105 protein-coding genes, 4 tRNA genes, 2 pseudogenes and 1 other annotated feature are annotated in these 114378 nt (G+C 54.8%); of the genes and pseudogenes, 59 read left to right on the top strand and 52 right to left on the bottom strand.

What is annotated here, in order from left to right; translation table 11 throughout:
• The first annotated feature begins 98 nt into the window (after positions 1 to 98).
• Positions 99 to 323, top strand: coding sequence for a DUF2594 family protein (locus tag UTM25_RS00735; protein ID WP_008500345.1), 225 nt, complete (start codon positions 99 to 101; stop codon positions 321 to 323).
• A gap of 66 nt (positions 324 to 389) precedes the next feature.
• On the opposite strand, the gene sdiA is transcribed toward UTM25_RS00735, so the two are convergent.
• The 9 genes from sdiA to UTM25_RS00690 form a co-directional block, all read right to left on the bottom strand.
• Positions 390 to 1112, bottom strand: a complete 723-nt coding sequence (gene sdiA, locus UTM25_RS00730) for a transcriptional regulator SdiA (RefSeq protein ID WP_194399552.1) — start codon at positions 1110 to 1112, stop codon at positions 390 to 392.
• 221 nt (positions 1113 to 1333) lie between these two features.
• Positions 1334 to 2086 carry an L-cystine ABC transporter ATP-binding protein TcyN gene (gene tcyN, locus UTM25_RS00725; protein ID WP_008500343.1) on the bottom strand — a complete coding sequence of 251 codons (753 nt, stop codon included), beginning with the start codon at positions 2084 to 2086 and terminating at the stop codon, positions 1334 to 1336.
• Positions 2083 to 2751: a cystine ABC transporter permease gene (gene tcyL / locus UTM25_RS00720; RefSeq protein WP_014884380.1), complete on the bottom strand. Its 669-nt coding sequence runs from the start codon at positions 2749 to 2751 to the stop codon at positions 2083 to 2085. Before tcyL ends, tcyN begins: the two co-directional genes overlap by 4 nt.
• A gap of 21 nt (positions 2752 to 2772) precedes the next feature.
• Positions 2773 to 3759, bottom strand: coding sequence for a D-cysteine desulfhydrase (dcyD, locus tag UTM25_RS00715; RefSeq protein ID WP_048977123.1), 987 nt, complete (start codon positions 3757 to 3759; stop codon positions 2773 to 2775).
• A 106-nt stretch (positions 3760 to 3865) separates the two neighbouring features.
• The gene (tcyJ, locus tag UTM25_RS00710) at positions 3866 to 4666 is read right to left on the bottom strand and encodes a cystine ABC transporter substrate-binding protein (protein WP_023336163.1); all 801 of its coding nucleotides are present in this window, start codon (positions 4664 to 4666) and stop codon (positions 3866 to 3868) included.
• Between the two features lie 86 nt (positions 4667 to 4752).
• Positions 4753 to 5304, bottom strand: coding sequence for a flagella biosynthesis regulatory protein FliZ (gene fliZ, locus UTM25_RS00705; RefSeq protein WP_008500339.1), 552 nt, complete (start codon positions 5302 to 5304; stop codon positions 4753 to 4755).
• 54 nt (positions 5305 to 5358) lie between these two features.
• Positions 5359 to 6078 carry an RNA polymerase sigma factor FliA gene (locus tag UTM25_RS00700; protein WP_014170714.1) on the bottom strand — a complete coding sequence of 240 codons (720 nt, stop codon included), beginning with the start codon at positions 6076 to 6078 and terminating at the stop codon, positions 5359 to 5361.
• Positions 6079 to 6207: 129 nt separating this feature from the next.
• On the bottom strand, positions 6208 to 7413 hold the full coding sequence (gene fliB, locus UTM25_RS00695; protein ID WP_194399553.1) for a flagellin lysine-N-methylase: 1206 nt from the start codon (positions 7411 to 7413) through the stop codon (positions 6208 to 6210).
• Positions 7414 to 7475: 62 nt separating this feature from the next.
• Positions 7476 to 8300, bottom strand: a complete 825-nt coding sequence (locus UTM25_RS00690) for a flagellin (protein ID WP_032658647.1) — start codon at positions 8298 to 8300, stop codon at positions 7476 to 7478.
• A 401-nt stretch (positions 8301 to 8701) separates the two neighbouring features.
• Between UTM25_RS00690 and fliD the strand changes: the two genes are divergently transcribed.
• The 4 genes from fliD to amyA are packed head-to-tail and all read left to right on the top strand — an operon-like array spanning position 8702 to position 12471.
• Positions 8702 to 10126, top strand: a complete 1425-nt coding sequence (fliD, locus tag UTM25_RS00685; protein ID WP_233469363.1) for a flagellar filament capping protein FliD — start codon at positions 8702 to 8704, stop codon at positions 10124 to 10126.
• A gap of 21 nt (positions 10127 to 10147) precedes the next feature.
• On the top strand, positions 10148 to 10552 hold the full coding sequence (gene fliS / locus UTM25_RS00680; protein WP_023312296.1) for a flagellar export chaperone FliS: 405 nt from the start codon (positions 10148 to 10150) through the stop codon (positions 10550 to 10552).
• 5 nt (positions 10553 to 10557) lie between these two features.
• On the top strand, positions 10558 to 10932 hold the full coding sequence (fliT, locus tag UTM25_RS00675) for a flagella biosynthesis regulatory protein FliT (RefSeq protein ID WP_023312297.1): 375 nt from the start codon (positions 10558 to 10560) through the stop codon (positions 10930 to 10932).
• A 51-nt stretch (positions 10933 to 10983) separates the two neighbouring features.
• Entirely contained in the window at positions 10984 to 12471 is a 1488-nt protein-coding gene (gene amyA / locus UTM25_RS00670; protein ID WP_194399630.1) for an alpha-amylase, read from the top strand.
• A gap of 102 nt (positions 12472 to 12573) precedes the next feature.
• Here the strand turns inward: amyA and yedD are convergent, their stop codons facing one another.
• On the bottom strand, positions 12574 to 12987 hold the full coding sequence (gene yedD, locus UTM25_RS00665) for a lipoprotein YedD (protein WP_109845215.1): 414 nt from the start codon (positions 12985 to 12987) through the stop codon (positions 12574 to 12576).
• A 74-nt stretch (positions 12988 to 13061) separates the two neighbouring features.
• Positions 13062 to 13376, bottom strand: coding sequence for a flagellar hook-basal body complex protein FliE (gene fliE / locus UTM25_RS00660; protein WP_008500329.1), 315 nt, complete (start codon positions 13374 to 13376; stop codon positions 13062 to 13064).
• A gap of 228 nt (positions 13377 to 13604) precedes the next feature.
• On the opposite strand from fliE, the gene fliF reads away from it, so the two are divergent.
• The 14 genes and pseudogenes from fliF (at position 13605) to rcsA (ending at position 25142) form a co-directional block, all read left to right on the top strand.
• Positions 13605 to 15284: a flagellar basal-body MS-ring/collar protein FliF gene (gene fliF, locus UTM25_RS00655; RefSeq protein WP_194399554.1), complete on the top strand. Its 1680-nt coding sequence runs from the start codon at positions 13605 to 13607 to the stop codon at positions 15282 to 15284.
• Positions 15277 to 16275 (top strand): flagellar motor switch protein FliG, encoded by a 999-nt coding sequence (gene fliG, locus UTM25_RS00650; protein WP_023312301.1) that lies wholly within the window; start codon positions 15277 to 15279, stop codon positions 16273 to 16275. Before fliF ends, fliG begins: the two co-directional genes overlap by 8 nt.
• Positions 16268 to 16975 carry a flagellar assembly protein FliH gene (gene fliH, locus UTM25_RS00645; RefSeq protein WP_023312302.1) on the top strand — a complete coding sequence of 236 codons (708 nt, stop codon included), beginning with the start codon at positions 16268 to 16270 and terminating at the stop codon, positions 16973 to 16975. Before fliG ends, fliH begins: the two co-directional genes overlap by 8 nt.
• A complete protein-coding gene (fliI, locus tag UTM25_RS00640; RefSeq protein WP_023312303.1) occupies positions 16975 to 18345 on the top strand; it encodes a flagellar protein export ATPase FliI in 1371 nt (456 codons plus the stop codon). Before fliH ends, fliI begins: the two co-directional genes overlap by 1 nt.
• Before the next feature lie 21 nt (positions 18346 to 18366).
• The gene (fliJ, locus tag UTM25_RS00635) at positions 18367 to 18810 is read left to right on the top strand and encodes a flagellar export protein FliJ (protein WP_023312304.1); all 444 of its coding nucleotides are present in this window, start codon (positions 18367 to 18369) and stop codon (positions 18808 to 18810) included.
• Positions 18807 to 20042, top strand: coding sequence for a flagellar hook length control protein FliK (fliK, locus tag UTM25_RS00630; RefSeq protein ID WP_194399555.1), 1236 nt, complete (start codon positions 18807 to 18809; stop codon positions 20040 to 20042). The genes fliJ and fliK overlap by 4 nt, the downstream gene beginning before the upstream one ends.
• Before the next feature lie 106 nt (positions 20043 to 20148).
• Entirely contained in the window at positions 20149 to 20619 is a 471-nt protein-coding gene (fliL, locus tag UTM25_RS00625; RefSeq protein WP_023312306.1) for a flagellar basal body-associated protein FliL, read from the top strand.
• Positions 20620 to 20623: 4 nt separating this feature from the next.
• Positions 20624 to 21628, top strand: coding sequence for a flagellar motor switch protein FliM (gene fliM, locus UTM25_RS00620; RefSeq protein ID WP_023336184.1), 1005 nt, complete (start codon positions 20624 to 20626; stop codon positions 21626 to 21628).
• On the top strand, positions 21625 to 22038 hold the full coding sequence (gene fliN / locus UTM25_RS00615; RefSeq protein WP_023312308.1) for a flagellar motor switch protein FliN: 414 nt from the start codon (positions 21625 to 21627) through the stop codon (positions 22036 to 22038). Before fliM ends, fliN begins: the two co-directional genes overlap by 4 nt.
• A gap of 2 nt (positions 22039 to 22040) precedes the next feature.
• The gene (fliO, locus tag UTM25_RS00610) at positions 22041 to 22415 is read left to right on the top strand and encodes a flagellar biosynthetic protein FliO (RefSeq protein WP_121424285.1); all 375 of its coding nucleotides are present in this window, start codon (positions 22041 to 22043) and stop codon (positions 22413 to 22415) included.
• A complete protein-coding gene (gene fliP, locus UTM25_RS00605; protein WP_008500316.1) occupies positions 22415 to 23152 on the top strand; it encodes a flagellar type III secretion system pore protein FliP in 738 nt (245 codons plus the stop codon). The genes fliO and fliP overlap by 1 nt, the downstream gene beginning before the upstream one ends.
• 9 nt (positions 23153 to 23161) lie before the next feature.
• Positions 23162 to 23431: a flagellar biosynthesis protein FliQ gene (gene fliQ / locus UTM25_RS00600; RefSeq protein WP_008500315.1), complete on the top strand. Its 270-nt coding sequence runs from the start codon at positions 23162 to 23164 to the stop codon at positions 23429 to 23431.
• A gap of 7 nt (positions 23432 to 23438) precedes the next feature.
• Positions 23439 to 24231, top strand: a pseudogene (fliR, locus tag UTM25_RS00595) (flagellar biosynthetic protein FliR); the annotation flags it as partial.
• Positions 24232 to 24518: 287 nt separating this feature from the next.
• Positions 24519 to 25142 carry a transcriptional regulator RcsA gene (gene rcsA, locus UTM25_RS00590; RefSeq protein ID WP_008500313.1) on the top strand — a complete coding sequence of 208 codons (624 nt, stop codon included), beginning with the start codon at positions 24519 to 24521 and terminating at the stop codon, positions 25140 to 25142.
• Between the two features lie 101 nt (positions 25143 to 25243).
• On the opposite strand, the gene dsrB is transcribed toward rcsA, so the two are convergent.
• Complete coding sequence (dsrB, locus tag UTM25_RS00585) at positions 25244 to 25432, bottom strand: protein DsrB (RefSeq protein ID WP_013097741.1); 189 nt, start codon at positions 25430 to 25432, stop codon at positions 25244 to 25246.
• 129 nt (positions 25433 to 25561) lie between these two features.
• Here dsrB and yodD point away from each other — a divergent pair, with 129 nt between their 5' ends.
• Together yodD and UTM25_RS00575 are read left to right on the top strand one after the other, a co-directional pair.
• Positions 25562 to 25789, top strand: coding sequence for a YodD family peroxide/acid resistance protein (yodD, locus tag UTM25_RS00580; RefSeq protein ID WP_008500310.1), 228 nt, complete (start codon positions 25562 to 25564; stop codon positions 25787 to 25789).
• A 301-nt stretch (positions 25790 to 26090) separates the two neighbouring features.
• Positions 26091 to 26891, top strand: coding sequence for a mannosyl-3-phosphoglycerate phosphatase-related protein (locus UTM25_RS00575; RefSeq protein WP_194399556.1), 801 nt, complete (start codon positions 26091 to 26093; stop codon positions 26889 to 26891).
• On the opposite strand, the gene dgcQ is transcribed toward UTM25_RS00575, so the two are convergent.
• From dgcQ to UTM25_RS00560, 3 genes are all read right to left on the bottom strand, one after another.
• Complete coding sequence (gene dgcQ, locus UTM25_RS00570) at positions 26888 to 28576, bottom strand: cellulose biosynthesis regulator diguanylate cyclase DgcQ (protein WP_194399557.1); 1689 nt, start codon at positions 28574 to 28576, stop codon at positions 26888 to 26890. The two genes, UTM25_RS00575 and dgcQ, sit on opposite strands and share 4 nt — an antisense overlap.
• A gap of 73 nt (positions 28577 to 28649) precedes the next feature.
• On the bottom strand, positions 28650 to 28832 hold the full coding sequence (locus tag UTM25_RS00565; RefSeq protein WP_023312315.1) for a YodC family protein: 183 nt from the start codon (positions 28830 to 28832) through the stop codon (positions 28650 to 28652).
• A 78-nt stretch (positions 28833 to 28910) separates the two neighbouring features.
• Positions 28911 to 29822: a DUF808 domain-containing protein gene (locus tag UTM25_RS00560; RefSeq protein ID WP_032658668.1), complete on the bottom strand. Its 912-nt coding sequence runs from the start codon at positions 29820 to 29822 to the stop codon at positions 28911 to 28913.
• Positions 29823 to 30000: 178 nt separating this feature from the next.
• On the opposite strand from UTM25_RS00560, the gene yedA reads away from it, so the two are divergent.
• Positions 30001 to 30915, top strand: a complete 915-nt coding sequence (gene yedA / locus UTM25_RS00555) for a drug/metabolite exporter YedA (protein WP_194399558.1) — start codon at positions 30001 to 30003, stop codon at positions 30913 to 30915.
• Here the strand turns inward: yedA and UTM25_RS00550 are convergent.
• The 3 genes from UTM25_RS00550 to UTM25_RS00540 all read right to left on the bottom strand — a co-directional run bounded on the left by UTM25_RS00550 (position 30887) and on the right by UTM25_RS00540 (position 33537).
• The gene (locus UTM25_RS00550) at positions 30887 to 31378 is read right to left on the bottom strand and encodes a very short patch repair endonuclease (protein WP_194399559.1); all 492 of its coding nucleotides are present in this window, start codon (positions 31376 to 31378) and stop codon (positions 30887 to 30889) included. The genes yedA and UTM25_RS00550 overlap by 29 nt on opposite strands.
• Entirely contained in the window at positions 31359 to 32774 is a 1416-nt protein-coding gene (locus tag UTM25_RS00545) for a DNA cytosine methyltransferase (protein ID WP_045356674.1), read from the bottom strand. The genes UTM25_RS00550 and UTM25_RS00545 overlap by 20 nt, the downstream gene beginning before the upstream one ends.
• A 61-nt stretch (positions 32775 to 32835) precedes the next feature.
• Positions 32836 to 33537 (bottom strand): phosphohydrolase, encoded by a 702-nt coding sequence (locus tag UTM25_RS00540; RefSeq protein ID WP_194399561.1) that lies wholly within the window; start codon positions 33535 to 33537, stop codon positions 32836 to 32838.
• Between the two features lie 284 nt (positions 33538 to 33821).
• Between UTM25_RS00540 and ompC the strand changes: the two genes are divergently transcribed.
• On the top strand, positions 33822 to 34988 hold the full coding sequence (ompC, locus tag UTM25_RS00535) for a porin OmpC (RefSeq protein ID WP_194399562.1): 1167 nt from the start codon (positions 33822 to 33824) through the stop codon (positions 34986 to 34988).
• Between the two features lie 55 nt (positions 34989 to 35043).
• On the opposite strand, the gene UTM25_RS00530 is transcribed toward ompC, so the two are convergent.
• Entirely contained in the window at positions 35044 to 35907 is an 864-nt protein-coding gene (locus UTM25_RS00530) for an N-acetylmuramic acid 6-phosphate etherase (RefSeq protein ID WP_194399563.1), read from the bottom strand.
• 164 nt (positions 35908 to 36071) lie between these two features.
• Between UTM25_RS00530 and UTM25_RS00525 the strand changes: the two genes are divergently transcribed.
• A complete protein-coding gene (locus UTM25_RS00525) occupies positions 36072 to 37688 on the top strand; it encodes a sensor histidine kinase (RefSeq protein ID WP_047061132.1) in 1617 nt (538 codons plus the stop codon).
• The gene (gene dcuR / locus UTM25_RS00520; protein ID WP_023312324.1) at positions 37685 to 38404 is read left to right on the top strand and encodes a two-component system response regulator DcuR; all 720 of its coding nucleotides are present in this window, start codon (positions 37685 to 37687) and stop codon (positions 38402 to 38404) included. Before UTM25_RS00525 ends, dcuR begins: the two co-directional genes overlap by 4 nt.
• Here dcuR and UTM25_RS00515 read toward each other — a convergent pair.
• Together UTM25_RS00515 and UTM25_RS00510 are read right to left on the bottom strand one after the other, a co-directional pair.
• Complete coding sequence (locus UTM25_RS00515) at positions 38385 to 39347, bottom strand: FAD:protein FMN transferase (protein ID WP_194399564.1); 963 nt, start codon at positions 39345 to 39347, stop codon at positions 38385 to 38387. The two genes, dcuR and UTM25_RS00515, sit on opposite strands and share 20 nt — an antisense overlap.
• A gap of 94 nt (positions 39348 to 39441) precedes the next feature.
• Positions 39442 to 42222, bottom strand: a complete 2781-nt coding sequence (locus tag UTM25_RS00510; RefSeq protein ID WP_045356684.1) for a flavocytochrome c — start codon at positions 42220 to 42222, stop codon at positions 39442 to 39444.
• 604 nt (positions 42223 to 42826) lie between these two features.
• On the opposite strand from UTM25_RS00510, the gene UTM25_RS00505 reads away from it, so the two are divergent.
• The 4 genes from UTM25_RS00505 to UTM25_RS00490 all read left to right on the top strand — a co-directional run bounded on the left by UTM25_RS00505 (position 42827) and on the right by UTM25_RS00490 (position 48421).
• Positions 42827 to 44335 (top strand): anion permease, encoded by a 1509-nt coding sequence (locus tag UTM25_RS00505; RefSeq protein WP_072196639.1) that lies wholly within the window; start codon positions 42827 to 42829, stop codon positions 44333 to 44335.
• A gap of 55 nt (positions 44336 to 44390) precedes the next feature.
• Positions 44391 to 46040, top strand: a complete 1650-nt coding sequence (fumA, locus tag UTM25_RS00500) for a class I fumarate hydratase FumA (RefSeq protein ID WP_194399565.1) — start codon at positions 44391 to 44393, stop codon at positions 46038 to 46040.
• A gap of 282 nt (positions 46041 to 46322) precedes the next feature.
• Complete coding sequence (locus UTM25_RS00495) at positions 46323 to 47636, top strand: MFS transporter (RefSeq protein ID WP_194399566.1); 1314 nt, start codon at positions 46323 to 46325, stop codon at positions 47634 to 47636.
• A complete protein-coding gene (locus tag UTM25_RS00490) occupies positions 47633 to 48421 on the top strand; it encodes a substrate-binding domain-containing protein (RefSeq protein ID WP_194399567.1) in 789 nt (262 codons plus the stop codon). Before UTM25_RS00495 ends, UTM25_RS00490 begins: the two co-directional genes overlap by 4 nt.
• Here UTM25_RS00490 and UTM25_RS00485 read toward each other — a convergent pair.
• The 3 genes from UTM25_RS00485 to UTM25_RS00475 form a co-directional block, all read right to left on the bottom strand.
• A complete protein-coding gene (locus UTM25_RS00485; RefSeq protein WP_194399568.1) occupies positions 48396 to 49295 on the bottom strand; it encodes a LysR family transcriptional regulator in 900 nt (299 codons plus the stop codon). The genes UTM25_RS00490 and UTM25_RS00485 overlap by 26 nt on opposite strands.
• A 92-nt stretch (positions 49296 to 49387) precedes the next feature.
• Positions 49388 to 50917, bottom strand: coding sequence for a cryptochrome/photolyase family protein (locus UTM25_RS00480; protein WP_194399569.1), 1530 nt, complete (start codon positions 50915 to 50917; stop codon positions 49388 to 49390).
• Positions 50914 to 51060, bottom strand: coding sequence for a DUF2256 domain-containing protein (locus tag UTM25_RS00475; RefSeq protein WP_071789391.1), 147 nt, complete (start codon positions 51058 to 51060; stop codon positions 50914 to 50916). The genes UTM25_RS00480 and UTM25_RS00475 overlap by 4 nt, the downstream gene beginning before the upstream one ends.
• A 215-nt stretch (positions 51061 to 51275) precedes the next feature.
• Between UTM25_RS00475 and mtfA the strand changes: the two genes are divergently transcribed.
• Entirely contained in the window at positions 51276 to 52073 is a 798-nt protein-coding gene (gene mtfA, locus UTM25_RS00470; protein WP_194399570.1) for a DgsA anti-repressor MtfA, read from the top strand.
• On the opposite strand, the gene UTM25_RS00465 is transcribed toward mtfA, so the two are convergent.
• Positions 52070 to 53281 carry an MFS transporter gene (locus tag UTM25_RS00465; RefSeq protein ID WP_194399571.1) on the bottom strand — a complete coding sequence of 404 codons (1212 nt, stop codon included), beginning with the start codon at positions 53279 to 53281 and terminating at the stop codon, positions 52070 to 52072. The genes mtfA and UTM25_RS00465 overlap by 4 nt on opposite strands.
• Positions 53282 to 53419: 138 nt before the next feature.
• Here UTM25_RS00465 and UTM25_RS00460 point away from each other — a divergent pair, with 138 nt between their 5' ends.
• The 6 genes from UTM25_RS00460 to UTM25_RS00435 all read left to right on the top strand — a co-directional run bounded on the left by UTM25_RS00460 (position 53420) and on the right by UTM25_RS00435 (position 61626).
• Positions 53420 to 55162 carry an IucA/IucC family protein gene (locus UTM25_RS00460; protein WP_194399572.1) on the top strand — a complete coding sequence of 581 codons (1743 nt, stop codon included), beginning with the start codon at positions 53420 to 53422 and terminating at the stop codon, positions 55160 to 55162.
• A complete protein-coding gene (locus UTM25_RS00455; RefSeq protein ID WP_194399573.1) occupies positions 55162 to 56109 on the top strand; it encodes a GNAT family N-acetyltransferase in 948 nt (315 codons plus the stop codon). The genes UTM25_RS00460 and UTM25_RS00455 overlap by 1 nt, the downstream gene beginning before the upstream one ends.
• The gene (gene iucC, locus UTM25_RS00450; RefSeq protein ID WP_194399574.1) at positions 56106 to 57848 is read left to right on the top strand and encodes an aerobactin synthase IucC; all 1743 of its coding nucleotides are present in this window, start codon (positions 56106 to 56108) and stop codon (positions 57846 to 57848) included. Before UTM25_RS00455 ends, iucC begins: the two co-directional genes overlap by 4 nt.
• Positions 57845 to 59170 (top strand): lysine N(6)-hydroxylase/L-ornithine N(5)-oxygenase family protein, encoded by a 1326-nt coding sequence (locus UTM25_RS00445; protein WP_194399575.1) that lies wholly within the window; start codon positions 57845 to 57847, stop codon positions 59168 to 59170. The genes iucC and UTM25_RS00445 overlap by 4 nt, the downstream gene beginning before the upstream one ends.
• 26 nt (positions 59171 to 59196) lie before the next feature.
• Entirely contained in the window at positions 59197 to 61386 is a 2190-nt protein-coding gene (locus UTM25_RS00440; protein WP_194399576.1) for a TonB-dependent siderophore receptor, read from the top strand.
• Between the two features lie 164 nt (positions 61387 to 61550).
• Positions 61551 to 61626, top strand: a tRNA-Asn gene (locus UTM25_RS00435).
• A gap of 54 nt (positions 61627 to 61680) precedes the next feature.
• On the opposite strand, the gene UTM25_RS00430 is transcribed toward UTM25_RS00435, so the two are convergent.
• The gene (locus tag UTM25_RS00430; RefSeq protein WP_194399577.1) at positions 61681 to 62082 is read right to left on the bottom strand and encodes a RidA family protein; all 402 of its coding nucleotides are present in this window, start codon (positions 62080 to 62082) and stop codon (positions 61681 to 61683) included.
• A gap of 141 nt (positions 62083 to 62223) precedes the next feature.
• Here UTM25_RS00430 and UTM25_RS00425 point away from each other — a divergent pair, with 141 nt between their 5' ends.
• Positions 62224 to 63144 carry a LysR family transcriptional regulator gene (locus UTM25_RS00425; protein ID WP_194399578.1) on the top strand — a complete coding sequence of 307 codons (921 nt, stop codon included), beginning with the start codon at positions 62224 to 62226 and terminating at the stop codon, positions 63142 to 63144.
• Positions 63145 to 63295: 151 nt separating this feature from the next.
• On the opposite strand, the gene UTM25_RS00420 is transcribed toward UTM25_RS00425, so the two are convergent.
• Entirely contained in the window at positions 63296 to 64207 is a 912-nt protein-coding gene (locus UTM25_RS00420; protein WP_194399579.1) for a LysR substrate-binding domain-containing protein, read from the bottom strand.
• Between the two features lie 173 nt (positions 64208 to 64380).
• Here UTM25_RS00420 and UTM25_RS00415 point away from each other — a divergent pair, with 173 nt between their 5' ends.
• A complete protein-coding gene (locus UTM25_RS00415) occupies positions 64381 to 64986 on the top strand; it encodes a glutathione S-transferase family protein (protein ID WP_320714184.1) in 606 nt (201 codons plus the stop codon).
• Between the two features lie 43 nt (positions 64987 to 65029).
• Here the strand turns inward: UTM25_RS00415 and cbl are convergent, their stop codons facing one another.
• Positions 65030 to 65980 (bottom strand): HTH-type transcriptional regulator Cbl, encoded by a 951-nt coding sequence (cbl, locus tag UTM25_RS00410; RefSeq protein ID WP_023336219.1) that lies wholly within the window; start codon positions 65978 to 65980, stop codon positions 65030 to 65032.
• Between the two features lie 96 nt (positions 65981 to 66076).
• Entirely contained in the window at positions 66077 to 66994 is a 918-nt protein-coding gene (gene nac, locus UTM25_RS00405) for a nitrogen assimilation transcriptional regulator NAC (RefSeq protein ID WP_008499475.1), read from the bottom strand.
• A gap of 320 nt (positions 66995 to 67314) precedes the next feature.
• Here nac and UTM25_RS00400 point away from each other — a divergent pair.
• A tRNA-Asn gene (locus UTM25_RS00400) sits at positions 67315 to 67390 on the top strand.
• A gap of 157 nt (positions 67391 to 67547) precedes the next feature.
• Here UTM25_RS00400 and ldtA read toward each other — a convergent pair.
• The 3 genes from ldtA to UTM25_RS00385 all read right to left on the bottom strand — a co-directional run bounded on the left by ldtA (position 67548) and on the right by UTM25_RS00385 (position 71678).
• The gene (gene ldtA / locus UTM25_RS00395; RefSeq protein WP_194399581.1) at positions 67548 to 68444 is read right to left on the bottom strand and encodes a L,D-transpeptidase; all 897 of its coding nucleotides are present in this window, start codon (positions 68442 to 68444) and stop codon (positions 67548 to 67550) included.
• A gap of 61 nt (positions 68445 to 68505) precedes the next feature.
• Entirely contained in the window at positions 68506 to 71199 is a 2694-nt protein-coding gene (locus UTM25_RS00390; RefSeq protein ID WP_194399582.1) for a cation-transporting P-type ATPase, read from the bottom strand.
• A 47-nt stretch (positions 71200 to 71246) separates the two neighbouring features.
• Positions 71247 to 71678 (bottom strand): universal stress protein, encoded by a 432-nt coding sequence (locus tag UTM25_RS00385; protein WP_063441213.1) that lies wholly within the window; start codon positions 71676 to 71678, stop codon positions 71247 to 71249.
• Positions 71679 to 72075: 397 nt separating this feature from the next.
• On the opposite strand from UTM25_RS00385, the gene UTM25_RS00380 reads away from it, so the two are divergent.
• Genes UTM25_RS00380 through UTM25_RS00370 form a run of 3 tightly spaced genes read left to right on the top strand, consistent with a single transcriptional unit; the run spans position 72076 to position 77185 of the window.
• Complete coding sequence (locus tag UTM25_RS00380) at positions 72076 to 73161, top strand: efflux RND transporter periplasmic adaptor subunit (RefSeq protein WP_194399583.1); 1086 nt, start codon at positions 72076 to 72078, stop codon at positions 73159 to 73161.
• Positions 73161 to 76223 (top strand): efflux RND transporter permease subunit, encoded by a 3063-nt coding sequence (locus UTM25_RS00375; protein ID WP_194399584.1) that lies wholly within the window; start codon positions 73161 to 73163, stop codon positions 76221 to 76223. The genes UTM25_RS00380 and UTM25_RS00375 overlap by 1 nt, the downstream gene beginning before the upstream one ends.
• Positions 76220 to 77185 carry an acyltransferase gene (locus UTM25_RS00370; protein WP_194399585.1) on the top strand — a complete coding sequence of 322 codons (966 nt, stop codon included), beginning with the start codon at positions 76220 to 76222 and terminating at the stop codon, positions 77183 to 77185. The genes UTM25_RS00375 and UTM25_RS00370 overlap by 4 nt, the downstream gene beginning before the upstream one ends.
• Here UTM25_RS00370 and pagP read toward each other — a convergent pair.
• A complete protein-coding gene (gene pagP, locus UTM25_RS00365; RefSeq protein WP_032668488.1) occupies positions 77182 to 77757 on the bottom strand; it encodes a lipid IV(A) palmitoyltransferase PagP in 576 nt (191 codons plus the stop codon). The two genes, UTM25_RS00370 and pagP, sit on opposite strands and share 4 nt — an antisense overlap.
• 255 nt (positions 77758 to 78012) lie before the next feature.
• On the opposite strand from pagP, the gene shiA reads away from it, so the two are divergent.
• From shiA to UTM25_RS00350, 3 genes are all read left to right on the top strand, one after another.
• Positions 78013 to 79326, top strand: a complete 1314-nt coding sequence (shiA, locus tag UTM25_RS00360) for a shikimate transporter (RefSeq protein WP_182930888.1) — start codon at positions 78013 to 78015, stop codon at positions 79324 to 79326.
• A gap of 73 nt (positions 79327 to 79399) precedes the next feature.
• A complete protein-coding gene (locus UTM25_RS00355) occupies positions 79400 to 80854 on the top strand; it encodes an AMP nucleosidase (RefSeq protein WP_048976440.1) in 1455 nt (484 codons plus the stop codon).
• A gap of 18 nt (positions 80855 to 80872) precedes the next feature.
• The gene (locus UTM25_RS00350; protein ID WP_194399586.1) at positions 80873 to 82639 is read left to right on the top strand and encodes an aminopeptidase P family protein; all 1767 of its coding nucleotides are present in this window, start codon (positions 80873 to 80875) and stop codon (positions 82637 to 82639) included.
• Positions 82640 to 82781: 142 nt separating this feature from the next.
• Here UTM25_RS00350 and UTM25_RS00345 read toward each other — a convergent pair.
• Together UTM25_RS00345 and emmdR are read right to left on the bottom strand one after the other, a co-directional pair.
• A tRNA-Asn gene (locus UTM25_RS00345) sits at positions 82782 to 82857 on the bottom strand.
• Between the two features lie 103 nt (positions 82858 to 82960).
• Positions 82961 to 84415, bottom strand: a complete 1455-nt coding sequence (emmdR, locus tag UTM25_RS00340; protein WP_123244567.1) for a multidrug efflux MATE transporter EmmdR — start codon at positions 84413 to 84415, stop codon at positions 82961 to 82963.
• 161 nt (positions 84416 to 84576) lie between these two features.
• Here emmdR and UTM25_RS00335 point away from each other — a divergent pair.
• Together UTM25_RS00335 and UTM25_RS00330 are read left to right on the top strand one after the other, a co-directional pair.
• Positions 84577 to 84652, top strand: a tRNA-Asn gene (locus UTM25_RS00335).
• A 53-nt stretch (positions 84653 to 84705) separates the two neighbouring features.
• A complete protein-coding gene (locus UTM25_RS00330; protein WP_063441226.1) occupies positions 84706 to 85041 on the top strand; it encodes a gamma-glutamylcyclotransferase family protein in 336 nt (111 codons plus the stop codon).
• Between the two features lie 47 nt (positions 85042 to 85088).
• Here the strand turns inward: UTM25_RS00330 and UTM25_RS00325 are convergent, their stop codons facing one another.
• The 4 genes from UTM25_RS00325 to dacD all read right to left on the bottom strand — a co-directional run bounded on the left by UTM25_RS00325 (position 85089) and on the right by dacD (position 88493).
• Positions 85089 to 85424, bottom strand: a complete 336-nt coding sequence (locus UTM25_RS00325; RefSeq protein ID WP_008499467.1) for a DUF496 family protein — start codon at positions 85422 to 85424, stop codon at positions 85089 to 85091.
• A gap of 158 nt (positions 85425 to 85582) precedes the next feature.
• Complete coding sequence (locus tag UTM25_RS00320) at positions 85583 to 86641, bottom strand: FUSC family protein (RefSeq protein WP_194399587.1); 1059 nt, start codon at positions 86639 to 86641, stop codon at positions 85583 to 85585.
• Between the two features lie 92 nt (positions 86642 to 86733).
• Positions 86734 to 87207, bottom strand: coding sequence for a DNA gyrase inhibitor SbmC (gene sbmC, locus UTM25_RS00315; protein ID WP_194399588.1), 474 nt, complete (start codon positions 87205 to 87207; stop codon positions 86734 to 86736).
• A 119-nt stretch (positions 87208 to 87326) separates the two neighbouring features.
• Entirely contained in the window at positions 87327 to 88493 is a 1167-nt protein-coding gene (gene dacD / locus UTM25_RS00310) for a serine-type D-Ala-D-Ala carboxypeptidase DacD (RefSeq protein ID WP_194399589.1), read from the bottom strand.
• 198 nt (positions 88494 to 88691) lie between these two features.
• On the opposite strand from dacD, the gene sbcB reads away from it, so the two are divergent.
• Positions 88692 to 90128, top strand: a complete 1437-nt coding sequence (sbcB, locus tag UTM25_RS00305; RefSeq protein ID WP_414146743.1) for an exodeoxyribonuclease I — start codon at positions 88692 to 88694, stop codon at positions 90126 to 90128.
• Between the two features lie 162 nt (positions 90129 to 90290).
• Complete coding sequence (locus tag UTM25_RS00300) at positions 90291 to 92528, top strand: sulfatase-like hydrolase/transferase (RefSeq protein WP_194399590.1); 2238 nt, start codon at positions 90291 to 90293, stop codon at positions 92526 to 92528.
• Positions 92529 to 93310: 782 nt separating this feature from the next.
• Here the strand turns inward: UTM25_RS00300 and plaP are convergent.
• The 4 genes from plaP to UTM25_RS00280 form a co-directional block, all read right to left on the bottom strand.
• A complete protein-coding gene (gene plaP, locus UTM25_RS00295) occupies positions 93311 to 94669 on the bottom strand; it encodes a putrescine/proton symporter PlaP (protein ID WP_194399591.1) in 1359 nt (452 codons plus the stop codon).
• A complete protein-coding gene (yoeI, locus tag UTM25_RS00290) occupies positions 94659 to 94721 on the bottom strand; it encodes a membrane protein YoeI (protein ID WP_099458931.1) in 63 nt (20 codons plus the stop codon). Before yoeI ends, plaP begins: the two co-directional genes overlap by 11 nt.
• A 219-nt stretch (positions 94722 to 94940) precedes the next feature.
• Positions 94941 to 95870 carry a LysR substrate-binding domain-containing protein gene (locus UTM25_RS00285; RefSeq protein ID WP_194399592.1) on the bottom strand — a complete coding sequence of 310 codons (930 nt, stop codon included), beginning with the start codon at positions 95868 to 95870 and terminating at the stop codon, positions 94941 to 94943.
• A 42-nt stretch (positions 95871 to 95912) separates the two neighbouring features.
• Positions 95913 to 96737 (bottom strand): SDR family oxidoreductase, encoded by an 825-nt coding sequence (locus UTM25_RS00280; RefSeq protein ID WP_194399593.1) that lies wholly within the window; start codon positions 96735 to 96737, stop codon positions 95913 to 95915.
• A gap of 175 nt (positions 96738 to 96912) precedes the next feature.
• Here UTM25_RS00280 and hisL point away from each other — a divergent pair, with 175 nt between their 5' ends.
• The 9 genes from hisL (at position 96913) to hisIE (ending at position 104129) form a co-directional block, all read left to right on the top strand.
• Positions 96913 to 96963: a his operon leader peptide gene (hisL, locus tag UTM25_RS00275; RefSeq protein ID WP_001364200.1), complete on the top strand. Its 51-nt coding sequence runs from the start codon at positions 96913 to 96915 to the stop codon at positions 96961 to 96963.
• Positions 96939 to 97062: a sequence feature (His leader region), on the top strand. Its footprint overlaps the gene before it by 25 nt.
• Before the next feature lie 45 nt (positions 97063 to 97107).
• Positions 97108 to 98007 carry an ATP phosphoribosyltransferase gene (hisG, locus tag UTM25_RS00270; RefSeq protein ID WP_000886595.1) on the top strand — a complete coding sequence of 300 codons (900 nt, stop codon included), beginning with the start codon at positions 97108 to 97110 and terminating at the stop codon, positions 98005 to 98007.
• A gap of 5 nt (positions 98008 to 98012) precedes the next feature.
• Positions 98013 to 99317 (top strand): histidinol dehydrogenase, encoded by a 1305-nt coding sequence (hisD, locus tag UTM25_RS00265; RefSeq protein WP_194399594.1) that lies wholly within the window; start codon positions 98013 to 98015, stop codon positions 99315 to 99317.
• Entirely contained in the window at positions 99314 to 100375 is a 1062-nt protein-coding gene (gene hisC, locus UTM25_RS00260) for a histidinol-phosphate transaminase (protein WP_032658765.1), read from the top strand. Before hisD ends, hisC begins: the two co-directional genes overlap by 4 nt.
• Positions 100372 to 101439, top strand: a complete 1068-nt coding sequence (hisB, locus tag UTM25_RS00255) for a bifunctional histidinol-phosphatase/imidazoleglycerol-phosphate dehydratase HisB (protein ID WP_194399595.1) — start codon at positions 100372 to 100374, stop codon at positions 101437 to 101439. Before hisC ends, hisB begins: the two co-directional genes overlap by 4 nt.
• On the top strand, positions 101439 to 102029 hold the full coding sequence (gene hisH, locus UTM25_RS00250) for an imidazole glycerol phosphate synthase subunit HisH (protein WP_063441239.1): 591 nt from the start codon (positions 101439 to 101441) through the stop codon (positions 102027 to 102029). Before hisB ends, hisH begins: the two co-directional genes overlap by 1 nt.
• Entirely contained in the window at positions 102029 to 102766 is a 738-nt protein-coding gene (gene hisA / locus UTM25_RS00245; protein ID WP_047647359.1) for a 1-(5-phosphoribosyl)-5-[(5-phosphoribosylamino)methylideneamino]imidazole-4-carboxamide isomerase, read from the top strand. Before hisH ends, hisA begins: the two co-directional genes overlap by 1 nt.
• Positions 102748 to 103524, top strand: coding sequence for an imidazole glycerol phosphate synthase subunit HisF (gene hisF / locus UTM25_RS00240; RefSeq protein WP_194399596.1), 777 nt, complete (start codon positions 102748 to 102750; stop codon positions 103522 to 103524). The genes hisA and hisF overlap by 19 nt, the downstream gene beginning before the upstream one ends.
• Positions 103518 to 104129, top strand: a complete 612-nt coding sequence (gene hisIE, locus UTM25_RS00235; protein ID WP_194399597.1) for a bifunctional phosphoribosyl-AMP cyclohydrolase/phosphoribosyl-ATP diphosphatase HisIE — start codon at positions 103518 to 103520, stop codon at positions 104127 to 104129. Before hisF ends, hisIE begins: the two co-directional genes overlap by 7 nt.
• Before the next feature lie 39 nt (positions 104130 to 104168).
• Here the strand turns inward: hisIE and wzzB are convergent, their stop codons facing one another.
• Positions 104169 to 105149, bottom strand: coding sequence for an LPS O-antigen chain length determinant protein WzzB (gene wzzB, locus UTM25_RS00230; protein ID WP_194399598.1), 981 nt, complete (start codon positions 105147 to 105149; stop codon positions 104169 to 104171).
• A gap of 192 nt (positions 105150 to 105341) precedes the next feature.
• Here wzzB and UTM25_RS00225 point away from each other — a divergent pair, with 192 nt between their 5' ends.
• Positions 105342 to 106346 carry an NAD-dependent epimerase gene (locus tag UTM25_RS00225; RefSeq protein ID WP_194399599.1) on the top strand — a complete coding sequence of 335 codons (1005 nt, stop codon included), beginning with the start codon at positions 105342 to 105344 and terminating at the stop codon, positions 106344 to 106346.
• Positions 106347 to 106398: 52 nt separating this feature from the next.
• On the opposite strand, the gene ugd is transcribed toward UTM25_RS00225, so the two are convergent.
• From ugd to UTM25_RS00185, 8 genes and pseudogenes are all read right to left on the bottom strand, one after another.
• Positions 106399 to 107565 (bottom strand): UDP-glucose 6-dehydrogenase, encoded by a 1167-nt coding sequence (ugd, locus tag UTM25_RS00220; RefSeq protein ID WP_194399600.1) that lies wholly within the window; start codon positions 107563 to 107565, stop codon positions 106399 to 106401.
• A 226-nt stretch (positions 107566 to 107791) separates the two neighbouring features.
• Positions 107792 to 109198 carry an NADP-dependent phosphogluconate dehydrogenase gene (gene gndA, locus UTM25_RS00215; RefSeq protein ID WP_024908082.1) on the bottom strand — a complete coding sequence of 469 codons (1407 nt, stop codon included), beginning with the start codon at positions 109196 to 109198 and terminating at the stop codon, positions 107792 to 107794.
• Between the two features lie 111 nt (positions 109199 to 109309).
• Positions 109310 to 109711 carry a WbuC family cupin fold metalloprotein gene (locus UTM25_RS00210; protein WP_194399601.1) on the bottom strand — a complete coding sequence of 134 codons (402 nt, stop codon included), beginning with the start codon at positions 109709 to 109711 and terminating at the stop codon, positions 109310 to 109312.
• On the bottom strand, positions 109698 to 110909 hold the full coding sequence (locus tag UTM25_RS00205; RefSeq protein WP_194399602.1) for a glycosyltransferase family 4 protein: 1212 nt from the start codon (positions 110907 to 110909) through the stop codon (positions 109698 to 109700). Before UTM25_RS00205 ends, UTM25_RS00210 begins: the two co-directional genes overlap by 14 nt.
• Positions 110909 to 112039 (bottom strand): non-hydrolyzing UDP-N-acetylglucosamine 2-epimerase, encoded by a 1131-nt coding sequence (gene wecB / locus UTM25_RS00200; RefSeq protein WP_126787443.1) that lies wholly within the window; start codon positions 112037 to 112039, stop codon positions 110909 to 110911. Before wecB ends, UTM25_RS00205 begins: the two co-directional genes overlap by 1 nt.
• Positions 112039 to 113142, bottom strand: a complete 1104-nt coding sequence (gene wbjC / locus UTM25_RS00195; RefSeq protein WP_194399603.1) for a UDP-2-acetamido-2,6-beta-L-arabino-hexul-4-ose reductase — start codon at positions 113140 to 113142, stop codon at positions 112039 to 112041. The genes wecB and wbjC overlap by 1 nt, the downstream gene beginning before the upstream one ends.
• Before the next feature lies 1 nt (position 113143).
• Positions 113144 to 114178 (bottom strand): UDP-N-acetylglucosamine 4,6-dehydratase/5-epimerase, encoded by a 1035-nt coding sequence (gene fnlA, locus UTM25_RS00190; protein WP_109845268.1) that lies wholly within the window; start codon positions 114176 to 114178, stop codon positions 113144 to 113146.
• A gap of 9 nt (positions 114179 to 114187) precedes the next feature.
• Positions 114188 to 114378 (bottom strand): annotated as a pseudogene (locus UTM25_RS00185) (glycosyltransferase family 1 protein); the annotation flags it as partial.

Below are 114378 nucleotides of genomic sequence, written 5' to 3'. Positions count from 1 at the left end.
AAAACAACCGCTGCATTTTTTGCTTCAGCTTGTGGTATACTCCGCCGCCTTGACTTTCGTCGTCGCGCTTTAGCGCCGTTAAATAATGAGGAAAATAAATGAGCACACCTGAATTTGCCACTGCGGAGAATAACCAGGAACTGGCACAGGAAGTAAACTGCCTGAAAGCACTGCTGACGCTGATGCTGCAGGCGATGGGCCAGGCGGATGCCGGTCGTGTGATCATTAAAATGGAAAAACAAATCGCGGAGATGGAAGACCAGGCTGAATCTGCGGTATTTGCTAACACCGTTAAGCAAATCAAACAAGCCTACCGCCAGTAACAAAAAACGGCTGGATGCAGTGCATTCAGCCGTTTGTTCGTCTGTCACGCAGAACGTATTATCCTGTCAGATCAGTCCCGTTGCCGCCGCGTAGCACGCAATCTGGGTTTTGTTGGGCGCGTTGAATTTCTTCTGCATATTTTTCTGATGGAAGTTAACGGTATTCTCAGAGATAGAGAGAATGATCGCTATTTCCGCTGACGTCTTCCCTTCCGCAGTCCATTTCAGAATTTCGCGCTCGCGTTTGCTGAATTTCATTTCGGGTGGCATAACCATCCCATCTTCAAAACGCATCAGAGAAGTTAAGGCCATTTGCACCAGCATTTGCAGCCGCAGTTCTATTTCCTCACGGGCAAAAGGCCCTTCCAGTACACTAGTACGAGAAACAGACAGGAAGCCAAGCGCATGATTAGGCAGCATCAGGCATTGCGTTATTCCCGCGCGTAAACCGTGGTCCTGGGCGCTATGCCATAATTCCTGCGCCTCGGCAAATAATGCGTCTGTCCAGGGCAAATGACCCTGGATGAAATTTTCCGCTTTTAAAACCGGATCGATAGCGAAATAGTTCGCGGATTGATATTGCGCCATCCACGGCTTTGGATAAGTGGTCTGCAAAGAGATTTTAGGGCGCGTAAAGGGCACGGGATGTCGCACGCAGAGCGCGTAATAATCGAATTCCAGCGCCTGAGTTTGCCGCTCTAGCTCCCGATATACCTCATCGGTATTCGTCAATTCCTGAAACCGGAGGGAGCAATCCCGTCGCCAGGTGAAAAAGTCTGAATCCTTCATACTTACTAAATGAAGCCTCTGAAAAGATAATCATTATTATGGTGAATATAACCTAACACATAAAACTTTTTTCTAACTACAAAATATCGGCACTAGCACAATTAACTTTACTATTGATAAGGTTTATCCGGGCCGGATGGAATAAAAAAACAAACGACTGCCCCCGAAGGGAGAATAATTTGCTCCAGCCTAACTTTCTGGAGCAAATTAGTGCAAAAATTCTACTGCATAAGGAATTTTTCAAGGAACTGACGGGTTCGGGGCTGTTGAGGGTTAGCGAACAGGCTTTTCGCCGGCCCCTGCTCCACAATCCGCCCCTGATCCATGAAGATGGCTCTGTCAGCAACATCGCGTGCAAAGCTCATTTCATGCGTCACGATCACCATCGTCCGTTTTTCCTGCGCCAGCTGGCGAATGGTGTTCAGCACCTCACCCACCAGTTCCGGATCGAGCGCAGAGGTCGGTTCATCAAACAGGATCACGTCAGGACGCATCGCCAGCGCGCGCGCTATCGCCACGCGCTGCTGTTGGCCGCCCGACAGACGGCGAGGATAGCTGGTCTCTTTCCCCGCCAGCCCAACTTTAGCGAGCAGCTCGCGCGCGCGCGCCGTCGCTTCCTCTTTTGGCTCACCTTTAACGATAACCGGCCCTTCGATAATGTTCTCCAGCACCGTACGGTGCGGGAAGAGATTAAAGTTCTGGAAAACGAAGCCAACATGCTGGCGCAGGCGGCGAATTAACCCTTTCTGCTGGCTGATTGATTTCCCGGTATCAATCGTTATCTCCCCTACCCGAATGGTGCCGCCTTCCGGCTGTTCAAGCAGGTTAATACTGCGCAGCAGCGTCGTTTTTCCCGAACCGCTTGGTCCGATAATCGCCACCACTTCACCCTGCTCTACTTCAAGATCGATCCCGTGGAGCACCGTTTGACCGTGGAATTTTTTCACCAGGTTTTTGACGTCGATAGCACTCATTTTGGATCACGCTCCTGGCGGTTAAGCTGGTTTTCGAAGTAGTTTTGCAGAGCAGAAAGCACCGTCGCCATCACCCAGTAAATCAGCGAGGCGGCCAGATACATTGTAAAGACTTCAAGCGTGCGCGAAGTAATGAGCTGCGCCTGACGGAACAGTTCCGGTACCTGAATCGTTGCCGCCAGGGACGTATCTTTCACCAGGCTAATGAAGCTATTGCTCAGCGGTGGAAGCGCCACGCGTGCCGCCTGCGGCAGAATGGCCCGACGCAGCGTCTGCCATGGCGTCATCCCAATACTGGCTGCCGCCTCCCACTGCCCTTTGTCAATGGAGGAGATAGCCGCTCGCAGGGTTTCTGACGTGTACGCCGCGGTATTGAGCGACAGACCAATCATCGCTGCGGGGATCGGATCCAGCTCGATACCAAACTGCGGCAAGCCGTAGTAGATCATAAAGAGCTGAGCGATAAGCGGCGTGCCGCGAAATACGGAGATATAAAACCGCGCCAGCCAGCGTACCGGCAGGATGGGTGACATGCGCATTAATGCCAGCACAAATCCCAGCACCAGGCCGAAGAACATCCCGCCGATACTGAGCTGTAACGTAAATACCGCACCTTTCAGCAGATACGGCAGAGAATCAATAACCAGTTGAATACTTTCTTGCATTATTATTTTTCGACCTGATTTTTAGACATGAGGATGGTAGGCAAACAGCGCAGGCGCCCCGCCGGTATGGACAAATAAAATCGGCCCTTCATCCTTAAAGCGTTTCTGCGCAATGCCGTCAATCAGTCCGGCCATCGCTTTGCCGGTATAGACCGGATCGAGCAGTATGCCCTCGAGGCGCGCCAGCAGCTTCACCGCTTCCATGCCCTCTTCGTTAGGCGTACCGTAACCCGGCGCAAAATAGTCGTCCCAGAGCAGAATGTCGGCCCTGGCCTTCAGCTCCAGCTGCGCGGCTACCGCCTGCTGTAAGGTGACCACTTTCGGCTTCTGATCCGCGACGCTGCGGGACACCGTCACGCCAATCAGCTCGACGTCCGGCAGCAGTTGTTCCAGCCCCACCGCCAGCCCGGCATGCGTGCCCGCACTGCCGGACGCAACAACCACGGAGGAGAGGCTTACCGCGCCCTCGCACTGCTGCGCGATTTCCAGCGCACTCTCCACATACCCCAGCGCGCCCAGCGCGTTCGAACCGCCGACGGGGACAACGTAGGGGCGGAACCCCTGCGCTTCCAGACGCGTCGCCAGCTCGTCGAGCTGGGCGGTCGGGTCGGTCAACGCCTCCACCATTTCGACTTGCACGTTAAACAGGTCCAGCAGCAGACGGTTGCCGTTGGTAAGATAGTTTTCTGCCCGCGTGCCAATCGGGTTTTCCAGCAATGCCACGCAGTGGAGCCCGAGCTTTGCCGCCACTGCCGCCGTCTGACGAACGTGGTTGGACTGGATAGCCCCGGCGGTAATGAGCGTATCCGCGCCTTCGCGCAGTGCATCAGCCGCCAGAAACTCCAGCTTGCGCAGCTTATTGCCCCCCATCGCCATCGGCGTCACGTCGTCACGCTTGATAAAAATATCGCGCCCTAAATAATCAGAAAATCGCGGCAGATACTCCAGCGGCGTCGGCGCGCCGATGAACTCCAGGCGGGGAAAGCGCGTTAAATTCTGTAGTGACATGGGTTCTCCGGTAACTCTGACAAAATGTGATATTTTTCATTATGCACGCAGACGCGAAAGAAATAAAAAAGGCGCTTTTAAAAGCGCCTTTTTTTACGGCAGAAGCTTATTTCGTGACGTCTGCACCGAACCACTTCTCGGAGAGCGCCTTCAGGCTGCCGTCTTTTTGCATGTCGGCAATCGCAGAATCAATCGCTTTGACCAGGTCTTCGTTACCTTTACGAACGGCAACGCCTGATTCCTGACGAGAGAACGCATCACCCGCTACCGCCAGGGTATTGTTGGTTTTCTTCACCAGATCCAGCGCGGCCAGGCGGTCAACCAGAATGGCGTCGATACGGCCCACGCGGAGATCCTGGTATTTCGTCGGGTCATCATCATAGGTGCGGATATCCACGCCCTGCACGTTCTGGCGCAGCCACTCTTCGTAGTTGGTACCCAGACCGACACCGACTTTCTTCCCTTTCAGGTCCGCGGCAGTTTTAATTCCGCCTTCGTTGCCTTTCTTCACCAGCGCCTGAATACCGGACACGGTGTACGGCGTAGAGAAGTCATATTTCTTCTTACGCTCGTCAGAAATGGTCACCTGATTAATCACCACATCAATACGTTTGGAATCCAGCGACGCCAGCATACCGTCCCATTTGGTCGGTTTCAGCGACGCTTTAACGCCGAGGTGCTTCGCCAGCTCTTCAGCAAACTCCACTTCAAAACCGGTCAGCTTACCGTCATCGCCCTGGAAGCTGAACGGAGGATAGGTTCCTTCCAGCCCGACCAGCAGCGTACCGCGCTCTTTTACTTTATTCAGCAGGTTTTCAGCGGCGAACGTTTTCACGCTCATACCCGCAACCAGCGCAACGGCCATAACACCCATCAGCGCCTGACGACCCAGAAGTGCAAATTTCATAAATACCCCGATATAGTGGAATTTTTACGTAGTGTAGAGAAATCGCCTGCAACGTCAAAGGCGACTGCGCTACATCTTATTCTTTTTTAATATATATCAGAAGTTGTTCCGGCGTGGGCTTTCTGCTTTATGGCACCCGGCATTTGTACCTTGTATTGAGCATACTTGCGCAGCGCAATTCGGTAGTTGTTGGTGCTGGTCGCAGGTAGCCACGGCTCCAGATTTTCATCCAGATAACCGGTTTTCAGCAGATCGCGAGAAATATTGTTTACGGTCAGATGTTGTCCAAGGCGGCGCAGGCGAACGACATATTCGCGAACGGTGCCGTGGCTCATCTCCGTTTGTTCAAACAGGAACTGCTTGAAGCCGATAATATCGAAGAAGTCGCTTTGCTCTTTGCAGTGGAGATCCCCACAGAAACGGCAAAGCGCCACCCACTCTTTTTGCTCTTCGAGCCATGCTGCTTCGTCCATCAACGTGTCGAGACGCGAAATCGCAATCTTATTGACGATTTCGCCCCGGCGAACCAGCGTGATACGATCGAGTAACTTGTTACAGTGGGCGCAATGCGTCTGGCTGTGTTTAAAGTCTTTCAGGTAGCGGCTTAAAGGCCGTCTTTTAGATTGCTGCACCGTCATGATAACTCCTGGTTGTCAATACGTTGTGCGGCATTTTTAAGGTGAATCAATCACCTATAACTTACCCAGCTTGGTTCGTAAGCGTTTAATGGCCTGGCTGTGCAGCTGGCTCACCCGCGACTCTCCCACCTCCAGAACAGCGCCAATCTCTTTGAGGTTAAGCTCTTCCTGGTAATAAAGGGTCAATACCAGCTGTTCGCGTTCAGGCAGAGCTTCAATAGCCTCCATGACGCGCTGGCGTAAATTCCCTTCCATTAAATGGTGTAACGGGTTTTCCTGCTGGTGCTCGTCCGTCACCAGCTCGATGCTATCGCCATGCTCTTCGCGCCACTCGTCATAAGAGAAGAGTTGGCTATTATTGGTATCGAGCAACATCTGACGATACTCTTCAACAGCAATGCCAAGACGTTCCGCCACTTCGGTTTCCGTTGCGTTACGTCCCAGTTCCTGTTCCAGCTGCCCCATCGCATGCGCCACTTCGCGCGCGTTGCGGCGAACACTGCGCGGCACCCAGTCGCGGCTGCGCAGCTCGTCCAGCATCGCACCACGAATACGCTGAACTGCGTAAGTCGTAAATGCCGTTCCTTGCAGAGCGTCGTATCGGTCAACTGCATTCAATAACCCGATACCGCCCGCCTGTAGCAGATCGTCGAGTTCCACGCTCGCCGGCAAGCGCACCTGGAGGCGCAATGCTTCGTGACGCACCAGCGGGACATAACGCTGCCACAGCGAGTGTTTATCCATTACACCTTCAGCGGTATAGAGTGAATTCACGATAAACAGCCCTGCGTTAGTTGAGTTATCGGCATGATTATCCGATTCTGCAGGGCGTTCAATTGGATGAAAAAGGGGGATAAAGTGAGGTTATTCTGAGGTTGCCCACAACAGGGGCAACTTTTCTGGCTAAATTAACAGTTGTAACAATGAAAGATCGTCGCCCAGTTTGACGCTATCTATATGTTGATGAAAGAGCTTTCCCGCTTCCTGATTATGCTGGCTAAGGGAGTGGAAGCTGTAAATAACATCAATAATATTATCTTGTTCAATTTTCCCCGCCACGATCGCCTGACCGGCAAGTAACGTTTTAAGGAAATAGAACTCCGCGACGATTAAATAAAGATTATTCAACATGCTGCGGCCATTGCTCTGCGGGAAGCCCTGCTCCCAGAGTTTGTATTTAAAAAAGTTCTTAAATAAATGGTCATTGGTCGCCAGGTAACTTCCCGCCACATCGCGCCAGACGGACTCGATGTTCTCCATGACCTTCTCTGCCGGCACGGTGTCACCCGCAGACTCAAATTGTTGATAAAGCTGGGTAAAATAACGGTTTAATACCGCACCGCCGCGGGCTGTCGCTTTCTTCGTGAAGTAGCTCTGGATGAGCGAAATTAACGCGAATTTCAGGCTGTAGTTCTGATTAAATCCGCCTAATTCCGTTTTGATTTTACCGCTCACCAGCTCGTTAACCAGCGAGAAATAGACCGTTTCGAGCGTGCCGATATTCTCTTCGAGATTATCGAGCTTTTCAGCCACCATGAGGAATTTCACCACGGCGTAAACCTGTTCTTCAACGCTGACGCCCTCAACGCTGAAAATATTCTGGCAGAAGAGATTGATGACCTTTGCCTTCAAATCAATCATCGGCGCATTATTGACGTCCTGCTGGACGCTAATGGATTCCATCATCGACATAGACTCTCGATCGTTCAACAGAAGTCGGGTCACTTCCGGACACGAGAGGTTCAGCGATTTTTCGATTTCATTTTTATAGACCCGGTTTGTCCGCGGGAACGACGAACAGGTTGGGCTTAAGGCCTGGGCGCCCATGGCGCTATGAATAGAACAGAGTTTTTCCGTATCCATAAACGGGCAGTTTTTACTTTCCGTATGGAAAATCACTTCGCCCCAGTTGCCATACTGCTTTTTGGTGACTTTTATCGCCGTTTTCGCCGTCTGACGAATGGCGGCATTTTTACTGTTCAGGTAGCGGTTAACGGAGGATTTATCAAATGCGATGGTCCAGCCCTGACAACAATGTTCACGGCATTCCCCACCGACACATGAAAAATCTGCGACCAGCTTTGGTTGAGTGACACTGATTTGTTTCACAGGCGCATTCTCAAATAGCAGAGATAAAAAAACCCCGCCGAAGCGGGGTTTCACGCGTAATATTAACGCAGCAGAGACAGAACGGTCTGTGGAACCTGGTTTGCCTGAGACAGAACAGAAGTACCAGCCTGCTGCAGGATCTGCGCGCGGGACATGTTGGAAACTTCAGTTGCGTAGTCAGCGTCCTGGATACGGGACTGAGCAGCAGACAGGTTGTTGGAGGTGTTGTTCAGGTTGTTGATTGCAGAAGTGAAACGGTTCTGCACAGCACCCAGGCCTGAACGTGCTTTATCAACGATTGCAATTGCATCGTCAATTGTTTTCAACTCGGTACCAGTCTGAGCTGTCAGGTCTACCGCTGCAACACCCAGAGTAGCGGTGTCAGCTTTAGCGCCGCTCAGGTCCAGGTTGATAGTGTCGCCGTCGTTTACGCCAACCTGAATTTTAACCACACCTGCAGCACCCGCAGAGCCGTCCAGCAGTTTGATGCCGTTGAAGTCAGTTTTGCTTGCAACACGGTTGATCTCAGCCAGACGAGCTTTAACTTCATCCTGCAGAGATGACAGGTCAGAGGTACTGTTAGTACCAGTACTCGCCTGTACAGCCAGTTCACGTACGCGCTGCAGGTTGTTGTTGATTTCGTTCAGGGAGCCTTCAGCAGTCTGCGCCATGGAGATACCGTCGTTGGCGTTACGTGCAGCCTGGTTCATACCCTTGATCTGAGCGGTCATGCGGTTTGCAATTGCCTGGCCAGCAGCATCGTCTTTCGCGCTGTTAATACGCAGACCTGAAGACAGACGCTCGATAGCAGTGCCCAGAGAAGACTGAGATTTGTTCAGGTTGTTCTGAGTAGTCAGGGACATCAGGTTAGTATTGATAACTGCCATAATTTTGTTTCCTTCAAAAATTGGGTTTTAGGTCCGGTGCCTAACACTCACAGCGTCTCTCACCGTCATCAAGGTTATCGACGGGTCCCCAAAAGACTTTAGAATCAATTTTCAAAAAATTACAAGCAACTGATTATTAATGATTTTATTTTTAAAAAATCAATTAAGGTCCGTCAGGGGGTTATTATTTACGCTTTTTTAACGCTCAAAGAGATGACAAAAAAGGCACACACTTTTTCATGTTTTCAATGCGCTGATAATGACACTAAAGTGCAATCCCTTCATTTACCCCGCCAGGACGCGTCTATTCTTTGGATTATTTTTTTCTCACCATCGTAAACTTTTACTTTAAGAGGCCGATAAGAGTCCTGAACTACTTTCGTATTTTAAGGAAAATATGCATGGCTACTATCAGTAACCTCGGGATAGGTTCTGCAGGACTCGGGGATTTATATAATCAGTTGGAAGCGGCAGAGAAAACCAAGCTGACGACGATTACTTCCCAGCAATCAACGTATAACGCACAGTTAAGCGCTTACGGCAAACTGCAGAGCGCCATGACATCGCTGCAGACTGCCACCGCTGCACTGGGTAAAGCAACCACCTGGAACTCAACGTCCGTTAGCAGCACCAACACGGCCTTTACCGCCACGACAACGGCTGACGCGTCCGTGGGTTCCTTTGTTGTCAACGTTAACCAGGTTGCAAAGGCGCAGGCACTCACTACCGGCTCTTATGCAAACAACACGGATCTGCTGGGCGATACGACAGGTACAACGCGTAAAATCACCATCACCCAGCCGGGCACGAAAACGCCTTTAGAGGTCACCCTGGCGGATAGCGATACGTCGCTGGCCGGCATCGCGAGCGCCATTAATAAAGCGAACGGCAACGTCACCGCCAGCGTCATTAAGGCGAAAGACGGTGATTACCGCCTGATGCTGTCATCCAAAACCACCGGTACGGATGGTGCGATGACGGTAAGCGTTACCGGCGATGCCAAGCTGCAAAGCGCCATTGGCTACGACTCAAGCACCAAAACGGGCGCGCTGACGGTGAATACCGACGCGCAGAACGCGATTGTGGTGGTGAACAACATCTCCATCGAGCGCCAGTCGAATACCATTACCGATGCCCTGCCTGGGGTGACCTTCTCGGTGAAGGCCGAGAGCAAAGCCGATGAAACTCTTGAGGTTTCACGCGCAACGGATGCGAACCAGAAGGCGATCACGGACTGGGTCACGGCGTATAACTCGCTGCAGTCCACCATTAACAGCCTGACGAAGTATGTTCCGGTTGATGCAGGCGCCGGCAGCCAGTCTACCAGCAACGGTGCGCTGGTCGGTGATGCGAACGTGCGCGGAGTTCAGTCCCAGCTGCGCGGCCTGTTGACCGAAGCACAAGCCGGCTCGGTTCAGATCATGGCCCAGTTGGGGATCACCCAGGACCCGGTGAAAGGCGCGGACGGTACCGTCGGTAACCTGAAAGTCGACACCGATAAGCTGAAAAAAGCGCTGACCGACAACCCGAACGCCGTACAGCAGTATTTTGTCGGTGACGGAAAGAAAACCGGTATGGCGACCCAGATGAACAATACGCTGACCACTATGCTCAGCACCAGTACCGGCAGCGCCGGGGTGATCCAGAATGCGAAAGACGGGATCAACAAAACGCTGAAAACGCTGGGCGAACGTTACGATGCCATGGATGCTCAAATTGAAGCCACCATGGCGCGTTACAAAACCCAGTTCACCAGTCTGGACGTATTAGTCACCAAAATGACCAGTACAGCCAACTACCTGACCCAACAGTTCTCACAAAAGTAGTCGTAGCCTTCAGGAGTGGATATGTATAAGACCTCTGGTGTTCAATCCTATCAGCAGATAGGAGTAGAAAGCGCAGTCATGAATGCCAGTCCACACCAGCTGATTGTCATGTTGTTCGACGGGGCGCATAGCGCCCTTGTTCGCGCGCGTTTGTTCATGGAAGCCGGACAAATTCGCGAGAAAGGCGAAGCCTTATCCAAAGCCATCAACATCATCGACAACGGTTTGAAAGCAGGACTGAACATGGAGGTTGAGAGCGAATTGTCCGGTAATCTTGCCTCCTTGTACGAATATATGGTTCGACGTTTGTTGCTGGCGAATGTCAGTAACGACGTAGACGCAATTGTTGAAGTCGAGGGTTTATTAAACAACATTGCGGATGCGTGGAAGCAAATCGGCCCCAATGCGTCCTCTATTTCAGGATAATTTTGATGAATAATCCCAGCGCAGCGCTTAGCCACTGGCAGGCGCTACATGCTCAGAGCATTGCTATGCTAAATCTCGCACATTCTGGTCAATGGGATGCGCTTATCGAGCAGGAAATGCATTACGTTCAACTGGTGGAAAAGATTTCTCAAACGCCCATCATGTCATGCCCTCCGGCTCAGGTTGAGCAAGCGCGTGCGCTGCTGGAAATGATCCTTGAAAATGAGAATGCGCTAAAGGCACTGCTGAAAGTCCGCATGGACGAACTGCGCAATCTGATTGATCAAACCGGTAAACAGCAATCCATCACGTCTACCTATGGAAAGCTGTCAGGGAATATTCTTTATCCAGAAAGTTTTACCCGCGACACACAACTATGATTTCTTCATCCATACTCCAGAAGTCTGCCAATGGCTTCTGGAGCAAGGATGATGAAAAACCCCACCCTGTTACAATGTTTTCACTGGTACTACCCTGCTGGCGGTGAATTGTGGCGAGAGGTCACGGCGTTAGCTCCCAATCTTAACGAAATCGGCATCAACATGATCTGGCTGCCGCCCGCCTGTAAAGGGGCATCCGGCGGGTATTCTGTCGGCTACGACACCTATGACCTGTTCGATCTTGGCGAGTTTGACCAGAAAGGCAGTATCGCCACGAAATACGGCGACAAGGCGCAGCTGCTGGAGGCCATTGATGCCCTCAAAAGCAACGACATTGCCGTGCTGCTGGACGTGGTGGTTAACCACAAAATGGGCGCCGATGAAAAAGAGCCCGTGCGCGTTCAGCGCGTGAACGAACAGGACCGCACGCAAATCGATGACGAGGTCATTGAATGCGAAGCCTGGACTCGCTACACCTTCCCTGCCCGGGCCGGGCAGTACTCACAGTTTATATGGGACTACAAATGCTTCAGCGGCGTCGACCACATTGAAAACCCCGATGAAGACGGCATCTTTAAAATCGTCAACGACTACACCGGCGAAGGCTGGAACGATCAGGTTGATGATGAGATGGGCAACTTCGATTACCTGATGGGCGAAAATATCGACTTTCGCAATCACGCCGTGACCGAGGAGATCAAATACTGGGCCCGCTGGGTCATGGAACAGACGAGCTGCGACGGTTTTCGTCTGGACGCCGTCAAGCATATTCCCGCCTGGTTTTACAAAGAGTGGATTGAGCACGTCCAGGAAGTCGCCGACCAGCCGCTGTTTATCGTGGCGGAATACTGGTCCCATGAGGTGGATAAACTTCAGGCCTATATTGACCAGGTCGAAGGCAAAACCATGCTGTTTGATGCCCCTCTGCAGATGAAATTCCACGAGGCGTCACGTCAGGGCCGGGATTACGACATGAGCCAAATCTTCACCGGCACCCTGGTAGAAGCCGATCCGTTTCATGCGGTCACCCTCGTCGCGAACCATGACACCCAGCCTTTGCAGGCGCTTGAAGCACCGGTCGAAGCCTGGTTTAAACCGCTGGCCTACGCGCTGATCCTGCTGCGGGAAAATGGCGTGCCGAGCGTCTTTTATCCGGATCTCTTCGGCGCCAGCTATGACGACGCGGGAGGAGACGGTGAAACGTACCATATTGATATGCCGGTGATTGAGCAGCTTCACGAGCTGATCCTCGCGCGCCAGCGTTTTGCCCACGGCGTGCAAACGCTGTTTTTCGACCATCCAAACTGCATTGCCTTCAGCCGCAGCGGTACCGATGACGATCCCGGCTGCGTGGTGGTGATGTCAAACGGGGACGACGGTGAAAAAGTGATTTGCCTGGGGGAAAACTACGGCAACAAAACGTGGCGGGATTTTCTCGGCAATCGCGAAGAAACCATCACCACCGCGGCGGATGGCGAAGGGACGTTTACCTGTAATGGAGGAAGCGTCAGCGTTTGGGTAATAGAGGATGCGCTGTAGTACTGGCAAAGTGCGGCCTGATGCCCTCACCCCGGCCCTCTCCCACGGGGAGAGGGCGCAAACACCAAAAACGGCAACGAAGTTGCCGTTTTGCGTTTACCCTTAGGGCAGCTTACTCTCGAGCGGATTTTTACTCAGGTAATCGGCACACTCAACCGTTGGGCGATCGACTTTCTGCAGCTCCAGCCCGTCGTACTCCAGCGTTGAGCCATCACGCTCCAGCGGATAGATATCCAGCTTACGCGTCACGTTGTAATAACTGTCTGAACGCAGCATGATTTTACCCGGCACGGCAATCACGCGCTGCCACTGACGGCAGTCCAGCGTATCGCCCTCTTCCGTCACCACCAGCGTGGCAATCGCATTCGGGCTGACCATGTTGCTTTGCGGCCCTTTCGACTGCCAGTATCCCGCCAGATGCGCCGGGACAGGGTGCTTGATCACGTCGTTATAGTTATCGACCTGAACGCACCCGGTCAGTGCCAGCAGCGCGCCAGCAATTGCTATTTTTTTCATCATCTTTCCTGCATTCGAAGAAAAAAATATTGTGGCATTAAAGCGCTGCGGCTGCCAGCGAAGATCGACAGGTCTTAAACCTGCATCCCCATCACTTCCTGATACGCCGACACCAGCTTGTTACGCACCTGGATCCCCATCTGCAGGGAAACAGAGGCTTTTTGCAAATCGGTCATCACATCATTCAGCGCCACGCCCGGCTCACCGAGGGTGAACTTTTCTGCCTGAGTGCGCGCGGCGGTCTGGGTATCACTGATACGGTCAAGAGCGGCATGCAGTTGCCCCGCGAAGCTGATGCTCGGCTGCTGATCTGCCACATTCTGATTACGGGCCGTCATCGCCGTTGCCTGCAACTGACTGATTACCCCTTCAATGCCCTGTATAGCCATGACTCTCCCCTGGATGGTTTTTTACGCGGTCAAGACTAACAGCTTGTCAATAAGATAATGGCGGTAAATAGCATGAAAAAACCAGGTTATTTGACGCATAGAAAATCACGAATCATCAAATAATGGCAGGGCCATCAATATGGAACTTTTGTCGTGTTTGCCGACCCGGGAGTCAGTTTTGTTTCTCTACACGAATAACGTAAACCACCAGGATTTAAGAGGTGCGCAATGAGTGCAACAGCATCGACAGCGCCGCAGAATAAATCACTCGAGTGGATGAACCGCCTTCGCGCGAATCCTAAAATCCCGTTGATCGTGGCAGGCGCTGCCGCAATTGCGATCCTTGTAGCGATGGTCCTGTGGGCGAAAAGCCCTGATTACCGGACGCTCTACAGCAACCTTTCCGATCAGGATGGCGGCGCCATCGTCACCCAGCTGACCCAGATGAACATCCCTTACCGCTTTGCCGATAATGGCGTTGCACTGGAGGTACCGGCAGATAAGGTGCACGAACTGCGTCTGCGTCTGGCTCAGCAGGGGCTGCCGAAGGGCGGCGCCGTTGGCTTTGAGCTGCTGGATCAGGAAAAATTCGGTATCAGCCAGTTCAGCGAGCAGGTGAACTACCAGCGTGCGCTGGAAGGTGAACTGGCCCGCACCATTGAAACGTTAGGCCCGGTGAAGAGTGCCCGCGTGCACCTGGCGATGCCTAAACCTTCTTTATTTGTCCGCGAACAGAAATCACCTTCAGCTTCCGTTACCGTGAACCTTGAACCCGGCCGCGCGCTGGACGAAGGACAAATCAGCGCGGTGACGCACCTTGTTTCCAGCGCCGTCGCCGGTCTGCCGCCGGGTAACGTGACGCTGGTTGACCAAAGCGGTCACCTGCTGACGCAGTCCAATACCGCCGGTCGCGATCTGAATGACGCGCAGCTGAAGTATGCCGCCGATGTCGAAAGCCGTCTCCAGCGCCGTATTGAAGCCATCCTCGGCCCGGTCGTGGGTAACAGCAACGTGCACGCGCAGGTAACCGCGCAGATCGACTTCGCCAACAAAGAACAAACTGAAGAGCAGTACAGCCCGAACGGCGATGCGGCTCAGGCGGTGATGCGTTCACGTCAGATCAATTCGAACGAGCAGGTCGGCGGTGCCTACCCAGGCGGCGTGCCGGGCGCGCTGTCTAACCAGCCTGCCCCGGCTAACGCGGCACCGATCTCTACGCCGCCGGCCAATCAGCAGAACGGTCAGCAAAATAATCAGCAGACCACCTCAACGACCAGTAACGCCGGTCCGCGTACCAGCAGCCGTAACGAAACCACGAACTACGAAGTGGATCGGACGATTCGCCACACTAAACTGAACGTGGGCGATATTCAGCGTCTTTCCGTTGCGGTAGTGGTGAACTACAAAACGCTGGCGGACGGCAAACCGCTGCCGTTGACCGCCGAGCAGATGAAGCAGATTGAAAACCTGACCCGTGAAGCGATGGGTTACTCCGAGAAGCGCGGCGATACCCTCAACGTGGTGAACTCACCGTTCAACTCGGTTGATGAGACCGGCGGTGAACTGCCGTTCTGGCAACAGCAGGCGTTTATCGACCAGCTGATGTCCGCAGGACGCTGGCTGCTGGTGCTGATTGTCGCGTGGCTGCTGTGGCGTAAGGGCGTTCGTCCGCAGCTCCAGCGCCGTGCTGAAGCCGAAAAAGCGGCTCGCGAGCAGATGAATGCGCGTCAGGAAACGGAAGAAGCGGTTGAAGTGCGCCTCAGCAAAGATGAACAGTTGCAGCAGCGTCGTGCTAACCAGCGCATGGGCGCTGAGGTGATGAGCCAGCGCATTCGCGAAATGTCAGATAACGATCCGCGCGTCGTGGCGCTGGTCATCCGTCAGTGGATGGGTAACGAACATGAGTAATACGCTTACAGGCACCGATAAAAGCGTCATCCTGCTGATGACCATTGGCGAAGATCGTGCGGCAGAGGTGTTTAAACACCTCTCCCAGCGAGAAGTGCAAATTCTCAGTGCGGCCATGGCCAACGTGCGTCAGATCTCCAACAAGCAGCTGACCGAAGTGCTGGCCGAGTTTGAACAGGAAGCCGAACAGTTTGCCGCGCTGAACATCAACGCCAACGACTACCTGCGCTCCGTGCTGGTCAAGGCGCTGGGCGAAGAGCGTGCATCCAGCCTGCTGGAAGACATTCTGGAAACCCGCGATACCGCCAGCGGTATCGAAACGCTCAACTTTATGGAGCCGCAGAGTGCCGCCGACCTTATTCGCGACGAGCACCCGCAGATTATCGCCACCATCCTTGTCCACCTCAAACGTGGTCAGGCGGCAGATATTCTGGCGCTGTTCGAAGAGCGCCTGCGTCACGATGTGATGCTGCGTATCGCGACCTTCGGCGGCGTCCAGCCGGCCGCGCTGGCGGAGCTGACCGAAGTGCTGAACAACCTGCTCGACGGTCAGAACCTCAAGCGCAGCAAAATGGGCGGCGTGAGAACGGCGGCGGAAATCATCAACCTGATGAAAACGCAGCAGGAAGAGGCCGTCATTACGGCGGTTCGCGAATTCGACGGCGAGCTGGCACAGAAAATCATCGACGAGATGTTCCTGTTCGAAAACCTTGTCGAAGTGGACGACCGCAGCATCCAGCGCCTGCTCCAGGAAGTGGACTCCGAGTCGCTGCTTATCGCCCTCAAAGGCGCCGAGCAGCCGCTGCGCGAGAAGTTCCTGCGCAACATGTCTCAGCGTGCGGCCGATATCCTGCGCGACGACCTTGCCAACCGCGGCCCGGTTCGTCTGTCTCAGGTGGAAAACGAACAGAAAGCCATTCTGCTTATTGTTCGTCGTCTGGCGGAAACCGGCGAGATGGTGATTGGCAGCGGAGACGACACCTATGTCTAATGAGCTGCCCTGGAAGCGCTGGACGCCGGACGATCTGGCGCCTCCCCTCTCCGAGTTCACGCCGGCCGTCATCGCAACCGAAGAGCTTGACCCGGACGTCGAGCAGCCCGAGCTGACCGAAGAGGAGCAGCAGGCCCAGATGCTGGCGCAGCTGCAAATGCAGGCGCACGAGCAGGGCTATAACGCCGGTCTGAACGAAGGCCGCCAGAAAGGCCACGAGCAGGGGTATCAGGAAGGTCTGGCGAAAGGGTTAGAGCACGGTATCGATCAGGCGCGCCAGCAGCAGGCGCCGATCCATGCCCGCATGCAGCAGCTGGTCAGCGAGTTTCAGCACACGCTTGACGCGCTGGACAGCGTGATTGCCTCACGACTGATGCAGATGGCGCTGGAAGCCGCACGTCAGGTCATCGGCCAGACGCCCGTGGTGGATAACACCGCGCTTATCAAACAAATTCAGGGGCTGCTTCAGCAGGAGCCGCTGTTCAGCGGGAAACCTCAGCTGCGCGTCCATCCGGACGACCTGCAGCGCGTTGAAGAGAGCCTGGGCGCGACGCTTAACCTGCACGGCTGGCGTCTGCGCGGCGACCCGTCGCTACATCACGGCGGCTGCAAAGTCTCTGCCGATGAAGGCGATCTGGATGCCAGCGTCGCCACCCGCTGGCAGGAACTATGCCGCCTGGCGGCACCGGGAGTCGTCTGATGACCGCGCGCCTCACCCGCTGGCTCACCACGCTCGACAACTTTGAGACGAAGATGGCGCTACTGCCATCCGTTCGTCGTTATGGGCGACTGACGCGCGCCACCGGTCTGGTTCTCGAAGCCACCGGCCTGCAGCTTCCGCTGGGCGCGACCTGCGTTATTGAGCGTCAGGATGGTCTGGAAACGCGTGAAGTTGAAAGCGAAGTGGTCGGATTTAACGGCCAGCGCCTGTTCCTGATGCCGCTTGAAGAGGTGGAAGGCATTCTGCCCGGCGCGCGCGTGTATGCCAAAAATATTTCTGGCGACGGGCTGCAAAGCGGGAAACAGCTGCCGCTTGGCCCTGCCCTGCTGGGCCGCGTGCTGGACGGCAGCGGGAAACCGCTCGACGGACTGCCTTCCCCGGACACCACCGAAACCGGCGCGCTGATCACCCAGCCGTTTAACCCCCTGCAGCGTACCCCTATCGAGCATGTGCTGGACACAGGCGTGCGCCCGATTAACGCCCTGCTGACCGTGGGACGTGGACAGCGTATGGGTCTGTTCGCCGGCTCAGGCGTAGGTAAATCCGTCCTGCTCGGCATGATGGCGCGCTACACCCAGGCCGACGTGATCGTCGTGGGGCTGATCGGCGAACGTGGTCGTGAAGTAAAAGACTTTATTGAAAACATTCTGGGTGCGGAAGGCCGCGCCCGCTCGGTGGTTATCGCCGCACCAGCAGACGTGTCGCCGCTGCTGCGCATGCAGGGTGCCGCGTATGCCACCCGTATCGCCGAAGATTTTCGTGACCGCGGCAAGCACGTGCTGCTGATCATGGATTCCCTGACCCGTTACGCGATGGCGCAGCGTGAAATCGCGCTGGCCATCGGTGAGCCACCGGCGACCAAAGGCTACCCGCCTTCGGTCTTCGCCAAACTCCCTGCGCTGGTGGAACGTGCGGGGAACGGCATCAGCGGCGGCGGCTCCATCACCGCGTTCTATACGGTACTGACGGAAGGCGATGACCAGCAGGATCCGATTGCCGACTCCGCGCGCGCGATCCTTGACGGTCATATTGTGCTGTCGCGTCGTCTGGCCGAAGCCGGGCACTACCCGGCCATCGATATTGAAGCCTCTATCAGCCGCGCAATGACGGCGCTGATAACCGAGAAGCACTACGCCCGCGTGCGTAACTTCAAACAACTGCTTTCCAGCTTCCAGCGCAACCGCGATCTGGTCAGCGTGGGGGCGTATGCCAAAGGCAGCGACCCGATGCTCGACAAGGCGATTAGCCTGTGGCCGCAGCTGGAGGCATTTTTGCAACAAGGCATTTTTGAACGCGCCGACTGGGAAGATTCAATTCAGGCACTGGAGCTGATTTTCCCGCAGGTGTAACACAGGTGGAGGGCGAAGGTCATGGCGCAAAACAGCGCGTTATCAACGCTGAAAGATCTGGCTGAAAAAGAAGTTGATGATGCCGCATTGCAGCTGGGCGCAATGCGACGCGGGTGCCAGCAGGCTGAAGAACAGTTGAAGATGTTGATCGACTATCAGCATGAATATCGCACCAACCTCAATACCGATATGACACAGGGTATTGGCAGCCAGCGCTGGATTAACTATCAGCAGTTTATCCAGACGCTGGAGAAGGCGATAGATCAGCATCGCCAGCAGCTTAACCAGTGGACCCAGAAAGTCGATACCGCGCTCAATTTCTGGCGCGAGAAGAAGCAGCGGCTGCAGGCCTGGCAGACTTTACAGGACCGACAGATCGCGGCAACGACCCTGGCGGAAAACCGTCTGGATCAGAAGAAAATGGATGAGTTTGCCCAGCGCGCATCAATGAGGAAACCGGAATGATCACACTGCAACAACTGCTGATGAGCGACAGCGACCTGTCAGGCGGCACGCAAACGGGGAAAGGCACCGACGGTGCACAGGACTTTCTCTCTCTGCTGGCGGGCGCCCTCTCGGACGCAACGGGCAAGGGCAAAGATGCGCCGCTGACCCTGGCTGACCTGAAAGCCGCCGGCAGTAAACTTTCGAAAGTGGCTCAGGACGCCAAAGGGGATACCACCCTGCAGGCAAAAATTGCCGACCTGCTCTCGCGCCAGACCGCGCTGAACGGCGATGAAACGTCGCCCGTCACGTCGCTTGATACGCTGGTTTCCGGGCTGGTGCCGCTGTCTAAGGGCGACGCGCTGAAGACGCTCAATGCGGCAAACGGCAAAGATGACGGTAAGAACGAGCTGAGCGAAGAAGAGCTGGCCGGATTAAGCGCGCTGATGGCGATGCTGCCGCACCAGCAGCAAACTACCGCCTCTCGCGTGGCAGGAAACGAGAGCGTTTCCGCCACCTCAACGCTGAATTCCGCGACGCTTTCGCAAAACGGCGCGGGCCAACCGTCCCTGAACGCGCCTCCGGGTAGCCATGATAAAGCGCAGAGTTCTACGCCTTATCAGAGCCAGGTGAAAAATAACGAGCCGGCCATGCAGGGCAACGCGCCTGCTACACCGGCCGTGGCCGCGGCGACAGAGAAGCAGGAGCTCGCCAGTTCGTCCTCTTCATCATCACCAACGGCCACTCTGGCACCGATTATGTCCAGCCATGCGACCAGTCAGACGGCCGCCACCGTCGCCCCCGCGCCGGTGTTAAGCCAGCCTCTGGGGACTCACGAATGGCAGCAGTCCCTGAGCCAGCACATCACCCTGTTCACTAAGCAGGGCCAGCAGACGGCAGAGCTCCGCCTGCACCCGGAAGATCTGGGTCAGGTGCAAATTTCGCTTAAGCTGGATGATAACCAGGCGCAGCTGCAGATGGTTTCTGCGCACAGCCATGTTCGTGCAGCACTGGAAGCCGCGCTGCCGGTACTGCGGACCTCACTGGCGGAAAACGGCATTCAGCTTGCGCAGAGCAGCGTCAGCAGCGAGAGCTTCGCCGGGCAGCAGCAGTCCTCATCCCAGCAGCAGCACCAGGCTTCGCGTTCCGGCAACACCGGCGGTTTTAATGAAGAGAGCGATGAGTTACTGCCGACCCCTGCCGCCCTGCAGTCCGCAGCGCGCGGTAACAGTGCCGTAGACATCTTCGCCTAAACGCCAGAGGTAGCGTGATTATCCCCGTCTTTTCCACGCTTTGACGACAGCAGGACACGGGATAATCACCTTATTAAGCTGTACCGAAACAGGAAGCTCGTATCAGATGACTGACTCCGCTATCACCAAAAAAAGTAAGCGTTCCATCTGGATCCCGCTGCTGGTGTTGATCACGCTCGCCGCCTGCGCTACCGCGGGCTATAGTTACTGGCGTATGCAGCAGGAACCGACCACCGCTGCAGCCAAAGCTGAAGCACCTCCTCCGCCGGCTCCAGTGTTCTTCCCGCTGGATACCTTCACCGTCAACCTGGGTGATGCGGATCGCGTGCTTTACGTTGGCATTACGCTGCGCCTGAAAGATGAAGCCACCCGTTCACGTCTGAACGATTACCTTCCTGAAGTGCGTAGCCGCCTTCTGCTGCTGTTCTCTCGTCAGGACGCTTCGGCGCTGGCTACCGATGTGGGTAAGCAAAAGCTAGTCGACGCCATTAAACAAACGCTGGCGACCCCGCTGGTAAACGGCCAACCTAAGCAGGAAGTCACTGACGTTCTGTATACAGCATTTATTCTGCGGTAACGACATGGGCGACAGTATTCTTTCTCAGGCAGAAATCGATGCGCTGCTCAACGGCGACAGCGATAACAATGATGATCCTAAACCGGGTATTGGCGGCGATAGCGATATTCGTCCCTATGACCCGAATACCCAGCGTCGCGTGGTACGTGAACGTCTGCAGGCGCTGGAGATCATTAACGAACGTTTTGCACGTCAGTTCCGTATGGGGCTGTTTAACCTGCTGCGTCGTAGCCCGGATATTACGGTCGGTGCGATCCGCATTCAGCCGTATCATGAGTTTGCCCGCAACCTGCCGGTGCCGACCAACCTTAACCTGATTCATCTGAAGCCGCTGCGCGGCACCGGCCTGGTGGTGTTTTCGCCAAGCCTGGTGTTCATCGCGGTGGATAACCTGTTCGGCGGCGACGGGCGTTTCCCGACCAAAGTTGAAGGTCGTGAATTCACCCACACCGAACAGCGCGTCATTAACCGCATGCTGAAGCTGGCGCTGGAATCTTACAGCGACGCGTGGAAAGCGATTAACCCGCTGGAAGTGGAGTACGTCCGTTCTGAGATGCAGGTGAAATTTACCAATATCACCACCTCCCCGAACGATATCGTCGTTAACACGCCGTTCCACGTGGAGATCGGTAACCTGACCGGCGAGTTCAACATCTGCCTGCCGTTCAGCATGATCGAACCGCTGCGCGAGCTGCTGGTGAACCCGCCGCTGGAGAACTCCCGCAACGAAGACCAGAACTGGCGTGAAAACCTGGTCCGCCAGGTCCAGCATTCGCAGCTTGAGCTGGTGGCGAGCTTCGCCGATATCCCGCTGCGGTTATCTCAGATCCTGAAATTACAACCCGGCGATGTTTTGCCGATAGAAAAACCCGACCGCATTATTGCCCATGTGGATGGTGTCCCCGTGCTGACAAGCCAGTACGGCACGATTAACGGTCAGTATGCGTTACGCGTTGAGCACTTGATCAACCCGATTTTGAATTCGCTGAATGAGGAACAGCCCAAATGAGTGACATGAACAATCCGTCCGATGAGAACAGCGGAGCACTGGACGATCTGTGGGCTGACGCGTTAAACGAGCAAAAAGCACCCCCGGCCAAAAGTGCAGCGGATGCCGTATTCCAGCAGCTCGGAGGCGGTGACGTCAGCGGCACGCTGCAGGACATCGACCTGATTATGGATATCCCGGTTAAGCTGACCGTTGAGCTGGGACGCACCCGCATGACCATTAAAGAGCTGCTGCGCCTGACGCAGGGTTCCGTGGTGGCCCTTGACGGTCTGGCCGGCGAGCCGCTGGATATTCTGATCAACGGTTATCTGATTGCCCAGGGTGAAGTGGTGGTGGTTGCCGATAAATACGGTGTACGCATCACCGACATCATTACCCCGTCTGAACGTATGCGTCGTCTGAGCCGTTAAGCATGAAAACCCAGGCAACAATATCACAGCCTTCTGCCGTTCCCGGCTCGCCTCTGCTCCAGGTGAGCGGGGCATTGTTCGGTATTATTGCCTTTATTCTTATCGCCGCCTGGCTGGCGAAGCGCTTTGGCCTGGCGGGTAAAACCGCCGGTGCCCGCGGCCTGAAGGTCAGCGCCAGCACCACGCTGGGTCCACGCGAGCGCGTGGTCATCGTCGAGGTGGACGATGCGCGCCTGGTCCTGGGCGTCACGGCCTCAAACATCAGCGTATTACACAAGCTGCCGCCCGCCCCTGCTGTGGTGGACGAGCGCGCAGACGCCCCTGCGGATTTTCAGTCCGTCATGAAGAGTTTGCTTAAGCGTTCTGGGAGATCCTGATGCGCCGTTTGTTATCCCTGACGCTTGCGGGCGTTGGCCTGTTTGCTCCCGCGGTTTATGCACAGCTGCCCGGTCTGGTCTCCACCCCTCTCGCGGGCGGCGGACAAAGCTGGTCGCTTCCGGTGCAGACGCTGGTGTTCATCACCTCGCTGACGTTTATTCCGGCCATTCTGCTGATGATGACCAGCTTCACCCGCATCATCATCGTCTTTGGTCTGCTGCGAAACGCGCTGGGAACCCCTTCCGCCCCGCCAAACCAGGTTCTGCTGGGGCTGGCGCTGTTTTTGACCTTTTTCATTATGTCGCCGGTCATCGACAAGATTTATACCGACGCCTATCAGCCGTTCAGCGAAGACAAAATCTCCATGCAGGAGGCGCTGGATAAAGGCGCTCAGCCGCTGCGAGAGTTTATGCTGCGCCAGACGCGAGAAGCCGACCTGGCCCTCTTTGCCCGCCTGTCCAACACCGGCGAGCTGCAGGGACCGGAAGCGGTGCCAATGCGTATTCTTCTGCCTGCCTATGTCACCAGCGAGCTGAAAACCGCGTTCCAGATTGGCTTTACCATCTTTATTCCGTTCCTGATTATCGACCTGGTGATCGCCAGCGTCCTGATGGCGCTCGGGATGATGATGGTGCCGCCCGCGACCATTGCCCTGCCCTTTAAGATCATGCTCTTTGTACTGGTCGACGGCTGGCAGCTGCTGGTCAGTTCGCTGGCGCAGAGTTTCTACAGTTAAGGAACGGCAATGACACCCGAATCGGTCATGATGATGGGCACGGAAGCGATGAAAATCGCGATTGCCGTTGCCGCGCCGCTGCTGCTTGTCGCGTTGGTTACCGGTCTGATTATCAGTATCCTGCAGGCCGCCACGCAGATTAACGAAATGACGCTGTCGTTCATCCCGAAAATCATCGCCGTGTTCGTGGCGATTATCGTGGCCGGGCCGTGGATGCTGAACCTGTTGCTGGACTATATGCGCAACCTGTTTACCAATCTGCCGTACATCATCGGCTGACCTGACGATGCTGCACTTCACCAGCGACCAGTGGGTTCAGTGGCTCGGCGTCTATTTCTGGCCGATGCTGCGCATCATGGCGCTAATATCCACTGCCCCGATTCTCAGTGAAAAATCGATACCCAAGCGCGTCAAGGTGGGGCTGGGCATTATCATCTCCATTATCGTCGCGCCCTCTCTCCCCCCCGTGGATATTCCGATCTTCTCGGCGAATGCGGTGTGGGTGGCCCTGCAGCAGGTGATGATTGGCGTCGCCGTCGGCTTTACCATGCAGCTGGCCTTTGCCGCGGTGCGTACCGCAGGGGAACTGATCGGTCTGCAGATGGGGCTATCGTTCGCCACGTTTGTCGATCCCGGTAGTCATCTCAACATGCCCGTGCTGGCGCGAATTATCGATCTGCTCGCCATGCTGCTGTTCCTGTCGTTCAACGGCCATCTCTGGCTTATCTCCATGCTGGTGGATACGTTCCATACGCTGCCGATTGGCGAAAATCCGGTGAACAGCAACGCTTTCCTCGCGCTTACTCGCGCTGCGGGGCTGATTTTCCTCAACGGGCTGATGCTGGCGCTGCCGATCATTACCCTGCTGCTGACCGTCAACCTGGCGTTAGGTTTACTCAACCGAATGGCACCGCAGCTTTCAGTGTTTGTCATTGGTTTTCCGTTGACGCTGACGGTTGGGATTTTATTAATGTCATTACTGATGCCACTTATCGCTCCCTTCTGTGAACATTTATTCGGCGAGATATTCAACCTGTTAGCGGATATTGTCAGCGAGCTGCCACGTAAATAATAGCCCTCACTGTTGCTATTGTCTTTCTGAGGATATTCCTAAAATAAAACGTGTAAAACATCTTCCAGGATATATCTGACGCGGTTTAATTGTTTCTAACCATCTCACAATACTTAATATTTACTTTACTTTAAGAAGATTCCTGGCAAATTATACGTAACTTTACGGGATAGTGAGTCCGCCTGAAAGTCTTTGTCATGCTCACAGGTTTATTATTTTTTTCCATCCCGTATGGCTGTTTTGAGCTCTCAGGCAGATGGTGAATTATCGTTACGCATTGAGTGAGGGTATGCCATGTCAACGATCATTATGGATTTATGCAGCTACACCCGGCTAGGGTTAACCGGGTACCTGGCAAGCAGAGGGGTAAGAAAGAGAGACATCAACGATGCACACACCGTTGACGAACTCGCAGCCGCTTGTGACGAACTAAAACCAGGCGTGGTGTTTATTAATGAGGACTGTTTCATTCACGATCCAGCCAACAGTCAGCACATTAAGCAAATCATTAATCAGCATCCAAAAACCCTGTTTATTGTTTTTATGGCGATCGCGAATATCCATTTCGATGAGTATTTGTTGGTCCGTAAAAATTTATTAATCAGTTCTAAATCGATTAAACCCGAGTCGCTGGATGACATTCTGGGTGATTATTTGAATAAAGAAGTTAAAAATGTAGGAGCGGTTAACTTACCCACCCTATCATTAAGCAGGACTGAATCAAGTATGCTGCGAATGTGGATGGCGGGACAAGGAACTATTCAGATCTCTGACCAGATGAATATTAAAGCGAAAACCGTTTCGTCACACAAAGGAAATATTAAAAGGAAAATTAAAACGCATAATAAGCAAGTGATCTACCACGTGGTACGCCTGACCGATAATGTGACGAACGGGATTTTCGTCAACATGCGTTAGTCGCTTAAGACCTGTGCACCCTACCTTTGATCTCTGGCCTGGCCAGAGATTTTTGCTTCTGGAGAGGTTGTCGGGCACGCGCTGTGCTACCCGACGCCATGCTACTCCGCCTTCTCGACAAAAATACCGTCCGGATGCCCCAGTTCGTTAAAAAACCAGATGCCGAGCGGGTAGTCTTCAAGCGATACCAGGTACATTGTGCCTTCGCTAAACTCTTCAATTGCCAGCACCACACCCGGGCGGCGCGGCCCACCGTCCGTTTTAACGGTTACCCGATCGTTGACCTTCATACATTCCTCCTCTGGTTTTGAGCCAGTGTAGAACAAAACGCAAAAACGCACATCGCCGCCCGGTGTGAATGGCGTTTTTATGCACAGTCTATACTTACCGTTGGACACGGTTGAATGAGGAACCCCGTAATGAAGACCGATAAAGAGTACAGCGACACCATCAAGCGCGAAGTCGAGGTGGATGTCGATGCCCTGCTGGCCGCCATCAATGAGATTAGTGAGTCAGAAGTCCGCCGGTCGGACGACAATTCGGACCGCGTCATTGTCAACGGAAGGGATTATCACACCTATCGCGAGCTGGCGGAGGCCTTCGAGCTTGATATTCACGACTTTAGCGTGTCTGAAGCCAATCGATAGGGCGAAAAAAATCCCGGTCATGGGGATGGCCGGGATCAAAACTTGCTTATGCAAGAAGCACTTGAAAATTCGTTACACCAGGAAATCTGATGTACATGCCACACTATCCCCAACGAATTTGGCTGACAAGCATATATTCTTACGATGAATATAATATTTTTAACATAATGCTTTTTGTTGTGAGCAATAACACACGCCGAATGCGGGTTTGCCAGGGGCACTCCTCTTATCTTCGGTTTTCGCCTCAATCATTTTTTAGGAATTTTCTTAGGGCGAAACGCATCTGTTACCAGGAGTCGCTATGCTTTCACTGCGGGATACATTGCTGATTTTCTCTGACCTGGATGGTTCACTGCTGGATATTCACACCTATGAGTGGCAACCCGCCATGCCCTGGCTAGACAGGCTGCTGGATAATCAGATTCCGGTCATTCTTTGCAGCAGCAAGACCGCGGCAGAGATGCTGGATCTCCAGCTGGATCTGGGGCTTGAAGGCTTGCCTTTTATTGCCGAGAACGGCGCGGTGATTCAGCCTGACGTACGCTGGGATAAAATTCAGCGCCAGATCAGGGGGATGACGCACCGGGATATTCGCCCGCGGATCGAGCAAATTCGCCTGCAGACGGGCTATAAATTCACTACCTTTGACGACGTGGATGAGCGCGTTATCAGCGAGTGGACCGGACTGTCGCGCTACCGTTCGGCGCTTGCCCGCAAGCATGAAGCGTCCGTCACGCTCATCTGGCGCGATACCGACGAGAAAATGGTTCAGTTTGAAGAGGAGCTGGCGAATGTCGGACTGAAATGCCTGCAGGGCGCGCGCTTCTGGCATGTGCTGGACGCCCGCTGCGGCAAAGACGTTGCGGTAAACTGGCTGATTGAGCAATACCGCGAGCTGGAAGAGATTGAACCCACCACGCTAGGGCTCGGCGACGGTCCCAATGATGCGCCGCTGCTCGACAGCGTTGACTTCGCGGTAGTGATTAAGGGCATTAACCGTGAGGGCATCGCGCTAAGGGACGATAACCCCGCCCGGGTTTATCACACCCGACAGCCCGGCCCGGAGGGCTGGCAGGAGGGGCTGGATCACTTTCTCTCTTAATCGCGCCAGACGACCCGGTTACGCCCGCTCTGTTTGGCCTGATACAGCCGGACATCCGCCACGGACTGCAGCTGTTCAAACTCGTAGTTACCCGCTTCATCCGCGCTGCTGACCCCCAGCGACGCGCTGACGCGCAGGGTCGTGCTCTTCTTCACCAGGATCTCCTTACTGTTGATGCGGCAGCGAATACGGTCCGCAACGCTTCTCGCCTCCTCCAGACCGATCCCCGGCAGGACGACGCAAAACTCTTCCCCGCCTACGCGCCCTGCCACATCATTCTTGCGTAACGCGCTGGCAATCAGTCCTGCCGTGTGGGAGAGCACCTTATCCCCGGCCTGATGGCCGAAGCGGTCGTTGATGTTTTTAAAATGGTCGAGATCGATCTGAATCACCGAGAACGGCAGCGACTGCTGGCGACAGGTTTCCGCCAGCAATTTTGCGCGGTCGAACAACGCGCCGCGGTTATTCAGCCGGGTAAGCGGGTCATGCCAGGCCTGCCACTGGAGCGAGTGCTGAAGCGTGTACATGTTACTCACCATGCGGCGGATCACCAGCCATGAGATCAACAGCATGGCGGTAAAGAGCGCCCACATCAGCGCCAGCACAATGCTGATGCTGCCGAAGTCGTCCTGTACCCCTTCGTGCAGGGTGTGGATCCGCAGGACAACGCCGTCGAAGTGATCGAGCCGCTCCCAGCTGACAAAACGGCTTCCGAGGCGGATCCCGCCGCCGGTGGCGTGCTCAATCGCCTGCGCAATCTGCGCCGTTTCGCGTTCGTCAAAATGGTTAACCGCGTTTTCCGTATGGGCAGAGGTGGCAATCATATTGAGCCGGGTATCGTACAGTTGATACTCCCCTTCCGTTCGGTCTTCCGTCGCATCGGCCAGCAGACGCTGCATGGTGCCCAACGTAAAATCCATCGCCACAACGCCATACCAGTAATGATCGAAATAGATGGGGACGCTGGCGGTGATCATTCGTTCATCATTGGTCCAGGATGACGGGGTGGAGATGAACCAGCGCACCGCGCGAGCGCGATTGTTCCGCTCTGACTGCTGGGTAAACCAGGACTGCGTGACAAGATGGTAATAGCGGGAGGTAATGTCGCCCGCCTGGTCCGGCGTATCCGTGGAAATGAAAAAACCTGCACGGGAGACGTAGATCACGCGCGCTTCCGTTTGTGCTCTCGACGACGCCAGCCTGAGCAGATACCCCACTTCGAGCGTGGCAGAAATCTCGTGGCTGAGGCGTTCAGCGTCACGATTCAGAAACGTGGTTTTCTCGACGAATGCATCCGAGACACCGTTAATGGGAAGGGTGCGGTTTTTATCAACGGCAAGCTGCCAGGTAGGTAGCATGCGGAGTGAGCTAAAGCGTGATACCGCGTTCTGGAGTACATCAAATGCCAGCGGCGTCTGGATTGCATCGTGCATGCCCTGACGAAAAAGCAGCATCCTGTCCACGCTGTTCTGCAGCTGCCTGTCCAGCGAACTGGCCACCGTATCCAGATGGTTACGCTGGCTGGAGATGTACGCTTCTTCCAGTACCACCACCTCGCGCCAGGTCAGTAGAGTCGAAAATACCAGAACGACCAGAAAACAGAGATTAACAATCAACCCCGGATTGCTACGCTTATGCAGCCATTGCAAAAAGGATTCTCTTACAACAAAGGTATCGCGCTGCACACACACTCCCTGATCGCTGCCTTACACCCGGTACTGGAGATAAAAACGCCCGGCAAAGCCGGGCGTTATGTGATTAAGCCTTGTCCCGCTGGTGCTGCCCGTCCCCCGGCTGAAGCTCATCTTCACGAAATGCTTCCCGCTTGATGCCATAGCCATCGTGCCACCGACATTCCACCATTCCGCTGGAATACCCGGTCACAATCATACGTGGGCCGCCCTTCTTAGGCTTAACTTCATCACTGACCAAAAAGACCATACCTGCCTCCTGTATCAGGGTGAAACTGTTTCAATTTAGACGAGGAATGGTCTTTTTGCATCCCACAACGGGTAACAATTAGTGCGACGTGCCGCGTATTTTTTCAACCAGCTTCACTGCCGCAACCACGATAGCGCCAATGATAAAGCCCAGCACCAGATTCAGCAGCGTGGGCAGAATTGCCGCGACAACGGCCCCCTGCGCCGAGGAAAAATGTTCGATAGCATGGTGCAGAGGCGCGATACCGTGAACCACGATCCCGCCGCCCACGAGGAACATCGCCAGCGTGCCTACCACCGACAAACTCTTCATCAGCCACGGGGCCAGCACCAGCAGGCTTTTGCCGATGCCTCTTGCCACCGCGCTCGATTTCTCTTCCAGCCAGTAGCCGATATCATCCAGCTTGACGATCAGTCCCACCAGGCCGTAGACGCCGACGGTGACCAGAATGGCGATGCCGGAGAGGATCAGAACCTGATTCAGGAGCGGCGCGTCAGACACGATGCCCAGCGTAATGGCGACAATCTCTGCGGAGAGGATAAAGTCGGTCCGAATAGCGCCTTTGACCTTATCGCGCTCGAAGGTTTTCGGATCCTGAGCGGCCAGCGCTTCAAGACGCTGCTGGCGCATCTCCGGCGTATCGCTCTGCTTGCGCGCGCTAAAGGAGTGCAGGACCTTCTCTACGCCCTCGAAGCAGAGAAACGCCCCGCCAATCATCAGCAGCGGCGTGATGGCCCAGGGAATAAACGCGCTGATCAGCAGCGCCAGCGGCACCAGAATCACCTTATTCAGGAAGGAGCCTTTTGCCACGCCCCACACCACCGGCAGTTCACGGTTTGCCCTCACCCCGCTTACCTGTTGGGCGTTAAGCGATAAATCATCTCCCAGCACGCCTGCGGTTTTTTTCGCCGCCAGTTTCCCCATCACTGAAATATCATCCAGTAAGGTCGCAATATCATCCAGCAATGTTAATAAGCTACTTCCTGCCAAAATCTTAATCCTTCATTTTTTGGTAATTAGGTGAATAGTATGGAGCAAAAGCGCAAACCCGGAAACACCCACCTCGCGTCAACAAAAAATTCACATCAGCTAAACAATTAAAGGGCTCGCCAGCGCGATAGTTTTCGCGTTTACTATCAGCGACCTTTTTATTTCGTCGTGAGGGATTATGCGTTTCCGGCAATTGCTACCGCTCATTGGGGCACTCTTTTCGCTGTACATCATCTGGGGCTCAACCTACTTTGTCATTCGCATCGGCGTGGAAAGCTGGCCGCCACTGATGATGGCGGGCATCCGCTTTCTCTCGGCTGGCGTGCTGCTGCTGGCCTTCCTGCTGCTGCGCGGGCATAAGCTTCCCCCGCTGCGCCCGATGATGAATGCCGCCCTGATCGGCCTGCTGCTGCTGGCTGTGGGAAATGGGTTTGTAACGATTGCCGAGCACCAGAACGTACCGTCCGGGATCGCCGCCGTGGTCGTTGCCACCGTACCGCTATTTACCCTCTGCTTTAGCCGCCTTTTCGGTATCCGCACCCGCAAGCTGGAATGGATGGGGATTGGTATTGGCCTTGCCGGCATCATTCTGCTGAACAGCGGCGGTAACCTGAGCGGGAATCCGTGGGGCGCAATCATCATTCTGATTGGCTCGATGAGCTGGGCATTTGGTTCCGTCTACGGTTCGCGTATCGAACTGCCGGCCGGCATGATGGCGGGCGCGATTGAGATGCTCGCCGCCGGGATTGTACTGCTGCTTGCCTCCACGCTGACGGGAGAAAGACTGACGACCCAGCCGCCGCTGTCGGGCTTTCTGGCGGTAGGCTACCTGGCGCTGTTTGGTTCCATCATCGCCATTAACGCCTATATGTTTCTGATCCGCAACGTCTCCCCGGCTGTCGCGACCAGCTATGCCTACGTCAACCCGGTCGTGGCCGTGCTGCTCGGAACGGGATTGGGGGGAGAAACGCTCTCACCTGTGGAATGGATTGCTTTAGGGATCATCGTGTTTGCCGTCGTGCTGGTCACCCTGGGCAAATATTTACTGCCTGCAAAACCGGTGGTCACGCCTTGCGAGGTGGAGAAATCTTAAGCAGGTGAATACCCTGCGTGTCGATCTGCGCGGTCTGGCCGCCGCCGCAGATCCACTCTTCCAGCCGTTCGGTCAGATCGGTATCGTTCAGTTTTAATCTGCCTCTCAGCGCGCACTCCCAGACGATCAGCACCCGCCAGCCCTGCGCAATCAGCGCGCTGAGATCCCGGCGGTCACGCTCGACGTTCTTGCCAATTTTATCCAGCCAGAAATCGGTGCGCGTCGCGGGGACTTTAAACAGGTAACAGTCGTGGTGGTGCCAGAAACAGCCGTGGGTAAAGATGATGCACTGCCAGGCGTCGATGACGAAATCGGGGCGTCCCGCAAGCGCGGGATCCTGCACGCGGAAGTCAAACCCCGCCTGCGTCAGCAACGCGGCCAGGCGCTTTTCGATGGCGGTGTCACGCGTGCCGATGGCACGCATATTTTTGCTGCGCGTGGCCTTATCGTGCACATCCGTCATTGACGGCCTCACCCTGACGGAGTGCCACCGCCTGTCTGATGCGCGAGGCCAGCAGTTTTGCCACGGCCGCGAACGCAGGAACCACCACCGAATTACCAAACTGGCGGTACGCCTGGGTATCAGAAACCGGAATGCGGAAGCGGTAACCCTGCGGGGTCTCAAATCCCATCAACCGGGCGCATTCCCGCGGCGTTAAGCGTCGCGGACGGTGACGCTGGTTGTGCGGATCGTCGAAATCTTTTTCACCCAGCGCCTTGTCCCAGCCTCGGTCGATTAGTATCTCTGCCCCATCCTTATAGTAGCGAGCGGACAACGTGCGGGTCACGCTGTGCGGATCGTTGGGGTTTACCATCCCAAAACCGAAGCCGTTGCCCTTCGCCTGATGCTTCTTGGCATAGCGGTAGAGGTATTTCCACAGCACCGGGGTAAGAATAAATTTCGCGTCAACGACAGGTTCCAGCAGGTCGGCCACGGTAGGACGACGCTCGGGATACAGAGACGGGATATCCCGCAGGGTGAAATCCCCCTTGAGATTAAGATCGCGGCGGAAACCCACCAGCACGATACGTTCGCGATGCTGGGGCAAAAAATGTTTACCATCAATGATTTTGGGATCGTCCGCGCCCATGTCCTGCGAGTCGGCCACGTCATAACCCAGCTCATCCAGGGTCTGCATGATAATGCGGAAGGTTTTTCCGCCGTCGTGGCTCTTAAGATTTTTGACGTTTTCCAGCACAAAGATGGCCGGGCGGCAGGCATCGATGATGCGCGCCACATCAAAAAACAGCGTTCCCTGGGTATCGCAGGCAAAACCGTGGGCGCGTCCGAGTGCATTCTTTTTGGAGACACCGGCCAGCGAGAAGGGCTGACAAGGGAAGCCGGCCAGCAGCACGTCATGCGCCGGGATCGTCTGGCGAATGTGCTCGGCGGCCTGTTCATCGCTCACGCCGCTTTTATGGCTCAGGGTCACATCGCGGATATCCGCGTTGAAATGGTGCTCGTGCGGATCGCAGTACCAGTTGGCCTTGTAGGTCCGGACGGCATGCTTGTTCCACTCGCTGGTAAACACGCACTGTCCGCCGATAGCTTCAAAACCGTGTCGTATACCGCCGATACCGGCAAACAGATCGATAAAGCGGAAGGCATAGTTCGGATGCGCGGCAGGAGGACGCGGAAGCAGGTTTTGCAGATAACGAAACTCGCCTTCACTCAGGCGACGCCCTGCGCGTTCGCTGGTCAGCAGACGCTTAAGGATCGCCGGGCTCCAGTGGCTCTCGCCGTGCGCCACCAGCATATTGGCCAGCGTTTTAGCATCATAGATATCCAACAGCTGGTGCAGCAACGCCTGCACCGTTGCCGTTGATTTCTCAGCCTGCTCGGGCGCGGGCTCAGTCACTGATCGATTTTCCTGCATTCTTTTAACCGGAGAATAAAGACTGGGAACAGATTACCACAGTTCAGTTGCGCAAACTGCGACGGAAGCGGCTCAACACCTGGCTATCCAGCCCGATGCAGTCGCCGTGTAATTCGGCACTGAGTTTCGCCATAAACTGGATCAGGAAATCGGCATTGTGACGTGCCAGCTCGCGGCCCATTTCCGTTTGCATTGTATCAGGCAATCGCAGCAGCTTGGTCTGAAAATGGTCGAGGGCAAACGCACGGTCATCAAGGATACGCGCTTCGGCAAAGGGATCGTCAGCATCAAAAAGCGGTACGCCCAGCGCGCCCGAGACGGCAAAGACGCGCGCCAGACCGATAGCGCCTAACGCTTCCAGCCGGTCTGCGTCCTGCACAATTTTGGCTTCCATGCTCTGCGGCGCAATCCCGGCGCTGAAGCTGTGCGCCTCAATCGCATGAGTGACGGCGGCAGTATGCTCTGGCGGGAAGTCCGGGAAGTCGCGGCGCAGAATGTCACACGTCCTGCGTGCTGCCATCTGGGATGACCGGCCGCGTTCGGGATGGTTTTTCGGCAGGCTGACAATATCATGGAAATAGCATGCGGTCAGGATCACCAGCGGCTCCACCGCCTGGTCAGCCATGATTTTTTGCGCCGTCATCCAGACCCGACGAAAATGCGAAATATCATGTGCGGTATCGTCGGTGCTGTGGTTTTCCTCGAGCCAGCACTCAAATCGCTGCTGCCACCGGACAAGTTCCATCGTCATATCCTGTTGTTTAAAAATGCATGAATTATAACATAGACGAATTAAATCAATTTAAAAATAGAACCACGAAATACTTAATAATAATTACACCATATAAATTCAATGAATTAATTCACTAGAAAAATAAAGAAATTAATAGAAATATTTGGAAATATTTATTAGAATTTAATTACATTTATTTTCGAAACTAAATAACATTCCCTGGAATAGTATCAACCCTGTAATTACGGAGGGTGATTACATATATTCATGTGAATTATATTTAAAGGGAATATATAATGAAAAGAAAAGTTCTGGCAATTCTGGTACCCGCGTTATTAATGGCAGGCGCAGCCAATGCGGCAGAGATGTACAACAAAAACGGCAACAAAGTTGACCTGTACGGCAAAGTCGACGCGCGTCACACCTTCTCTGACAACCCCGGCGACGACGGCGACGAAACCTATGTGCAGGTTGGCTTCAAAGGCGAAACCCGGATCGCTAACGACCTGATCGGTTACGGTCAGTGGGAATACAAAACCTTCGCTAACGATACCGAAGGCGCGGGTAACAAATCGTTCAAACGCCTGGCGTATGCTGGCCTGAAATATGGCGAATACGGCTCATTTGATTATGGTCGTAATTACGGCGTCGTGTACGACGTTGAAGCCTGGACCGATATGCTGCCTGTATTTGGCGGTGACTCTTACACCTGGACCGATAACTTTATGAACGGTCGTGCTAACGGTCTGGCCACCTACCGTAACCAGGATTTCTTCGGTCTGGTTGAGGGTCTGAATTTCGCGCTGCAGTATCAGGGTACGAACGAAGGCCAGGATGCAACAGAAGATCAGGAAGGCACGAAAAACGGCCATGACGATGTTCGTTTCCAGAACGGCGACGGTTTCGGTATGTCTACCACCTATGATTTTGACTTCGGTCTGAGCCTGGGTGCGGCATATTCATCTTCCGACCGCACGAACACACAGGTTGCATACGGTGCAGGTAACTACAACCGCTACAGCCCATATGCAGGTGGCGAACGCGCTGAAGCCTGGACCATTGGCGCAAAATATGATGCGCAGGGTGTTTACCTGGCCATGATGTATGCGGAAACCCGCAACATGACGCCATATGGTAATTTTGGTATCGCCAACAAAACGCAGAACTTTGAAGCCGTAGCGCAGTACCAGTTCGACTTCGGCCTGCGTCCGTCTCTGGCATGGGTTTACTCCAAAGGTAAAGACATTGGCGGCAATGATTACAACCCAGGTAATACTTACAACTATGTTGATCAGGATCTGGTGAACTATATCGATCTCGGTATGACCTACAGCTTCAACAAAAACTTCTCGACTTACGTTGATTATAAAATCAACCTGCTGGATAACGATGAAAGCTTCTACGAAGCCAATGGCATCTCAACTGATGACATCGTTGGCGTAGGCATGACCTACCAGTTCTAATCCCCAAAATACCAAAGGCCGCAATTGCGGCCTTTTTATTTCTTCACTATTTGTACTACGGCGCTTCCTGCAGCGCCACGCGAATAAACCCGTTATTCTGCGCCAGCAGCTCATGGGCTTTCCATGCATCCAGCCCTGTCAGCACCATCAATACCGCCGTTTTACAGTTATGGTTACAGCTCGCCAGCGCGGCTTTTGCCTCGGCCCGTGTGCATCCCCCCGCTTCCATCACAATGGCGATTTGCCGTTCAGCCCATTTGGTCGCGCTTGCCTCAAGATCCACGCGCAGGTTGCTGTAAACCCGTCCGGTGCGGACGGCCAGCCCGGTGGCGATCATTGAGAGGATCATTTTTTGCGCGATCCCAGCTTTCGTGTTGATATAGCCTGCGACGACATCGGCCCCCAGCTCCGGAGCGATAACCATGCTTGCCAGCTGCGCGGCTTCGCTTTGCGCATCACCGGTAACAATGGCGACCGGTGAACCCAGCGACCACGCATGGCGCATTGCCCCCCAGACCCAAGGCGTTTTTCCGCTGACGGTCACGGCCAGCATCATATCGTGTTCACCAAACTTGATGGCCTGCAAATCGGCAACGCCGCGCTCGTAGCTCCCTTCCCCTTCTTGTGCCGTAACGGCCATTACAGGGGTTTTGCCCGGCGCATATTCATCGGCAACCTGTTGCGCTACGCGCCCTGACGGCCCCGCGCCAACAACGATCAGGCGACCGCCGTGGCTGAGCGTCGCGGCGGCGTTGTCCACCACGCGGGCAATAGTATTTAAACAGGGGGTAATCGCAGCAGAAATGAATGCATCATCCTGGTGAATGACTTTCAGCATGTCCAGCGTGGACAATCTATCAATATTCATCGTGCTGGCGTGCCGTCTTTCCTTGACCGAACCGGTAAGCATAACGCTCATAAACAGCCTCCTTATTATGAGTACCCACACACTATAAAGTGTTTTATATAGATGACCTGCGAGGAGGGTCACGAAAAGAGGACCAAATCCACGCCTTTACATGGCTTTAAGAAAAGCGCGTCATCGGCGATAATTACCCCTTTCTTAATCATCGCGGAGTGTTGATGAGCGATTTGCAGCCTTTCCTTCCGACGCGCAAGCGCCCCATGAAGCTGAACACCCTGGTCACGCTGATGGTGTGTGCGATTATTGCCTCTGTGCTGCTGGTGGTCTTTGCGCTCTACTCCGTCCAAATCACCCGGGCGACCCGCGATGATGTAAAAGATACGGCTCTGGGTATTGCCAGAACGCTGGCCAACAGCCCGGAGATCCAGCGCGGCCTGATGCAGGCACCGCAGGAGAATATTATTCAGCCCATCGCCCAGGCGGTGACGAAACGAAACGATCTGCTGTTCACCGTGGTCACCGATATGCGCGGGATCCGCTACTCTCACCCGAACGAGGCGCTGCTGGGGCTGCATTTTATCGGTGACGATTTAACTCCCGCGCTTGAGGGCAAAGAGAACGTATCGGTAAACCGAGGCGCGCTCGCCGAAGCGCTTCGCGTCTTCACCCCAGTCTACGACGGCCAGCACGAGCAGATCGGCGTGGTGGCGGTAGGTATCTCCCTGAAAAAGGTTGAAGAGCAGATCGCTCGCGGGCGGCTAAACGCCGTCTGGACCATTTTGTTCAGTATTTTTATGAGCTCCATGGCGATTTGGGGTCTGGTGCGGGTACTGAAACGCATCCTGTTCGGGCTCGAACCTTACGAAATTTCCGCCTTGTTCGAACAGCGTCAGGCGATGCTGCAGTCGCTTCGCGAGGGGGTGCTGGCCGTCGATATTCACGGGCGCGTGACGATGATCAACCAGACCGCCAGAGAAATATTGCTTCTCCCCTCCGGCAAGCAGACCGAAAACGCCAGCGCCCCCCTTCTGGCCAGCCTGCGCGAAGTTTCAAAGACGGGCGTCGCGCGCCAGGATCAGGAGATCAGCTGTAACGGTCGTCTATTGCTGTGCAATATGGTGCCCGTTAAAAGCCAGGATCGGGTGATCGGCGCCATCACCACCTTCCGTGATAAAACGGAAATCAGCCAGCTGATGCAGCGTATTGATGGCATGGTTAACTACGTCGATGCCCTGCGCAGCCATACGCACGAGTTTATGAATAAACTGCATGTGATCCTGGGCCTGCTGCACATGAAGCGCTACGACAAGCTGGAAGAGTACATCATCCAGACGGCACATAATTACCAGACGGATATCGGTACGATACAGAGCAAGGTAAAATCCCCGGTTATTGCCGGGTTCCTGCTGGGTAAAATCAATCGGGCGAAAGAAGCGGGCGTCACCCTGACGCTGGCGGATGAATGCCAGATACCGGATACCGCGAGCGAAGAGCAGGTCGCGGTGCTGATCACCGTGCTGGGTAACCTCATTGAAAACGCGCTCGACGCGATGGAAGGACAGCAGGAAGGTGAGATCGGCCTGCTGCTGCATTATCAGAACGGCTGGCTCAGCTGCGAAGTGAGCGACGATGGCCCCGGCATTGATCCCGCTCAGCTGGAGGCTATTTTTACAAAGGGCTTCTCAACAAAAGGTGAAAACCGCGGCGTTGGGCTGTTCCTTGCTCGCCAGCAAATCCAGAACCTCGGCGGCGATATCACCGTCGAGTCTGAGCCAGGCGTATTTACCCAATTTTTTGTTCACATCCCCTGGGATAGCGAGAGGAATATCGCGTGATAAATGTATTAATTGTCGATGATGACGCCATGGTAGCCGACCTCAACCGTCTGTATGTCAACCGTGTTGAAGGTTTTAGCTGCTGCGGCGTCGCCTCCACGCTAAACCAGGCCGAGGCCATCATTAATAACCCCGGGCACCCTGTCGATCTGGTGCTGCTGGATGTCTATATGCAGCAGGATAACGGGCTGGATCTGCTGCCCGTTATTCGCGCATCCGGGCGCCCAATCGATGTGATTATGATCTCGTCGGCTGCTGACGCCGCCACGATCCAGACCTCTATCCATTACGGCGTGGTGGATTATCTGATTAAGCCGTTCCAGTTCCCGCGCTTTGAAGAGGCGCTGAACGGCTGGAAGGCAAAGCACAGCCTGATGGGTTCGCACCAGTATTATGAGCAGGCCGACGTCGACCGGCTGATCCACGGCGGGGCGCCGGAACTGGCGGACAGTAAAAAGCTGCCGAAGGGGTTAACGCCGCAAACGCTGCGCACGATTTGCCAGTGGATTGACGCTCACCCGGAGACGGAATTTTCTACCGATGACCTGGCTAACGCCGTCAATATCTCCCGCGTATCCTGCCGTAAATACCTGATTTGGCTCGCGCAAATCAACATTCTGTTCACCAGCATTCACTACGGTGCCACCGGGCGTCCGGTGTATCGCTATCGTCTCCAGCCGGAGCAGACCGGCCTGCTCAAGCAATACTGTCAGTAACGCGGTAGTCGTTATCCAGCAGGGTAAAACGGAAGTGGTGCATCGATGAGATCACCACTTCTTTTGTTTTGGTCACAAAAATCGCTTCGATATCAGGACGAGAGCGCAGCACAGCGCAGCCCTTCTCTACCCCCATGCCGTACATCAGCGTGGTCCAGATATCGCCGTCGATAGAGTCCTTCGAAACAATCGTCACGCTGTCCAGCTCGTTGTCCAGCGGATACCCGGTGCGCGGATCGAGAATATGGTGATAGCGCCTGCCGTTTTGCTCAAAGTAGCGCTCGTAGGTTCCAGACGTCACGACGGACAGGTTCTCTACGGTCATCGTGCCGATCAGCGCATCACCGGCGAACGGTTTTTTCAGCCCCACGCTCCAGCCCCCTTCCGGCGAGCCTAACGTCTGAATGTTTCCACCGAGGTTGATCAGCCCCAGCTCAGCGCCCTCTTTATGCAGGTAATCACGCACCCTGTCGGCGATATAGCCTTTGGCAATGGCCCCCAGATCGATCTCCATCCCCGCTCCGGTCAAGAATACGCTGCTGCTGGCCTCTTCAAGAAGGACATCTTCAGGACGGGTTATCGCCAGCAGCGACGCAATTTCCTCCGCAGGCGGAACGCTGTCCCCCTGAAAGCCAATTTTCCAGCGCTTCACCAGCGGACCTATCGCCAGGTTAAAGGTGCTGTCCCTGAACAGGCTTGCCGCTTTTGCACAGCGGATCAGCTCAAACACCGGCCGGCTGACGGTAACCGGATGCTGGCCAGCCGCATGGTTAATGTCCATCACCTGCGAGTGCGCGCGGTTAACCGTAAGCAGATCTTCGTACTGTTTGATCAGGCGAAACACGCGGGACGCGAGGGCTTCGTCGTGGGAGAAGAGTTTCAGGAGAATGGGTGAGCCCATCAGGACGGCGGAATAACTGTAAACGCGATGGCTATCAGGCATGGCTGGAGTCCTCAGATGTAGCCCCGGCAGGCACCGCGCCGCCGGGGAAAATGCCGGATAGCGCTGGGCGTATCCGGCCTACAACACAGGGGTCTTACTGCTTTTTCGAACGCATAGCCGCCTGATGTCCTGCAAGCGTACCAAAAATAATGATATCTGCCACTGCGTTACCGCCGATACGGTTACCGCCGTGGATCCCGCCGACCACTTCACCGGCCGCAAACGCCCCTGGCAGCACGTTGTGGTTGCTGTCCAGCACGCAGGTTTCGGTGTTGATGGTCACGCCGCCCATGGTGTGGTGCACGCCCGGTGCAATCTGAATGGCGTAGAACGGCCCTTCGTTGATAGGCGCGCGCAGCGCGGTGGTACGACCAAAATCGTCATCATGCTGTTTTTCAACGAAGCCGTTGTAACGTTCCAGCGTCGCGAGGAAAGCGTGGTAATCCATACCCAGCGCTTCAGCCAGGGCTTTTGGCGAGCTGGCGCTGGTCACGAAACCTTTTGCGATGTACTCATCCGCAGCTTTGTTTTTGGCACGTACGTGCTCGTCAAAGACGATATATGCGTATTTTTCCGGCAGCGCGATGATTGACGCCGAGACTTTATCGCGGGTCGACATTTCGTTGTAGAAGCGTTCCCCTTTCTGATTGACCAGAATCGCCCCGCCGCCGCGAATGGATTCGGAAATCAGGTACGAGGTGTTTTGCTCAACGGTTGGGTGAATTTGAATTTCGCCCATATCCACGGTACCCGCCCCGATGCGCTCCAGCAGGGCGATGCCGCCGCCGGTTGCCCCTTTGTGGTTGGTGGTGACGAACCCTTCCAGATCCGGACGGTATTTAACTACCATCTGGCTGTTGGCGCTGAAACCACCAGTGGCAACAATCACGCTTTTGGTTGCCACGGTGACGGTTTCGTTCTCTTCGGTGGTCAGACGTACGCCGGTCACTTCGCCGTTCTCGAAGATGATGTCGCTGACGGAGGTATCCAGCATCACCTCGATGTTGCGTTTGTTGACGTTACGCACCAGGCCGCTGATCAGGTAGCCGCCTACCGCTGAACCGTCTTTTGGACGGTGAGTACGGTCGATGCTCATCCCGCCGGTGGTGGTGATGTCGTTCAGCATGATGCCGCGCGTTGCCAGCCACTCAATTGCCTGCGGCGCGTTCTCGACAAAGCGACGCAGCAGCTCCGGGTTGTTCTTGTTGCCGCCGCCTTTCAGGCTTTCCTGATAGAACAGCTCTTTGCTGTCCTGAATGCCCTTCACGCGCTGGAAGCGGGTTTCGGCGGCATTCATACCGGCAGAGGCTTTAATGGTGTTCCCGCCGATGGTCGGCATTTTCTCTACAATCAGCACGCTCGCGCCTTCGTCGTGAGCCTGGATCGCCGCCGCCAGACCGGCGCCGCCGCTGCCGACAACGACCACGTCCACGCTGCGGGTTTCGTTCGGGTCAACGCCCTCTTCCGCGGCCAGCGCTTTGCTGGATTTCAGCATCGCTTTAGAGACCGCTTTCTTCACCGCTTCACTCTGGCTGGTTGCGCCGGTAATGGCATCCACGTGCGGGGTGTTGGCATCCAGAATGCGGGTACGGATCTCTTCAAAGCTGGTCACAAACTCAACGTCTTCGCTCGGGCCGGAGGCCAGCTCGATGTCCGCAATGCGGTCGGTTTCCAGACTGACGTTAATCACCAGTTCGTTAGCGTCATCCTGCACTTTCTCAGCAAAAGTACCCGGTTTGAATTTGGACTCGCCCATGCTCATGTCGCGGATCATCGCTTCTACCAGCGAGAAGCGCCACAGCGGTTCAGGAATGCTGAGCTCTTCGCGTTTGGTGCTGTCCATAAACAGCTCAAGGCTTTCGCCGGCCGCGATGCGGTCTGTCCAGTCCGGATAAGCGATGGTGGCGCGGCCAACGGCAATCAGGTCGTAACCGTGATCCAGCGCTTCATTCACATCGGAAGCATTCACCACGCCGCCCACGCCCATGACCGGAACCTGCGCCAGCGTTTCAGAACGCATCGCGCAGTATTTTTCGATAAGCGGAGTTGGATCCTGAGTGTCGACAATGGAAGGACGCAGGGTCGCGCCGACGGAGAAGTGCAGATAGTCCACGCCGCGCGCCGCCAGTTTTTCCAGCAGGTACATGGTGTCGTCAAAGCGGATGCCCGGGACTTCCATCTCTTCAGGGGAGAAGCGGTAGCCAATAATAAACGCGTCGTCCGCGTACTGGCGCACCATTTTGTGGGTAATGTCCAGCACGGCCAGCGGGAACTTCGCGCGGTTATCGCGGCTGCCGCCCCACTCGTCATCGCGCTGGTTTGAATTCGGTGAGTAGAACTGCTGAATCAGATAGGTGTTCGCCCCGTGGATTTCCACGCCGTCGAAACCGGCCTGGATGGCGCGACGCACCGCCTCACCAAACTTGCCGATCATGCCTTCCACTTCTTCTGCGGTCAGGGCAACAGGCGTTGCGGCACCTTCACGCGGCGCGGCTACGGCGCTCGGGCCAACCGGGGTGCGGCCACCAATCAGTTTTGGGTCGACCATGCGGCCGCCGTGGTAGATTTGCAGCAGCGCCTTAGATCCTTTGGATTTAATGGCCTCTGCGATTTTCGCCAGCCCGGCAATTTTCTCATCATTATCAATACCGATGGCACCCGGGAAGGCGAGACCGAGATCGTCGACGAAGCAGCATTCCACAATGATGGTGCCAATGCTGCCGGAACGGGCCCGATAGTACTCCACCAGCTCGCTGGTGACGGTGCCGTCAAAATAGCCGGTACAGGTTGTCATAGGGGCCATTAACAAACGGTTTTTCAGTTCAGTACCATTCGGTAATGTGAAAGGGCTAAGAATGCGTTCGTTAGTGCTCATAATAGAAACTCCAAACTTTTAAAAATTAAGAATTCGTTATCGGATTGATTTTTTATTTCGTCGTTATTTGCCGATGTCATGATATTAATATAATGATTTTTTTAGTTTCTAAAGCTATTACGTTAGTTAAAAAACTATTTAATCCCTGCGATAACACAAATAACACATTGGTGTTAGCGATTGTAATTCAGCCATTCACAATAATTTAAAATTCGTTAAATGATTAATGGTAAAACCAATTCACCAAAACAAACTTAAAATCAATAAAAACAATGCGATAAAAACACACCAAAATCTTACCTGTTAAAAAAATGATAAAAAATATGCCAAAAACAGGCAATAACCACATACGCCAGAGTGGTTATTAATAAAAGCATAAAAATAACGCTGAAATTCTATTTTTTTGATCGCGATCAATAGTTATGGCATTCAAAAGCGCAATATAAAAACATCATCATTTTTTAATTTAGCGCACACGAAAACGCGTTAAATCGCTATTACTGAAAATACAAGAAAGCACCTTTAACAACTAAAAAAAGCAAAGAAAATAAATAAAGTGCTTTTTCATTGTGACCGAATTTTTGACAACTTAAGACGTGAAACTATGAATACAAAAACTGCTGTAACGCCCCCTGTGGCGAACCAGGCATCAAATGGAAACGCAAAACGATTGCTGATGATGGCGCTACCCGTCATCGTCGCCGTACTGCTGCTGTTTGTTCCCGTTCCTGAAGGCTTGCCGCCTTACGCATGGCACTACTTCGCCATCTTTGTCGGCGTGATCGTCGGTCTGATCTTCGAACCGCTGCCGGGTGCGGTGATCGGCCTGACCGGCGTGGTCGCCATCGCCCTGTGCAGCCAGTGGGTGCTGTTCAGCCCCGATCAGCTGGCTGACCCGAAATTCAAGCTGGCGGGCGCCTCCTTTAAATGGGCGGTGAGCGGGTTTGGTAACTCTACCGTCTGGCTGATTTTCGGTGCCTTTATGTTCGCCGCTGGCTATGACAAAACCCGCTTCGGCCGCCGTCTGGCGCTGATTCTGGTGAAGTACCTCGGCCGTCGCAGCCTCACGCTCGGTTACGCCATTACGTTTGCTGACCTGCTGCTGGCACCGTTCACCCCGTCCAACACCGCGCGCAGCGGCGGGACCATCTACCCGATTATCGCTAACCTGCCGCCGCTGTACGGTTCAAAACCTAATGACCCAAGCGCGCGTAAGATTGGTTCATATCTGATGTGGGTGGCGATCACCGCGGCCTGTATCACCAGCTCAATGTTCCTCTCCGCCCTCGCGCCAAACCTGCTGGCCCTGGCGCTGGTGAAAAGTACGGTTGGGATTGATATCTCCTGGGGCACCTGGTTCCTCGCCTTCCTGCCGCTGGGTATCCTGCTGATTCTGACCATGCCGCTGCTGGCCTACTGGTTCTACCCACCTGAAGTCAAAGTGAATAACGAAGTGCCGCTGTGGGCGACCCGCGAGCTGGAAAAACTCGGCAAACTGTCCCGCAACGAAATTCTGCTGCTGGTGTTCGTGTGCTGTGCGCTGCTGATGTGGATCTTCGCCGCCGCGTGGATTGAGCCTGCCATGGCGGCCCTGCTCATCGTCGGTCTGATGCTGTGGACCGGCGTGCTGGAGTGGAACGATATCACCGGTAACAAGGCCGCATGGAACACCTTCGTCTGGTTCGCTACACTGGTGGCACTGGCGGATGGCCTCTCCTCCACCGGCTTTATCAGCTGGTTAGGTAAAGAAGGCGGTCTGTTGATGAGCGGTATCTCTCCGGGCGTGGCGACCGTCGTCCTGCTGCTGGCGTTCTACCTGCTGCACTACCTGTTTGCCAGCACCACCGCGCACACCACGGCGCTGCTGCCAGCGATGCTGACCATCGCCTCCACCATCCCTGGCATGAATATGGAAGTGTTCGTTCTGCTGATGGTGACTTCGCTGGGCGTCATGGGGATCATCACCCCGTACGGTACTGGACCAAGCCCGATTTACTACGGTAGCGGCTACCTGCCAACCAAAGACTACTGGCGCCTCGGCACCATTTTCGGTGCCATCTTCCTGGCGGCCCTGCTGCTGATTGGTTATCCGTGGATGTCCATGATGTTCTGATTCCTGACCGCCGGACTTCACCTCCGGCGGTTTTATTTTTGTGGAGCAATACGCTATGTCAAACAAACCGTTTATCTACCAGAACCCCTTCCCTCTCGCGCACGATGACACCGAATACTACCTGCTGACCAAAGAGCACGTCTCCGTTGCCGAATTCGACGGTCAGGAAGTGCTGAAAGTGGAGCCGGAAGCCCTGACCCTGCTGGCGCAGCAGGCCTTCCACGATGCCGCATTTATGCTGCGTCCTTCCCATCAGAAGCAGGTTGCCGCCATTCTCAACGACCCGGAAGCCAGCCAGAACGACAAATACGTTGCCCTGCAGTTCCTGCGTAACTCTGAAATTGCCGCAAAAGGCGTTCTGCCAACCTGCCAGGATACCGGCACCGCGATCATCATGGGCAAAAAAGGCCAGCGCGTCTGGACCGGCGGCGGTGACGAAGCGGCTCTGAGCCAGGGCGTGTATAACACCTACATTGAAGATAACCTGCGCTACTCGCAAAATGCGGCGCTGGACATGTATAAAGAGGTGAATACCGGCACCAACCTGCCCGCGCAGATCGATCTCTACAGCGTGGACGGGGACGAATACAAATTCCTGTGCATGGCAAAAGGCGGCGGTTCTGCCAACAAAACCTACCTCTATCAGGAAACCAAAGCGCTGATCACCCCGGCGAAGCTGAAAAACTACCTGGTTGAGAAGATGCGCACCCTGGGCACTGCGGCCTGCCCGCCTTACCATATCGCATTTGTGATTGGCGGTACGTCAGCGGAAGCCACGCTGAAAACCGTGAAGCTCGCTTCCACGCGCTACTACGACGCGCTGCCAACCGAAGGCAACGAACACGGCCAGGCGTTCCGCGACGTTCAGCTCGAACAGGAACTGCTCCAGGAAGCCCAGAACCTCGGCCTCGGTGCGCAGTTTGGCGGTAAATACTTCGCCCACGATATCCGCGTGATCCGCCTGCCGCGCCACGGCGCCTCCTGCCCGATCGGCATGGGCGTCTCCTGCTCCGCGGACCGCAACATCAAAGCGAAAATCAACCGCGACGGGATCTGGATTGAGAAGCTGGAACACAACCCTGGCCAGTATATTCCTGAATCACTGCGCCAGCAGGGCGAAGGCGACGTGGTGAGCATCAATCTGGACAAGCCGATGAACGAGATCCTGGCGCAGCTTTCCGCGCACCCGGTTTCTACCCGCCTGTCGCTGAACGGTACCATCATCGTGGCGCGCGATATTGCCCACGCGAAGCTGAAAGAGCTGCTCGACAACGGTGAAGAACTGCCGCAGTACGTTAAAGATCATCCGATCTACTACGCAGGCCCGGCCAAAACGCCGGAAGGCTACGCGTCTGGCTCGCTCGGCCCGACCACGGCGGGCCGTATGGACTCGTATGTGGACTTACTGCAATCCCACGGCGCGAGCATGATCATGCTGGCGAAAGGCAACCGCAGCCAGCAGGTAACCGACGCCTGCCATAAGCACGGCGGCTTCTACCTGGGCAGCATTGGCGGCCCGGCGGCGGTGCTGGCGCAAAACAGCATTAAGAGCCTGGAATGCGTCGCATATCCGGAGCTGGGAATGGAAGCCATCTGGAAAATTGAAGTCGAGAACTTCCCGGCGTTTATCCTGGTGGATGACAAAGGCAACGATTTCTTCCAGCAGATCCAGAACAAACAGTGCGCGGGTTGTTCACAGCGCTAGGTTGAGACAGGCCGGGTGGCGCAACGCTGCCCGGCAGTCGCAGACAGACATGCGCCTGCGTCATGTCACAAAACCGTGATATCAGCCACTTAGCAAAAGGTGGTGAATAAAAAATCAATTAATTGTTAAGTTATTGTTGTCATTAATTGTATTTATCCCGCGAAGGCTATTCATGCAAAAAGTGCATCAGCCGATGCGGCATTTGCGCTTATCTATTTCCTCATCCTGATCCAGTTTTCAAAAACAGACGCGTAAAACGTCAACAATAAACTGGAGATAACCATGTTTTCCTCAACCTCACCTGCAACCGTACGCTCGAAAGCGGGCGCCATACTTCGCGTGACGTCCGGCAACTTTCTTGAGCAGTTCGATTTCTTTCTGTTCGGCTTCTATGCCACCTACATCGCCCACACGTTCTTCCCCGCGAGCAGTGAATTTGCGTCGCTGATGATGACCTTCGCCGTCTTCGGCGCGGGCTTTTTGATGCGTCCAATAGGCGCCATCGTTCTTGGCGCGTATATCGACAAGGTGGGGCGCAGAAAGGGGCTAATCGTCACGCTTTCCATCATGGCGGCGGGGACGTTCCTGATCGTGCTTATCCCCTCTTATCAAAGCATCGGTCTGTGGGCGCCGCTGCTGGTGCTGACGGGCCGTCTGCTGCAGGGCTTTTCCGCCGGCGCGGAGCTTGGAGGCGTCTCGGTTTATCTGGCTGAAATCGCCACGCCGGGCCGCAAAGGGTTTTACACCAGCTGGCAGTCCGGCAGCCAGCAGGTCGCTATTATGGTCGCCGCAGCGATGGGCTTTGCCCTGAATGCCCTGATGGAGGAGAGCGCCATTCGCGAATGGGGCTGGCGCATCCCGTTCCTGTTCGGCTGCTTAATCGTACCGTTTATCTTTTTCCTGCGCCGCAAGCTGGAGGAGACGGAAGAGTTCAGCGCGCGCCGCCAGCATCTGGAGATGCGCCAGGTCTTTAAAACGCTGCTCGGCAACTGGCAGGTGGTGGTCGCAGGCATGCTGATGGTGGCGATGACCACCACCGCATTCTACCTGATCACCGTCTACGCCCCCACCTTTGGCAAAAAGGTGCTGATGCTCAGCGCCTCGGACAGCCTGCTGGTCACCCTGCTGGTGGCGATTTCTAACTTCATCTGGCTGCCGGTGGGCGGCGCGCTGTCGGATCGCTTCGGGCGCAAGCCGGTGCTGATTGCCATGGCCCTGCTGGCGCTGGCGACCAGCTACCCCGCCCTGACGCTGCTGGCGAGCGCGCCCAGCTTCTCCATGATGCTGATCGTGCTGCTGTGGCTCTCCTTCCTCTACGGCCTGTACAACGGCGCGATGATCCCGGCCCTGACGGAGATTATGCCTGCTGAAGTGCGCGTGGCGGGGTTCTCTCTGGCTTACAGCCTGGCAACGGCGGTCTTTGGCGGCTTTACCCCGGTCATGTCCACCGCGCTGATTGAATACACCGGTGACAAAGCCTCGCCTGGCTACTGGATGAGTTTCGCTGCCGTGTGTGCCCTGCTGGCCACGCTCTACCTCTACCGCCGCCGCGCGGTATCGCTGCAAAACACCGTCAAGTCACAGGGGACAGTATGAAACGCACCTATCGCTTTACCGCCAGCGCGCTGGTGCTGGCGCTCCTGAGCGTTAATGCCTGTGCCCAGGACGTGAAGGTCATGATTTCAGGCGGCTTCAAGGCCGCCCTGGAAAAGCTGGCCCCGGACTATGAACGCCGGACCGGGGATAAAATTGTGATCATCCCTGGCCCCTCAATGGGCGCTACGCCGCAGGCGATCCCAAACCGACTGGCGCGCGGCGAGAAAGCAGACGTGGTGATTATGGTGGGCGATGCGCTGGAGAAGCTCGAAAAAGCCGGCCAGACCCGGACGGGTTCGCGAACGGAACTCGCAGATTCTCCCGTTGGCGTGGTGGTAAAAAAAGGGGCGGATGTCCCTGATATCAGCAGCGAGGCGGCTCTGCGTAAAACGCTGCTGCAGGCCGGCTCCATCGCCTACTCTGACAGCGCCAGCGGCAGGTACGTCAGCCAGACGTTGTTCAAAAAGCTGGGGATTGAAAAGGAAGTGGCGGATAAAGCGACAATGGTCGAGCGTATCCCGGTCGCCTCAGAAGTGGCGAAAGGAAAATACGCCGTCGGTTTCCAGCAGGTGAGCGAGCTGCTGCCGGTTCAGGGCGTCACCTTTATCGGGAAAATCCCGGATAATCTGCAGTACATCACACGCTTCGCGGGTGCGGTCACCCGTCACGCAGAACATCCCGCGGAGGGGAAAGCGCTGCTAACCTATCTCGCCTCACCGCCCTCCAGGGACGTCATCCAGAAGACGGGAATGATCCCCGTTACGTCCGGCGATACTGCTCGGTGATCTGTTTTTCCAGTTCAGCCGCAATGTAGGACTGGATACGCCCCCGGCGCCGGATAAGCCCCACGGTGCGTTTCACTTCCGGCGCCACCAGCGGCAGATGCGTCAGCAACGTGTGCTCTGACGTCGGCATCGACATGGCGGGAACGGCAGCAATGCCGATCCCCGCCTCTACCATGCCGAGCATCGTGGTAACGTGGCGCGTTTCGCAGACGCTGGGGCGTTCGGGAACGATATCCCCCAGCATCCGGTCGAGCAGGTTACGGTTACCTGACGTTTTATCGAGGGAGATATAATCCTGCTGATAAAAGGCCTGCCACGTCAGATGACTCTTCTGCGCCAGGGCGTGATCCTTTCGGCACGCCGCAACATAGACATCCTCCACCAGCGGGAAAAATTCGATGTCAGACGGCAGGTTTCCTGCGAAGCTGATACCAAAATCCGCCTGGCTTCGGGCCACGGCGTCAATCACATTACCCGCGCTGCTGTCGATGAGCTTAATGCGAACGCGCGGATAGCGAGACTGAAAACGACGGATCACATCAGGCATAAAGTAACAGGCCGCGGAAGGGACCGTGGCAACCGTGATCAGCCCAGTCCGCTCTTCGCTGACTTTATCGACATCCGCCAGCATTGACTCAACGTTATCGAGCAGCTGCGCGGAGCGTTCAGCAAAGTTTTGCCCGTATAACGTTAAGGCAACGCGGCGGGTGGTACGGTCAAACAGCCGGTTTCCCAGCGCGGCTTCCAGCTTTTCAATCCTGCGGCTCAGCGCCGACTGGGATAAGCAGATAGATTCAGCAGCGACACGGAAGTTACCGTATTCCACTAACGCTCTGAAAGCATAAAGATCGTTAAGGTCAAAATTTACGGGCATGGCGTCTGGATGTCCTGTCAGGGAATACGCAGCAAAGTCAAAAATAATAGCGTCTTATTGACCCACCGCAACCGGCGCGGTGGTGAAATACGTCAGAGCTCGTTGAGATGCAGGCGAACATACCCGGCGCGATCGGCAATCGCCTGCCGCTCCTCTTCCTTCATGTCCGCAAGCTGTTTAAAGACGATGCCCAGGCGGGGATTGTTACCCAAACGCGCCCGATTGCGCGCAAAGAAATCCCAGTAAAGGGCATTGAAGGGGCACGCCAGCTCTCCGGTACGCTGGGTGTGCTGATACCGGCACCCCTGACAGTAATTACTCATCTTGTGAATGTACGACGCGCTTGAGACGTAGGGCTTACTGGCCAGCAATCCGCCATCGCCAAACTGGCTCATGCCGAGGGTATTGGGCAGCTCTACCCATTCAGAGGCATCAATGTAGACCCCCAGATACCATTCATGAACCGCCTGCGGCGACAGGCCGCTGAGCAGGCTAAAGTTCCCGATGACCATCAGGCGCTGGATATGGTGGGCGTAAGCCTCGGTGAGCGACTGTCCAACGGCATGCGCCAGGCAGCGCATCTGCGTCCTGCCGGTCCAGAACCAGTCCGGCAGCGGGGCGTGCTGGTCTAAGGCATTCAGCTCCCGATAGCCCGGCATCTGCGACCAGTAGATCCCACGCACGTACTCCCGCCAGCCGAGAATTTGTCGGATAAACCCTTCAACGGCAGGCAGCGGCGCATGGCCCGAACGCCATGCCTGCTGGGCGGCAGCCACCACTTCCCGCGGATTAAGCATTTTGGTGTTCAGCGCGAATGAAATTAACGAGTGGAACAGAAAAGGTTCCTCCGCGTGCATCGCGTCCTGCCAGGCGCCGAACTGGGGAAGCACGTGAGCGATAAATTCATCCAGCCTGGCTTTGGCTTCCGAACGGTTGAGCGGCCAGCGAAAATTCCCGGCCTGCGGTTCGCCGAAGGTGTTTACGCCACAGCGTTGGATCTCCGCCCATAAGGCTGAATAATCGTGGCGCGGACGCGAGTCGTCCGGCGCGGGCGGCTCGCCGGACCAGCGTTTGCGGTTTTCGGCATCAAAATTCCATTTTCCCCCTTCCGGCTCGCCTTCTGAAGTTAACAGTATGCCGTGCTGACGACGCATTTCCCGGTAAAAGTACTCCATTCGCCAGCTTTTGCGCGTCGCAAAGAACGCGCTCACCTGTTCACGGGTGGTGAAGAAATGCTCGCTGCTGACGCAGGCCGTTTCGACGGAGGCCGCTTTCGCCCACGCCTGCAGCTGCGTATCCAGGCGCCATTCGTCGGGCTCCTGCCATATCACCCTGTCGGCGCCGTAATGCGCGACAAGCGCGTTAAGATTGTCTTCCAGCGCGCCGCGGTTTGAGTCGTCAGAGAGCCGGACATACCTCACCCGATGCCCCTTCTCCTTTAACGCAGTGGCAAACGCGCGCATGGCCGCAAAAATGGCGATCACTTTCTGAGCGTGGTGAAGCACGTATGCGGTTTCTGCCCGCAGCTCCAGCATCACGTAAATGACATTCGGATTGCAGGCATCAAACCAGCTGTGGTGCGGATTAAGCTGATCGCCGAGGATCAGGCGCAGTTCGGTCAACGGTGGCTCCTGCGACAGCGCTCGGAACAGTATTTGACCTCATCCCAGCATTTCGCCCATTTCTTGCGCCACGTCATGGGCCGCTGGCAGTGCGCGCACGCACGGCTGGGCAGGTTCTGCTTGTTACCTTTGAAATCGCTCATCTTTTCAATACCGTACTGATTTCTTCACTGAACCTGAGGGTTAAGGCTACGACAGACTTCACAAAATGAAGGTGATGCCCGTAAACCGCTACCCACCGCTACGTACGAATGATAGTTTATTCAGGCTGGAATTGTCGCAGTGAGCGATTTTCTGGCATCTTAACCAAACCTGACTTTCCCATTTTTGTTCAAGTGACGAGTTTGCGAGCAAAGCGATGATAAAGTGGCCCTGGAAAACGAATGAAGCTAGCCGGGATATGGCGCTGCCATGGGATGACGCGCTGACGATCCCTGTTCTGGCTAATCTTAAGCCGGATGAACAAGCGAAACTGGTTCAGCTGGCGGATCGTTTTTTACAGCAAAAACGTCTGGTTCCACTGCAGGGTTTCGAACTCGATCCCCTGAAAAACGCGCGCATCGCCCTGCTTTTCTGTCTGCCGGTGCTTGAGCTCGGCATTGAGTGGCTGGACGGTTTCCACGAGGTGCTTATCTATCCCGCGCCGTTCGTGGTGGATGACGAATGGCAGGACGATATCGGGCTGGTGCACAACCAGCGCGTGGTGCAGTCCGGACAAAGCTGGCAGCAGGGGCCGATTATTCTGAACTGGCTCGACATTCAGGACTCGTTCGATGCGTCCGGTTTTAATCTGGTTATCCATGAAGTGGCACATAAGCTCGATACCCGCAACGGCGATCGCGCCAGCGGAGTCCCGCTGATCCCGCTTCGCGAGGTGGCGGGCTGGGAGCACGATCTGCACGCGGCGATGGATAACATTCAGGATGAAATAGACCTGGTGGGCGAAAGCGCGGCCAGCATTGACGCCTATGCGGCAACCGACCCGGCCGAGTGCTTTGCGGTGCTCTCGGAGTATTTCTTCAGCGCGCCCGAGCTCTTCGCGCCCCGTTTCCCGGCGCTGTGGCAGCGTTTCTGCCAGTTTTATCAGCAGGATCCGCTCCAGCGTCTGCGGCAAAATGAGGAGTCTGGCGGCCATTCCTCCCGCCAGATCCATTAAGGTTTTTCAGCAGGGGTCCGCTCGCTTGACCGTACCCCTATAGTCAACGCCAAAAACAGCAACGCCATTCCCCACGCGGCCACCGTCAAAGACTGCTCGCCGTAAAAGCGCGTCACCACGGGCACCAGCAGCGCGCTGACGCCGTAGCCTAACGTGTGGCTGGTGGCGATGACGCCCGCGCCTTTCCCGGTGGTCAGCCTGTCGTTCAGCAGCAGCTGGTAGCCCGGCGTGGCCATCGCCGCCCCGAGTGAAGTGATAACAATCCCCACGTAGAACAGCGTTAAACCCGCGACGGTCATCAGCCCAAGCCCTGCGACCATTAACACCGCCGCGATGCAGAGCAAGGTCACCGGGGTGAAATGCTGCGGGCGGACCACCAGAAACTGCGCCGCGAGCGTGGCCAGCGCGGCCAGGCTCAGCAGAAGCGCAACATGATGGCTGATCTCCCGGGCGTTGCCCTCCAGCAGGGGGCTGAGATGCGGCGACAGGCCAAGCTGCATCAGGCTGACAAGCGCCGCCAGCAGGAGCGCCAGCAGCAGGAACGGCAGCATCGAGGCCTGCAGCCGGGTCGCCTGGTGCGCCACCGGCGGCAGCGGCGGGTCTGCGGCTTCGCGAAGCACCAGCAGCAGCGCGACTAACGGCGCGACCGCCATCAGCCAGAGCGGCGCCACCGGGCTGACGCTGAGCATTAGCGCCGCCAGCGGCGGGCCGAGCAGACGTCCGCAGCTGAGGCCGGAGCTTATCGTCGCCAGCGCCGCCATTCTTTTCTCCAGCCCCGCACGCTGAATAGCCCACGTCTGGGCCGCGGGCACCAGCCCCGACACCGTCAGTCCGTAAAGCAGACGTGAAAGAATCAGTCCCGCCAGTCCCCAGACGGTATCCAGCCTTCCGGCCGCCATCGCCCAGACCACCAGCGCCATGACGGCGAAACTGGCCAGATAGCCGCTCAGCGAGGCCAGCATCACGGCCTTACATCCCCGCCGCTCGCTCTGGCGTCCCCACCAGGGCGCGGCCGGTAAAAAGAGCATGGATCCAAACATCAACAGCCCGGCCCAGACCGAAAGCGACAGCCCGGTCAGGGTCACCAGCTGCGGGAGCATCACCAGCAGGCCGTTTTGCCCGATACCTAATAAACCCGCACATAGCGCCAGGGGCCAGTTGGCTTTTGAGGCGACGTTTTCGGTCAATGTTTCTGAGTCAGCGCGCATGAGAATGTGAACATAGTGTCAATAAATGTGTGGAAATCATGAAGTTTATGAAAACAAATATTGCAAAAATGGTTGCGACTGTAAACAGAATGAATATCATAACGAGAATTATTATCAATCATGGAATGAGGTACATCTATGCGTGCTCTGCCCCGCTCTGCCGGTACAGACGTTGCAGCCCAGTGTTTTTTAAACGCCCTGTTGCGCGAAACGAAGGACTGGCGCTATCTCCCCGCTACCGCTGCGGATGCGTTACCGAACATTCATATCCCGCTGTCCCAAACCCAGGCTCTTCGGGTTCCGGTACGCTATTTCTCTCCCACCCAGCATCATCAGTACCGTTTCCCGGCAACGCTTATTCAGAGCAACAGTGATGACGGTGACGCCGTCACATTTAATCAGCTGGTTGATTTAATTCTTGAAAAACCATCAGTTAAAGGCTCGCTGGATGCCGATACGCTGGCGCGTTTTAAGCAGCGCGTTCTCGAAAGCCATGCGCACACCTGGCAGGCGATCGATCTGCGCCACGGCTGGGCAACCCTGCGCGATAAGCCGCTGACGTTTGCCGACGCGGAACAGGCGCTGCTGGTCGGCCACGCGTTTCACCCTGCGCCGAAGTCGCACGAGCCGTTCAGCGAAACCGAGGCGCGTCGCTATCTGCCCGATTTCGCCTCCCGCTTCCCGCTGCGCTGGTTTGCCGTTGAGAGCGCGCTCGTTGCCGGCGACAGCCTGAACGTCTCCCTGCGCGAGCGTCTGCTGCGCTTCGCAGCCCAGAGCGCGCCTGAGCTGCTCGGCCACTTCACCGACACCCGCTGGCTGCTGCCGATGCATCCATGGCAGGCCGACTATCTGCTGGAGCAGGACTGGTGCCAGCGTCTGGCGGAAAACGGTTCATTGCAGGATCTGGGCGAAGCGGGCGCGCAGTGGCTGCCTACCAGCTCGTCCCGCTCGCTGTACAGCGAAACCAACAGCGACATGATTAAGTTCTCCCTCAGCGTGCGCCTGACCAACTCCGTGCGCACGCTGTCGGTCAAAGAGGTTAAGCGCGGAATGCGCCTGGCGCGCCTGGCGAAAACGGAACGCTGGCAAGAATTACAGGCACGCTACCCAACCATGCGCGTGATGCAGGAGGACGGCTGGGCGGGGCTGCGTGACGAAAGCGGCGTTATTCAGGAAGAGAGCCTGATGGCCCTGCGCGTCAATCTGCTGTTCGATACGCCAGACACCCAGACCAACGTGCTGGTGAGCCTGACCCAGGCCGCGCCGGACGGCGGCGACAGCCTGCTGGCCTCCGCGGTGCGCCGTCTGAGCCAGCGTCTGGATTTACCGCTCGCCCAGGCCGCCCGCTGCTGGCTGGATGCCTATTGCGACCGCGTGTTGCTCCCGCTGTTCAGCGCCGAGGCAGACTACGGTCTGGTCCTGCTGGCGCACCAGCAAAATATCCTCGTTGAGATGCAGCAGGATTTCCCCGTCGGGCTGATCTACCGCGACTGCCAGGGCAGCGCGTGGACCGAAGGAGCCGACGCGTGGCTGAAAGAGGCGGGCGAAACGGAGGTGGAAAATCGCTTTGGTGAGAGCCAGCTGCTGCGCTACTTCCCTTATTACCTGCTGCTGAACTCTACCCTTGCCGTCACCGCCGCCCTCGCCGCCGCCGGTTTCGACAGCGAGGAGAACCTGATGTCCCGCGTGCGCAACGCGCTGGCCGAACTGCGCCGCACGGCGAAGCAGACCCGCTGCCTCGACTACGTCCTCGACAGCCCGACCTGGAACTGCAAAGGCAACTTCTTCTGCTACCTGCACGATCGCAATGAAAACACCATCGTCGATCCGGCGGTGATCTATTTCGACTTTAGCAACCCGTTTTACAAGGAGAAGGCGTAATGGCAATCGCGAATATCGTCCATTCCGGCTACGGCTTTCGCTGCACCGCAACGGATCGCGCGCTGCCGCTGACGTTGGGTCTCGACGGCAGCGCGGTGCTGGAACGTCTGAATGGGCTCCCGGACGGCTGGCTGGTCGAAGCACTCGATCAGCTGTTTGTTGCCGCGCCCGCCCTGACCGGCATTACCCTGCCCTGGGCGACCTGGCAGGATGAACCCCAGGCACAGGCGCTGTTTAGCCTGGCCCACGGGGACTATCTGGCACGCGAAACCTTCTGGCAGCTGCCGCTGTGGCTGAAAGGCGAACGGCCGCAGGCCAGCGGCGGGATGCAGTTTGATGAGAACCGTCAGCTGTACTTCCCGCTGCGTCCTCACCGCCCGCAGGGCGAAGTGTACCGTCGCTACGATCCGCAAATTAAGCGCACCCTCAGCTTCCGCGTGGCCGACGTGGCGCTGGACGGCGAGCGCTTTACCCAATGGATGAACAACCCGCGCGTGAACGCCTTCTGGGAGATGGCGGGCCCGCAGGCCGAGCAGGAAAGCTACCTGCGCCGTCAGCTTGACTCGACCTACTGCTACCCGGTTATCGGCTGCTTCGACGACCAGCCGTTCGGCTATTTTGAGCTCTACTGGGCGGCGGAAGACCGCATTGGCCGCCACTACCGCTGGCAGCCGTTTGACCGCGGGCTGCACATGCTGGTGGGTGAAGAGAACTGGCGCGGCGCGCAGTACATCCGCAGCTGGCTGCGCGGCCTGAGCCACTATCTGTATCTCGATGAACCGCGCACCGCGCGCATCGTCGCCGAGCCGCGCTTCGACAACCAGCGCCTGTTCCGCCATCTGGCCTCCGCCGGTTTTGAGACGATGAAAGAGTTCGACTTCCCGCACAAGCGCTCGCGCCTGATCATGAGCCAGCGTCACCGCTTCTTCAGCGAGGTGGGCCTGTGAACGCGCTCTGGCAGAAAGTGAACCGCGAGCTGGTGGCGAAGATCCTCGCCGAGCTGGAGTACGAACGCACCCTGCGCGCTGAGCCGGTTTCGTCGGACGGCTGGCGCATCGCCATGGGCACCGAGTCCTGGCAGTTTCGCGCCGCGCGCGGGATCTGGGGCTGGCTGCATATCGACCCGGACAGCCTGATCGCCGCCAGCGGCGAGGCCGTCGAAGCGGAAAAGGCACTGCTGCAGCTGGCGACGGTGCTGGAGATGAGCGACGCGCAAACGGCAGAGCATATGGAAGATCTCTACGCCACGCTGCGCGGCGACATGCAGCTGCTGCAGGCGCGTGAAGCGCTGGACGCGGACGCGCTGATCCACCTCGACCCGGACGAATTACAGTGTCTGATGAGCGGTCACCCGAAGTTTATTTTCAACAAAGGTCGCCGCGGCTGGGGCCTGGACGCGCTGCGTCAGTACGCGCCTGAGTATCGCGGACGTTTTCGTCTGCACTGGGTTGCCGTTCAGCGGGAGCATCTGGTCTGGAGCAGCGACGCCGATTGCGATATCAACGCTCTGCTGGCGAGCGCCATGGACAACGCCGAGCGCGCCCGCTTTGACGCCCGCTGGCAGGCGCTGGGTCTCAACAACGGCTGGCTGCCGGTGCCGCTGCACCCGTGGCAGTGGCAGCAGAAGATTGCCGTTCATTTCCTGGCCCAGCTGGCGCGCGGAGAGATGGTTGAGCTGGGCGAATTTGGCGACGAGTATCTGGCGCAGCAGTCCCTGCGCACGCTCACCAACGCCAGCCGTCGCGCGCCGTACGACATCAAGCTTCCGCTGACCATCTACAACACCTCCTGCTATCGCGGCATCCCGGGCAAATACATTGCCGCCGGGCCGCTGGCCTCGCGCTGGCTGCAGCAGCAGTTTGCCACCGACGCCACGCTTGCCCGCTCCGGTGCGCAGGTGCTTGGCGAACCCGCCGCCGGTTATCTATCGCATCCGGGCTATGCGGCTCTGCCGAAAGCGCCCTACCGCTATCAGGAGATGCTGGGGGTTATCTGGCGCGAGAATCCGTCCTGTTATTTAGAAGACGGTGAACAGGCGGTACTGATGGCCGCGCTGATGGAAACCGACAATGCCGGGCGCCCGCTGATCGACGCGTGGATTAAACGCTCGGTGCTAAGCGCCGACGCGTGGCTTGAACAGCTGTTTGAGGCAACGGTGATCCCGTTCTATCACCTGCTCTGCCGCTACGGCGTGGCGCTGATCGCCCACGGCCAGAACGTGACGCTGGTGATGAAGGATTATGTCCCGCAGCGCATTCTGCTGAAAGATTTCCAGGGCGATATGCGCCTGGTGGATGAGGATTTCCCGCAGGCCCAGAGCCTGCCGGAGCAGGTTAAGGCCGTCACGGCGCGCCTGAGCGCGGATTACATCATTCACGACCTGCAAACCGGCAACTTTGTGACGGTGCTGCGCTTTATCTCGCGCCTCACCCTGCAATGCGGCGTGAGCGAAACGCGCTTCTACCAGATTCTGGCCGGGGTATTACGGGGTTATATGGCGGCGCACCCGGATCTGGCAGAGCGCTTCGCCAAATTCGATCTCTTCAAGCCGCAGATTATTCGCGTGATCCTCAACCCGGTCAAACTGACCTTCTCCGAACACGACGGCGGCAGCCGCATGCTGCCGAACTACGTCACCGACCTTGATAACCCTCTTTTTCTCGCCTCCCGGGAGTCAGCGCAATGAAAACCTATGATTTCATCGGCATTGGTATTGGCCCGTTTAACCTCAGCATCGCCGCTCTGGCCGAAGGGCTGGACGGCTTTAGCTCGCTGTTCCTTGAGCGTAAACCGCATTTCTCCTGGCACCCGGGAATGATGGTGCCGGACTGCCACATGCAGACCAGCTTCCTGAAGGATCTGGTCAGCGCCGTGGAGCCAACCAACCGCCACAGCTTCCTGAACTACCTGGTGCAGCGCAAAAAGTTCTACCGCTTCCTGACCACCGAGCAGCGCACCGTCTCCCGCGAAGAGTTTGCGGACTACCTGTGCTGGGCGGCGGAAAACCTCACCAATCTGTCCTTCAGCCAGCAGGTGCAGCAGGTGAGCTTTGATGAGAAAAGCGGCCTGTTTGAGGTGGTGACCCAGCGCGACCGTTTCCTGGCGCGCCACGTCTGCGTGGGGATTGGCAAACAGATCAACCTGCCTGACTGCGTTACAACGCAGGACGATACCTGCTTCCACGCCAGCGAGATGATGCTGCGCACGCCTGATCTCGCGGGCAAGCGCGTCACCGTCGTCGGCGGCGGCCAGAGCGGCGCCGACCTGTTCCTGAATATCTTCCGCGGCGAATGGGGCCAGCCGCTGAGCCTGAACTGGGTATCGCGCCGCAATAACTACAACGCGCTGGATGAAGCCGCCTTTGCCAACGAGTATTTCACGCCGGAGTACGTGGACAGCTTCTCCACGCTGGGCGAAGAGGCCCGTCGTCAGATGCTGCACGAGCAGAAGATGACCTCCGACGGGATTACTACCGAGTCCCTGCTGGCGATTTACCGCGCCATGTACCACCGCTTCGAAGTGCTGCGTGAAAAACCCTGGGCGCACCTCCTGCCGTCCCGCTCGGTGACGGCCCTGACGCGCCAGGAAAACGGACATCGTCTGAGCATTCAGCATCACCTCGACGGCGGCCGCGAGCAGCTGGAGAGCGACGTGGTGATTTTTGCCACCGGCTACCGCGCCGTGCAGCCGGCGTTCCTCGCGCCGCTGTCCCACCGCCTGAAGCTGGATACGGACGAAGCCTTCTGCATCAACAACGATTTCACCCTCGAATGGGACGGCCCGCAGAGCAACCGCCTGTTTGCCGTGAATGCCGGGATGCACCGTCTCGGCATTGCCGAACCCCAGCTCAGCCTGATGGCCTGGCGCGCGGCGCGAATTTTGAATCGCGCGCACGCGGACGAGCCGTTTGAGCTGGCCACCACACCCGGCGTTATCCACTGGCGCACCACCGCCAGCCCGGACAGCAGCACGGTTTTTAAATCGTTAGCAAAAACCACCGAGTACTGACACACACAATCAGGATCAACATAACAATGAAACGTTCTCATCTTTGGGTTTTAAATCCTTGCTTGCTTGCAATGCTTTCTACCTCTGCGTGGGCGGAAGAACAAAAGGAAGAAAATATCGTAGTCTCCGCCAGCCGCGCGCACCGCAGCGTGGCGGAGATGGCGCAGACCACCTGGGTCATTGAACGGGCTGAAATTGAGCAGCAGGTTCAGGGCGGGAAAGAGATTAAAGAGGTGCTGGCACAGCTGATTCCGGGCATGGACGTCAGCAGCCAGGGCCGTACCAACTACGGCATGAACCTGCGCGGCCGCTCCATGATGGTGATGGTGGACGGCGTTCGCCTGAACTCGTCCCGCAGCGACAGCCGCCAGTTGGACTCTATCGATCCGTTCAACATTGACCGTATCGAAGTGATCTCCGGCGCCACCTCGCTCTACGGCGGCGGCAGCACCGGCGGCCTGGTGAACATCGTCACCAAAAAAGGCCAGCCGGAGACCGAAGTTGAGTTCCAGACCGGGACAAAGAGCGGGTTTAACAGCCACAACGATCACGATGAGAACGTGTCGGCAGCCGTAAGCGGCGGCAACGATAACGCCTCCGGTCGTCTGTCGGTGTCATATCAGCGCTACGGCGGCTGGTATGACGGCAAAGGCAACGAGGTGATTATCGATAACACCCAGACCGGCCTCCAGTATTCCGACCGTATTGATGTGATGGGCACAGGCACCATCAACATTGACGATCGCCAACAGCTGCAGCTGACGACGCAGTACTACAAGAGCGAGTCCGACGGAAAGCACGGGCTGTATCTCGGGAAGAACTTCTCGGCGGTAACGGGCGATGCAACCGCGTACAACAAAGATAATCTCGATTCTGACCGCGTACCGGGCACCGAGCGCCATCTGATTAACCTGCAGTACTCCAATACCGATTTCTGGGGCCAGGATCTGGTCGCGCAGATTTACTATCGCGACGAGAGCCTGACCTATTATCCGTTCCCGACCCTGACCAAAGGCGTGGTGAGCAGCATCGGCGCGTCGCAGCAGAAAACCGATTTTTACGGCGGCAAGCTGACGCTGAACAGCAAGCCGGTGGACGATTTGACGCTGACCTGGGGTGTGGATGCCGACCACGAAACCTTCGATGCCAACCAGCAGTTCTTTAACCTGAGCAAGGCTGCGGCGAGCGGCGGCATGGAGCTGGATAACGCCTACAACGTGGGCCGTTACCCGGGCTACAGCATCACCAACCTCGCCCCGTTCCTGCAGGCCAGCTACGACATTGACGCCATCACCCTGAGCGGCGGCGTGCGTTATCAGTACACCGAGAACAAGGTAGACGACTTTGTCGGTTACACCCAGCAGCAGGCCATCGCCACCGGGAAAGCCACCTCCGCCGACGCGGTGCCGGGTGGGAAAACCGATTACAACAACTTCCTGTTTAACGCCGGGATCCTCGGCCGCCTGACCGAACAGCAGCAGCTGTGGTTTAACTTCTCCCAGGGCTTCGAAATTCCGGACCTGGCGAAGTACTACGGCTCCGGCACCTATCAGCTCAGCAACGGTCACTATCGCCTGCTGAACAGCGTCAACGTGAACGATTCGACGCTGGACGGTATCAAGGTTAACGCTTATGAGCTGGGCTGGCGCTATACCGGCGATAACCTGCGCACGCAGGTCGCGGCGTATTACTCGCTCTCGGATAAAACCATCACCATCAACAAGACGGATATGACCATCAACCTGGAAGACGACAAGCGTCGTATCTACGGGGTGGAAGGTCAGGTGGACTATTTCTTCTCCGACAGCGACTGGAGCACCGGTGCGAACTTTAACGCCATCAAGTCTGAAACGCGCGAAAACGGGAAATGGGAGAAGCTGACGGTTGACAGCGCAAGCCCGTCAAAAGCCAGCGCTTGGGTCAACTGGGCGCCGGGCGACTGGACCCTGCGCGTGCAGAGCACGCAGACCTTTGACGTGTCAGATTCCGACGGCAAGAAGATCGATGGCTATAACACGGTCGACTTCCTGGGCAGCTACGCCCTGCCGGTGGGTAAGGTCAGCTTCAGCGTGGAAAACCTGCTGGACAAAGACTACACCACCGCCTGGGGCCAGCGCGCACCGGGGCTGTATAGCCCAACCTACGGCGCACCGGGGCTGTATACCTATAAAGGCCGCGGACGTACGTTTGGTCTGAACTACTCCGTACTGTTCTGATCCTGCGCGCCGCCTGCGGGCGGCGCATTTTGCTGTGTAATTTCAACGCGAATTTGCTATAAAATCAGCGATTTGCTGAAATTGTCGGCAAACAAACGAAAAGTGCGTTTTCACCCTTTGACAAGGCGTACTGAGGTCGCTACTATGCGCCTCGTTCACACGATTCCTCTGTAGTTCAGTCGGTAGAACGGCGGACTGTTAATCCGTATGTCACTGGTTCGAGTCCAGTCAGAGGAGCCAAATTTGAAAAGCCTGCTTTTAAAGCAGGCTTTTTGCTTTTCTGCGTATCTGAAGTTAACTCTGAATCGCATCCAGCCTGGCAATCACCTTAATCTCAAACTGGAATCCGTACAGCCACGTCACGCCGATCCCGGTCAGCGTCGGGTAAGGCGCTTCCCCCCAATATTCTGGCAGGATACTCCAGATAGCGTCGAGGTTTGACTCGGGATCGACGACAAAGAGAGTAACGTCAACAACGTCATCGAACGTGCAGCCCGCAGCCGTAAGAACAGCATTAAGGTTATCGAATGCCAGCCGGATCTGCGCGTTGAGATCCTCTTCAGGCGAACCATCCTCCCGGCTACCAACCTGCCCCGAGACAAACAGGAAGCCGTTAGATTTGATGGCGGGTGAATACCGGTTGCGCTCGTAGAGCGCCTGCCGTCCGAAGGGAAAAACGGCTTTGCGTATTGTCATGTTAGTACCTTTGTAATGGGGCGAAATCTGCCCGGTGAACACAAAGACACTTTACAGGTGTCGGATCGGGCGGATAAACAAGCGACTTTGTTCATCATTGTTTGTAATATCCAAACAATCGGTGAAAAGAAAGGACTTGGGATGGATCGTTTCGATGCGATGCGCGCCTTTGCTCGCGTGGTGGAGGCAGGCAGTTTCACCAGGGCTGCCCAAACGCTTCATATGAGCAAAACCACGGTGACGCAGCTTATTCAACAGCTGGAAGCGCGCCTGCGCGTCAAGCTGCTCCACCGCACCACCCGCAGGCTCGGCGTCACTCCTGATGGCGCGGTCTACTACGAGCGCGTCATCCGCCTGCTGTCGGACATGGAAGATGCTGAAAACAGCCTGTCCAGTGCGACGATGACGCCCCGGGGGCGACTACGGGTGGACGTGCCCACTCCTCTCGCCCGCCTGGTGATGGTGCCCGCACTACCGGCTTTTCACGCGCGCTACCCTGATATCCAGTTCGACATGGGCGTGAGTGACCGGGTGGTGGATCTGATCGGCGACAACGTGGATTGCGTCGTGCGCGGCGGCGAAATCAACGACCAGTCCCTGATCGCACGCCATGTTGGCGATTTGCAAATCGGTGTTTACGTCGCACCGAGCTATGTGGAACGCCTCGGCGCACCTGCGCATCCGCGAGAGCTGGAAAACACGGACCATCGCATAGTGGGATTCTTGTCCTCACGCACCGGCAAGGTTGATCCTCTGGTACTGCACGGTGAGAGCGAACATATTGAAATCACGGGCAGCTACGTGCTTGCAGTGGATGATGGCAACGCCTACCTCGAAGCCGGGCGCGCGGGATTAGGCGTGATTGCGCTACCCGTTTATATGGCGGCAGCACATCAGGCTTGTGGCTCCTTGATTCCGCTATTTGAAGACTGGCGTATTGATCCAATGCCCCTGTACCTGGCCTTTCCGCCGAACCGCCACGTTAACGCCAAACTGCGCGTTTTTATTGATTGGATCGTTGAATTGATGCAGCAGCATGTCCCCACTTCCGCCAATAAATAACTGCATCTCAGCCCGCTGATCCGCACATTAGCGTTGACTGGTGGTCATCATGGCGTTTTGACAGAAAGGGAATTCAAAGTTGGCTTACAATTTAGCCAACTTTGGGTAAGGCGATCCAGTCAAAGGCGCCAAATTTGAAAATTTTGCTTTTCTATAGGCCGTTGCTTTCCGCGGAACCCACCAACTGCCGCCAGGCCGCAACCTCCTCGTTCAGCCATGCGACAAAAAGAGCCACCTCCGGCTTCGTCTCCGTTGACCGCGCTGTCACCAGCCAGTAAGGCCAGGGATACGGCGCGGTAATGGAGATTAGCTGGACCAGTTCACCCCGGGTGATGGCATCCTGAACCAGAGAGCGGCGCTCCAGCGCGATCCCTTTCCCGAGCCGAACAGCTTCGATAATGATATTGGAGTCGTTAATGCATAAACCGCCAGGCACGATCTCTTTGTCCAGCCCCGCATTCACGCACCACGTTTTCCACGACTCCATGGAAAAAATAATATGACTTTTTGCAATCTCAGCCGGCGTAGCGGGCAACACACCGTCGTTATAGCCAGGCGCGGCCACCACAATGAGTTCATCGGAAAAAAGGTACTGGCTTTCGCTCCCTTCCCAGTTTCCTTTCCCCATCCGTATCGAGATGTCTATCCCCTCCTGCTGCAGGCTGGTGACCGTCAGGCTGGCCTGGATCCGAAGGGTGATTAGCGGATATTTCGCCCGAAAGCGTTCCAGACGCGGCAACAGCCAGTGGCATCCAAAAGACGGCACCATCGCCAGCGTCAGCTCCTGCTTTCTCGGCTTCACCTGTACAAGCCGGGTGGCATCCGCAATATGGTTCAACGCCTCGCGTACCTGCAAGGCATAGAGCCGCCCTTCTTCGTTGATCTGCACCCCGCGTCCCTGACGGATAAAGAGCTTTACGCCCACCATCTCCTCCAGCAGTTTGATCTGCTGGCTGATTGCGGAATGGGTAACGTGGAGTTCTTTCGCCGCCAGCGTCACGCTGCCAAGACGGGCGACGGCTTCAAAGCTTCGCAAACTGGCAATGGGTGGAAAATCCGACATGAAAGCACTCCCTTATCCGCGCTGGATGTATAACGGCAACTTGCCCACATGTCAGTAATACTAACCTTTACGGTAAGATACTGAAGATATTCGCCAGGAAGTTTGTATTGTACTGTCTGTTCATCCTCTTCAATGACGCGTTATTTCACAGAGACAGGAAAACGGGAACGATGATTAAGCTTGTTGGCATGATGGATTCACCTTATGTACGGCGCGTGGCGATCTCCCTTGAGCTTTATGGCATTGAGTTTGAAAGCCAGCCGCTGTCGGTCTTTAGCACTTTCGAAGCGTTCTCCCGAATCAACCCCGCGGTAAAAGCGCCCACGCTGATTCTGGATAACGGAATACGTTTGATGGATTCGTCGCTGATACTGAATTATTTCGAGGCTCAGGCCGCCCCCGGGCGGAGGCTCCTGCCCGTCGCGCCGGATGCGCTGGCAAACGATCTTCAGACGCTGGGCTTTATCCTCGCCGCCGCGGAGAAAGCCGTGCAAAATGTGTATGAACACCACCAGCGCCCGGTGGAAAAGCAGCACGCTTTATGGGTCGAACGCATTACAACCCAGCTGCTGGCGGCCTGCAGGGAATGGAATGCCTTGCTGAAGACGCGTCCGGCCTCCGCCGCTCCCGATCAGGTTACCGTCACGAGCACGGTTGTCTGGACGTTTATTCAGTCGATGATCCCGCACGTCGTTAACGCAGCGGATTTTAGAGAGATTCAGGCGGTTGCCGAATCATTCGAATCACAGGCGGTCTTTAAAAAATATCCGTTCAACTAAGCAATGAGCCCGGTCAGCGCAGCGCTACCGGGCAAACCAGCACCTAAATCTGATAATCAATCGCCACTTCTTCCGGTTCCATCACCTGGCGTTTAATCTCATCCACCGACAGCCCGGCGTTGCAGAGCTCGATAAAGCGCCACACGTAGTTGCGCTGCAGCTGCCCGCGCTTCAGGCCAAGCCATACGGTATTGGCGTCAAACAGATGACGCGTATCAAGACGCACCAGGTTCCCGTCCTCGCGTTCTCCGCTGGACTGTTCCGCCACCAGGCCAATGCCCAGACCCAGCTCGACGTAGGTTTTGATCACGTCAGAATCCTGCGCGCTCAGCACCACGTCCGGCGTTAGCCCTTTGCGGTTGAAGGCCTCGTCTATGCGCGAACGTCCGGTTATCCCCTGGCGGTAGGTAATCAGCGGCCATTTCGCGACGTCTTCCAGCGTCAGCGGGGAAACCTGATTCAGCGGATGATCGACCGGGAGTAATAAGCTGTGGTACCAGCGGAACCAGGGGAACGCCACCAGCAGCGGGTCGTTGCTCAGGCGCTCGCTGGCAATGCCGATATCCGCCCCACCGTTTTGCAGCAGCACTTCAATTTCCTGCGGCGTGCCCTGGATGAGTTCCAGACGGACGTCGGGGAAAAGTTCGCGGAACGCTTTAATCACCGGCGGCAGGCTGTAGCGCGCCTGGGTGTGGGTGGTAGCGATGGTGAGTACACCCGAGGCGTCATTGGTAAAGAGATCCGCCAGACGACGCACGTTGCTGGCCTCGTTGAGGATCCGCTCTGCGATGGTGAGCAAAGCCTTACCAGGCTCCGTCATGCCGAGCAGCCGCTTGCCGCGACGGATAAAGATCTCTATGCCCAGCTCCTCTTCCAGCTCGCGGATATGGCGGCTGACGCCGGACTGAGAGGTATAAAGCATATTGGCGACCTCGGTCAGGTTGTAGTCCCGCCTGGCCGCCTCACGGATAATTTTAAGTTGCTGGAAATTCACGATTCACTCCGGCGCATCTGACATAGCTCTATTGTTAGAGTCAGCCGCGCTGCAGAACAAATAATAAAAACCAGCATCTTATGCTTTTATGGAATATCAGCTCACGAGCTGGAGTTCACGGTTCTCAAGCGACGGCTTGCTGACCAGCGACATCAAAATCTCTTTTACCGCCTGCGCCTGCGGCGACAGCGAACCGCGTGCAGACATGTTCAGCGACAGCGGCAGGCTCATCGAAGGCGTAGTGATGCGCGCCATCCAGCCGTTCGCCGCGCTGCACAGCGAGCGTGCTGCGGATTCCGGCAGAACCGTCACGCCCATTCCGCTGGCAATGGCCGCGGTGAGCGTGGAGATTGAGTCAATTTCACCGATGATCTTGGCCGTCAGGCGGCGCAGGGAGAACGCTTCGTCCACGCGCACGCGCACGGCGCTGTAGTCGCGCGGCAGATAAAGGTTCATCTCTGCCACGGCGGTAAGGTCTACGCTCTGGCCCGGACAGTCGCGGGTCCCCACGAGGTAGAGATCTTCTTTGAGCAGCGGCTGGCTGGTGATGCCGGCGACCGGGGAGCGATCGTAGAGGACCGCCATATCCAGCTGGCCGTTGAGCAGTTTGTCATTCAGCACGGAGCCGCTGTTTTCGTGCAGGTACACCAGCACCTCAGGCAGCTCGGCGCGAACGGCCTGCAGCAGCGGCATGGTAATAGAGGACGCGGCCGTTCCCGGCGCCAGTCCAATAGAAACGTGCCCGCTCAGGGTTTGGCCCACGTTATTCACCGCCAGCTGCGCCTGTTCACACTGGCGAAGGATGGTGCGCGCATGGGTATACAGGATCTTGCCTGCTTCCGTTGGCGTGACGCCGCGTTTGGTGCGAATCAACAGCTGCTGATCCATCTCGCCTTCCAGAGTAGCCACCTGCTGGCTCAGCGCAGGCTGCGCGATATGCAGCACTTCTGCCGCTTGAGTCAGGCTGCCGATATCGACGATTTTTACGAAGTATTTCAGTCGTCTTAAGTTCATTTTGCCCCCTGTTCGAAATGCTGTGCCGGAACCGGCTGTCGTTGTTGAACAGGTTTTGCAATATGAATGCCACTTTTACCAGGCGGTCTAAATTGTTCGCTAAGCGCCTGAAAATAAGGAAACCTAATTACAGAGGGGGGTTTTATTACCGAAACAGCAGTTTATGATCTGCCCCATTAGGGGTACACCCGCACCATGACGGTGCATTCCGCTGTCAAAAACATCACTTTGCCGATTTTGTCAGCAAACAATCAAAAGGCGTTGATCCACCCTTTGACAAGGCGAACGCAGGTCGATAATATGCGCCCCGTTCACACGATTCCTCTGTAGTTCAGTCGGTAGAACGGCGGACTGTTAATCCGTATGTCACTGGTTCGAGTCCAGTCAGAGGAGCCAAATTTGAAAAGCCTGCTTTTAAAGCAGGCTTTTTGCTTTTCTGCATCTCGAAAAATTGTCGGGTGGCGGCTTGGCCTTACCCGACCTACGGGGCTCGTGTGTGCCCCCTCTCCCGTGGGAGAGGGTTGGGGTGAGGGCACCAGCCCGCACTATACCTTTACATGCCAAGCTTCACCGGCATCCCCGACCGCCGTTCCAGCTCAGCGCCCGCGCCCTCGTTTATCAGCTGCGTTCGCTGCGCGGCTGAAATAGGCAGCGGCACTTTCCGGATTGACTCAAATTCCGCGCGGTTACGTGATAGTGGCTCGTGAACTTCCACCCAGCGGCTGCCGTCCGGCTCGGTGGTGACTTTAACCGGCGTGTCGATAAGCTGCACGCGGGTGCCTACGGGAACATGATCGAAAAGATACTTGATGTCGTTATTGCGCAGACGGATACAGCCCTGACTCACCCGCAGCCCGATGCCGAAATTCGAGTTTGTGCCGTGAATGGCATACAGCCTGCCTATGTAAATCGCATACAGCCCCATCGGGTTGTCCGGCCCGGCGGGCACGAATGCCGGCAGCGTTTTCCCTTCTGCCGCATAGGCACGGCGCGTATTCGGCGTTGGAGACCAGGTTGGCCCCTCCTGCTTACGCTCAACGGCCGTCACCCAGTTACGCGGGGTTTCGCGCCCGGCCTGACCGATGCCGATGGGCAGCACTTCAACGGTGTTACCGCCCGGCGGGTAGTAGTAGAGACGCATTTCTGCCGCATTCACGATAATGCCCTCGCGGACGGTGTCAGGCAAAATCAGCTGCTGAGGGATCACCAGCCGGGTGCCAGGTTTGGGCAAAAAAGGATCCACGCCCGGGTTTGCTTCCAGCAGGTTGCTCAGCCCCTGCCCGTATCGTGCGGCAAAGGCTTCCAGAGGCAGCGTGTTGCCTTCGGGAACGGTGATGATAATCGGGGTACCTACCAGACGACTGCCTTCCGGCGGAAGCGTATAGGTTACGGCAAACGCACCGGGTACAGCGGCACACAGCGAAAGGACGAACCAGGTAAGTCGAATCATAGTTTCCTGTGCTCAAAAAAGAGAAAGCCCGGATTAAGGCAGGCTTTCTCAGTTTACGCTATTACGCCTCGGTTTTGCGCCACCTGCGCGTCAGCACTTTCTCCGCCTCGACAATAAGGAACATCACAAAACCAATCAGGAAGGTGATGACCCAGTAGCGGAACGGCAGCGCTTCGGTGCCAAACAGCATCTGCATGAACGGTGCGTAAATGATAAGAAGCTGTAGCGCCAGCAGTACGCCGCTCACGATCCAAATCCCTTTATTCGCCAGCAGGCCTTTGCTCAGCGAGAAGCCGTCATTAACGCGGCAGTTGAGCATGTAAAACCACTGCGCAGTGACCAGAGTTTGCAGCAGCACGGTGCGGATAAATTCCGCCGAATAGCCGCGCGGCTGTAGCCAGGCTTCCAGCACGAATGCGCTGATGGCAATCATCAGACCGACAAACACCACGCGCCAGATAGCATAGCCGTCCATCACATGTAGATTAGCCTTGCGCGGTGGCCGGTTCATGATGTCCTTCTCACCCGCTTCAAACGCCAGGCCAAACGACAGCGTTGCCGACGTCGCCATATTCATCCACAGGATCAGGACCGGCGTCAGCGGGATCAGGTTCCCCGCCAGCAGCGCGATGATGATCAGCAGAGCCTGCGCGATGTTGCTGGGGATAACGAACAGAATGGTCTTTTTCAGGTTGTCGTAAACCCGGCGCCCCTCGTGCACCGCGCTGGCAATGGTGGCAAAGTTGTCATCCGTTAACACCATGTCGGCGGCCTCCTTGGTCACTTCCGTCCCCTTAATCCCCATGGCGATACCCACATCCGCCCGCTTGAGCGCTGGGGCATCATTTACGCCATCCCCGGTCATACCCACGACTTCCTGCTTACTTTGCAGAGCCTGCACAAGACGGAATTTATCCTCCGGGCTGGTTCGGGCGAAAATATCGTACTGCTGCGCGGCGTCGCTCAGCTGACGATCGTCCATCGCTTCCAGCTCACGTCCGGTGATAGCGCTTGCGGCGTTACCAATCCCCAACATTTGCCCAATGCTCATGGCCGTTTGCGGGTGGTCGCCGGTGATCATTTTCACGCGGATCCCGGCCTGCAGACAGTCGGCAATGGCGGTAATGGCCTCCGGACGCGGCGGATCCATCATCCCTGCAATACCCAGCAGGATCACGCCGTCATGCAGGTCCGGGTGATCCAGCTCGCGTTGCCCCTCGCGGGCAGGTTTCCAGGCCGCAGCCACCATGCGCAGCCCTTCCCGGGCATACTCTTCAATCTTCCCTTCCCAGTAAGGCTGATCGAACGGCTGCAGCCCGTCATTCGTCTGCTGGTACTGGCAGAGGCGGAACAGGACGTCCGGCGCGCCGGTGATTAAAATCACCTCTTCATCGCCCAGCCGGTACAGCGTGGACATGTATTTATACTGTGAATCAAACGGGATTTTGCTGCGCATTTCGGTATCGAGCGGTGGGAGCGGGATTTTCGCCGCCAGCACCTTCAACGCGCCCTCGGTTGGGCCCCCGGTGATTTTCCACAGCCCCTGCTCGTCTTTGATCAGCTGGCTGTCATTACAAAGGTCAATGGTGCGCAGGTAGCGTTCCAGCAGGGAACCCTGCGTCACGCTGACGGGCGTTGGGTCATCTACGGGGTGAATATTCCCCACCGGTTCGTAGCTGTCGCCCTCCACGCGATAGGTCGTGTCAGCGGTAATCACCGCTTTGACCGTCATTTCATTCATCGTCAGGGTGCCGGTTTTATCCGAGCAGATGACCGTCATCGCCCCCAGCGTTTCCACCGTAGGCAGCTTGCGAATGATGGCCTTGCGACGCGCCATGGCCTGTACGCCAAGCGAAAGGATGATGGAGATGATGGCCGGCAGGCCTTCCGGCACCGCGGCAACGGCGAGGCTGATAAGCGACAGCACCAGCTCGGAAACCGGCATATCGCGGAACAGAAGGCTAAAGACAAACAGCGCCACCATCATCACCAGGATAGTGATGAAGATGGTCTTACCGAGCTTATCCATCTGCACCATCAGCGGCGTGCGGTGCTTTTCAATGTCGGACATCATCTGATTGATGTGGCCCAGCTCGGTCTCGCCCCCGGTTGCCACCACCACGCCTTTACCGCCGCCGGAGCTGACGGTGGTGCCTGAGTAGAGCAGATTATACCGGTCACCTAACGGCAGTTCCCCGCTTAACGCATCGCTGTTTTTCTCAACAACGGTGGATTCGCCGGTCAGGATGGCCTCCTCCACGCGAAGGTTATGCGCTTCAATCACGCGCAGATCGGCAGGGATACGATCCCCGGCACGGATCACCACGATATCTCCCGGGACCAGCGCCGTGGTGGGGATCGTTTCATGATTCCCCTGTCGTAACACCACGGCTTCGCTGGAGAGCATATTGCGAATACTCTGCAACGATTTTTCAGCATTGCTCTCCTGGATATGGCCAATCAGCGCGTTAATGATGGCAACCCCAAGGATCACAAACATGTCTACCCAGTGGCCCATAAAGAGCTTAAGCAACGCGGCCACCAGCAGAACGTAAATCAATACATCTTTAAAATGCGCCAGGAAGCGCAGCCAGGCGGGTTTACCCTTTTTTTGCGGTAACGCATTTTCACCATGCTGCTGCAGTCGGGCTGATGCCTCTGTGCCGCTAAGGCCTTCCAGGGTGGAGTGGATATTCGACAGGGTTTCGTCAACGGTTTGTTGATAATACGGACGTTCAGGTTTTCCTGTTTTCATCGTTCCTTCCTCAGGTTCTATTCAGAAATCACCTTGCTTCTCTGTAATTAACGAATAACGAAAACAGGAACATGAGCGTAACGAACAATACTTGCCGCCTCCGATCCTAACAAATGGGTTTGAATATTGGGATTTCGCGAGCCGACAATAATCGCGCCGACGGCAAGTTCATCCGCCAGCTTAATAACCTCATCACGAACATTCCCGCTACGGACGTGGAGATGAACACGCTCTTCTGGCAGATTTACTTTTTTGACCAGGTCAGACAGCTTTTCTTTTGAATTATTAATCATATATTCATCCATCTTGCGCGCATCTGAAATAAAACCACGCGTCAGTTCGGCTGAAAATTTGGGCATGACGTGCAGCAAATGAATGTCACCCGTTGCGCTTTGCGCCAGAAACTGTGCATGCTGCAACGCTTTATCCGCCAGGCTTGTCTCGTAGACATCCACCGGAACGAGAATGTTTTTATACATATCGAGCATCCTTTTTATAACCAACACGAGAGTGAATGAAGCAAAAAAACGCATTAAATGCAGGGGGTTGCCCTTAATGACAGTTACGATAAAAAGAGATGAACAATATTAAACGTAGCACAGGAATATCAGATTTAGCGTTTCCCCACTGATAATGGTTATTTAACATTTATCTTTTCGCCGACTATGCTCATAGTCAGCTACCGCTTCCGGCTCATGGAGGAATGTATGTATGGTTTAAGCCTGATCCGCCTGGGTATGTTTATTGCACTTGCCATTATCGCCAGCACGGCGATTGGTCTATTTACCTATATGGTCGTCACTGTTCTGGCAGAATAGTGTCACCCCCTGTCCAGGTTATGGAATAAATAAAACAGTTATTTATTAGGGGAATACAGTGAACCGCTATCTCTCTCTTTTACCGTTCGTTTTGTTAACGCTCACGGCGTGCGACCCAAAACCGAAGCAAGCTTCCCCCCTTCCCAGGATGGTAAAAGTGGCGGAGGTGACGGTTCCCGGTCACGCCCAGCAGCGCGTTTTTCCCGCCCGCATTGAATCGGGCGATGCCACAGACCTTTCCTTCAAGCGCGCCGGTCAAATTGAAGCGCTCGATGTGCGTCAGGGCGCAGCCATCAAACAGGGGCAACAGCTTGCCAGACTGAACGCCCGTGAAGCCCAGCAGAGGGTTAATGACAGACAAACGGCGGCGACGCTGGCCCAGAGGCAGTTCGACCGCTTCCAGACGCTGGCGGGCCGCCAGGCGATTTCGAAAGCGGAAATGGACGTGCAGCGTGCGAACCGCGATTCGGCGAATGCGGCGCTGCAGATTGCCCGGGAAGAGCTAAACCAGATGACGCTCGTCGCCCCCTTCAGCGGGACGGTGGCCAGCGTACATGTCCGAAACCATCAGGTGGTGTCTGCCGGTCAGCCTATTGCCACGTTAACCCGCACCGACCTGCTTGACGTGGTGTTCAGCATCCCTGAAAACCTGTTTAAGGCCTTTGATATCCGCAACGCGCAGTATCGCCCCGTGGTGAAAATTAACGCCATGCCGGATCGGGAATTTACCGCCGTCTACAAAGAGCACTCGGGCAGCAGCGACAGCAATACCCTGACCTGGCAGGTGATACTGACCATGCCGCGGCCAGATGATTTTCCCGCCGTCGGCGGCGTAAGCGGTACGGTGACCATCAATTTAACCAACCTCCCGGCGGGCGCGGACGCTCAGGCGCTGGTCGTACCGGTTGAGGCAGTCTTTAACCCGGACAACAGCCCGCGCAATGAGCCGCACGTCTGGGTCGTAACGGGCGAAGGCGACGCGCTGCATCTGGAAGACCGCAAGGTCAGCGTGGGGCAAGTGAGCACCGAAGGGGTGGTGATTACCAGCGGGCTTAAGGCGGGCGAGCGCGTGGTGGCCGCAGGCGTTGGTGAGCTCCATGCTAACCAGCCGGTGCGTATCTGGACGCGTGAACGGGGACTGTAATGGATATCTCTCGTCAATTTATTAATAACCCTGTTCGCGTCTGGCTAACGATCCTGCTGCTGGGCATCGGGGGTATTTTTGCCCTGTTGAATATCGGCAGGCTGGAAGATCCCGCCTTTACCATCAAAACCGCAGTGGTGGTCACCCACTACCCCGGCGCATCCGCTCAGCAGGTTGAAGAGGAGGTGACGCTTCCGCTGGAGAATGCTCTTCAGCAGCTGCCTTATCTGGACAACGTGAGCTCCATCTCTTCAAACGGTCTGTCGCAAATCACCGTTAACATCGCTTCTCGCTATCACTCGAACGAGCTGCCGCAGATTTGGGATGAACTGCGACGCCGCGTGGGCGATGCCTCGCGTCAGTTCCCGCCCGGCGTCGTCACGCCCTTTGTGAATGACGATTTCGGCGACGTGTTCGGCTTCTTCTTCGCCATTTCCGGAGATGAATTCAGTAATCCTGAACTGGTGCGATATGCGGAGCAGCTGCGCCGGGAGTTAATTCTGATCCCTGGCGTCGCGAAGGTCGCCATCGGCGGAGCGATTAGCCAACAGGTCAACATCGATATCTCCCTGACCAAAATGGCCGCGCGCGGCATTACGCTGAACCAGCTTTCCGCCCTGCTCAGCAGACTTAACGTCGTTTCCAGCGCCGGAGAAATCACCTCCGGCACCGAATCCATTCGCCTGCACCCGACCGGTGAATTCGAGAATCTTGATGAACTGGCGGATATTATCATCACGCCTTCCGGCGCCGGGGCGGCGACGCGTCTGCGGGATATCGCCACGCTGTCGCGCGGGCTGAACGAATCGCCGGCCAGTATCTACCATGCCAACGGCAAAAAAGCCGTCACCATGGGCGTCTCGTTTATTCCCGGCGTGAACGTTATCGACGTGGGCCACGCGCTGGAGGCGAAGCTAAACCAGATGTCGGCGGAAAAACCGGCCGGCATACAGATAGACCTGTTTTACGATCAGGCAGCCGAAGTGGGCCAATCCGTTAACGGTTTTATTATTAACTTCCTGATGGCGCTGGCAATTGTCATCGGCGTGCTGCTGGTCTTTATGGGCGTACGCAGCGGGATCATCATCGCGTTTTCTCTCGCGCTCAACGTGCTGGGCACGCTGCTGATTATGTATCTGTGGGGCATTGAGCTGCAGCGCATCTCGCTCGGGGCGCTGATTATCGCCCTCAGCATGCTGGTGGATAACGCCATCGTAATTGTCGAAGGGGTGTTGATTGCCCGACAGCAGGGCTCGCCTCTGCTGACCGCCGTGAACTACATCATCCGCCGCTCCGCCCTGCCGCTGCTGGGGGCGACGGTGATTGCCATCCTGGCGTTTGCTCCTATCGGGCTGTCGCAGGATTCCACCGGGGAATACTGTAAATCCCTGTTCCAGGTGCTGCTAATTTCCCTGATGCTGAGCTGGTTCTCGGCGCTCACCCTCACCCCGGTTCTGATTAAGTGGTGGTTGTTTAAAAACGACAGCGCGCCCGATAAAACCGACGAGTCAGATCCTTACGACAAACGCCTCTACCGCGCTTACCAGCGCCTGCTTAACACGCTGCTGCACCATAAGGCACCGACGCTCATTGTGATGGCTGCGCTGCTGGCCGCGTCTGTCTGGGGCTTCGGCGCCGTACGGCAAAACTTTTTCCCGTCGTCTAATACGCCGATTTTCTTTGTCGACCTGTGGTTACCTTACGGTACGGATATCAAGTGGACCGAGAAAATGACCAGCGATATTGAAAAGACGATCAATGGCCAGCCAGGCGTGGAGACCACCGTCGCAACCATTGGTCAGGGAAGTATGCGCTTTATTCTGACCTACAGCGGACAGCGCCAGTACAGCAACTATGCGCAGATCATGGTGCGCATGGATGACCAGCGCAACATCTCCGCCCTGACGCGCCACGTGGACGAGTACATCGCGCGAAACTATCCGCAGGTCAACGCCAGCACCAAGCGCGTGATGTTTGGCCCCTCCGGCGACAGCGCCATTGAGGTGCGCATTAAAGGCCCCGACCCTGACAGGCTGCGTCTGATAGCCAGTCAGGTGGACGATATTCTCACGCGCGACCCGGCCACGGGCAGCGTCAGGAACGACTGGCAAAACCGCAGCAAGGTGATCCGCCCACAGTACGTTGCCGCCCTGGGCCGCGAGCTTGGCGTAGATAAGCAGGACGTTGATAACGCGCTGGAGATGAACTTCTCCGGCAGCCGGGCTGGGCTGTACCGGGAAGGCAGCGACCTGCTCCCGGTCGTGGTGCGCCCGCCTGAGAGCGAACGGCTGGACGCCAATCACCTGAACAACGTGCTGGTGTGGAGCCAAACGCGGCAGCAGTATATCCCGTTGAGTAACGTCGTCAGCCGCTTCTCGCTGGAGTGGGAAGATCCGCTCATTCTTCGCCGCGACCGCTCGAGGGTGCTGACGGTGCAGACGGACCCGGACCCGCTGAGCCAGCAAACCTCCGGGGACATTCTCGCCCGCGTGAAGCCGCAAGTAGATGCCCTTCCCCTGCCACACGGCTACAGCATCGAGTGGGGGGGAGACGCGGAAAACTCCAGCGAAGCGCAGCAGGGGCTATTCACTACGCTACCTCTCGGGTATCTGGTGATGTTTGTCATTACGGTGCTGATGTTCAGCTCGGTGAAAAATGCGGTCGCCATCTGGCTGACCGTACCGCTGGCGCTGATTGGCGTGACGCCGGGATTTTTACTTACCGGCATTCCCTTTGGCTTTATGGCGCTGATTGGTCTGCTGAGCCTGAGCGGCATGCTCATCCGCAACGGCATCGTGCTGGTGGAAGAGATTGAGCAGCAGAAAACGCAAAAGGATCAGCACGAGGCGATCGTGTACGCCGCCACCTCGCGCCTGCGACCTATCCTGCTCACCGCGTTCACGACCGTACTGGGCCTGGCTCCGCTGCTGCTGGACGTTTTCTTCCAGAGCATGGCCGTTGTGATTATGTTTGGACTGGGGTTTGCTACAATCCTGACGCTGCTGGTACTCCCCGTTATCTATGCGTGTTTCCATCGTAAGGACGAAGCCAAACCACAATGAATGCGACAGGGCTGAACATTATCAAGACGCTGGGCTGTATGACGGCGGTGACCTTCTTTACCATCTACAACACCTGGGATCATTATGATTATGACTACCACTGGATCCTGGGGTTTTTAACCTTTATCTCGACGATTGCCACGCCGCTGTTTTTTGTGGTTGCGGGCTATCTCGACGGACAATCACGGCACGGCACCCGCTGGCAACTGGGTAAAATTAAAAGTCTGGTGATTGTTTTTCTGTTCTGGATAACGATCTACTACCTGTGGGAGCCCTATCAGCGCGGGTATTTAATCCAGCCCTGGTTCGTGTTCGCCTTTGTGGTGATTTACACCTTCCACCCGGCGGTGGAGTGGCTCAGCCAGCGGCGAGCGCTGTTCTGCGGCGCGATTGCCGCCCTGCTGCTCTTTTCCTACGGATACGATCTGCTATCGGCGCTCTATCCTGAGGCGCACGCCCTTTCTCTTTCACCGCAGTATCGGCTGTGGACGTGGCTGCTGTTTTATCTGACGGGGCAACTCTTCTGCGACCCGAAAATTGCCGAGTGGATTAGCCGCAAAAATGTGGTCAGGGCGGCGGTTGTCGCCATCCCGTTTATCTACCTCTTCACCTGGTTTTACGAGCGCCACTTCTTCTTCGCGCTGTTCAAGGCGGACAGAAACGCCTTTATTCTCACTGGCTCGCAGATCTACATCCTGATTATTGCCCTGGTGATTGCGGCGAACGGCGTGCGCTTTCGCCGCAATGCTGAATTTAAGGAGTCCATTCTGGCCGCCATCAGCAAAACGATGACCGGCGTGTATATTGTGCACTACTCGGTGTTTCATCTGCTGACGGCGCTGATACCGGTGACCTCTCTCGGTATGAAGCTGGCGCTGATTGTGCTCACCTTCGTCACCTCTGTTCTGTTCTCCATGCTGGTATTGTCTAACGCCGTGGCAAAAAAGGTGATCACCCTTTAGAAGCCTAAGCGCAGCCAGGCAAAGAGCACGTTGCCGTTGTTATATGTTCCGGGAATATAGGTGAACTGGACGGTAACGCGCTTATACCCGGCGGAAAACAGCGGGAAGATAAACGGTAGCGGGACATAGTTTGCAAAATCATCTCGCGCCGTGATGCCCGCCGCGGCACCGAGTCCAAGGCGGAAATCTTTGGCATTATCCAGATACCAGCCCTTCTCCCAGCCATAGCCCATCGCGGGCTGCCATTCGTTGTGCGAGTCCTTGAACATCATTGCGAACAGCGCGCTCCAGTTGCCCTCTTCGTTATAGCGGGAAACGCCCAGCCCGCCGCCCCACGGCATTTCATTGTAATTGTCGGTTTTTTCTTTGTCGTACATAAAGCGAGCGTGCCAGCTCAGAAACGGCAGGTACAGGTCGTAACGTTGGGGCTCTTCCCACGTTTGTGAAATATCATCCGTCAGCGCATTCCACCAGCCGCTGATACGCTGTTCACCATAGACGTTGGGCTCCGCATGAAGCGGTGCGACGAATAAAAACAGAATCATCCAGAATGCCGAAAAGGTGCGTTGCATCGTTATTCCCTCAGCTTAACTTACGCAGCGGTCACTATTACTGTAAACCATTCAGCCTTTAACGGAGCCAGAAGACACAATTATCTCGCCGCAGGCGAAGATGAAATTTATTTATTCAGCACCATCCGGAAAGATAAAAACGTTTTCTCAGGCGTTTTGTCGCGGTAGTCTCATAGGTTCCGTTTATATGACGGGCGCAATGTGAGTGACCTTTTCTTATACCAATAATTAAAAATCAGTACGGACAGGACAACTATGGACTCCACCCTCATCTCCGATCGTCCCAACGAGGAGACACCTTCGCTCAATCGTGCCCGCCGCGCAGCCTTAGGCAGCTTCGCGGGTGCCGTCGTCGACTGGTATGACTTTCTGCTTTACGGCATCACTGCCGCCCTGGTGTTTAACCGCGAGTTTTTTCCCCAGGTCAGCCCCGCGATGGGCACGCTCGCCGCGTTTGCCACCTTCGGCGTCGGCTTTCTGTTTCGCCCGCTGGGCGGGGTGATCTTCGGCCACTTCGGCGACCGCCTGGGCCGCAAGCGCATGCTGATGCTCACCGTCTGGATGATGGGGATCGCCACTGCGCTTATCGGTATTCTCCCCTCGTTTGCCTCTATCGGCTGGTGGGCGCCGGTACTGCTGGTCACCCTGCGCGCCATCCAGGGCTTCGCCGTAGGCGGCGAATGGGGCGGCGCGGCGCTGCTGTCCGTTGAGAGCGCGCCGAAGCACAGGAAAGCGTTTTACAGCAGCGGCGTACAGGTCGGGTACGGCGTAGGCCTGCTGCTTTCCACCGGTCTGGTATCGCTCATCAGCCAGCTTACCACCGACGAGCAGTTCCTGAGCTGGGGCTGGCGCATTCCGTTCATCTTCAGCATCGTGCTGGTCATCGCCGCACTGTGGATCCGTAACGGGATGGAGGAGTCGGCTGAGTTTGAAAAGCAGCAGGAAAAACCGGCCAAGAACAGACGTCTTCCGGTCATGGAAGCCCTCGTCCGGCATCCTGGCGCTTTTCTGAAAATTATCGCCCTGCGCCTGTGCGAGCTGCTGACGATGTATATCGTCACCGCGTTTGCCCTGAACTACTCGACGCAGAATCTCGGCCTGCCGCGCGAGCTGTTCCTGAATATTGGCCTGCTGGTCGGCGGGATCAGCTGCCTGACAATCCCCTGCTTCGCCTGGCTGGCGGACCGGTTTGGCCGCCGTCGCGTTTACATCACCGGGGCGCTGATTGGCACCCTCAGCGCCTGGCCATTCTTTATGGCGCTGGAGGCGCAGTCGATCTTCTGGATTGTCTTCTTCGCCATCATGCTCGCCAACATCGCTCACGATATGGTGGTCTGCGTGCAGCAGCCGATGTTTACCGAACTTTTCGGCGCAAGCTACCGCTACAGCGGCGCGGGCGTGGGCTATCAGGTCGCAAGCGTGGTCGGCGGCGGATTTACGCCGTTTATTGCAGCCGCGCTGGTGACCTTCTCCGGCGGCAACTGGCACAGCGTGGCGATTTATCTGCTGGCCGGCTGCCTGCTGTCGGCAGCAACGGCGCTGCTGATGAAAGAGACAAGCCACGGCTGATCTCCCTTTTGTTTCACGGGCGTGTGACATACTATCGGGTAGAGTCGCACACCTGTGGAACAAGGAGACAGAGATGAATAATAAGGGCTCCAGCCTGACCCCGGCTCAGGCGCTGGAAAAACTCGACGCGCTGTATGAACAGTCCGTCAACGCGCTGCGCGGCGCCATCAGCGAATATATCGAAACAGGGAAACTTCCCGACCAAAAGGCCAGAACCGAGGGCCTTTTTGTTTATCCATCGCTCTCTGTGACCTGGGACGGCAGCGCCAGCAGTAATCCCAAAACCCGCGCCTACGCGCGCTTTACCCACTCCGGCTGCTACAGCACCACCGTCACCCGCCCTGCGCTGTTCCGACCGTATCTTGAAGAACAACTCACGCTGTTGTATCAGGATTACGGCGCGCACATTGCCGTTGAGCCCTCGCAGCATGAGATCCCGTATCCGTACGTGATTGACGGTTCGGCGTTAACCCTTGACCGCTCCATGAGCGCGGGGCTGACCCGCCACTTCCCGACCACCGAGCTTTCACAGATTGGCGATGAGACGGCCGACGGGATTTATCACCCGGCAGAATTTTCTCCCCTGTCGCACTTTGATGCCCGCCGGGTCGATTTCTCCCTGGCGCGCCTGCGCCACTACACCGGTACGCCAGTCGAACATTTCCAGCCGTTCGTGCTCTTTACCAACTATACCCGCTACGTCGACGAGTTTGTCCGCTGGGGCTGTAGCCAGATCCTCGACCCGGAGAGCCCGTATATTGCGCTGTCCTGCGCGGGCGGGATCTGGATCACCGCTGAAACCGAAGCGCCCGAGCAGGCGATCTCCGACCTGGCGTGGAAAAAGCACCAGATGCCCGCCTGGCACCTGATCACCGCCGACGGCCAGGGCATCACCCTGATCAACATCGGCGTGGGCCCGTCAAATGCCAAGACCATCTGCGACCATCTGGCGGTACTGCGCCCGGACGTGTGGCTGATGATTGGCCACTGCGGCGGCCTGCGCGAAAGCCAGCTGATTGGCGACTACGTATTGGCCCACGCCTATCTGCGCGATGATCACGTGCTTGATGCGGTCCTGCCGCCGGATATCCCAATCCCGAGCATCGCCGAAGTACAGCGCGCGCTGTATGACGCCACCAAAGAGGTCAGCGGCATGCCGGGCGAAGAGGTTAAACAGCGCCTGCGCACCGGCACGGTCGTCACAACGGATGACCGCAACTGGGAGCTGCGCTACTCCGCCTCCGCGCTGCGGTTCAACCTGAGCCGCGCGGTGGCGATCGATATGGAGAGCGCCACCATTGCCGCGCAGGGGTATCGCTTCCGCGTCCCTTACGGCACGCTGCTGTGCGTCTCCGATAAGCCGCTGCACGGCGAAATTAAGCTGCCGGGCCAGGCCAACCGTTTCTACGAAGGGGCAATCTCCGAACATCTGCAGATTGGTATTCGCGCCATTGATTTGCTGCGGGCAGAAGGTGACAGGCTCCATTCCCGCAAGCTGCGCACCTTCAACGAGCCGCCGTTCCGCTAATAACGATAAGGAAAAACAATGTCCAGCACATCTCCGATCTCTGCCCTGCGCCACTGGCTTGAGGCCAGCCATCTCGACGGGATGATCGTCCCGCGGGCGGATGCCTGGCAAAGCGAATACTGCGCGCCCTACGACGAAAAGCTGGCCTGGCTGACGGGCTTTGACGGCTCGGCCGGCGTGGCGCTGGTGCTGAAAAACAAAGCGCTGCTGTTCGTCGACGGGCGCTATCAGGTTCAGGCACGCGTTCAGGTCAATACGGATGAGGTTGAGATCCACCACCTTCACAACGAGCCGCTGGCAGAATGGCTGGCAGAAAACGTTGAGGCAGGAACCCGCATTGGCTTTGATGCGCTGTTGATGACAAATTCAGAGTTTGAGCAGCTGTCTGCCACGCCGTGCGAGCTGGTACCTCTGAAGACCTCGCCGTTTGACACCTTATGGACCGATCGCCCTGCCGCACCGGCGGGGCTTATCCGTGAAATGCCGGTTGAACACAGCGGTGAACGCAGCGCGGACAAACGTCAGCGCGTCGCCGCCGTGCTGGCAGAACACAATGCTGATTTCCTCGCCGTTACCCTGCCGGATAACATCGCCTGGCTGCTAAACGTGCGTGGCTCAGATATCCCCTTTAGCCCGGTTCCTCTTTCCTTCGCCCTGCTCAGCCGTGATGGTAGCGTTGAGTGGTTTGTTAACGACAATAAGCTCAGCGCCCTGCCTGACGGTGTGCGCAATGCGTTCACCGTTGCGCCGCAGGATACCTTTATTGAACGCTGCCAGCAGATTGCTGTAGGCAAACGGGTGATGATTGATGCCGATTCCGCGCCGGTGGCCCTGCGCTTCGCCGTTGAGCCACGGGGAGAAATTGTCTGGCGGACTGACCCCATCACCCTGATGAAAGCGACTAAAAATCCGGTCGAGCTGGCAGGCTATCGCGAGTGCCATCACCAGGACGGGGCCGCGTGGGTCAACTTCCTCGCCTGGCTGAGCCGTGAAGTGCCGCGGCGCGAGGCGGCAGGACAACCGCTCACCGAGCTGGACGCGCAGGCGCAGCAGCTTGCGTTCCGTCAACAGCAGCCGGGGTTCATCGAGCAGAGTTTTGCCACCATCTCCGCCTCTTCGAGCAATGCGGCGATGTGCCACTATCATTCGAGCGAGGCCAGCAATAAGCCTATCGGCTATAACCATTTTTACCTGAACGATTCCGGCGGCCAGTATGTTAACGGCACCACCGACGCCACGCGCACGCTGGCGTGGGGTAATGTCGATCCACAGCGGCGCCTGCACTACACCGCCGTGTTGAGAGGCTTTCTGTCGCTGATTACTCTGCAGTTCCCCTCTGGTACTCAGGGGCATCAGTTGGATGCCTTCGCGCGTCGCCCGCTGTGGGAGATGGGGCTGGATTACGATCACGGCACAGGGCATGGCGTGGGCCATCAGTTGCTGATCCACGAGAACCCGCATCGCATCGCCAAAAAGGTCAACCCGTGGCCGCTGGTGGCGGGCAATATCATGACGATTGAACCAGGATACTATCTGGGCGATAGCCACGGGATTCGCATTGAAAACCAGGTGGAGATTGTGGAGAGCCGTCCGGGGTTCTGCAAATTTGCCTCGCTGACGCTGATCCCGATCGACTTAAGTCAGGTTGAGCTGCATCTGCTGAGCGAGCAGGAAAAGCAGTGGCTGGATGCGTATCACCGGCAGGTACGCGAGGTGCTTTCACCTCTGGTGAACAGCGATGCGCGTCCGTGGCTGGTGGAAGCGACGGCGCCGATTGGTTTGTAATTTCGTGCGGTCTGGTGCCCTCACCCCAACCCTCTCCCACGGGAGAGGGTGCACACACTAAAAACGGCAACAAGGTTGCCGTTTTGCATTTACCTTGCGCAGAAAAGCAAAAAGCCTGCTTTAAAAGCAGGCTTTTTAAATTTGGCTCCTCTGACTGGACTCGAACCAGTGACATACGGATTAACAGTCCGCCGTTCTACCGACTGAACTACAGAGGAATCGTGTGAACGGGGCGCATATTATCGATGCTCCCCCATGATGTCAAAGGCAGAATGCACATTTCCGATCGTTTGCCGAATTATTCTCCACTTCGCGCAATTGTCAGGCATTCTTTCGCGGATATTTCCACAGCCAGCGCCCGCTGACCATCCGCCAGTAGAACAGCGCGCCCCGCACGGCCCAGTCGAGGAACATCCCCAGCCAGACGCCGACCACACCCCATCCGAGCATCACCCCGAGCGTATATCCCGCGACAACGCGACATCCCCACATGCCCAGCATCGATACCCACATCGCAAAGCGGGCATCGCGCGCCCCTTTCAGCCCGGCGGGCAATACCCATGAGGCCGCCCAGATAGGCATGAAGGCCGCGTTGAGCCAGATGAGGATCTTAACGACCTCTTTAACGTCGTCTTCGTGGGTATAGAACGAGGCCATCAGCCCGGCAAACGGCGCGGTTCCCCAGGCGATCAGCGTCAGCCCAATGGTCGACAGCCAGAACACGTGCCGCAGCTGCCGCTCCGCCTGGCCTATCTGCCCTTTCCCGAGCCGCTTACCCGTAATAATGGTCGATGCCGAACCCAGCGCGTTACCCGGCAGGTTAATCAGCGAGGCAATAGAGAAGGCTATAAAGTTACCGGCGATAACGTCGGTGCCCATCCCGGCGACAAACATCTGCGTGAGCAGCTTCCCGCCGTTGAATAACACCGATTCAATGCTGGCGGGAATGCCGATCCCCATCACTTCCCAGATAATGGCGAAATTAAAGGGGCGGAAATAGCTTTTTAGCGTCAGACGCAGGGAGGGGGTAATCCCCGCCATCAGTACCCCGATGATGGCTGCCGCACCGATATAGCGTGAAATGGTTAATCCTAGTCCGGCACCGACGAACCCCAGCCCCTCCCACGAGAACACACCGTAGATCAGCACGCTGCTGATAATGATATTCAGGATATTCATCCCGCCGTTGATCAGCAGCGGAATTTTGGTGTTGCCCGCCCCGCGCAGCGCGCCGCTGCCAATCAGCGCAATGGCCGCCGCCGGATAGCTTAAGACGGTCATTTCCAGGTAGGTCAGCGCCAGGTCTTTAACCTCGTTAGTGGCCTCCCCGGCGACAAAATCGATAATCTCTTTACCGAAATAGTGGATCACCGCCGCCAGAACGATCGAAAAAATGGTCATGATCATCAGCGACTGGCGGGCCGCCTCGCGTGCACGTTTGGGATCAAGCTTGCCGAGGCTAAAGGCCACCACCACCGTCGTCCCGAGATCTATGGCGGCAAAGAACGAGATCACCACCATGTTAAAGCTGTCCGCTAGCCCAACCCCAGCCATCGCCTCTTTCCCCAGCCAGCTTACCAGGAAGGTGCTCAAAACTCCCATCAGCAGAACGCAGGTATTTTCCAGGAAGATAGGCACGGCAAGAGGGGTGATTTCACGCCAGAACAGGACACGATAGCTTTTACGTTTTGCATACCATGGCGTGCGCGTTATCGCCTGGCGTAAGGAGGCAGTGACGTTCAAAATGGACCTTAGCGAGAAAAGTTGAAACTCCATTTCAAATGATGGGGGACAAATGCTAATCCTGCAAAGTATTTTCCAGAAAAAGATGTGTGGATTTACAACAAACTGACGACAGAATCAGCAATCAGTCGATTTTCCCTAAGATCAGGTTTGACAAAACTTTTTTCGCCGCTAAGATAAGCCTCCACAACGATTCCTCTGTAGTTCAGTCGGTAGAACGGCGGACTGTTAATCCGTATGTCACTGGTTCGAGTCCAGTCAGAGGAGCCAAATTTAAAAAGCCTGCTTTTAAAGCAGGCTTTTTGCTTTACGGATGAGGGAAAATGAACGCTCTGTTTGTCTACGGCACGCTGCGCCCGGGCCACGCTAATGCGCATATTCTTGAAAATATCGGCGGCGAATGGCTGGCCGGTTCCGTATCCGGCACGTTTTACGAACGCGGCTGGGGCGCCGCGGCGGACTTCCCGGGAATTGTGCTCCACCCTGACGGACCCCGCGTCGAAGGCTATCTGTTTATCTCGGATAACCTTGCCGCACACTGGCAAATGCTGGACGAATTTGAAGACGGCTACGATCGGGTTGAGGTCATGGTAACCACCCTTGAAGGCAAGCAGGTTCAGGCCTGGATTTATCAGCTACAGCCGCGTTCTGAATCATAAAAAAAGGCTCTCTGTCACCAGAGAGCCTTTTTCACTATTCGCTGCGATTACTCGCTTTTTGCTTCGCCGTTTTTGATTTCGCCCATCACTTTCAGCTTTTTAGAGATGTCACGACGCTCTTTGGACAGCTCAGCATTTTTGATGATGTAGTCATCAACGCGGTCTTCATAGTCGCTCTTCATGCTGGCGATGATGCCCTGAATAGCTTCAACGCTCATACCTGGCTTGATGTAGTCGCTCAGGTTGTCGAGCAGCAGAACACGTTTCTGGTTGTCACGGATCTTCTTCTCAACGTCCTGGATTTCACGCTGCAGCTTGTTTTTGCGGCGGAACAGGCGGACGAATTCCAGAACATCCTGGAATGAAGGCTTGGTAGTTTCCATTTTTATACCCCTGATAATGTGAGATTCGGATTCGTTAAGGCAACCGTTGTAACAATAACCTTACTGACAGCGGCTACGAATGACAATGAGTATATCGTTTAAAGCTATCATAACCCCAAATGCTGCTGAATCGAAGCAGCAGGCGTCACATAAGCCTTTTATTTGCGCAGCGCCCGGCAAATAAGGTGCGATAACAGCTCAAGCTGCCGCGCCAGTTCCATGCTCAGCCAGACGTAGCCATGAATAGGCGTTTCCGCCACGTTATCGCTCTGGCGTTCATTGATTAACTGCTTCAGCTCCGCGACGATCTCATTCAGCCGCTCGCTGTTGGCCAGTATCGGCTGCGGGTTCCCTTCATAGAGCGCATGGGCAATGGTCAACAGCGTTTGCTGCGTCATCTGCTGGGTCTCTCTGAGGGTCTGCGCGTTAAGCATCAACAGATGGCTGGGACGCGAGGCCCAGTGCGCGTTGATCTGCAGTTCAAGCATGCAGACCAGATTGCGGCTTACCGTCTGGATGGCTTCGAAAATCGATTTCTGAATATGGGTTTCTTTGCTGGCAGGCGTGATCAGGCCGCGCATTTTGACCACGTCGTTGAGGATCGTTTGCAGATGCTTTTCCAGCCGGGGACGTTCGACCAGATTCGGGGAAAAACCGGCCTGATAGACGCGGTTAAAGGCGGTGACGTAGTTCGCCATCTGAATACGCCAGTGCAGAAAAGCCCGCTGCGGCCAGATGCCGGTGAAGAGCATAGCCAGCAGTGACCCCAGGATAACATCCCCGCTTCGCCACAGCGCCGTGGTCATATCCCCGGCGGGCGCACCGACAACCACCGCGAGAGTAATCCCAATCAGCAAGGCCTGATAAGGCTTTTTGCCCAACGCCAGCCAGCCGCACAGGAACATGCCGGCCCCGCACCACGCCAGCATCACGGGAAATGAGATAAGCTCCAGCTTCAGGGCAATAAGCCCAAGGGCCGAGCCTAAAACCGTCCCGCCAATTCGCTCAAAGGCGCGTGGAACAACGTTCCCCCAAAACGAGATGGGCCCCATTACCACCACCAGGGTGATCAGCGGCCACGTCCCTTCCGGAACATCCAGCAAACGGACCAGTACAAACGTCAATACGAACGCCAGCGCGATGCGACATCCGTGCACCACGCGGTAATGTTTGTACAACCGAATTTCAAAAGGGGTTAATGATTTGTCGGGACGCACACCCGCTCTCCAGCTACACGGCAAATCACAATTGTACTGTGTTTTCAGCCGGGCGGATCGCTCCCGGCTGAAAAACCCTTCATTTAGCAGGCTTAAGCCGTTTTATGCTCTACCGCGATATACATTTCGATATCCCAGTAGCCGTCTGTATTGCCGTCATTGAGATAGCGTTCGAAGCAGGGTTTAAGCGCCATCTGGTACTTATTGTCCTGCAGCAGAGAGTTGAAGAACTGATACCACGGCGTGGCGAAGTCGTAGTTTTCCACGCGCGCCGTCGCCACGGCATAATCCCCGGCCGCGATTTCCGTCATCATGACGCCTTCGCTGTTTTCAGGAATAACGAAATCGTCCGGCACCGTAACGGCCGTATCGCAGCGCAGTTTTTCTGCCGGGACCTCATCCGGATTATCGTAGTAGACCGCAACCCACTCCAGCGGCTCAATGTGGCGCCCGTCCACCCACATCACCAGCTGTTCAAAGCCCTGTTTAACCGTTTGTTCCCAAGGTCCGACCAAATGAAAACCGGCAATCTTACGTTTCTGTTGCTGCTTGATGCTGTAGTCCATGCTGCCTCCATTTATTACTGTATATACATACACTATAAAGCGGATTTTGAGGGTTCAGCAAACGAGAAGTGTTTATTATGTGAGCAGACTCGCAACCCTGCCAGTCTGCCCATCAGCGGTTAAAGCGTGTGGTGGAGATAATCGCTCATGCGAGAGAACAGTCCGCCCTTATCAACGGCTTCCAGCGTCACCAGCGGCCAGTGCGCCACCACCTTGTCGCGGTCATAGAGCTGGATCTCCCCGACCCGCTGATGCGCAGCAATCGGCGCTTCCAGCTCTTTTTTATCCAGCACGTATTTGGCTTTGATGTTCGGCACTTCCGCTTTCGGCAAGGCCAGCCAGAAGTCCTGGTCGGTACCCAGTTTCACCTGCTCCTTATCGCCGTACCAGATACGCTCTGTCCCCACTTTTTTACCGCTATGCAGGATCTGCACCGTATCGAAGTTCTGCTGCCCCCAGTGCAGCAGTTTTCGGGCCTGGTCCTCACGCCCCTTCGGGCTGTCCGCCCCCATCACAACCGCGATTAAACGACGCTCCCCGTCAACGGCGGACGCAATCAGGTTAAAGCCCGCCCCCGAGGTATGTCCCGTTTTAAGGCCGTCCACGTTCATGGTTTTATCCCACAGCAGCCCGTTACGGTTTTGCTGGGTGATCCCGTTCCAGGTCAGGCTCTTTTCGCTGTACATATGGTAAAACTCAGGCTCGCCGTGAATGATGGCCCGGGAAAGTACGGCCAGGTCATAGGCCGAGCTGTGCTGGCCCGGCGCGTCCAGCCCGTGGACGGTTTCAAAGTGCGTATCGCGCAGGTTCAGCTTCTGCACGTAGTCGTTCATCATCTTCACAAACTGCGGCTGACCGCCCGCCACGTGATCGGCCAGCGCCACGCAGGCGTCGTTGCCGGAATCGACAATCAGACCGCGGCTTAAATCACGCACGCTGACGCGATCGCCCTCTTTCAGGAACATCAGCGACGAGCCGTCAAAAACCGGGTTGCCTTTTGCCCACGCATCACGCCCGACGGTGACAATGTCGTCCGGCGTAATGCGATGGCTATCAATGGCCCGATCAACCACATACCCCGTCATCAGCTTGGTCAGGCTCGCCGGATTGCGTTGTTGATGTTCGTTGCCCGCCGTTAAGATCTGACCAGTCGTGTAGTCCATCAGCACCCAGGAGCCAGCCTGAATGGCCGGAGGCTGCGGCGAAAAATCCAGTGGTTCGGCCGCAAAAGCAGATGAGACACTCGAAGCGAGTAAAGAAACAGCAATAAACAGACGGCGTTTCAACGGTATATCCTCAGGTCATTAAAAATCGATGACCTTTTTACGGGAGTTCTGATGTCGTTACCTGGCTTAATTGCAAAAAAATGTGACAGAACGCAGGTTTTTTCCTGAAGCTGGCGCGCAAATTTGCTCGACGGCGGTGCTTTTTATTCGGTCTGAACCGCACGATCGTTTACCATAGTGGCGTCATTTTTTAACAGGATGGTATTACTGGTGTCTGACTCTGCCGCTCGCCCGACTTTTTTATTCCATGACTATGAAACCTTTGGCGCACACCCGGCGCTGGACCGACCGGCGCAGTTTGCAGCCATCCGTACCGACGACGAATTCAACATTATTGGCGAGCCTGAGGTCTTTTACTGCAAACCGGCTGATGACTACCTGCCGCAGCCAGGGGCGGTCATGGTCACCGGGATCACGCCTCAGGAAGCGCGCGAGAAAGGCGTTAACGAGGCAGAATTCGCCCGACGCATCCACGATCTGTTTACCGTCCCCAATACCTGCGTGGTCGGTTACAACAACATCCGCTTCGATGACGAAGTGACGCGCAACATCTTTTATCGCAACTTCTACGATCCCTATGCCTGGAGCTGGCAGAACCGCAATTCACGCTGGGATTTGCTCGACATCATGCGCGCCTGTTATGCCCTGCGTCCTGAGGGCATTCACTGGCCGGAAAATGAGGAAGGGCTGACGAGCTTCCGGCTGGAACACCTGACGCGCGCCAACGGCATCGAGCACAGCAATGCCCACGACGCGATGGCGGACGTCTATGCCACCATTGCCATGGCGAAGCTGGTGAAAAACGCGCAGCCCCGGCTGTTTGAGTATCTGCTGAGCCACCGCAGCAAGCAGAAGCTCATGACCCTTATCGACGTGCCGCAGATGAAACCCCTGGTGCATATTTCCGGCATGTTTGGCGCCTGGCGCGGCAATACCAGCTGGGTCGCGCCGCTGGCGTGGCATCCGGACAACCGTAATGCGGTCATCATGGTGGATTTAGCCGGCGATATTTCGCCGCTGCTCGAGCTCGACAGCGATACCCTGCGCGAAAGGCTTTATACCCCGAAAAATGAACTCGGCGATCTGCCTGCGGTGCCGGTCAAACTGGTGCATATCAATAAATGTCCGGTACTCGCGCAGGCGAATACGCTGCGCCCGGAAGATGCGGACAGACTGGGCATTAACCGGCAGCACTGTCTCGATAACCTGAAAGTGCTGCGCGAAAACCCGCAGGTGCGCGAGAAAGTGGTCGCCATCTTTGCCGAGGCGGAGCCGTTCGTGCCCTCCGAAAACGTGGACGCCCAGCTCTACAACGGCTTCTTCAGCGATGCCGACCGCGCGGCGATGAATATCATTCTGCAAACCGAGCCGCGTAACTTACCGGCGCTGGATATTACTTTCGCCGATAAACGCATCGAAAAACTGATGTTTAACTACCGCGCGCGTAACTTCCCCGGCACGCTGGACGAGGCAGAGCAGGATCGCTGGCTGCAGCATCGTCGCAATGTCTTTACCCCGGAGTTCCTACAAGCCTACGCCAATGAGTTACAGAAACTTTACGTTCAGTATGAAGGTTACAGCGAGCAGCTGGCGCTGTTGAAAGCCCTGTATCAGTATGCACAGGAGATTGTTTAAGCCCGAATGACACGGTCTCACTTTCATATATGTGGGGTATCAGAGAGTATTTATGACATTTTTATGGCAGAAAAATGTCATAAGACATTCATTGCCCCTAAAAATCATGATAAAATCGCAACTTACATGATAACAGATTAACTTACTTTTAAAGCCTCTAAAATGATTTACTTACAACTCTTTGCACTACTTGTATTTGCTATTTCATCTCACAGATGGATCTTTTTAAAATCAATTACCACTAGCATTATTTTCGTACTGTTTGCTTTTTGGTATATTTCAAACATGTTTACTGGCTATGGTGTCACCGACGCCGTTTATTACCAGTTATTTAATACAGCACAAGGCACATCGCTTGATGATATTTACAGCAAGTTACAAGTCGGATTGATATTTATTATTATCATTTTGGCAACACTTGCATGTAGCGTATATTTAAAATACAAAAAAAAGGACTTACTCCCCCTAAAAAAAACAACATTCATTTGGTCTCTCATTTTAATTAGCATAATTCCATCACAGTTTATTTCGAACATTTACAACTCAACCAAAGACACCTTCTTTAATGATGGTGATGCCGCCGCAGTAAAAAAAGAATATAAAAAAGCAACTGCGCAATTAGATAAAAAATATAATTACGTTTTTATTTATGCCGAAAGTCTTGAAAACACATTCCAGAGCCTGGATGGAACAAATTACACGCCAGGCCTGAGCGCGCTTGCAAATAAATACATGCAGTTTACCAACATACGTCAACCACCAATCCGGGGCATTGGATGGACCATGGCGGGATTAGTAAATACTCAATGCGGTATTCCACTTATCATGGAACAAGGTAATTCTGGAGCGAGCTTTGTCAACTTCCTGGGTAAGGCTGACTGTGTAGCTTCATGGTTTGGAACTCAAGGCTATCAGACCGAATTTATTCGTGGTAGTCAGAAAGAATTCGCTGGGGGGGATAAATTCCTCGAGCAACATGGTTGGCAATCGCAGCACGATAAAAATTATTTCGCAGAAAACCTTCTTGCCACACCTGATGATGTCAGTGGATGGGGAATTCATGATGACTTATTGCTTAAGCATGCATGGGATGAATTTTCACGTATGTCCCAGCAGAAGCAACCGTTCCTGCTATCGCTCCTGACAGTAAATACGCACTCCCCGGAAGGGACATTTTTGAAAGCCTGTGAGAATCATGTACCTAAGAATGAGCAGTATCCTATGCTTGCCTCAGTGGCTTGTTCAGATTATCTGCTGACTGATTTTATAAATCGAATAACGAATAGTCCCTGGTTCGAGAATACTATCGTCGTGCTGGTATCAGATCATCTAATGATGGCAAATAGTGCCTCTCCTCTCCTCGATAAGGTGAACCAGGAGAGAAGAAACCGTTTCATTATTATCAAAAAAGATTTGAAACCCACTGTTAATAATACTGAAGGCACTTTACTCGATGTCTGGCCAACTGTCCTCGATTTATCTGGCGCAGCGGTGAAAGAGTTAGGGTTTGGAAGCAGCTTACTCGACAGTAAAAAGGGCAAATTGATAAAAAATTACGAACTTGGTCGGACTAAAGATTTCTTTGCCTATGCGTCGCAACTTTGGAACTACCCATCATTAAATGATGGAATTAAACAAACTAACAATGGGATAGCTATAGGTTCAGAGGAATATAGTTTACCTGTATATTCTGCTATTGAAGCTAATGGGCAATTGAAAGCATTATGGTTTGAAGCTTTTGCCATGAATGCCCAAAAGGTCATCCAAAAAGATAATGATTTATTCTATGCTAATCTTTGCAGAAATATGAACATCAATGAAGATGGTATTTGTTCTTATATTATATCCAGAAACTCGATAAAACAGGTTCGTGTTAACAGCACAGGAGTAGCATCAGAAAAAATCATTAACAAAAAACCGATCTTGTATCAAAGTGATATTTTAGGACTTTCTTCAGCCACCTATACTGCTACAAGTGGAGCTATGATAAATGACCGGGGTGTAAATTTAGGATATGGTTTTAACATCATAAAGCTGGGCTCAACTCATGAAGGTATTTCGTCTGATATTGACACAGTGGTGAATTATTCAACCTGTGTTTCAACCACCATTCCCGAAGATGAAATTACTGAATTTTTACAACAGCAGAAGGGGCCAGTCATTTTCGCATCCAATGACTCCGCAGTATGCGCTGACACTGCGCCAGTTGAAAAACTTGCTGACATTCTTAATACTCCTGAACTTTCAACATTGAAATTCAGGCAACAAGTGATTGGTATCTACAAATCAGGGCATAGCGAGATAATGAAAGGAATTCCAGATCTTCCCTTTGATATGTTCATTGATACAAGGAATTATAAATTAATTACTCTTTGTGAAGCATTTATGGATTGCCACTAGACAAGCACGTTACACTCTAGCATTTATTGAACAGTGGGGTCTTTTATAAGGGCCTCACTATTTCATCTAAATTTCTGCTTCCACTCTTTCCTCAGTAGCAAATTCACATTATTGAATCACACAAGCTCAGCTCTCTTTCCACCTCCCCGCCATTTACTGAATAAAGCCTAATAAAAGTAGGATAAAATAACCTCCGACTATATCGCAGGTTATAGAAATGTGGTTAGTAAGGACTTATTACCGGTTGTGCCATAGCAGGCGCATAAAATCAGATATTTGTCATCTTTTTTGTTACTAACGGTCCGTGAACGGGTTAATAAGATATGATAGTGATAACTGATTTCACACTTTATCCTTTTTAAAAGGATATTTTAATTATTTTTGTATATTCGCCGTATTTTTACCTACCGCATTCACATCGTAACGGAATCAGAACCACCTGTTTCTGTATTTGTAATTCAGGTCACCAAACTCCTCATACAGCAATTCACATAGATTTCTCAAGATCCCGCCTATTGTCCGGAGCAAAAAATATGTTATATCTAGAGTTCTGTCGGATGTGCGCTAAGTTCTTTTCGCCCCACATTGAAACCCCCTTTTGATTTCTGGTTTGACTCTTGCAGTTGCCAGACTACAAATTGTTAACAAATCAAAAAGAGTTTTAATAACCGACTCTAAGCTGATAGCCTTACTGACCCGCTAGCCTGGCTAGGGTTTTTAATGGCGTAAAAATGCCAGTCAGTGACTGGCATTAAGGATAATTACTGCATGTGGCAAAGTGATTACGCGACGTCTTCGTACTGAGGAACCGGGTTACGGAAGCTCTTCGTGACGCAGGCCAGGTAAATCAGGCCGATACCCGCCCAAATCAGGCCAAGCACCATAGAGCTCTCTTCCAGGTTAACCCACAGCGCGCCCACGGTCAGGGCACCGCACATCGGCAGGAACATATACTGGAAGTGATCTTTCAGCGTCTTGTTACGCTTTTCACGGATCCAGAACTGAGAGATAACCGACAGGTTAACAAAGGTGAACGCCACCAGCGCACCGAAGTTAATCAGCGCCGTTGCCATCACCAGGTCAAAGTTAATCGCCAGAAGCGCAATGGCACCGACCAGGATGATGTTCATTGCCGGGGTACGCCAGGTTGGATGAACGTAGCCGAAGAAGCTTTTCGGGAATACGCCATCGCGGCCCATCACGTACATCAGACGCGCAACGCCTGCATGCGCGGCCATACCGGATGCCAGTACGGTAATGGTGGAGAAGATCAGCGCGCCAACCTGGAACGCTTTACCCGCCACATAGAGCATGATTTCCGGCTGAGACGCATCCGGATCCTTGAAGCGGGAGATATCCGGGAAGTACAGCTGCAGGAAATAGGTCGAGAAAATAAAGATCAGACCGCCAATCAGCGCCGTCAGGAAGATTGCGCGAGGGATCACGCGCTCTGCATCTTTCGTTTCTTCAGACAGGTTGCTGATGCCGTCAAAACCGGTAAAGGAGAAGCACAGAATGGTTGCCCCGGTAATCATCGGGATCACATGGGCATCACCAGACCAGAACGGCTTGCTGCTCGCCAGAGTGCCGGCGCCTTCGCCGTGGAACACACCGTAAATCACCATGCCAAGAATAACGGCAATCAGGACAACCTGAAGGACGACGATCACGGAGTTAAAGTTGGCAACGGACTTAATGCTGCGCAGGTTAAAGGCGGTCATAAAGGCCACCAGCGCCACGACGAACATCCAGGATGGAATCGACGGCACCAGCGCTTCAAAATAAATTTTTGCCAGCAGAATGTTGATCATCGGCGCGAACAGGTAGTCGAGCAGCGAAGACCAGCCCACCATAAAGCCAACTGTCGGGCTGATGGATTTCTGGGCATAGGTGTAGGCGGAACCGGCAGACGGATAGCGACGCACCAGCTTACCGTAGCTCAGCGCGGTAAAGAGGATCGCAATCAGCGCGAAGCCGTATGCCGTCGGCACATGACCGTCTGTGAGGCCTGATACGATACCGAATGTATCGAACAGCGTCATCGGTTGCATATAGGCAAGGCCCATCATAACAACCGGAATCAACGTAAGCGTTTTACGTAATTCCACGCGAGAGGTGTTTGGAGTTGCGTTATGCGACATAGTTATTCTCCTTTACGGTGATAACCGCCACGTAAGCGAAAAATTGCCCCATTTCTTTCTTCCTCAGCGACAACAACTGTCGGATTTTAGTAAATATCTATCCGGTACGAAGCCCGGCCTCTTGGTTTTTAGTTTCGTTTCGTACATGCAAAAAAAAATAACCGACGCCTTTTATATCGTCGATTATTCATTTGGTTGCAGCGGCCGCATTTTGCCCCACATCGGATACAAAAGGCAATACTTTGCAACGCCCGGTCCGTTTTTCTTTTTGCTAACTGGCTGATTTCTGGACGTCGGGCTGAGAGTAAACGGCGGCGATAGCACTATTTGCTAAAATCTCGTCTCGCCACCAGGCGCTGGCCAGCCCGGCAGTTTGTTCATTCCAGCCTACCCACACCGATTCATTACTGCTTTGAGCAAGTACCTGTTTTTCAACAAGCGCGCCGCTGTCAATAAACCGCTGCGCCAGATAGCGCGGTAAATAGCCGCAGCCCAGGCCGCTTATTTGCAGTTCCAGCTTGGTTTTAAAGTCGAAAACGGTAATGGCTTCCTGCTCATCAAGCAGCTGCGAGGAGACCGAGCATTCCGGACGAGAGCTGTCCCCGACCACGATGGCGCGGTAGCCTTTAATCACGCGACGGTTAAGCGGCTCGGATTCCTGAGCCAGCGGGTGATGGGGCGCCACGGCAAATACCTGCTCCAGCACGCCCAGCCGGGCAAAACCAAAATCACTCAGCTGGGGAGGCTCATGGAGTGCACCGACGAAAATGTCCGCCCTGCCCTGCGTTAAGGCATCCCAGGAGCCACCCAGCACGCCGTTGATAAAGATGAGACGGGTCACGCTGTGGTGTTGATAGAAGGCTTCAATCAGCGGCGTCAGGAGAGAAAACGGAAAGGTATCATCCACGCCAATAACCAGCTCGTTTTCCCATCCCTGATGGAGTTTTACGGCCTGTTTTTCGAGCTCACGAACGGTATGGAGGACTTCGCGGCCTTTTTCCAGCAGCATCTGTCCGGTACGGGTGAAACGTGCGCGGTGTCCGGAGCGATCGAGGATCTGGATATTGAGATCGCTTTCCAGTTTTTGAACGGTATAGCTCAGCGCAGATGGGGTTTTGTAGAGCTTTGCTGACGCAGCGGCAAAGCTCCCCTCTTTTTCCAGAGCATCCAGAATAATAAGAACATCCAGCAGCGGTTTCATGCTCGCCCCCCTTCTGGTGCGCGATCGTCTCCGCTGCGGGTCTTATTCCATGGGCATCACCAGCGGATCGGGATACTGATACTCAAACCCCAGCTCATGACAAATTCGATTGCCATCAACAATTTTGCCTTTGCTGCCATCCTTTACCTCACCAAAAACCGGCGGAGCCAGGCCCAGCTGACGTGCCATCAGCGGGTAAAACGTGCTGCGTGCCGGATGAGAAGGTGCACATATATTATAGATGTGTCCACCTTTCGGAGCCTGTAAGAGTAGCTCAATCGCAGCAACAACATCGTCAAGATGCACAAGATTGACGACATGCTGGCCGTCTGGCGCAGACTTACCGGCAAAAAAGCGTCCAGGATGGCGGCCAGGGCCCACCAGCCCCGCCAGACGGACGATATCGACCTGCGTGCCGGGAAGATTATGCAGCCAGTCTTCCAGCTCTTTCAGAACCTGACCGCTCGCCGTAACGGGACGGCGCTCTGAACTCTCTTTAACAACGCCCTCAACCTCGCCATAGACCGACGTCGAGCTGGTAAAAATGATGCGCGGAACATGGTGCGCCAGCGCGCTGTCGACGATCTCCTGCATCGCCTGCAGATAAAACGACTCGCCCGGGCCACTGCGCCGCGCGGGGAGCGTGATCACCAGCGCATCGACATTCATCAGCGTGTCCAGATCGTCAGCATCACACACCAGCTCCGGTTCAAGGCGCAGCTCAACGCCGTCAATACCGCACATGCGCGCTGCCTCTACCCCATCCGCCGTGGTTTTGCTCCCGGTCACCTGCCAGCCTTTCGCGGCTAATGACATCGCCAGCGGCATTCCCAGCCATCCTAAACCGACAATCGCGACCTTTTTCATGCGAATTCTCCTGACTCTTACTCGTCTTTTATAAGGCTACGCCAGCCCGGCAGAACACACAATTCATAGCATCAATATGAAATGAATTAATGATCAAAAAAAGCCCTTGCAATATGTCGTACAACTGGTTTAGGTTAAAAGACATCAAATGAATAAGCATTCATCGAGAATTTATATGACACGCGTTCAATTTAAACACCACCATCATCACCATCATCCTGACTAGTCTTTCAGGCGATGTGTGCTGGAAGACGTTTGGATCTTCCAGTGGTGCATGAACGCATGAAAAAGCCCCCGGAAGATCTTCTTCCGGGGGCTTTTTTTTGGACCGAATTCAGACAGGTTAAAATAGGTTAACGAGGAATAAAGAATGTTAGATAACTCACGCTTACGCATAGCTATTCAAAAATCAGGCCGTTTGAGCGACGATTCACGCGAACTGCTGGCCCGCTGCGGGATTAAAATTAACCTGCACACCCAGCGCCTGATTGCTCTGGCTGAAAACATGCCCATCGACATTCTGCGCGTGCGTGATGACGATATTCCCGGCCTGGTCATGGATGGCGTCGTTGACCTCGGCATTATCGGGGAAAACGTGCTGGAAGAAGAGCTGCTGACCCGCCGTGCGCAGGGCGAAGATCCGCGTTACTTCACACTGCGTCGTCTGGACTTCGGCGGCTGCCGCCTGTCGCTGGCTACGCCGGTTGACGAAGCGTGGGACGGCCCGGCCGCGCTGAACGGCAAACGTATTGCCACCTCTTACCCTCACCTGTTAAAGCGTTATCTCGACCAGAAAGGCGTGCAGTTTAAATCCTGCCTGCTGAACGGCTCCGTTGAAGTGGCGCCGCGTGCGGGTCTGGCGGACGCCATCTGTGACCTCGTCTCTACCGGCGCGACGCTGGAAGCCAACGGCCTGCGCGAAGTGGAAGTGATCTACCGCTCTAAAGCGTGCCTGATTCAGCGCGACGGCGAGATGGCCGACGCCAAGCAACAGCTGATCGACAAGCTGCTGACCCGTATTCAGGGCGTGATTCAGGCGCGTGAGTCCAAATACATCATGATGCACGCCCCAACCGAGCGTCTGGATGAAGTGATTGCCCTCCTGCCGGGCGCTGAGCGCCCAACCATCCTGCCGCTGGCGGGCGATCAGCAGCGCGTGGCGATGCACATGGTGAGCAGCGAAACCCTGTTCTGGGAAACCATGGAAAAACTGAAGGCGCTGGGCGCAAGCTCCATCCTGGTGCTGCCTATTGAGAAGATGATGGAGTAATGGCCATGAGCTTTAACACAATCATCGACTGGAATACGTGTAGCGACGCACAGCAGCGCGAGCTGCTGATGCGCCCGGCGATTTCCGCCTCAGAAAGCATCTCACGCACCGTGGCGGAGATCCTGAACAACGTAAAAGCCCGCGGCGATGACGCGCTGCGTGAATACAGCGCAAAGTTTGATAAGACGGAAGTCGGCGCATTACGGGTAACCGAGCAGGAAATCATTGAGGCCAGCAACCGTCTGGGTGACGACATCAAACAGGCGATGGCCGTCGCGGTGAAAAACATTGATACCTTCCACACCGCGCAAAAGCTGCAGACCGTGGATGTTGAAACCCTGCCCGGCGTGCGATGCCAGCAGGTCACGCGCCCGGTTGCATCCGTCGGCCTCTATATTCCCGGCGGCTCTGCCCCGCTTTTCTCCACCGTACTGATGCTGGCGACTCCCGCACGCATTGCCGGGTGTCAGAAAGTGGTGCTGTGCTCACCGCCACCGATTGCCGACGAGATCCTTTATGCGGCGAAGCTGTGCGGCGTGCAGGCGGTCTATAAAGTAGGCGGCGCGCAGGCGATTTCGGCCCTGGCATTCGGCACAGACTCCATTCCTAAGGTCGACAAAATTTTTGGTCCGGGCAATGCGTATGTAACCGAAGCCAAGCGCCAGGTCAGCCAGCGTCTGGACGGCGCGGCCATCGATATGCCTGCCGGCCCGTCTGAGGTACTGCTGATTGCCGACAGCGGCGCAACGCCGGACTTCGTCGCCTCCGACCTGCTTTCTCAGGCGGAACACGGCCCGGACTCGCAGGTCATCCTGCTGACGCCGGATGCCGATATGGCGAAGCGCGTGGGCGAAGCCGTGGAGCGCCAGCTTGCCGACCTGCCCCGCGCCGACACGGCACGTCAGGCGCTAGCGGCCAGCCGCCTGATTGTGGCGCGCGATCTGGATCAGTGTATTGCCATCTCCAACCAGTACGGCCCGGAGCACCTGATCATTCAGACCCGCAGCGCGCGCGATCTGGTTGACAGCATTACCAGCGCGGGCTCGGTGTTCCTCGGCGACTGGTCACCGGAGTCCGCGGGCGATTACGCCTCCGGCACCAACCACGTGCTGCCCACGTATGGCTACACCTCTACCTGTTCGAGCCTGGGCCTGGCGGATTTCCAGAAACGCATGACCGTGCAGGAGCTCTCCCGTGAAGGTTTTGCGTCACTGGCGTCTACTATTGAAACCCTGGCCGCCGCCGAGCGGCTGACCGCCCACAAAAATGCCGTTACGCTGCGCGTTGCAGCCCTGAAGGAGCAAGCATGAACATTGAAGAATTAGCCCGCGAAAATGTCCGTCGCCTGACGCCCTATCAGTCTGCGCGTCGTCTGGGCGGTAAAGGGGATGTCTGGCTGAACGCCAACGAATTCCCGACGGCGGTGCAGTTTGAACTGTCGCAGCAAACGTTGAACCGCTATCCGGAATGTCAGCCAAAGGCCGTTATTGAAAACTACGCGCAGTATGCTGGAGTGAAGCCGGAGCAGGTGCTGGTCAGCCGCGGCGCGGATGAGGGCATTGAACTGCTGATCCGCGCCTTCTGCGAGCCGGGCAAAGACGCGGTGATGTACTGCCAGCCTACCTACGGCATGTACAGCGTCAGCGCGGAAACCTTCGGCGTGGCGTGTCGCAACGTGCAGGCGCTGGAGAACTGGCAGCTGGATTTGCAGGGCATTGCCGACAATCTCGATGGCGTAAAAGTGGTGTTTGTCTGTAGCCCGAACAACCCGACCGGACAGATTATCAACCCGCAGGATATTCGCACCCTGCTGGAGATGACACGCGGTAAAGCCCTGGTGGTGGCCGACGAAGCCTACATCGAGTTCTGCCCGCAGGCGACGCTGGCAGGCTGGCTGGAAGAGTATCCGCACCTGGTGGTGCTGCGTACGCTGTCGAAGGCTTTCGCCCTTGCGGGTCTGCGCTGCGGATTCACCCTGGCGAATAAAGAGGTCATCGACCTGCTGCTGAAAGTGATCGCCCCGTACCCGCTCTCAACGCCGGTTGCCGATATTGCGGCACAGGCGCTGACGCCACAGGGGATCAACGCGATGCGCGAGCGCGTGGCGCAAATCCTGGAGGAACGTCAGTATCTGGTGACCGCCCTGAAGGATATCCCTTGCGTGGAGCAGGTATTCGACTCGGAAACTAACTACATCCTGGTGCGCTTCACCGCATCGAGTGCCGTATTTAAATCTTTATGGGATCAGGGCATTATCTTACGAGACCAGAATAAACAACCTTCTCTGAGCGGTTGCCTGCGCATTACCGTAGGCACCCGTGCAGAGAGCCAGCGCGTGATTGACGCCCTGAAAGCGGAGAAAGTATGACCCAGAAGATCCTTTTCATCGATCGTGACGGCACCCTTATTTCGGAGCCACCAGCCGATTTTCAGGTCGATCGATTCGACAAGCTGGCTTTTGAACCGGACGTGATCCCGGTGCTGCTCAAGCTGCAAAAAGCAGGCTTTAAGCTGGTAATGATCACCAACCAGGATGGTCTGGGTACCGACAGCTTCCCACAGGTGCACTTTGACGGCCCGCATAATCTGATGATGCAGGTGCTGACCTCTCAGGGCGTGGTATTTGATGAAGTGCTGATTTGCCCGCACATGCCAGCCGACGAGTGTGACTGCCGTAAGCCAAAGGTGAAGCTGGTAGAGCGCTACCTGGCTGAAGATGTGCTGGATAAAACCAACAGCTATGTTATCGGCGATCGCATCACCGATATTACGCTGGCGGAAAACATGGGCATCGCGGGGCTGCGCTACGACCGTAACAACCTTAACTGGGCGAAGATTGGCGAACAGCTGACAAAACGCGACCGCTATTCCCACGTTGAGCGCAACACCAAAGAGACGCAGATTGATGTGAAGGTCTGGCTGGACCGTGAAGGCGGCAGCAAGATCCACACCGGAGTCGGTTTCTTCGATCACATGCTGGACCAGATTGCCACCCACGGCGGTTTCCGCATGGAAATTACGGTAAAAGGCGATCTCTACATAGACGATCACCACACCGTGGAAGATACCGGCCTGGCGCTGGGTGAAGCCCTGAAGCTGGCGCTCGGCGACAAGCGCGGCATTAACCGTTTCGGCTTTGTCCTGCCGATGGACGAGTGTCTGGCGCGCTGCGCGATGGACATCTCCGGCCGTCCGCACCTGGAATACAAAGCTGATTTCACCTACCAGCGCGTGGGCGATCTGAGCACCGAAATGGTGGAGCACTTCTTCCGCTCCTTGTCCTACACCATGGGCCTGACGCTGCACCTGAAGACCAAGGGCAAGAACGACCACCACCGCGTGGAGAGTCTCTTCAAAGCCTTTGGCCGTACCCTGCGCCAGGCAATTCGCGTGGAAGGTGACGCCCTGCCTTCATCGAAAGGAGTGCTGTAATGAACGTGGTCATTCTGGATACCGGATGCGCCAACCTGAACTCCGTCAAATCGGCGATAGCGCGCCACGGCTATGAGCCGGTGGTAAGCCGTGACCCGGACGTGGTGCTGCGCGCCGACAAACTCTTTTTACCGGGCGTGGGCACCGCGCAGGCGGCGATGGATCAGATTCGCGAACGCGAGCTGGTCGACCTGATCAAAGCCTGTACCCAGCCGGTGCTAGGCATATGCCTGGGCATGCAGATCCTGGGCCGCCGCAGCGAAGAGAGCAACGGCGTTGACCTGCTGGGCATTATTGACGAAGACGTGCCGAAAATGTCCGACCACGGCCTGCCTCTGCCGCATATGGGCTGGAACCGCGTTTACGCCAAAGCGGGCGATCGGCTGTTTCGCGGCATCGAAGACGGCGCGTATTTTTACTTCGTGCACAGCTACGCCATGCCGGTGAACGTGAATACGATCGCCCAGTGCACCTACGGTGAGGCATTCACGGCGGCCGTACAGAAAGACAATTTCTTCGGCGTGCAGTTTCACCCGGAGCGCTCTGGCGCCGCGGGCGCGCAGCTGCTGAAAAACTTCCTGGAGATGTGATGATTATTCCCGCATTAGATTTAATTGACGGTACGGTTGTCCGTCTGCATCAGGGCGATTACGGCCAGCAGCGCGACTACGGAAACGACCCGCTGCCGCGTCTGCAGGATTATGCCGCCCAAGGTGCGCAGGTACTGCACCTCGTGGATTTGACGGGCGCGAAAGACCCGGCGAAACGCCAGATCCCGCTGCTTAAACAACTTGTTGCGGGTGTTGATGTTCCCGTCCAGGTCGGTGGCGGCGTGCGTACGGAAGATGACGTCGCGGCGCTGCTGGACGCTGGCGTGGCCCGCGTGGTGGTGGGTTCAACCGCCGTGAAAGATCCTGAGACCGTGAAAGGCTGGTTCCGCCGCTTTGGCGCCGATGCCCTGGTCCTGGCGCTGGACGTGCGTATTGATGAACAGGGTAATAAGCAGGTGGCCGTTAGCGGTTGGCAGGAAAATTCCGGCGTGACGCTGGAAGAGCTGGTCGATATCTATCTTCCCGTTGGTCTGAAGCACGTGTTGTGCACGGACATCTCCAGGGACGGAACGCTGGCGGGCTCCAACGTCTCGCTGTATGAAGAGGTCTGCGCGCGTTATCCGCAGGTAGCGTTCCAGTCGTCTGGCGGTATCGGTGATATAGAGGACGTGGCCGCGCTGCGCGGTACCGGTGTGCAGGGTGTGATTGTGGGCCGGGCCCTGCTGGAAGGTAAATTTACTGTGACGGAGGCGATTCAATGCTGGCAAAACGGATAATTCCTTGCCTGGACGTACGCGATGGTCAGGTCGTGAAAGGCGTGCAGTTCCGCAACCACGAGATCATTGGCGACATCGTCCCGCTGGCAAAACGCTATGCCGATGAAGGCGCCGACGAGCTGGTCTTTTACGACATCACCGCCTCCAGCGATGGCCGCGTGGTCGATAAAAGCTGGGTGGCACGCGTGGCGGAAGTGATCGACATTCCATTCTGCGTGGCGGGCGGGATTAAGTCCGCTGACGACGCCGCCAAAATTCTCTCGTTTGGCGCCGACAAGATTTCTATCAACTCCCCTGCCCTGGCCGACCCGGAGCTCATTACCCGCCTCGCCGATCGTTTTGGCGTGCAGTGTATTGTGGTTGGGATCGACACCTGGTATGACGCCGCAACGGGCAAGTACCACGTAAACCAGTACACCGGGGATGAAAGCCGCACGCGCGTGACGCAGTGGGAAACGCTCGACTGGGTGCAGGAAGTGCAGAAGCGTGGCGCGGGCGAGATTGTCCTCAACATGATGAACCAGGACGGCGTGCGTAACGGGTATGACCTCGGGCAGCTGAAAAAAGTCCGTGCGGTCTGCCACGTTCCGCTGATTGCCTCCGGCGGCGCGGGCACCATGGAACACTTCCTTGAAGCCTTCCGCGATGCGAACGTGGACGGCGCGCTGGCCGCGTCCGTGTTCCACAAACAGATTATTAATATTGGTGAGTTGAAAACGTACCTGGCCGACCAGGGCGTGGAGATCAGGGTATGTTAACAGAGCAACAACAGGCGCAGCTGGACTGGGAAAAAACTGACGGATTACTGCCGGTGGTTGTCCAGCATGCCGTCTCAGGCGAAGTGCTGATGCTGGGGTATATGAACCAGGACGCGCTGGCGAAAACGATCGACAGCGGCAAAGTGACCTTCTACTCGCGCACGAAACAGCGCCTGTGGACCAAAGGGGAAACCTCTGGCCATTTCCTGAATGTTGTGAGCATTACGCCAGACTGCGACAACGACACCCTGCTGGTGCTGGCAAACCCAATCGGCCCAACCTGCCATAAGGGCACCAGCAGCTGCTTCGGCGAGACGAGTCACCGGTGGTTGTTCCTGTATCAACTGGAACAGCTGCTGGCAGAGCGTAAAACGGCGGATCCTGAAAGTTCCTACACCGCGAAGCTGTACGCCAGCGGCACAAAGCGTATTGCACAGAAGGTGGGTGAAGAAGGCGTTGAAACCGCACTGGCCGCGACCGTACATGACCGCGATGAGCTGACGAATGAAGCGTCTGATTTGATGTACCACCTACTGGTTCTGCTGCAGGATCAGGAGTTGGATTTGACGGCCGTGATTGAAAATCTTCGCAAACGTCATAAATAAAAAAACCGGGGATTATCCCCGGTTTTTTTAATCTGCAAATCAGGCTTTGGGTTTGTAGTTGCGTAAGGCGTTACGGCTAAGCAGGACGCCCGAACCGACCATCGCGCCAAGCAACACGGCAAGGACCAAAATAACAGCTTTTTTCGGGCTGTCGCGACGGACTGGCAGATCAGGCTTCATGACGTAACGATAAACATGGATGGTGTCCGGGTTTACGTTCAGGTTTTGGATATCCAGCAGGTTTCGCTTGGTCTGGTAATAAGCCGTTGAGAAGACCAGGGGACGAGAAGCTTCATTGTCAATCATCGACTTCAGCCCCTCGCTTCCCAGCAGGAATAACGTCTCTTGAGTTACATCCTGTGTCTGCTGTAGCTGCGGAGAGGTAATTTTCGCTGCTTCGGCGTTCTTTAGTGCCTCTGCAATCTGTTTGATACGCAGATCTTTTTGCTCCTGAGCGACCTTCTCCTGGTTTTGCAGAGAATCATTAAGGGTCTTGATCTGCTGTTTGATGTTGTCCTTAAGGTCAACGGCCAGTTCTTTCGCAGTTTGCTCATCAACCTGCTGAATGTACTGCGCCAGCTGCTTCTGAGCCGCTTCTGCAGAGGTACTGGTGTAGGAAACACTTAGCGGTAGCGGCTGTGCAGTCGAGGTCGGAGCGATGGTCAGTTTTTCAGGTTCCTCCTGATTCTCAAGCGCCTGAGATAATGCCGAGAACGAAGAATTAAAACGGCCAATCGCGCGCGTTTGAATGTCGAGCATTGAGGGTGCAGCACTGCCATAGAGAATGTTCAATGCATTTGAATAGGCCGCTATCTGGGCAGCATCAGGCTGTGCAATAATCGCACTGGAGGTCCATTTCTCCTTTGCGACCGATAAATATCCAATTGCCAGGGCGATAAAAACAACAACAAAGGTTGCTATCATCCACTTCCCACGCCACAGTTGCAGCATTAAATCAAGTAAATCAATTTGCTCAGGGTCATTGCTTCTACTGACCTGGCTATTGTTGTTTTGTGTCATACAATCCCTAACAGATGAAAAAGGGCAAACAGAATGATGTCTGCTTAGTTTATCTGTTACTGGCGATTTTTCTATAAGAATCCGATGAGTTAAATCGGAAAGATGGGTTATGTAACTTCGACCCTTCGCGCTATCATAGACACCATGTGATGCGCTATGGCATCTGTAAGAAAAAGGTTTATGAGGGAAGCTATGAAATTTTTGGTCACGGGCGCTGCAGGTTTTATCGGTGCGAATGTCAGCAAACGCCTCCTTGAGGCCGGTCATCAGGTTGTTGGTATCGATAACCTCAATGAATACTACGATGTCAACCTGAAGCTGGCACGCCTGGAACTGTTAAAATCTGAGAGTTTCACCTTCCACAAGCTGGAATTAGCCGACCGCGAAGGTATGGCCAAGCTTTTCGCCAGTGAGAAATTTGATCGTGTCATTCACCTGGCCGCACAGGCAGGCGTACGCTACTCCCTGGAAAATCCGCACGCCTATGCAGATGCCAACCTTATCGGCCATCTCAATGTGCTGGAAGGCTGCCGCCATAATAACGTTCAGCATCTTCTGTATGCCTCATCCAGCTCCGTATATGGCCTCAACCGCAAGATGCCTTTCTCCACTGACGATTCCGTGGATCACCCGGTATCGCTCTATGCCGCGACCAAAAAAGCCAATGAACTGATGTCGCATACCTATTCGCATCTCTACAATCTGCCGACCACCGGCCTGCGCTTCTTCACAGTTTACGGTCCGTGGGGACGCCCGGACATGGCCCTGTTTAAGTTTACAAAGGCGATGATTGAGGGCAAAAGCATCGATGTCTATAACTACGGTAAGATGAAGCGCGACTTCACGTATATTGATGACATCGCTGAAGCAATTATTCGTCTGCAGAATGTTATTCCCCAGTCTGACATAAACTGGACCGTTGAGACCGGCTCCCCGGCAACCAGCTCAGCACCTTACCGGGTTTATAACATCGGTAACAGTTCGCCAGTAGAACTGATGGATTACATTACCGCCCTGGAAGACGCGCTGGGTAAAAAAGCAGAGAAAAACATGCTGCCTCTCCAGCCAGGCGACGTACTGGAAACCAGCGCAGACACTAAAGCACTGTATGACGTGATTGGTTTTAAACCGCAAACCTCAGTCAAAGACGGAGTAAAGAATTTCGTTGACTGGTATCGCGATTTCTACAAGGTCTGAAAATAAAAAACCCGGCAATTCAGCCGGGTTTTTTACAGGATAAAGCAGAGAATCAGTCGCTACCAAACAGATCGCGGGAATAAACCTTATCCGCTACATCAGCCAGCTCTTCCGCCATGCGGTTTGAAATGATGACATCGGCTTCTTTCTTAAAGGCATCCAGATCGCGGATCACCCGGGAATTGAAGAACTGATCGTCCGGCATGGCAGGCTCATAAATAACAACCTCAACCCCTTTCGCCTTAATGCGCTTCATGATCCCCTGAATGGAAGAGGCGCGGAAGTTATCGGAGCCACTCTTCATGATCAGACGGTACACACCAACAACTTTCGGTTGACGCGCAAGGATGGAGTCGGAGATGAAATCTTTACGAGTACGGTTAGCGTCAACAATCGCCGAAATGAGGTTATTCGGTACAGCCTGATAGTTTGCCAGCAGTTGCTTAGTGTCTTTTGGCAGGCAATAGCCGCCGTAGCCAAATGACGGGTTGTTGTAGTGGTTGCCAATGCGCGGGTCGAGACACACCCCTTCAATAATCTGGCGGGTATTCAGACCAAGACTTTCTGCGTAGCTGTCGAGCTCATTGAAATAAGCTACTCGCATTGCCAGGTAGGTATTCGCGAAGAGCTTAATCGCCTCAGCCTCAGTGGAGTCGGTAAACAACACCTGAATATCTTTCTTCACTGCGCCTTCCTGAAGCAGCGCAGCAAAGCGTTCAGCGCGCTCAGAACGTTCGCCAATAACGATACGCGAAGGATGCAGGTTATCGTAAAGCGCTCTCCCCTCACGCAGGAATTCCGGCGAGAAGAAGATATTATCAATACCGAATTTTTCTTTAATGGATTTGGTAAAACCGACAGGAATGGTCGATTTAATGACCATTACCGCATCAGGGTTGATCTCGATAACGTCTTTGATCACCGCCTCTACAGTTGAGGTGTTGAAGTAGTTGGTTTTAGGATCGTAGTCAGTAGGCGTGGCAATGATGACGTAATCCGCATCGCGGTATGCATCTTCTTTATCTGTCGTGGCGCGGAAATTCAGCGGTTTATTGCTGAGATAGTCCTGGATTTCTTTATCCACAATCGGCGATTTTTTCTGATTGAGCATATCCACTTTGGCCTGGACGATATCCAGCGCAACCACTTCATGATTCTGAGCAATCAGAATGCCGTTAGAAAGACCGACATACCCTGTTCCGGAGATTGTTATTTTCATTCGCTAATGACTTCTGTGAGTTAACTGTACTGATGGCCGCCAGACCATCGCGATAAACATAACTGTTGGGCTTTGTACCTCCTGGCAAACTGAGCTGTCAAGGCAAACCAGGAGTAATCACTACGAGCGGGGCGAGATTCAGACTACTTCGAATAACAGGCGACATTTTTTGCATAAAAAAACCCGGAGACAGGCTCCGGGTTTTGATTACAGCGAGTAAGTTAACTTATTCCATCCATTCAGTATGGAATACGCCTTCTTTATCGGTGCGTTTGTAAGTATGCGCACCAAAGTAGTCACGCTGGGCCTGAATCAGATTAGCAGGCAGAACGGCCGCACGGTAGCTGTCGTAGTAGGCTACTGCAGCAGAGAAGGTCGGAACCGGGATACCGTTCTGAACAGCGTAGGCAACCACGTCACGCAGCGCCTGCTGATATTCGTCCGCAATTTTCTTGAAGTACGGTGCCAGCAGCAGGTTGGCGATACCGGCGTTTTCAGCATAGGCATCAGTGATTTTCTGCAGGAACTGCGCACGAATAATGCAACCCGCACGGAAGATCTTCGCGATTTCACCGTAGTTCAGATCCCAGTTGTTCTCGTCTGACGCCGCACGCAGCTGAGAGAAGCCCTGCGCGTAAGAAACGATTTTACCCAGATACAGGGCACGACGCACTTTTTCAACAAATTCGGCTTTGTCACCCGCTGGTTTAGCCTGTGGGCCAGACAGCACTTTAGACGCCGCGACGCGCTGCTCTTTCAGGGAAGAGATGTAACGCGCGAAGACGGATTCGGTGATCAGAGACAGCGGTTCGCCCAGATCCAGAGAGCTCTGGCTGGTCCATTTACCGGTACCTTTGTTCGCAGCTTCATCCAGAATCACATCAACCAGGTATTTACCCTCTTCATCTTTTTTCGTGAAGATATCTTTGGTGATGTCGATCAGGTAGCTGTTCAGCTCGCCTTTGTTCCACTCGGTAAAGGTTTCAGCCAGCTCTTCATTAGAGAGGTTCAGACCGCCTTTCAGCAGGGAGTAAGCTTCGGCAATCAGCTGCATGTCGCCGTATTCGATGCCGTTGTGCACCATTTTCACATAGTGACCTGCACCGTCGGCACCGATATAGGTTACGCAAGGCTCACCATCTTCAGCCACGGCTGCAATTTTGGTCAGGATAGGCGCAACCAGTTCGTACGCATCTTTCTGGCCGCCAGGCATGATAGATGGGCCTTTCAGCGCGCCCTCTTCACCGCCGGAAACACCGGTACCGATGAAGTTGAAGCCTTCTGCGGACAGCTCACGGTTACGACGAATGGTGTCCTGGAAGAAGGTGTTACCGCCATCAATGATGATGTCACCTTTTTCGAGGTAAGGCTTCAGGGAGTCGATAGCGGCATCGGTACCTGCGCCAGCTTTCACCATTAACAGGATACGACGAGGCGTTTCCAGAGACTCAACGAACTCTTTCACAGTATAGAAAGGAACCAGTTTCTTGCCTGGATTCTCGGCAATGACTTCTTCGGTCTTATCACGGGAGCGGTTGAAAACGGAGACGGTATAACCACGGCTTTCGATGTTGAGCGCCAGGTTGCGCCCCATCACTGCCATACCGACAACGCCGATCTGTTGCTTGGACATTACATACTCCTGTCAGGTGTGGTCACCGCGACTTATGCGCGGCTTGAAATGTGGCTTAGATGTTAACTCAGGATCAAGGTATGGAGATAGCGGAAGATGCTTTTCAGGAAGCTATCGAACAAATGCTTTTGCAAAAGAAGGATCAAATGGCCCCTCTTTCACTTCCATCATGAGCGCTCGGGAGGACAAACATCTTACACTGTGTATGTCACCAGGGGAGAATTCCACGATTTTTACGCCGCTACTATCACCAGCCGTAAATTCTTTGATAACTTCGCCACTATCGCTGTGTAAACAGACCTGTATTTCGCCTTGCATGACAACAAACATTTCCCATTGATGAGAAAGTTCATGATAGTGGGGTTCTACAAAGCTGCCTTTAACTAAAGCAATTAACAACCGCTGTACTTTATCCTGATGGGAATCGTGCATCAAAAGGTGAGAACGCAGGCGCGTTGATTCCTCGGCTTGTTTATATAAATCTTCGAGTTGCTCATAATCAATTAGTCGCATTATATGCCTCCAGCCTCATTTCAATCGTCTGTGCCGCAGATTCGACAGAAAACTGCGCCTTCAATAATTGATTAGCTCCTCGTCCAAGCTCATGACGCATATTGATATCATTAAGCATTAGTAATGCTGACTGATAAAGTTTGTCATCCTCACCATTGATGTGAATGAATCCGGCATGATTTTGATTCACAATTTCGAGTAAATCATTACCAGCATTAACGCTTCCTAATATAGGCAAGGCCTGTACCATATAGCCCAATAGCTTGCCAGGGAAATTATGTGAGGAATGACAAGCTGAAAGCGAAAACAGGCCAACATCAACTTCCGAAAGAATATTTTTAAATTCTTCCTGATCTACAGAAGGCATATATGTGAAGTTTGTTAAAGACCACTCGGTAGCTAATTCGTTAATTAGTTCAACTTCATCACCTTGACCAACGAACAAGAAATGTGCCTGGGTATGGTCAGCCATACGACGAACCAAACGCATTAGATTGGCCATATCCTGTGCGTGACCAATATTTCCGCCATAGAAAAAAATAACCTTATTCTCAATGCCAAGCCGTTTTCGTACGGAAACATATCCCTGAGGAATTACAGCAGGCGTGAGTGATGCCCAATTTCGTAATACCTCACATGGATAACTTTTATTTGAAACTCTAAAAACATCAAGGTTTTTATCAGACATTAACCCAATTCGGTTTGCCTGCTGATAGGAGTATTTTTCAAAGAAGCGAAAATAACGTTCAATTAAAGAGCCTTCTTTGAGCATGCCAGCATCAATGACCCACTGAGGAAACATATCCCTCAAAATAAGATAGGCAGGACATTTACAGCGAGATTTTATTCTTTTCACTAACCCTCCCCAAAAAATGGAAGGCGAATAATAAACTACACCATCAAAAGTGTCTTTGTGTATCTGACTTTTGATCGCACTCCAGCCTCTAAAGGACAAAAGTGTTTCATTGATAGCACGCTGAGTTTTCGAAACATCCTTAAGTGGTCCACTTTTAAAGCGCCATGTTTTTACTCCTTGAAAGATGTCAAATGAGGCCTCTTTTTGCAAGGTGGTGTCAGGTGTGATAACTGTTACATCATGTCCACGTTGCATAAACTCCTGAGCCAACTCATGAAACATTTTTGCACCAACACGCGTACTATTGGGTAGATAATCATCTATGATTAAAGCTAGTTTCATTAATATTCTTTCCAGACGACTCTTTTGACGTAATCTGTATAAGAGTGAATAATCCTTACAACTTTATCAGAAACATTTGGCATACTGTAATCACTCACCTGCCGTAAAAGTCGTGTTTGCCCACGAGGCTGTGTTGCAAGGATATCCAGTGCCTGAAGTACACGTTCGCATTCCAGGCCTACCATCATAACGGATGCTTCTTCAAAACCCTCTGGACGCTCATGAGCTTCCCGAATATTAATAGCAGGGAAATTCATAATTGAAGATTCTTCCGTGATAGTTCCACTATCAGACAATACAGCGCGTGCATTTTTCTGAAGGTGATTGTAATCATGGAAACCTAAAGGCTTAAGCAAATGAATGTTTGAATGGAATTGAATTCCTTGTTCATTTATTCGGTTTCGTGTACGAGGGTGAGTGGAAACTATGACTGGCAAATTATACTTTTCAGCAATAGTGTTTAAAATTTCCGCCAGCTTGATTAGTTGCTTCGGAGAATCCACGTTTTCTTCTCTATGTGCACTTACAACGAAGAACTCTTCAGGACTAAGATTCAAGCGGGATAACACATCCGAACTATCAATTTGAGGCATATAGTATGAAAGCACTTCAAACATTGGACTGCCGGTTTTGATGATTCTGTCGGCCGGAATGCCCTCAGCCAGGAGGTATTCACGAGCAATATCACTATAGGTCATATTGATATCAGCAGTATGATCCACGATTCGTCGGTTAGTTTCTTCCGGAACACGTTGGTCGAAACAGCGGTTGCCCGCTTCCATATGGAAAATAGGTACTTTACGCCGCTTAGCGGGAATCGCTGAGATGCATGAATTTGTATCACCCAGAACTAGCATTGCTTCTGGTTTTTCAGATTCCAATACTTCATCAACTTTTATAATAACCTGACCAATCGTTTCCGCCGCGTTCTTCCCTGCAGCATTTAAGAAATAATCAGGTTTTCTAACACCAAGATCTTTGAAAAATACTTCATTCAACTCATAATCATAGTTCTGACCTGTATGAACAAGAATATGCTCACAGTGAATATCAAGCTTAGCTAACACACGTGACAACCGAATAATTTCCGGACGCGTTCCAACAACAGACATAACTTTTAATTTTTTCATTATAGCGGTCTCGCAATTGTATCTGGCACATCACGATTAAAAATTTCATTTGCCCAAAGCATAACTATTAACTCATCATCACCAATATTAGTAATGTCATGGGTCCATCCAGGTACCGTCTCAACAATTTCAAACTTCTCTGATGAAACGTTAATCTCATAACGTTCCCCGGTAATTACATGCTCGAATTTAAAACACGCACGCCCACGGATTACTAAAAATTTTTCATTTTTTGAGTGGTGATAATGGCCCCCACGTGTAATTCCAGGATGGGCCGTAAAAAATGAAAACTGACCCGCAGATGGCGTCTTTAACATTTCACAAAAGATGCCGCGAGCGTCCCCATAGGAGGGAATAGAATATGAAAATTCTTCAACGGGTAAATAACTTAACCAAGTCGAGTATAATGCACGAATGAAACCCGTACCTACATTTTCAGTAACTAACGTTGAACGACTTGATTTAAAGCGCTGGAGTAGTTCAGCAACTTCACCTACTGTTGTAGAATAAATGGGGCTAATACTTTTATATCCACTCTCGGATTTACCTTTAAGAAGTTCTAACGCTTCGCTACAAACATCATCAATGTAAACGAGATTAACTGCGGCATAGGGATCATTGACGGTAATATCCAGACCACGAGCTAAATTGTAGCAAAAAGTAGCGACAAAAGAGTTATAGTTTGGTTTACACCATTTGCCAAAAACATTAGGAAAACGATATATATAATATGATGCACCGCTAAGCGATGCATAACGTTCAATATGTTTTTCTGACGATGCTTTACTCAGACCATATGGATTATCTAATTCAGCCTGGATTGAGGAGCTGATCATTAGTGGAATTCTTTTGCCGTTAGCAATTAACAATTCAACTAACTTGGCTGTAAAATTGGAGTTACCTTCAATAAACTCACCATTTTGCAGTGGTCTATTTATCCCTGCAAGATGATAAACAAAATCTGCGTTTTTTACTGCATCTTCAAGGTCTTCTGCGGTTGAATGACGACCAATTTTAAATAATTGAGTATAACCAGCCTCTTGAAGCCGTAAGCATAAGTTACGGCCAATGAAGCCCTCAGCTCCGGTGATAAGAATCTTCATATTAGGAATCCAATTCGTATTGCTCGCCAGCACGTAATGCTCTAATAAAAGGAAGTTTAAGGAGCAGTGTTTTCATGCCCTCAACATCCAGTCGAGTTGTGTTATGAGAGTTATAATCTTCAATTTCAGAAATTCGACGATCGCCTTGCTCAACATATTTGCCATAATTAAGGTCGCGTAAATCAGGTGGTACTCGATAATAATCACCCATATCAATCGCTGCGATCATTTCTTCACGGCTAAGTAATGCCTCGTACAATTTTTCTCCGTGACGAGTCCCAATCACATTCACAGGATGGCTTTCAGCATTTAAGAGTTGTTTTAGAGCTATAGCCAAAGTATCTATGGTTGCAGCGGGTGCTTTTTGTACAAAAATATCGCCATTATTGCCATGTTCAAAAGCATAAAGCACTAAATCTACTGCATCCTCAAGTGTCATCATGAAGCGAGTCATGTTTGGATCGGTAATTGTAAGCGCTTTACCCGCTTTAATTAAATCAACAAAAAGCGGAATCACTGAACCCCGAGATGCCATTACGTTTCCATAGCGAGTACCACAAATCACCGTTTTTTCACTATTAACATTACGTGATTTTGCAACCATGACTTTTTCCATCATAGCTTTCGAAATACCCATAGCATTTATTGGGTAAACTGCTTTATCAGTACTTAGGCATACAATACGCTTGACTTCGTTTGCGATCGCCGCTTCAAGGACATTTTCTGTGCCTAACACATTAGTTTTGACTGCTTCCAAAGGATGGAATTCACAGGAAGGAACTTGCTTCAATGCTGCTGCGTGATAAATATAATCAACTCCTCTCGATGCGTTAAGCACACTTGAGTAGTCTCGCACATCTCCTATATAAAACTTCAGTTTCGGATTATTATATTTCTTACGCATGTCATCTTGTTTTTTCTCATCACGAGAAAAAATACGAATTTCGCGTATATCAGTTTCTAAAAAACGGTCAAGCACAGCATTACCAAAAGAACCTGTACCACCAGTTATCAACAACACCTTATTTTTAAACATATAATAACCCTATTTAAGTAACTCAAAAAATTGAGGCCACGATGAACGACTATCATTTTCAAACTTCTTATAATGATAATCAGAACCCTGTTGCAATGCAGTATGAATCTCTTGAGCCCAATCTATTTCACTGTTATAGTCCACAAAAATCGCCCCTTCGTATCCTGAAAGAACATCTCTGGAATAAGGTAGATCACTAC

It is taken from the genome of Enterobacter sp. 61D5 (assembly GCF_034107965.1).
Classification (GTDB): domain Bacteria; phylum Pseudomonadota; class Gammaproteobacteria; order Enterobacterales; family Enterobacteriaceae; genus Enterobacter; species Enterobacter cloacae_M.
This window is presented reverse-complemented; position numbering and strand designations above follow the sequence as displayed.

What these genes read in the sequence shown, in the direction of transcription:
- UTM25_RS00430 (WP_194399577.1), bottom strand. Translation starts at nt 62,082, where the DNA reads ATGACAATACGCAAAGCCGTTTTTCCCTTCGGACGGCAGGCGCTCTAC.
- fliI (WP_023312303.1), top strand. Translation starts at nt 16,975, where the DNA reads ATGACCGCGCGCCTCACCCGCTGGCTCACCACGCTCGACAACTTTGAG.
- UTM25_RS00455 (WP_194399573.1), top strand. Translation starts at nt 55,162, where the DNA reads ATGGCAATCGCGAATATCGTCCATTCCGGCTACGGCTTTCGCTGCACC.
- UTM25_RS00300 (WP_194399590.1), top strand. Translation starts at nt 90,291, where the DNA reads ATGATTTACTTACAACTCTTTGCACTACTTGTATTTGCTATTTCATCT.
- UTM25_RS00440 (WP_194399576.1), top strand. Translation starts at nt 59,197, where the DNA reads ATGAAACGTTCTCATCTTTGGGTTTTAAATCCTTGCTTGCTTGCAATG.
- ompC (WP_194399562.1), top strand. Translation starts at nt 33,822, where the DNA reads ATGAAAAGAAAAGTTCTGGCAATTCTGGTACCCGCGTTATTAATGGCA.
- hisB (WP_194399595.1), top strand. Translation starts at nt 100,372, where the DNA reads ATGACCCAGAAGATCCTTTTCATCGATCGTGACGGCACCCTTATTTCG.
- UTM25_RS00690 (WP_032658647.1), bottom strand. Translation starts at nt 8,300, where the DNA reads ATGGCAGTTATCAATACTAACCTGATGTCCCTGACTACTCAGAACAAC.
- ugd (WP_194399600.1), bottom strand. Translation starts at nt 107,565, where the DNA reads ATGAAAATAACAATCTCCGGAACAGGGTATGTCGGTCTTTCTAACGGC.
- fliJ (WP_023312304.1), top strand. Translation starts at nt 18,367, where the DNA reads ATGGCGCAAAACAGCGCGTTATCAACGCTGAAAGATCTGGCTGAAAAA.
- emmdR (WP_123244567.1), bottom strand. Translation starts at nt 84,415, where the DNA reads ATGGAGTTTCAACTTTTCTCGCTAAGGTCCATTTTGAACGTCACTGCC.
- fliD (WP_233469363.1), top strand. Translation starts at nt 8,702, where the DNA reads ATGGCTACTATCAGTAACCTCGGGATAGGTTCTGCAGGACTCGGGGAT.
- UTM25_RS00550 (WP_194399559.1), bottom strand. Translation starts at nt 31,378, where the DNA reads ATGACGGATGTGCACGATAAGGCCACGCGCAGCAAAAATATGCGTGCC.
- nac (WP_008499475.1), bottom strand. Translation starts at nt 66,994, where the DNA reads ATGAACTTAAGACGACTGAAATACTTCGTAAAAATCGTCGATATCGGC.
- hisIE (WP_194399597.1), top strand. Translation starts at nt 103,518, where the DNA reads ATGTTAACAGAGCAACAACAGGCGCAGCTGGACTGGGAAAAAACTGAC.
- hisH (WP_063441239.1), top strand. Translation starts at nt 101,439, where the DNA reads ATGAACGTGGTCATTCTGGATACCGGATGCGCCAACCTGAACTCCGTC.
- UTM25_RS00530 (WP_194399563.1), bottom strand. Translation starts at nt 35,907, where the DNA reads ATGAGCGTTATGCTTACCGGTTCGGTCAAGGAAAGACGGCACGCCAGC.
- dsrB (WP_013097741.1), bottom strand. Translation starts at nt 25,432, where the DNA reads ATGAAGGTCAACGATCGGGTAACCGTTAAAACGGACGGTGGGCCGCGC.
- ldtA (WP_194399581.1), bottom strand. Translation starts at nt 68,444, where the DNA reads ATGATTCGACTTACCTGGTTCGTCCTTTCGCTGTGTGCCGCTGTACCC.
- fliG (WP_023312301.1), top strand. Translation starts at nt 15,277, where the DNA reads ATGAGTAATACGCTTACAGGCACCGATAAAAGCGTCATCCTGCTGATG.
- plaP (WP_194399591.1), bottom strand. Translation starts at nt 94,669, where the DNA reads ATGTCGCATAACGCAACTCCAAACACCTCTCGCGTGGAATTACGTAAA.
- fliO (WP_121424285.1), top strand. Translation starts at nt 22,041, where the DNA reads ATGAAAACCCAGGCAACAATATCACAGCCTTCTGCCGTTCCCGGCTCG.
- fliE (WP_008500329.1), bottom strand. Translation starts at nt 13,376, where the DNA reads ATGGCTATACAGGGCATTGAAGGGGTAATCAGTCAGTTGCAGGCAACG.
- fliP (WP_008500316.1), top strand. Translation starts at nt 22,415, where the DNA reads ATGCGCCGTTTGTTATCCCTGACGCTTGCGGGCGTTGGCCTGTTTGCT.
- UTM25_RS00205 (WP_194399602.1), bottom strand. Translation starts at nt 110,909, where the DNA reads ATGAAACTAGCTTTAATCATAGATGATTATCTACCCAATAGTACGCGT.
- UTM25_RS00460 (WP_194399572.1), top strand. Translation starts at nt 53,420, where the DNA reads ATGCGTGCTCTGCCCCGCTCTGCCGGTACAGACGTTGCAGCCCAGTGT.
- yedD (WP_109845215.1), bottom strand. Translation starts at nt 12,987, where the DNA reads ATGAAAAAAATAGCAATTGCTGGCGCGCTGCTGGCACTGACCGGGTGC.
- fliL (WP_023312306.1), top strand. Translation starts at nt 20,149, where the DNA reads ATGACTGACTCCGCTATCACCAAAAAAAGTAAGCGTTCCATCTGGATC.
- amyA (WP_194399630.1), top strand. Translation starts at nt 10,984, where the DNA reads ATGAAAAACCCCACCCTGTTACAATGTTTTCACTGGTACTACCCTGCT.
- tcyL (WP_014884380.1), bottom strand. Translation starts at nt 2,751, where the DNA reads ATGCAAGAAAGTATTCAACTGGTTATTGATTCTCTGCCGTATCTGCTG.
- wzzB (WP_194399598.1), bottom strand. Translation starts at nt 105,149, where the DNA reads ATGACACAAAACAACAATAGCCAGGTCAGTAGAAGCAATGACCCTGAG.
- UTM25_RS00525 (WP_047061132.1), top strand. Translation starts at nt 36,072, where the DNA reads ATGAGCGATTTGCAGCCTTTCCTTCCGACGCGCAAGCGCCCCATGAAG.
- hisG (WP_000886595.1), top strand. Translation starts at nt 97,108, where the DNA reads ATGTTAGATAACTCACGCTTACGCATAGCTATTCAAAAATCAGGCCGT.
- UTM25_RS00540 (WP_194399561.1), bottom strand. Translation starts at nt 33,537, where the DNA reads ATGGAACTTGTCCGGTGGCAGCAGCGATTTGAGTGCTGGCTCGAGGAA.
- UTM25_RS00355 (WP_048976440.1), top strand. Translation starts at nt 79,400, where the DNA reads ATGAATAATAAGGGCTCCAGCCTGACCCCGGCTCAGGCGCTGGAAAAA.
- UTM25_RS00385 (WP_063441213.1), bottom strand. Translation starts at nt 71,678, where the DNA reads ATGTATAAAAACATTCTCGTTCCGGTGGATGTCTACGAGACAAGCCTG.
- UTM25_RS00490 (WP_194399567.1), top strand. Translation starts at nt 47,633, where the DNA reads ATGAAACGCACCTATCGCTTTACCGCCAGCGCGCTGGTGCTGGCGCTC.
- wecB (WP_126787443.1), bottom strand. Translation starts at nt 112,039, where the DNA reads ATGAAAAAATTAAAAGTTATGTCTGTTGTTGGAACGCGTCCGGAAATT.
- yedA (WP_194399558.1), top strand. Translation starts at nt 30,001, where the DNA reads ATGCGTTTCCGGCAATTGCTACCGCTCATTGGGGCACTCTTTTCGCTG.
- fliZ (WP_008500339.1), bottom strand. Translation starts at nt 5,304, where the DNA reads ATGACGGTGCAGCAATCTAAAAGACGGCCTTTAAGCCGCTACCTGAAA.
- UTM25_RS00465 (WP_194399571.1), bottom strand. Translation starts at nt 53,281, where the DNA reads ATGCGCGCTGACTCAGAAACATTGACCGAAAACGTCGCCTCAAAAGCC.
- UTM25_RS00505 (WP_072196639.1), top strand. Translation starts at nt 42,827, where the DNA reads ATGAATACAAAAACTGCTGTAACGCCCCCTGTGGCGAACCAGGCATCA.
- hisD (WP_194399594.1), top strand. Translation starts at nt 98,013, where the DNA reads ATGAGCTTTAACACAATCATCGACTGGAATACGTGTAGCGACGCACAG.
- dcyD (WP_048977123.1), bottom strand. Translation starts at nt 3,759, where the DNA reads ATGTCACTACAGAATTTAACGCGCTTTCCCCGCCTGGAGTTCATCGGC.
- fliQ (WP_008500315.1), top strand. Translation starts at nt 23,162, where the DNA reads ATGACACCCGAATCGGTCATGATGATGGGCACGGAAGCGATGAAAATC.
- UTM25_RS00425 (WP_194399578.1), top strand. Translation starts at nt 62,224, where the DNA reads ATGGATCGTTTCGATGCGATGCGCGCCTTTGCTCGCGTGGTGGAGGCA.
- fliT (WP_023312297.1), top strand. Translation starts at nt 10,558, where the DNA reads ATGAATAATCCCAGCGCAGCGCTTAGCCACTGGCAGGCGCTACATGCT.
- UTM25_RS00285 (WP_194399592.1), bottom strand. Translation starts at nt 95,870, where the DNA reads ATGAAACCGCTGCTGGATGTTCTTATTATTCTGGATGCTCTGGAAAAA.
- gndA (WP_024908082.1), bottom strand. Translation starts at nt 109,198, where the DNA reads ATGTCCAAGCAACAGATCGGCGTTGTCGGTATGGCAGTGATGGGGCGC.
- UTM25_RS00445 (WP_194399575.1), top strand. Translation starts at nt 57,845, where the DNA reads ATGAAAACCTATGATTTCATCGGCATTGGTATTGGCCCGTTTAACCTC.
- wbjC (WP_194399603.1), bottom strand. Translation starts at nt 113,142, where the DNA reads ATGAAGATTCTTATCACCGGAGCTGAGGGCTTCATTGGCCGTAACTTA.
- hisF (WP_194399596.1), top strand. Translation starts at nt 102,748, where the DNA reads ATGCTGGCAAAACGGATAATTCCTTGCCTGGACGTACGCGATGGTCAG.
- UTM25_RS00575 (WP_194399556.1), top strand. Translation starts at nt 26,091, where the DNA reads ATGCTTTCACTGCGGGATACATTGCTGATTTTCTCTGACCTGGATGGT.
- UTM25_RS00350 (WP_194399586.1), top strand. Translation starts at nt 80,873, where the DNA reads ATGTCCAGCACATCTCCGATCTCTGCCCTGCGCCACTGGCTTGAGGCC.
- UTM25_RS00325 (WP_008499467.1), bottom strand. Translation starts at nt 85,424, where the DNA reads ATGGAAACTACCAAGCCTTCATTCCAGGATGTTCTGGAATTCGTCCGC.
- UTM25_RS00280 (WP_194399593.1), bottom strand. Translation starts at nt 96,737, where the DNA reads ATGAAAAAGGTCGCGATTGTCGGTTTAGGATGGCTGGGAATGCCGCTG.
- UTM25_RS00510 (WP_045356684.1), bottom strand. Translation starts at nt 42,222, where the DNA reads ATGAGCACTAACGAACGCATTCTTAGCCCTTTCACATTACCGAATGGT.
- UTM25_RS00420 (WP_194399579.1), bottom strand. Translation starts at nt 64,207, where the DNA reads ATGTCGGATTTTCCACCCATTGCCAGTTTGCGAAGCTTTGAAGCCGTC.
- UTM25_RS00390 (WP_194399582.1), bottom strand. Translation starts at nt 71,199, where the DNA reads ATGAAAACAGGAAAACCTGAACGTCCGTATTATCAACAAACCGTTGAC.
- UTM25_RS00485 (WP_194399568.1), bottom strand. Translation starts at nt 49,295, where the DNA reads ATGCCCGTAAATTTTGACCTTAACGATCTTTATGCTTTCAGAGCGTTA.
- fliF (WP_194399554.1), top strand. Translation starts at nt 13,605, where the DNA reads ATGAGTGCAACAGCATCGACAGCGCCGCAGAATAAATCACTCGAGTGG.
- fumA (WP_194399565.1), top strand. Translation starts at nt 44,391, where the DNA reads ATGTCAAACAAACCGTTTATCTACCAGAACCCCTTCCCTCTCGCGCAC.
- UTM25_RS00475 (WP_071789391.1), bottom strand. Translation starts at nt 51,060, where the DNA reads ATGAGCGATTTCAAAGGTAACAAGCAGAACCTGCCCAGCCGTGCGTGC.
- fliN (WP_023312308.1), top strand. Translation starts at nt 21,625, where the DNA reads ATGAGTGACATGAACAATCCGTCCGATGAGAACAGCGGAGCACTGGAC.
- fnlA (WP_109845268.1), bottom strand. Translation starts at nt 114,178, where the DNA reads ATGTTTAAAAATAAGGTGTTGTTGATAACTGGTGGTACAGGTTCTTTT.
- hisC (WP_032658765.1), top strand. Translation starts at nt 99,314, where the DNA reads ATGAACATTGAAGAATTAGCCCGCGAAAATGTCCGTCGCCTGACGCCC.
- UTM25_RS00375 (WP_194399584.1), top strand. Translation starts at nt 73,161, where the DNA reads ATGGATATCTCTCGTCAATTTATTAATAACCCTGTTCGCGTCTGGCTA.
- UTM25_RS00495 (WP_194399566.1), top strand. Translation starts at nt 46,323, where the DNA reads ATGTTTTCCTCAACCTCACCTGCAACCGTACGCTCGAAAGCGGGCGCC.
- shiA (WP_182930888.1), top strand. Translation starts at nt 78,013, where the DNA reads ATGGACTCCACCCTCATCTCCGATCGTCCCAACGAGGAGACACCTTCG.
- sbcB (WP_414146743.1), top strand. Translation starts at nt 88,692, where the DNA reads ATGGTATTACTGGTGTCTGACTCTGCCGCTCGCCCGACTTTTTTATTC.
- pagP (WP_032668488.1), bottom strand. Translation starts at nt 77,757, where the DNA reads ATGCAACGCACCTTTTCGGCATTCTGGATGATTCTGTTTTTATTCGTC.
- UTM25_RS00210 (WP_194399601.1), bottom strand. Translation starts at nt 109,711, where the DNA reads ATGCGACTAATTGATTATGAGCAACTCGAAGATTTATATAAACAAGCC.
- fliH (WP_023312302.1), top strand. Translation starts at nt 16,268, where the DNA reads ATGTCTAATGAGCTGCCCTGGAAGCGCTGGACGCCGGACGATCTGGCG.
- tcyN (WP_008500343.1), bottom strand. Translation starts at nt 2,086, where the DNA reads ATGAGTGCTATCGACGTCAAAAACCTGGTGAAAAAATTCCACGGTCAA.
- UTM25_RS00515 (WP_194399564.1), bottom strand. Translation starts at nt 39,347, where the DNA reads ATGCCTGATAGCCATCGCGTTTACAGTTATTCCGCCGTCCTGATGGGC.
- rcsA (WP_008500313.1), top strand. Translation starts at nt 24,519, where the DNA reads ATGTCAACGATCATTATGGATTTATGCAGCTACACCCGGCTAGGGTTA.
- UTM25_RS00565 (WP_023312315.1), bottom strand. Translation starts at nt 28,832, where the DNA reads ATGGTCTTTTTGGTCAGTGATGAAGTTAAGCCTAAGAAGGGCGGCCCA.
- UTM25_RS00735 (WP_008500345.1), top strand. Translation starts at nt 99, where the DNA reads ATGAGCACACCTGAATTTGCCACTGCGGAGAATAACCAGGAACTGGCA.
- fliS (WP_023312296.1), top strand. Translation starts at nt 10,148, where the DNA reads ATGTATAAGACCTCTGGTGTTCAATCCTATCAGCAGATAGGAGTAGAA.
- yodD (WP_008500310.1), top strand. Translation starts at nt 25,562, where the DNA reads ATGAAGACCGATAAAGAGTACAGCGACACCATCAAGCGCGAAGTCGAG.
- fliK (WP_194399555.1), top strand. Translation starts at nt 18,807, where the DNA reads ATGATCACACTGCAACAACTGCTGATGAGCGACAGCGACCTGTCAGGC.
- UTM25_RS00330 (WP_063441226.1), top strand. Translation starts at nt 84,706, where the DNA reads ATGAACGCTCTGTTTGTCTACGGCACGCTGCGCCCGGGCCACGCTAAT.
- hisA (WP_047647359.1), top strand. Translation starts at nt 102,029, where the DNA reads ATGATTATTCCCGCATTAGATTTAATTGACGGTACGGTTGTCCGTCTG.
- UTM25_RS00370 (WP_194399585.1), top strand. Translation starts at nt 76,220, where the DNA reads ATGAATGCGACAGGGCTGAACATTATCAAGACGCTGGGCTGTATGACG.
- sdiA (WP_194399552.1), bottom strand. Translation starts at nt 1,112, where the DNA reads ATGAAGGATTCAGACTTTTTCACCTGGCGACGGGATTGCTCCCTCCGG.
- sbmC (WP_194399588.1), bottom strand. Translation starts at nt 87,207, where the DNA reads ATGGACTACAGCATCAAGCAGCAACAGAAACGTAAGATTGCCGGTTTT.
- mtfA (WP_194399570.1), top strand. Translation starts at nt 51,276, where the DNA reads ATGATAAAGTGGCCCTGGAAAACGAATGAAGCTAGCCGGGATATGGCG.
- fliM (WP_023336184.1), top strand. Translation starts at nt 20,624, where the DNA reads ATGGGCGACAGTATTCTTTCTCAGGCAGAAATCGATGCGCTGCTCAAC.
- UTM25_RS00225 (WP_194399599.1), top strand. Translation starts at nt 105,342, where the DNA reads ATGAAATTTTTGGTCACGGGCGCTGCAGGTTTTATCGGTGCGAATGTC.
- tcyJ (WP_023336163.1), bottom strand. Translation starts at nt 4,666, where the DNA reads ATGAAATTTGCACTTCTGGGTCGTCAGGCGCTGATGGGTGTTATGGCC.